The following is a 115,343-nucleotide window of genomic DNA, read 5'->3' on the forward strand; positions in this document are numbered from 1 at the left end:
GCCGGGTGACCGTGGTGCCGGCGGGCCGCGCCCACCGCGCCGGCAGGCCGCGTACCCGCGGCATCCCGGCCCGAGCCCACGCCGGCAGGGACTCCCGAGCCGCCAGGGCCAGCCCGGCGTACGCCGGGCGCGCGGGCCACGGGAGCGGTGGCTCGACCAGCAGGAACCGCGCGGCGTCGAGCGCAGCCGGCGTGAGCGAGAGCGCCGGCCGGTACTCCTCGACCGCCGCGTCGAGCTCTCGGCGCGTCAGGGGCACGTCCACGACCCCCAGCGCGCGCCCGACGACGGCGGCCTGGGCGACGTACTCGTCGCAGCCCTGCGCGTCGAGCGGGTACCGGCCGAAGGACTGGTGCGCGACGAGGAAGCTCTGGGTCTCGGCGACATGGACCCAGCGCAGCAGCTCGGGGTCGCTCGCGCGGTAGGGGCGCCCGTCGGCTGCGCGCCCACGGACGCGCTCGTGGACCGCGCGGACCGCCGCGACCGCCCGCTCGGCGTCGTCGGCCGTGCCGAAGGTCGTCACGGCGATGAAGGTCGACGTGCGCTGGAGCCGACCCCACGGGTCGCCCCGGTAGCCCGAGTGCGCGGCGACGCCCGCCATGGCCAGCGGGTGCAGGCTCTGGAGCAGCAACGCCCGCAGCCCTCCGACGAACATCGACGCGTCGCCGTGGACCCGCTGGACCGGAGACCCGCGCTCGAACCAGCGCGGCCCCGGCGTCTGGTGGATGCGCGCCCTCGTGGCGGTCGCGTCCGGGCCGGCGACCCGGTGGAAGATCGCGCGCTCCGCCGCACCACGTACCCGTTCCACGACGTGCGTCATGGCGTCGATGCTCGCACCCCGTCCCCCACCTCGCGCGGCCGCCGCGGACGACTCGAACCAGTCCAAAGACTCTGTTGCAAAGAACCTCTTGCAAAGATGTCTTTGGATCGATAGCCTCGTCGCATGAGCACCGACGGCGAGACCCCACCTCCGAGCACCGAGCGTCACCCCGCGCTCGGCCCCGCCCAGCTCAAGGCGCTCGCGCACCCGCTGCGGGTCCAGATCCTCGACCTGCTCTCCACGCACGGCGCGCTCACGGCGAGCCGCCTCGCCGACCTCGTCGGCGAGTCCAGCGGGTCGACGAGCTACCACCTGCGCCAGCTCGCCCGCCACGGCTTCGTCCGCGAGGTCGCCGGCCGCGGCACGGCCCGAGAGCGGTGGTGGGAGCGACCACCGGGCGGGTTCACCGTGAGCATGCCCGACGACGAGACCGAGGACACCGCGGCCACGCTCGCCGGCGCGATGGTGAGCCGAGAGTTCGAGAACGCCCGCGCCCGCAAGATCCAGGCGTTCCTGGAGCGCTCCTCCGAGCTCCCGACACGGTGGCTCGACGGGGCACGCCTCACGACCGCCAGCATGTGGCTCACCGCCGACCAGATGGACGAGGTCGCGGACGCCTGGGACGCGCTCGACGCGACGCTCCAGCGGTTCCAGGGCCAGGAGCAGACACCCGGCGCGCGGCCCGTGCAGATCCACTTCAACGTCTTCCCCACGATCGACGGCAAGGAGAACCCCTCATGAGCGCGTACTCCCCCACCCTGCCCCGCACCGCCGAGCCGCGCGGCGCCGACCGCCTGCTCGTCGTCGTCGGCTCCGCGCTGACCGACCTGGGCCGTCGTCGCGCCGCGGCACGCGCGCAGGCGCGACGCGACCGGACGCCCGCCGCCCCCGGGACGCCGTCGGCACCCCCGGCCGACCGGCTCCACGCGGCCACCGAGCTCACCCTCGACCGCGCCGCGGTGTCGCGAGCGTCCCTTCTGCCCTGAACACCCGGAGATTCCACCCGCGTGGGGACTCCTCCCCATATCGAGAGCCGGTTCCGCTCGGTTACCCTCGACGGGGCGTTCTGTGGGCACAGACGCGCGCTCCCCCTCTCTCGCCGTCCCGGCTCGACAGGATGACGCGGTCCCGTGTGCCCCGACCAGGAACTTAGGGAGCATTGGTGGGCCTTCTCTCGAGCATCCGCGAGCATCGTCGTACCGTCGCGTCGGTGAGCACCGTGTCGGTGTTCTCGACGGCGCTGGTAGGGATGGCGCTGTTCTACGAGGGCGAGGCCACGGCGGACGTGGACCTGAACGACTCGGGCGTGTGGGTGACGAAGACGTCGGCCGGGTTGCTGGGTCGGTTCAACTACGAGTCGCAGGCTCTGGACGGGACGTTGAACGCGGGCAGCGCGTCGTTCGACGTGCAGCAGGACGCGGGCCGGGTGCTGCTGGACGACGCCGGGACGAGCACCGCGTCCCCGGTGAGCGTCGCGCACCTCAAGCTGGACGGGCAGATCCGTCTCCCGGCGGGGGCGCAGGTGGTCTCGGGTGGCGCGACGACGGCGATCCTCGACGGCGAGGAGGGTCTGCTGTGGGTGCTGCCGTTCGACGGCGCGACGTCGTTCGACGCGGAGAAGCTGGACCCGGTGGTCGAGGTCGGTGGTGAGGGCGCGCTGACCGTGTCGCAGGACGGCACGGTGTTCGCGGCGATCCCGTCGACGGGGACGTTGTGGACGGTGTCGACCACGTCGAAGGGCACGGTGGACGGCGAGGCGTCGTCCACCGCGCTCCCGGTGAGCAAGGGTGCCGAGGTCGAGGTGACCGCCGTGGGCGACGATCCCGTGGTGCTCGACCGGTCCGCCTCGCACCTGATCCTGCCGGGCGGGAAGAGCGTGGCGATCGAGGGTGGCGGCGACGCCCGCCTCCAGCAGCCGTCGCAGTCCTCCGACGTGGTCGCGGTCGCCACGACGGACGCCCTCGTCGCGCAGCCGCTCAAGGGCGGCGACGCGCAGCGCCGTGCCGCCCAGGGCGTGCCGGCGGCGCCCGTGCAGCTCGGTGCGTGCACGTACGGGGCGTGGGCCTCGACCGGCCAGGTGATCCGCGACTGCGACGGGACGGGACGGGACGTCGACGAGCGGCTCGAGGGTCTGGACCCCCAGACCCGGCTCGAGTACCGGGTGAACCGGCACGTGATCGTGCTGAACGACCTGTCGGCGGGGACGTTGTGGATGGCGGCGGACGAGTACCAGAAGGTCGACGACTGGGACGTCCAGATGCCGGAGGAGGCCGAGGGCGAGGAGTCCGACGCGGAGCTGACGAACCCGGAGCAGGTGGACCAGTTCATCGCGGACCGGTCCCAGCCGAACAAGCCGCCGCAGCCCCAGGACGACTCGTTCGGGGTGCGTCCGGGGCGCACGACGATCCTGCCGGTGCTGGGCAACGACATCGACCCTGACGGGGACGTGATGACCGCGTCGTTGGCGGGGGACTCCCCGGCCAACGCGACGGTGCAGGCGATCATGGGCGGCGCCGCGTTGCAGGCGGTCGTGCCCGAGGACGCCGAGGGCACGGGCACGTTCCGGTACTCGGTCTCGGACGGGCGCGGGGGCGTGGCCGAGGCGGGCGTCACGGTGAAGGTGTCGCCGTGGGGGGAGAACGCGGCGCCGGAGCAGACCGGTGACCCGGTGCTGCGGGTCGGGCAGGGCGGTCGGGCCACGATCAAGGTGCTGCCGTACTTCAAGGACCCCGACGGCGACGACCTGTACCTCGCCTCGGCGGCCGCGACCGTGGCCGGGGACGACGTGCGCTCGCGCCCGGACGGGACGGTCGAGTTCCGCGACGGCGGCGGCTCCACCGGCCGCAAGATCGTGACCCTGCTGGTCTCCGACGGCGAGATGTCCTTCGAGGGCAAGCTGCTGGTCGACGTGGTTCCCGGGCCGCAGCCGCCGGTCGCGGTGAACGACCACGTGGTGGTGCCCGCGGGTCAGCCGATCACGGTCGAGCCCCTGCGCAACGACACCGACCCCAACGACGACGAGCTGCGCCTGGCGTCGGTCTCGGAGTCCGCACCCGCGGAGATCACGCCGAACTACGACGCGGGCACGTTCACGTTCCTGTCGATGGAGCCGCGGTCGTACGACCTGACCTACCAGGTCACCGACGGCCCGAACGCGACCACGGGCCTCGTGCGCGTCGACGTGCTGCCGCCGTCGGAGGCCGCGGGTGCACCGATCGTGGTGACCGACACCGCCCTGCTCCCGGCGGGCGGGTCGACGCTGGTCGACGTGCTGGCCAACGACACCGACCCCGCCGGCGGCGTCCTCGTCGTGCAATCCGTGCGCGTCCCGGCCGACGCCGGGGTGTCGGTCGCGATCCTGGCGCACCAGATGCTCCGGGTGACCGAGATCCGGCGCCTGGACGCACCGGTGACGGTGGAGTACACGGCTTCCAACGGGACCGAGACCGCGACGGGTCAGGTGCGCGTGATCCCCGTCCCCGCGCCGACGCGGTTGCAGCCGCCGCAGGCGGCGGCGGACGAGGTCACGGTGCATGCCGGGGACGTGGTGACGATCCCGGTGCTGAAGAACGACACCCACCCCGACGGGCTGGAGCTTTTCCTGCAGCCCGAGCTCGAGCAGGACGTGGACCCAGCGCTGGGTGAGGCGTTCGTCTCGGAGGACACGCTGCGGTTCAAGGCCGGTCCCGAGGCCGGGACGGCGTACGCGATCTACCGCGTGCGCGACGTCAACGGGCAGGAAGACTCCGCCCAGGTCACGATCCGCATCCGCGACGGCGAGGACAACGCGCCCCCGCAGCCCCGCGAGATCGAGGCCCGCGTCCTGTCGGGGTCCAGCGTGCGCATCGCGGTCCCGCTCGACGGGATCGACCCCGACGGCGACTCCGTCCAGGTCACCGGCATCGCGACCCCCGCCGGCAAGGGCACCGCCCGCGTCGTGGACGGACAGATCGAGTACGCGGCGTCCAAGAACGCGACCGGGCACGACACGTTCACCTACTCCGTGCTCGACGCCCGCGGGGCCACCGCCGTCGGCACGGTCCAGGTCGGCATCGCCCGGCCCGCCGAGACCAACCAGCCTCCTGTGGCGGTGGACGACGAGATCACGGTGCGCCCGGGGCGCACGGTCTCGGTCGCGGCCCTGGTCAACGACACCGACCCCGACGGCGACCAGGTCGGCCTGGTCCCCGGCGGGATCGAGGACACCCACGGCCTGGACGCCGAGGTCGTGGTCGACCGCATCGTGCTGACGTCCCCGGACGCCGACGGCGCCTACACGTTCTACTACCAGGTCCAGGACACCTACGGCGCCCGCGCCACCGGCGCCGTGACCGTCAACGTGGCCGCCGACGCACCCCTGCTGCCCCCGATCGCGCGCGACGACACCGTGCCCGTGGAGGACATCCTGGGCAAGACCGAGGTCACCGTCCCCGTCCTGGACAACGACGAGGACCCCGACGGTGCCGCGTCCGAGCTCACCGTCACCACCGACGCGACCACCACCACCGTCACCGACACCGGCGAGCTCGTCGTCACCCTCACCGAGAACCGCCAGGTCGTGACCTACACCGCCACCGACATCGACGGCCTCACCGCCAAGGCCTTCGTCAAGGTCCCCGGCCTCACCGACCAGGCTCCGACCCTGCGCCCGGGCATCACCCCGCTGGAGGTCGTCAGCGGTGAGCCGCTGCCGATCGACATCACCGACTACGTGCTCGTCGTCGAGGGCAAGACGCCCCGGCTCACGACCGAGGACAAGGTCACCGCGCTCGAGGGGACCCGCGAGGTGCCCTCGACCACCGAGATCGTCTACACGTCGAACGCCGACTACGTCGGTCCGGCCGCCGTCACCTTCGAGGTGACCGACGGCTCCGGCCCCGACGACCCTGACGGGCACACGGCGCTGCTCACGCTGCCGATCAGCGTGATCCCGCCGGAGAACCTTCCGCCGGAGCTCTCCACCCCGACGCTCGACGTCGCGGCGGGCGAGGAGGCGTCGATCGACCTCGCACGCTTCGCCACCGACCCCGACGGCGACCCCCTGACCTTCAAGGCCACCGGCCAGGCCCAGGGCCTGACCGTCACCGTCGAGGGCACCACCCTGCACGCCCAGGCCACCCCCGAGGTCCCCAAGGGCTCGGTCGTCCAGGTCCCCATCACCGTCACCGACGGCGAGCACCCCCCGGTCGAGGGCACCGCGACCCTCACCGTCGTCGCCTCCACCCGACCCCTCGCGCGCGCCAACCAGGACACCGTCGACGACGCCCACCAGGGCAAGCCGACCACGGTCCCCGTGCTCGCCAACGACTCCAACCCCTTCCCCGACACCCCGCTCGTCGTGACGGGCGCGGTGGTCGAGACCGGCTCGGGAGACGTCGCCTTCACCGGCGACAGCGTGACCGTGACCCCGGACGACAGCTTCGTCGGCGTGATGGTCGTGGTCTACCGCGTGCAGGACGCGACCAAGGACCCGGACCGCCTCGTGGAGGGCCGCGTCCAGCTCAAGGTGCTCGGCAAGCCCGAGGCACCGGCCACCCCGCAGGTCGACGAGGTCCGCTCCAAGACCGTCGTGCTGTCCTGGGACCCGCCGAACAACAACGGCGCCGAGATCACCGGCTACACCGTGCGCTCCCAGAACGGCTACGAGAAGGCCTGCGGCACCACCACCTGCACCCTCGACGGCCTCACCAACAACGTGAAGTACACCTTCACCGTGTTCGCGACCAACGCCGTCGGCGACGGACCCGCCTCCCCGGCCTCCGCCGAGGCGCGCCCCGACGAGAAGCCCGACCCGCCCGCCGCGCCCACGCTCGAGTTCGGCGACAAGTCGCTCACCGTCACGTGGGAGAACAAGGCCTACACCGACCGGTCGCCCATCGAGACCGTGAATCTCGAGATCTCTCCCGCGCCGGCGAGCGGGGCGATCCAGATGCAGGCGCTGTCCGGCAACCAGGTCGTGTGGACGGGACTCACGAACGGCGTCGCGTACCGCGTGCGTGTCCAGGCCGTGAACCTCGCGCCCGACCCGTCCGAGTGGGGCGACTACTCCGCCGAGGAGATCCCCGCCGGCCTGCCGGACGTCCCGAAGACGCCGAGCGCGAGCCGAGCCGCGGACTCACCGCTCAACGGCGGGTCGATCGACGTGTCGTGGGAGCAGCCGTTCGAGAACGGCGACGCCATCAAGGCGTACCACCTCCAGCGGTATCGCAACGGCTCCCCCGACGGCGCGGCGCTGACCCTCACGGGGCTCAGCCACAAGGCGACCGGGCTCGACAACGAGTCGTCCTACACGTTCACCGTGACGGCCGAGAACAAGGCCGGCGTGACCGCGCAGAGCTCGGCGTCGGCGGCCGTCGTGCCCTACGGCCGGCCGGAGGCCCCGCCGAAGCCGAGCGTGCAGAACGTCGGGTCGTCGTCCCAGGACAGCGGCATCCCGCGCGTGTCGTGGGGCGCCGCCGACGCCAACGGCAGCCCGATCACCGCCTACACCGTGACGGCCTCGCCGGGCGGCACGACCAGGCAGGTGTCCGGGACGTCGGTGGACTTCACGGGCCTCAACCCCGGCTCGTACACGTTCACCGTGACCGCGACCAACCTGGGCGGCACCTCGACGTCGAGCCCCGCGTCGGCGTCGATCAACGCCTACGACAAGCCGGGGACCCCGGGCGTCTCCGTGTCCCGGACCGGCGTGAACCGCGGCCAGTTCTCGATCTCGGCGCCCTCGTCGAACGGCGGCAACGGGATCTCGCGCTACGAGTGGCAGCTCTCGGGCAGCCAGAGCTCGTCGGGCAACGGTCAGACGGTGAACGTCGGGTCGGACTACGAGCAGACCTTCCGGCTGATCGCCCGGGCATGCAACGCGGCCGGCTGCGGCGCGTGGAGCGGGCAGGCGACGTTCACGACCGACACGCGCCCCGACCCGCCCCGGATCTGGGCGTCGCGCGGTGCCGCGGCGACCACAGGATCACTGGGCGACTGCAACGACCTCAGCGTCTGCACGCGGTACCGCCTCAACACGAACGCGACGTTCCCGAGCGGGACGTACACCGTGCAGTGCATGACGAACGCGGGCGGCTACGACCACGCCATCACGGGCGGCTACTCGCGTAGCTTCGGGCCGAACGCCTCGTTCGACCTGCCGTGCATCATGGGCAACTACTACCCCGCCCCGCAGAACTGGATCACCGTGAGTCCGGCGCCCGCCGGGGTGGACATCCAGAGGAACACCTGGCCCAACAAGTAGCGGAGAGCCGTAGCGGGTGATCTGCCGTCGGCGAATGTGCCGACGGCAGATCACCCGCCCGCCCGGGCCGCCCCGGGGCCACGGTGGTGCCATGACCACGCACACGTCACGCACCCCGCACGCGGAGGCCGTCGCCCCGGCGGCGTCGTCCTTCGACGACCAGCTCACGACGCGCCTGCTCCACCAGCGCATCGTCGTCCTCGGCACGGCCGTGGACGACGCCGTCGCGAACCGCCTGTCCGCGCAGCTCCTCCTGCTCTCGGCGGAGGACCCGCGCGCGGACGTCGCGCTGTACATCAACTCCCCCGGCGGCTCGGTGAGCGCCGGGCTGGCCATCTACGACACGATGCGGCTCATCCCCAACGACGTCTCGACCGTCGCGATGGGCTTTGCCGCGAGCATGGGGCAGTTCCTGCTGTGCGCGGGCACGCCGGGCAAGCGGTTCGCCCTCCCGCACGCGCGGATCATGATGCACCAGCCCTCAGCGGGGATCGGCGGCACCGCGGTCGACATCGCGATCCAGGCCGAGAACCTCGTCTACACCAAGGGCCTCATGCACCGGCTGACCGCCGAGAGCACCGGGCAGAGCGTCGAGACCATCGCGGGCGACTCCGACCGGGACCGCTGGTTCACGGCGCAGCAGGCGCTCGAGTACGGCATGGTCGACCGGATCGTCGAGTCCGTCGACGACGTCCGTCCCGCCCGTGCGGCCCGGAAGGTGGGCCTGTGATGGCGAGCTACACGATCCCGACCGTCGTCGAGAAGACCCCGCTCGGGGAGCGCGCGTTCGACGTCTTCTCCCGCCTGCTCTCGGAGCGCATCGTCTTCCTCGGCACGGAGATCGACGACGGCGTCGCGAACGTCGTCATGGCCCAGCTCCTCCACCTGGAGTCCGACGCCCCGGACCAGGAGATCGGCCTGTACATCAACTCCCCCGGCGGCTCCGCGACCGCGCTCATGGCGATCTACGACACGATGCAGTTCGTCCGCTGCGACGTGTCGACCATCTGCATGGGCCAGGCAGCGTCGGCCGCGGCGGTGCTGCTCGCGGCGGGGACGCCGGGCAAGCGGTTCGTGCTCGAGCACTCGCGCGTGCTGCTGCACCAGCCCTCGGGCGGGGGTGAGGGCACCATCTCCGACCTGTCGATCCAGGCCGAGGAGATCCTGCGGATCCGGTCCGAGACGGAGGAGGTGCTGTCCCGCCACACGGGACAGACCGTCGAGCGCCTGCGCGCGGACACCGACCGCGACCTCGTGCTCACGGCGCGCCAGGCCGTCGAGTACGGCGTCGCGGACGCCGTCGTCACCTCGCGCAAGCTCGCCGCGGCCGCCTGACCCGGGGCGCGCGCTGGCCCTACCCGCGTCGTCGGAACCACGACCGACGACGCGGCTCCGGCGCGGGCTCCGCCGGGCCCGGCTCCGTCGCAGACGTAGCCTCCGCCGGTCCCGGCACGTCGAGGGCCACCGGGTCGACGGCGGTGTCCGCGTCGGGCGCGCCGGCGTCTGTCGGGCTCGACGCGGGATCGTCGACCGGCTCGCTCGCGCGGCGCGCGGTCGCCTCGATGCCGCCGATCCGCCCGTGCTCGTCGAACCGGACGATCACGCTCCCGTCGGGCAGGGTGAGCGCCAGCGCGCCGTCGTCGTCCGTCGTCTCGAGGCCACGTGCGGCCGCGTAGGACGCGACCGCGCGGCGGTGGTCGACGACCGTGACGGACAGCAGACCCTCGCTCAGCACCCGCACGACGCGCAGCACGCTCGGCGCGGGCAGCGTGAGGCCGTCGCCGTCGAGGAGGAACCACGCGCGCGTCCCGCCGCCGACGGGCGCGCTGTAGTGGGTCCAGGAGCCGGTGACGGCCTTGGCCGCGAGCGCGAGGCGGTACGGGAGGTCGTCGGTGAGCGGCAGCTCCGCCTCGGTCGCCTCGCGCAGGCCGGTCTCGCGGGTCTTCTCGGCGGCGCGCAGCACGTCGTCGGGGAAGCCGTTGACGTTGTTCCACGCCCACATCCAGCTCCCGGGGCCGGGCGCGGCCGTGCCGAGGAACTGGAGCCGGCACGTCGTCGTCTCACCGCCCGCCGCGGTGAAGGTGAACGTGCCCTCCGCCATCTCGGCGCCCCACGCGTCGTCACCGTGGTGGTCGGCGAGGTGGAGCTGGTGCTCGTGCGAGAGGAACGCGGCGTCGTCGACGAGCTCCTGGAGGGCCGGGGCGGTATGCTCTGCCGTGCCGTGCGCGGTCTGCGGCTCCGTCATCCCTCGACGGTAGCCGCGCGCCTCCCGCCGCACCGGGGCACGACACGCGGTGCTGACCACGTACCCGTCGGGTGCGTCTCGACCCCGGGGTCACGCGGCTCAGGCCGCGAGGAGCAGGACGTCGGCGGCGCGCGCCGTCGGGTGCGCCGCGAGCGTCGTGGTCGCGATCGTGGTCCGCGCGACCGGGAGGTCGCGTACGGGCTCCCCGGCGGGGGCGGGGTGGCGCGGCGCGGAGAGCGCGCCGCGCTCCCGCACGGACGAGAGCACGCGCACCGGGGCGACGGGGCGCAGCTCCTCCCCCGTGCGGGCCACGAGGTCCACGAGGCGCAGGCCGAGGGCGCCGCAGACGGCGGCCAGCACCTCGGACGACGCCTCCTTGCGGCCGCGCTCCACCTCGGACAGGTAGGCGGTGGAGACGCGCGCGGAGGCCGCGACGTCGACGAGGGTGCGACCCTGCGCGAGCCGCGCCCGCCGGAGGATCCCGCCGATGACGTGGCGCAGGAGCGGCTCCGGCCGGCCGCCCTCCCGGGAACGGGGGCTCACCGTCGGTCTGCTCGGCACTGCGATCGGCGCCGGGCCCGGCGCCGCGCTCGTCGCGTCCATGCGGTCACGCTACCCGCGCTCCCGCCCGGGTGCCGAGGCACCCGGGCGGGGATCTGCTGCTGGCGTAAGGCCCGACGTCGGGCGCTCACCGGTCCGGGAGGGGCGTCACCACCGCTCGAGCGACCACGCCATCTGCCAGAACCGGATCTCGTGCCGGCAGCTCAGCTCGAACGCACGCTCCATGCGCGCGCGCTCCGCCTCGCCCGCGTCGGCGGCGAGCGCGTCGAGGCGTGCCCGGAGGTCGTCCAGGACGCCCTCGGTGCGCTCGGCGGCGTAGAACTCCCACCAGCCCGCGAGCGGGTGGTCGCCCCCGATCGCGCCGGGCGCCGTCGCCCGCTCGGCGAGCCAGAACCGCCGCGCCGACCAGATGTAGGTCCACGGGCACGGCAGGAGCGCGGCGAGCAGCACGCCGAGCGAGTCGCGGCCCGCGGCGAGCATGTGGTCGACGTAGGCCTGCGCGCTCGGGGCGAGGCGGCGCGTCTGCGCCTCCTCGTACGTCACGCCGAGGAAGTCGCACATCGCGTGGTGGGCGTGCGCCTCGTCGTCGATCAGGAACCCGGCCTTCTCGTGGAAGTAGGCGGCCCACGACCGGTCGGGCGCGAGCGCCATGCCGAGCCCGTAGCAGCGCAGGTAGGCCGTGAGGTACTGGTGGTCCTGGCCGACGTAGTGCCGCACCGCGGCCGGCTCGACCGACCCGTCGCGCAGCCCGGCGAGGAACGGGTGGTCGTAGAACTCGTCGAAGAGGTGCGCGTACCGGCGGGCGAGGTCGACCGTGAAGCCGGTCTCCCCCCTCCGGACGAGCGCGGTCGGGTCGTCCGTGCGGACGGGGTTCACAGTGATGGCAGCAGGCGTCGTCATGCCCACGTTCCTCCGCTCGTGCTAGCGAGATCAGGTTCGACGGGTCCGGGCGGCCGTACCGCTCGTCTCAGTCCCTCGGCCCGGCTGCCCGGGCGGGACGCCCCGCGTGGTTCGTCGCGACCCTAGCAAGGAAGGACCCACCGCGTCGGGAGCATCCGTCGCGGTGTGGGAATATAGTTGTAGCGACAACAAGTTGGAGCAGACATGACCACGAGCACCCCGGGCGCGCCGACCGACCGCCTCCTGTCCCCGTCCACGAGCATGGACGCCGTCACGCTGCGCGTCGGCGACCTCGAGCAGATGACGTCCTACTACACGGGCGCGTTCGCGCTCGCGCCCCTCGAGGAGCGCTCGCGCGGCACCGAGGTGCACCGCGTGCTCGGCCGCGGCACGACGCCCATGCTGCGCCTCGTGCACACGCCCGGGCTGCCCGCCGTCGACCGGCGCCAGGCCGGCCTGTTCCACACCGCGTTCCTGTTCGACGACGCCGCGAGCCTCGCCGCGACCGTCTACCGCGCCGCGCAGGACCGCCGGGGGTCGTTCGTCGGGTCGAGCGACCACCTCGTCAGCGAGGCGTTCTACTTCACCGACCCCGAGGGCAACGGCGTCGAGCTGTACACGGACCGCCCGCGCGAGACGTGGGTGCGCGAGCGCGGGCAGATCGTCATGGCGACCGAGTTCCTGGACCCGAACGCCTACCTGCGCGCGAACCTCTCCCAGGACGCCGTCGACGCGGGGCCCTCGCTCGCCGGGCGCGTCGGGCACGTCCACCTCCAGGTCGGCGACATCGCGACCGCGCGCGACTTCTACGTCGACGCCGTCGGGTTCGAGGCCACCGTCACCGAGTACAGCGGCGCCCTGTTCGCGTCCGCGGGCGGGTACCACCACCACGTCGCGATGAACGTCTGGAACAGCGCGGGCGCCGGCCCGCGCGCCGCGAGCCTCGGGCTCGGCGACGTCGCGATCACCGTGCCCGGCCGCGAGGACCTCGACGCGCTCGTCGCCCGCCTGCGCGCCCGCGGGCTGCAGCACGCCGACGACGGTCGCTCCGTCGTCGTGCACGACCCGTGGGGCACGCGCGTGACGCTGGCCGTCCCCGGCACGACGACCGACGAGCTGCTCGCGCGATGAGCGCACCGGCCACCCTCGTCGCGGTCCGGTCCGACACGGAGCCGACGAGCCCGCACGCGGGGGGCGCCGTCGTCGTCCTGCTGCACGGGTTCGGCTCGCACGAGCACGACCTCGCCGGCCTCGGCCCGCACCTCGGTGCGCCCTGGGTCTCGCTGCGCGCCCCGCTCGCCCTCCCCCACGGCGGGTTCGCCTGGTTCCCGATCGCCACGCCCGGCGACCCCGACCCGGAGCCCGTGGCGCGCGCCACCGAGGCGGTCTGGGACTGGGTCGACGCCGAGCTGGGCCCCGAGCGGCAGGTCGTCCCCGTCGGGTTCTCCCAGGGCGGGCTCATGGCCACGCAGCTCCTGCGGACCCGCCCCGAGCGTGTCGCGGCGACCGTGCTCCTCGGCGGGTTCGTCCAGGCCGCGGAGCAGCCCGCCGACGCCGCGCTCGCCGCCTCCCGACCGCCCGTCTTCTGGGGCCGCGGCGCCGACGACCGCGTCATCGCGCCGCACGCGATCGACCGCACGGCCGCGTGGCTGCCGGGCCGCTCGACGCTCGTCGAGCGCGTGTATCCGGGCCTCGCGCACGGCGTCGACGCGCGCGAGCTCGCCGACGTCCGGGCCTTCCTCGACGACTCCGTGGGCCACGCACCGGACTGAGACCGGTCCGCGCGGCCCGGACGGCGGCGCTGAGGCGGCGCTGAGCGCGCGCGCCCCGGGGCGCGCGCTCGGCGTCGGGCGCGCACGATGGGAGCACCCCTGCCCAGCGCACCGAGGAGCCAGGCCGATGTTTCGCAGCCTCTTCCCGATCCTCACCGTCGCCGACCTCGACCGGTCGCTCGGCTTCTACCGCGACCTGCTGCGCGGGACGGTCGAGTACGCGTTCCCCGCGGACGGCCCGCCGGTGTACGTCAGCGTGCGCGTGGGCGGGTCGCCGCTCGGCCTGGGCCAGGGCGACCCACCCCCCGCGGACACCCGGGTCGTCCTGTGGGTGTACGTCGACGACTGCGACCGGGCTGTCGAGCACCTCGCGGCGGCGGGCGTCCCGGTGCTCGAGCCGCCGACGGACCAGCCGTGGGGCGAGCGCGTCGCGCGCGTGCAGGACCCGGACGGCACGGTCGTGATCCTGGGCCAGGAGGCCGCGCCACCGCCCGAGCCCGAGGGCCCGACCGGGCTCTCGTGACCTGGGTGCCCCCACCGGGACTCGAACCCGGAACACGCCGGGTTTAAGCCGGCTGCCTCTGCCAGTTGGGCCATGGGGGCGCGGCCCGAATCTACCGCGCCCCGAGCGCCGATCCGGCCGGGACCCGGCCGCGGAGTCGCGGGACGCGACGAGGGGCGAGCCGCGCGCGGCTCGCCCCTCGTCGTCGGGCCCGGTCTGGGGTCGCCGACCCCGGACGCCGGTCAGGAGGCCTTGGCCGGAACCTTCTCGTCGGCGTCGGCAGAGACGCCCGCCTCGGCCGCGGCGGCGGAGCCCTGCGCGGTCTGCTTGACCGGCTCGCCGTCCTTCTTGGGCGGCACCGACGCGGCGCGGAACTCCGCGCGCGGGTCGTGCAGGGAGCCGAGCGACACGAGCTCGCGGCCCAGGAGGAACTGCCCGATCCAGCCGATGAAGATGCGGATCTTGCGGTTGCCCGTAGGCATCGCCATGACGTGGTAGCTGCGGTGCATGAGCCACGCGAGCACGCCGCGCAGCTTGAACACGCCGAACAGCTCCGCGACGCCCTTGTACAGACCGAGGGACGCGACCGTACCGACGCTCTTGTGGCGGTACTCGACCGGCTTCTCGCTGTGCAGCTCGAGCGCGAGGTTGTCCGCGAGGCGCGTGGCCTCGCGGATCGCGTGCTGCGCGTTCGGCGGGCAGAACTTGCCTGGGTTGAGCACGTCCGGGACGGCGGCGCAGTCGCCCGCGGCCCACGCGTTCGGGACGACGTTGCCGTCGGCGTCCGCGACCTGGAGCGTCGGGAGCACCGTGACGCGGCCCATCTTGTCCACGGGGAGGTCCGAGGCCTCCTTGATGACCGGGTTCGCCTTGACGCCCGCGGTCCACACGATCGTGTCGGAGTCGAACTCCACGCCCGTCGACGTGACGACGTGCCCGTCGACGCACGACGACAGGAACGTGTTGAGGTGGAACTCGATCCCGCGCTTCTTCAGCTCCTCGAGCGCGTAGCCCGCCATGGGCTCGCTGAGCTCCGGCAGGATGCGCCCAGCGCCCTCGATCATGACGAAGCGGAGGTCCTTCTCCTCGATCGTCGCGTAGTTGCGGGTCGCGTAGCGCGCCATGTCCTCGATCTCGGCGATCGCCTCGACGCCCGCGAACCCGCCGCCCACGAACGTGAACGTGAGCATGCGGCGGCGCAGGGCCTCGTCCCACGTGGACGACGCGACGTCCATGCGGTTGAGCACGTGGTTGCGGACCGCGATGGCCTCCTCCACGTTCTTGAAGCCGATCGCGTTCTCCGCGAGCCCCGGGATGGGCAGCGTGCGCGACACCGAGCCGAGGCCGACGATCAGGTGGTCGTACGTGACCGAGTAGTCGTCGCCCTCCTCCGGGTGGATCGTCACCTGGCGCTTGGCGTGGTCGATCGAGACGACCTTGCCCTGGAGCACGTCGACGCCCTTGAGGGCGCGGCGGTGCGGCGCGACGACGTCGCGACCGTCGATCGAGCCCGCGGCCGCTTCGGGGAGGAAGGGCGCGTACGTCATGTACGGGCGCGGGTCGACGACGACGATCGCCGCCTCGCGGCGACCGAGCTTCTTGCGCAGTCGGCGCGCGGCGTACAGACCCACGGAGCCGCCGCCGAGGACGACGACGCGGGGCACCTTGCGGGGCCGCGGCGAAGCGGTCTGGGCACGGCTGACCGAGGTCAGGTCATTCTGAGGCATGGTTCCAGAGTATTACCGGTTGCGGCACAGGCGAGCCGGAGCGTCCGCCAGACGGGCGTGACGCGCCCCACGCTCGGCGTCTCGACGGGGCAGACGCGACATTCCACGCGACGCCGCGGTCGCCGAACCCGGGATCGCTCCTCACGACGCCCCCCGCTGAGGAGCGATCCCGGGTTCGGCATCGGTCAGCCGATCGTCAGCCGATCGCACCCAGGACGGGGGTCGGGCCCGTCGGCTGCGTGCCGCCCGCGGGCGGGGTCGGTGCGGGCTCGGGGGCCGTGCCCTCGGCCGGGTCCGTCTCGTCGCCCGACGGCGCGGGGCCGCCCTGGTCGCCCGCGTCACCCGTGCCCGGCTCCTCCGTGCCCGACGCGGCCTCGCCCGGGCCCACGCTCGACGGCACGGCGGTGGGCGCCTTGAGGAACGGCCACGGCATCTCGTGCGTGCGCGTCCCCGTCGCCGGGACGGGACGCCCGTCTCCGTCGGCGTACTCGACGTCCTCCTCCGAGACCGCGCGCAGGGGGTAGACGTTCCAGCGCTCGCGACCGTCCGTCGAGAGCGTCGGCTGGAAGTACCACGACCCCTCGACGTCCGGGACGGCCCAGGCCCCGTACGCGCCCTCCTCCGTCACCGTACGCACCGGTCGACCGCGGTCGTCGAAGACCTGGACGTCGCGCACCGGGTCGCCCGCCGCGTCGTACACGAACAGGTTGGACACCTGCATCCCGTCGACCCACACGCCGTCGCCCCCGGGCCCCCCGCCGTCGTAGGCGACCTGGTTCACCCCGACGCGCCCGTCGGCCACGCCCTGCTGGTAGCCGCTCTCCCAGCCCGAGACGGAGGAGGACGCCCCGGCCGCCGCCGCGTGCAGGACGAGCGGTGCCGCGACGACCGCCGCCGCGACGGACAGCGGGCGCACGACCTTCGGCAGCCACGTCGTGGGCAGCCACCGCCCCCTCCCCCACTGCACGCTCACCACGACGGCCGCGAGCACGACGACCCGCGCCGAGAGGTCCGGCGGCAGCATGGTGATCTCGTACCCGCCGAACATCCAGAGGAGCAGGGTCGCCGCGACCCAGCCGCGCAGGATCCACCAGGCGGGCGTCAGGGTGCGCAGGAACTCCATGACGGAGGCCCACTGGGGCGTCGACGTCACGGGTCGCCACAGGGAGCGCCACCCGGACGAGAGGATCCCGCCGAGCACGAGCAGCCGCCCGCGCAGCCCGATGCGAGGGCGGCGCGCACCGCCCGGCGCGGCGGCGGGCGGGAGTCCCGCCGCGGCGCGCAGCTCGGCGGCGTACTCCGCGGGCGGGCCGAAGAGCGCGACGAGGTCGAGGCCGGTGTCGTCGGGGCTCACGGCGAGGGGCGCGCCCGGGCCGGCGTCCGCGACCGCGGACCCGGCGGGGTGGCCGTCGGGCACGGGAGCCGGGGCCGCGCGTCGCGGCAGCGCGCCCGGCGCGTCGACGACCGCCTCGGCGAGGTTGGCCTCGAGCCCGTCGGTGAGCTCCTCGACCTGCTCCGGGCGCAGGTCGGCGAGGTGCGCGCGCACCTGCTGCGCGTACGCGTGGACGTGCCCGTAGAAGGCCAGGCCCACGGGTGCCCCGGCGGGCTGCTGCGCGGACGTCGTCGTGCTCATCAGGCTGCCACCTCTCCGGTCCGCAGCAGCGCGGACACGGTGCCCGCGAACGTCTGCCACTCCTTGCGGTGCAGGTCGAGCATCGCCCGGCCCTGCGCGTTGATCCCGTAGTACTTGCGGTGCGGCCCGGCGTCGGACGGCACGACGTACGTCGTCAGCGCCCCGTTCGCGTACAGGCGCCGCAGCGTCCCGTACACCGACGCGTCCCCGACGTCGTCGAGCCCCGCGGCGCGCAGGCGTCGCACGACGTCGTACCCGTACCCGTCCTCGGCCTCGACCGCCGCGAGGACCGCGGCGTCGAGCACCCCCTTGAGCAGCTGCGTGGTGTCCATCCGACCCTCCGTCGGGCATTCCCGGCACTCGTCCCACCGTCCGTGGCGGGCTCACGCGATGCACACTACCGCGCGATGCGCGGTACTACGCACGGCGACACGCCGCCCGTGTGTCCCCGGAGACGCCGAACCCGGGGTCGCTCCCCACCCCAGGCTTCGGGTGGGGAGAGACCCCGGGTTCGGCGGTCGGGTCAGGCGATCGACCAGGCGATCCCGTCGAGGATGTCGTGCTCGCTCGTGACGACCTCGGTGAGCGACCCGCCCGCGGCGGCGACGTCGTCGCGCACGCGGCGCACGACCTCCGACCACACGAGCGCGCCCGCACCGATGACGTCCACGCGGCCCGGGTGCATGAAGCCCAGCGCGGTGCGCTCGGCGCGCGAGCGGTGGAGCAGGTCGTCGCACGCCGCGAGGACCGCGTCGACGGGCAGGACTGCACCGTTGATCCGCTCCCTGTCGTACCGCGCGAGGCCCAGCGCGTGGGCCGTCACCGTCGTGACGGACCCGGCGAGGCCCACGAGCGTCGCGGCCTCCCCCAGCGGGACGACGGCGGTGGCCTCGTCGAGCGCGGCGCGCACGTCCGCGCGGGCCGCGGCCTCCTCGTCGGCGGTCGGGGGGTCGGAGCGCAGGTGCCGCTCGGTGAGGCGCACGCAGCCGACGTCCATGGAGAACGCGGCGTCGGGGGTCGCCGTGCCGAGCACGAGCTCGGTCGAGCCGCCGCCGAGGTCCACGACCGCGTACGGGCCCGGACGCAGCGCGGCGACCGTCGACGTCGCCCCGCGGAACGACAGCGCCGCCTCCTCCTCGCCCGAGACGACCTCGGGCTCCACGCCCAGCGCCGCCAGGACGCCCTCGACGAACTCGGCGCGGTTCTCCGCGTCCCGCGTCGCCGAGGTCGCGACGAAGCGCGTGCGCGTCGCGCCGAGCTCCGCGATCACGTCGGCGTACCGGCGCGCGGCATCGAGCGTGCGCGCGAGCGCCTCCGGCGCGAGGCGGCCCGTGCGGTCGACGCCCTGGCCCAGCCGGACGACCTCCATGCGGCGGTCGAGGTCGACGAGCGTGCCCGAGACCGGGTCGACGTCGGCGACGAGCAGGCGGATCGAGTTGGTCCCGCAGTCGATCGCCGCGACGCGCGCGGCGCCGGGCGGGACGGGGACGGGCGAGAACCCCGGCGCGGCGAGCGCGCCCGGGTCACGGGTGAGCGGAGAGGTGGAGCCTGAGGTCATGCGACCAAGCGTGCCACGGCGTCAGCAGGTGCAGCGGTCCGGGCGCCAGACGTCGCGCACGCGCTCGAGCGCCTCGTCCCCCAGCGGGTTCACGCCGGGACCGGCGGCCAGGGCGTGCCCGACGAGGACGTGCAGGCACTTGACGCGCGTGGGCATGCCCCCGGCCGAGATCCCGTCGATCTCCTCGACGTGGCCGAGCGCCTCGCGCTGCGCGAGGTAGTGCTCGTGCGCGCGCCGGTAGGCGGCGGCGAGCTCCTCGTCCTCGGTGAGGCGCTGCGACATCTCCTTCATGACGCCGTTCGCCTCGAGCGTCGACGCGGCCGCGACCGCGCCGGGGTGCGTGAGGTAGAAGGTCGTCGGGAACGGCGTGCCGTTCTCGAGCCGCGGCGCCGTGCGGACCACGAGCGGGCGCCCGCACGCGCACCGTGCGGCGATGCCGACGACCCCGCGCGGGGTGCGACCGAGCTGCTCCGCGAGGGTCTCGAGGTCGCGCTCGGTGACGACGGCGTCCGGGTCGTCGGCGGGGATGGCCAGGCGGGCGTCGGGCACGGGTCTTCCTTCGGGTCGGTCGGGCGCGTCGGGACGACGCGTCACCCATTCTCCCCGCTCGACGGCGCGGAGCCGTCGCCGGTCGGTTCCCCGCCCGCGGGCGGGTCCTCCTCGCCGACCCCGTCGTCGGCCGTCCCGGCCCCCTCGCCCGTGCCCGACGACACCGGCTGCTCGCCCGCGACCTGCACCGACGCCCAGATCGCCTCGTACCAGGGCGTGCCGTCCTCGTAACCCTGGACGGGTCCGTCGGTGATCGTCCGGCCGGTCTGCGGGTCGATGTCGTCGACCACCGTCTCCGGGTCGAGCACGCGCCACGGCCGCTCGCCCGGCATGACGAAGTTGAGGCGGTCCCGCGCCTCGCGCTCGACGTACGCCTGGTCGTCCCAGCGGTCCAGCTCGGACTGGAGGTCGTCGCGCCGGGTCTCCGCCTGCGCGAGGTCGTTGCGCAGCTCGCGCAGCTCCCCCGTCTGGTTCACGTACGCCCGCAGGGTGGGCAGCAGCAGCACCACGGCGAGCAGCACGACGACGGACAGCACCAGGGTGCGGACCGTCACCACCTCGGGCAGCAGGAAGCCGTACCGGCTCCGACGCCGGTCCTCCGGCGCGGGGCCCGCGGCGCGACGCGACGGTGCCGGCCGCTGCGCGCGCGTCGCGGGGCGACGTGCGCCCGACGACGCGGCGGCCTTCGTGGAGCTCTTGCCGGCCGTCGGCCGCGCGCGCGACGCGCCCGGGGACGCAGCGGGCTTGGACGTCGACGAGCGGGACGACGCTCCGGACGCCGTCGAGCCCGACCGGGGCGCCGGCTTCGACCCGGACGACCCGCGCGCGGGCCCGGTCCCCGGTCGCGCGGGGGCACCGGGGCGCGGGGGGCGGCGCGAGGACGGCATGCCCCGATTGTGCTGCCGTGGCGGCCCCGGCCCGGGGAGCACGCGCGGTGCGTCCGCGAACGTGAGCCGATCGACACGACATCTTCACCCGCGGCAGTGACCTGCGACGGCGTCCCGCGTCCGCGGCGCGCCCCGGTCCCGGACGCGCCGGAGCCCGGCGGGCCGACGAGCGGCCCACCGGGCTCCGGGTGCCGGGGTCGCCCCGGCGAGGTGCTGCGTGACCGGACGGTCAGCCGCAGATCAGCCCTGCACCGTCCAGCGCGGGAACGCGCCGCGGCCGGCGTAGCGCGCGGCGTCGTCCAGCGCCTCCTCGATGCGCAGGAGCTGGTTGTACTTGTTGATGCGCTCGCCGCGGGCGGGGGCACCGGTCTTGATCTGGCCGGCGTTCGTCGCGACGGACAGGTCGGCGATCGTCGTGTCCTCGGTCTCGCCCGAGCGGTGCGACACCATCGCGGTGAAGCCGTTGCGCTGCGCGAGCTCGACGGCGTCGAGCGTCTCGGTGAGCGTGCCGATCTGGTTGAGCTTGACCAGGAGCGAGTTCGCCGCCTTGAGCTCGATGCCCTTGGCGAGGCGCTCCGGGTTGGTGACGAACAGGTCGTCGCCGACGATCTGCACCTTGTCGCCCACCTCGGCCACGAGCTGCGACCAGGCGCCCCACTCGTCCTCGGACAGCGGGTCCTCGATGGAGACCAGCGGGTAGTCGCGCACGAGCTGCTCGTAGTACGCGATGATGTCGTCCGAGCTCGTCGCCTTGCCCTCGAACTGGTAGGCGCCGTCCTTGAAGAACTCGGTCGCGGCGACGTCGAGCGCCAGGCCCACGTCCTTGCCGGGGACGAACCCGGCCTGCTCGATCGCGACGAGGATCAGGTCGAGCGCGTCGCGGTTGCTCGGCAGGTTCGGCGCGAAGCCGCCCTCGTCGCCGAGGCCCGTCGCGAGGCCCTTGCCCTTGAGCACGGACTTCAGGGAGTGGTAGACCTCGGCGCCGGTGCGCAGCGCCTCGCGGAACGAGGACGCGCCGATCGGGGCGACCATGAACTCCTGGATGTCGACGTTCGAGTCCGCGTGCGACCCGCCGTTGAGGATGTTCATCATCGGCACGGGCAGGACGTGCGCGTTCGGGCCGCCGACGTAGCGGTACAGGTCGAGGCCCGCGCTCTTCGCGGCGGCCTTCGCGACGGCGAGCGAGACGCCGAGGATCGCGTTCGCGCCGAGCTTGCCCTTGTTCGGGGTGCCGTCCAGGTCGATGAGGGCGGCGTCGATGAGGCGCTGGTCCTCGGCCTCGAAGCCGATGAGCTCCGGGGCGATGTCGTCGATCACGGAGTTGACCGCGCCCTCGACGCCCTTGCCCAGGTAGCGGGACTTGTCGCCGTCACGACGCTCGACGGCCTCGAACGCACCGGTCGACGCGCCCGACGGCACTCCGGCGCGGGCGAACGTCCCGTCGTCCAGGACGACCTCGACCTCGACGGTCGGGTTTCCGCGGGAGTCGAGGATCTCGCGCGCTCCAACGGCTTCGATGCTGGCCACAGGTGCTCCTTCGGGGCAGGGCTGCGGGCGCTTCGAATGGGGTGGCCGACCCGGGCAGGGAAACCCGGGACGCCGCGTGCGCGCCCGCGACGGTGGTGGGTTTACGACCACAGCCTAGTGCCCGGATGTGACCTGCGCCGCTGCGTCCGGTCCGTGGGCCACGGGCCGGGGACCTGCGCGCCGACGATCGGGACGAACGTCCCGGTCAGGCCGGTCCCTCCGCGCGCTGCGTCTCCGCCGCGACGATCCGGTCCTCGACGCGCCGCAGCTCGCCGCGCAGCGCCGCCTCGGCGTCCAGCCCGTCCACCTCGGCGCGCGCCACGAGGGCGAGGAGCTCGCGACCCAGCCGCTCGTCCGCCGTCGTGCTCGCACCACCCGCGGCGACCTCGCCGGGGGTGCCGGCCGACGGTGCCGCGAGCGCCGCACCGACCGTGTCGCCGAGGCCCCCGCGCCCGGCCCGGGAGAGCACCTTCTGCGCGCGGGCGAGCGCGCCCTGGGTGTGCGAGATGCCCTCGAGCACGGACGAGCGCTGCTTCTCGGCCTTCTTGATCGCGTCCCACTGCTGGTGCAGGTCGGTGACGTCGGCGTCGGCGAACACGTGGGGGTGGCGTCGCACGAGCTTCGCGGCGAGGTCGGCCGCGACGTCGTCGACCGTGAACGGGTCCGGCTCCTCGCTCGCGATGCGCGCGTGGAAGAGGACCTGGAGCAGCAGGTCGCCGAGCTCCTCGCGCATCCCCGCGCGGTCGCCGGTCTCGATGGCGTCGGCCAGCTCGTGCGCCTCCTCGAGCAGGTACCGCACGAGCGACTCGTGCGTCTGCTCGCGGTCCCAGGGGCACCCGCCCGGGGAGTAGAGCCGGTCCATGACGGCGACGACGTCGCGCAGCGCGTCGGTCGCCGGGTCGTGCACGGAACCCGGGGCGTGCGCGGGCTCCTGCTCGGGCTGCGGGGCGGCCGAGGCCTCGGGGGCGATCACCGGTTCATCGTAGGTTCGCCGAGCATGCGGTTCCCGCCGGTCGAGCATGCGGTCGTGGCCCGTCCGGGCGTCCGGACGGGCCACGACCGCATGCTCGGCGGGTCGGTGGGTCAGCAGGTCAGCAGGTCAGCAGGTGCGCGGCTCCACCGTGATGTCGCGGGTCGTCGAGCGGCCGTCGTCGAGCGCGGCCGTGACCGTGGCCGTGGTGGCCGGGACCGACGTCGCGCGGGCCGCGAACGACTGGTACGCGTTCGCGCCCGGCGCCACCGCCGTGAACGTCCGCGTCCCGTACGGGGTCGTGAGCGTGACGTCGACGGGCGCGTCCTCGCGGTTCGTGGCCCGGACCGCGACGTAGGCCTTGCCCGCGAGGCAGCGCGCCGACGCCTCGACGTCGAGCGCGACCTCGGGCGCGGCGCCCGCGCCGACGAGCCGCGCGACGCCCCAGCGGGCCGTCGACTGGTAGCCCGCCCCGGACGGGTCCGCCCAGTTGCGGATCGCCGTGCGGGTGCCGTCCGACGCGTCGTTGACCTGGAGGTCGAGCCCGTGGAACGTGCCCTCGCCGCCCTGGTCGGCGAGGTCGACCGCGAGCTCGACGACGTACCCGTCGGCCGTGCGCGTCGTCGCGCTCGTGACGCGCGCCCGCTGCGCCGCCTCGTCGCCCGTGCCGAACGACACGGCGTTCTCGGCGCTCACGCGGACCTGGGTGTCCAGGTCCCGGTAGGCGCCGTTCTTGGCGTTGCCCGCGTCGACGTAGACCTCGAGGGAGTCCTGCACCCACGGGTCGGAGCCGCTCACGTCCACCACCGGGTCGGCGACCTCGGCGAGCACGTAGAGCGTCCGGTCGCGCCACAGGGTGCGGACGGTCGCGACCGCGCCGCCGCTCCCCTGGACCTCCTTCGCGGTCGTCACGGGCGCGTTCGCCTCGGCCCACACGGCGTCGACGTCGCCGTCGACCGCGGGCGCGGCCGACGCGTGCGCGACCTCGAGGTACGACAGCTCCTCGAGCAGGCGCAGCGTGCCCGTCGCGCCGGGCGTGTTCCACGCGGACGTCGCACCGCCGTCGGTCCCCCCGTCCGTGACGCGCACGTCGAGCGCGAGCGTGCCGCCCGCGGCGGCGGCGTCGAGCGGGAGGTGCGCGACGACGTCGTACCCGCCCGCGCGCTCGGTCACCTCCGCGGAGGCCCCCGTGCTCGTCGTCCCGTCGCGGCCGACGACGTGCTCCGCGCCGTCGAGCGCGAACGTCACGGCATCGTCGGAGTCGTCGGTCGCGTCGTCGACGCTCGCGAACGCCGTGAGGTGGTCCGGGGCCCAGCGGAGCTGGAAGCCCACGTCTCCCGCCGAGGCGCCGCCGGGCGCCGCGAACGTGTGCAGCGGGAGCCGCTGCCAGTCCGGGGACGCCGCGGCGTCGCCGTCGAGCGCGACGTCCCCGGCGAACACGTCGGCCGTCCGCAGGCGGGCCGGCAGCTCGCCGTCGACCACGCCGTGGTACGCGGGCTTGGCCTTGAGCGCATCGTCGAAGACGAGCGGAGCGCCGTTGTCGACGCGCCAGCTCCGGCCGTCGGTGAGGCCCCACACGGTGACGGAGTACAGGTCGTCGGCGTGCGCGCGGAACACGCGGAACGCGTCGCGGTAGTAGTACCCCTGCTCGACGAGCGACGCCTGGGTGACCGGGGTCCCGGTCGTCACGTCGAGCTCGGTGACGGCCTGCGTCACGGGCAGGTCGGCGAACCGCTCGATCGCGCCCTCCAGCGCGGAGACCGGCATCGCGAGGCTCACGTGGAACTGGTGCCCCACGCCGTCGACGGGCACCCCGCGCGCGAGGAGCCGCTCGACGAGCGCGTGGTACCGGTCCTGCTTGCCGCCCTGCTCGGTGTTGTAGTCGTTGATGAACAGCGCGACCGGCCGCTCCCCGCGCTCCTTCGCCGCGGGGTCCGCGTAGACGTCGTTGAACGCCTCGTCGGCGTACGCGAACGCGAGGTCGAGGTACTCCTCGCCGAGGATCCGGAACCACTCCGAGCGGCGCAGGCCGTCGGGGTTCTCCGCGCCGTCCGACACGACCTCGTTCACCACGTCGAACGCCGTGAGCGGGTTGCCGCCGCCGAACGGGCCGTAGGCGTCCGCGAGCGCCTGCGCGACGGAGAAGACGTGCGTCCGCAGGCGGTCGCGCAGCACCTGCCGGTCCGCCTCCGACGTCGTCAGGGGCGCGCCGTCCGCGCCTTCGAAGAACCAGGCCGGCGTCTGCGAGTGCCACACGAGCACGTGGCCGTAGACGCGCAGGTCGTTCGCGGCCGCGTAGTCCATCAGCGCGGTGGCCTCGGGGTGCGTCCGGAACGTGCGGTTCTCGTCGTACCAGGCCTCGGGCTTCATGTGGTTCTCGGCCGTGACCTGGTCGAAGTGGCGCAGCAGCAGCTCGGACGCCGCGCCGGACGTCTCCCGGCTGTCGACGGCCACCCCGACCGGGACGTCGACGGTCTCCTTGATGCCCGTGAGGTCCTCGACGGCGGGCGGCGGCGGGACGCGCAGCACGACGTCGTCGACGAGCAGGTCGCTCGTGTTGTCGCCGTTGTACGAGGTCTCCAGGTACAGCAGCGCGTCGTCCGCGTTCGCGCCCTGGAAGGTCGCGGAGACCCGGGTCCAGCCGTCGTTCGTCACGCCCGAGAGCTGGGCCAGCGTCGAGTACGTCGTCGCCCCGTCGACCGTGCGCGCGACGCTCAGCCACACGTCGTCCACGGGCTGCCCGTCCGCGAACCGCACCCAGGCCGAGAGCTCGTAGGTGGTGCCGGCGGTGAGGAGTCCCGTCACGTCGTGCCCGATCCCGTCGCCCGAGGTGTCGCGGCCCGAGACCACCGCGGCCTGCGTGCCGCCGTGCGCCACGTCCGTGAGGTCGAGCGACGGCGTCGTCGCGTTCCCCGCACGCGGGACCCAGCCGCCCAGGCCGTCCTCGAAGCCGGCCTCCAGGAGGACCTCGCCGCCGCGCGGGGGCGTGCCGACGGGGAACGTGAACTGCCAGCCGGCCGCGAGCCGCTCGGCGACGACCGTCTCGACCGCCGCGAGCGTGCCCGCGCGGTCGCCGCCGCCGTCGTGCGCGAGCACGACCTCGCCGGGCTTCATCGCGGTGCGCAGGTTCGCGGTGAGGGTCTCGACGTCCTGGGTCTCCCAGTCGGAGATCGTGTTGACGACCGCGAGCGGCTGCATCCCGAGCGCGACGGCGACCTCAGGCGTCGCGCCCCACGAGCCGTTCGGCGCGCGGAAGAACGGGACCGGGTACTCCGGGTCGCCGAGCGCGTCGCGCAGGATGCCGAGGTTCTCGACGAGGTCGGCGCGCACCTGGTCCGCCGACCACGCGCCCATGTCGGCGTAGCCCGTCGAGTGGTTGCACAGCACGTGGCCCTCGTCGACGATCCGGCGCAGGAGCTCGGCGCCGCCCGGCGCCTCGACGTTCTGCCCGATGACGCAGAACACCGCGTGCAGGTCGTGCTCGGCGAGGAAGTCCAGGAGCGCGGGCGTCGTGCCGGGGTTCGGCCCGTCGTCGAACGTCAGGGCCGCGACGTCGCCGGCCCCCTCCGCGAGATGCACGGGCGTCGGGACGGGGTTCACCGCTCCCCCGGGCACGACGTCACCGGGGTCGGTCGCGACGGTCGTCACGCGGACGTCGTCGAGCAGGAACGACGGGTGCGCGCCCGCGACGGGCGCCGCCTCGACGTAGAGCGACGCCGATGTCAGGTCCGCGGGCAGGGTGTACGTCCCGCCGATCTCCACCCAGCCGTCGGCCGTCGTCGCGACGGCCCCGCCGACCCACGTGTACGCCGTCCCCGACGCGCCCGTCTCCTGCACCGTGAAGTGGACCCCGGACGACCCGGTCGTGCCCGCAGGGAGCTTGACCCACGCCTCGACGTCGTACGCGACGCCCGGCTCGAGCAGGGCGAGCGCGTCGGTCGCGACGCCGTGCCAGTCCGCCGTCCGACCCGTCACCGCGAGGCTCGACGCCCCACCGTGCGCCTCCGCGTCGGTCAGTGCGAGGGTGACCGGACCGCGCGCCGCCCACGGCGCCGTCCCCGTCGACTCGAAATCGTTCTCCAGAACGATATCGATATCGTTATCGACCTGGGCAGGCGTCTGCGCACCCCTCACATCCATCCCCGCTGCCGCGCTCGCTCCCCCTCCCGCCACGAGGGTGGCGAGCACCCCCGCCACGGCGGTCCTCCACGTGCGTCTCATCGTCGTCGCTCCCTTGCGATCGGCTGCGCGGGGCACCTCGCCCCCGGGCGCACCGGCGCGCCCGGCCACACCCTAGGGGCACCCACCGGGTTCAGACAACGGTTGAACTATTTCCCGTCGCCCTCCGCCCACGCCGGAGGAGTGACTCCGGCACGTCGCAGCTCCATCGCGGCCAACGACGGCTTCCCCCTCGGCCGACCACGGTTCTCCCTCGGCCGACCACGGTTCTCCCTCGGCGGTCGGCGAGCGGGCTGCGAGCGGTGGGGTCCGGCAGCCAGCCTTCACAGCGGGAGGCCCCGCCCCGGTCTGGTGAGACCGGGGCGGGGCCGGGAGTGCGAGGTCACGACCTCCAGGTGTCCGACAGCGTCACCGAGCCGTCCGGCCCGACCGTCGCGGTGCGGTTGCCGCCGCTCTCCCAGACGACGTTCCCCCCGCCGTCGCGCTTGACGTACTTGTACTGGAACGTCGTCCCGGCCGGCAGGTCGAGGGTCGCGGTCCAGACGGGGTAGCTCGCGGCCGAGAGCGCGACGCCGTTCGCGGGTGCCCAGGATCCCAGAGCCGGGATGCTGCCGACGACGTAGACGCCCTGCCCCCACGTCGTCGTCGCCGTCACGGCGAACGACGCGTCTCCCTGACCCTCGACGGGACCGGGACCCTCGCCCTCGTCCTCGCACGGGTCACCGGCCGCGACAGCCCCACCCGAGACGGCGACCGCGGCACCAGTCAGGGAGTAGTCCTTGCCGCCGTTGTTGTCCCAGGACCCCGAGCCGTTGGTGAACGCCGCCGTGACGGTCGCGGCGGCGCCGGTCGCTCCGGCCGGCAGGGCGACCTCCTTCGAGACCCAGCCCGTGCAGGCCGCGGTCATCGCCGCGCCGGGCACGGCGGTCCAGGCACCCGTGCCGACGCGGTAGTGGACGTTGTACGCGTTCCAGCCCTTGTCGGTCGCGTAGTAGACGGTCGTCGTGCCGCTCGGGTCGACGGGACCGGGGCCGCCGGTGCCGCCGTCGTCCACGGCGCCGACGTGCAGCGCGAGCGCCCCGTACGCCGGCACCGTCGCGGTGAAGGTGCCGGAGCCCGAGACGGTGACGGTCTTCGCGCAGTCCTTCGACGCCACGACGTCGCAGTACGTCCCGGCGGGGAGCGACGTCTGGTAGGTGCGCGTGACGGCGCTCGCGGCGTTGTTGATCGTCACGTAGCCCTTGCTGCCGCGGCCGTACGCGATGTGGTTGTTCCCGTCGTCCCACCAGCTCGTCACCGCGGTCCCGGCGACGGCGTTGTGGAAGCCGACCATGCCCGCGATCTCGGTCCAGCGCTGCGTGCAGACCCACGCGCTGCTCGAGCAGCTCGCGTCGGGGACCGACGTCGCGGAGGCGCCAGGGGCGCCCGCGTCCTTGTCGGTCCACGTGTAGCCCGAGTAGACGCTCGGCGCGCCGTAGGGCCACGAGAGCATGAACGCGTTGGCGAGCCGGTACTTGGCACCCCACTTGTAGTTCATGGTCTCGCCGTTGCGCTCGGTGTCGTGGTTGTCGACGAAGACGCCCGCGCGGTCCGAGGGGAGCTTGTTGTCGCCGATGGTCCGCAGGTCCTTGATCTGCCCGTCGAACCGGGACTTGAGCTCGCGCGCGTAGAAGAACTCGTGCGAGTCGCCGGAGCCGAGGTACTCCGAGGGCTGGATCGGCTCGCCGCTCGCGCCGATGACCTCGTGCACCCAGAAGACGTTCGGGTTCGTGAGCCGCGCCTTGATCGCCGCGAGGTCCGCGGCCGGGATGTGCTTGGCGGCGTCGATGCGGAACCCGGCGACGCCGAGGGAGAGCAGGTCGTTGAGGTAGCCGGCGATCTTGCCGCGCACGTAGTCGGAGCCCGTCCGCAGGTCCTGGAGGGAGACGAGGCGGCAGTTCTGGACGTTGTACCGGTCGCCGTAGTTGCTGATGTTCGACCGGCAGTCGTTGAAGTCGTTCGGGCCGTACGGGACTCCGGGGAAGCTGTCCACCGAGTAGCTCGTCCCGCCGGTGCCCGTGCCGGAGCCGGTGTCGGCGCCCGCGGTGTGGTTGACGACCGCGTCGACGACGACGCCGACGCCCGCCGTCTTGCACGTGCTCACCATGTGCTGGAACTCGGCGCGGGTGCCGAGCTTGGACTCGAGCTTGTAGCTGACGGGCTGGTAGGACGTCCACCACGCCGTGCCCTGGATGTGCTCCTGCGGCGGCGAGACCTGGACGTAGCCGAACCCGGCCGGGCCGATCGTGCTGGTGCACTCGGCGGCCACGGAGTCCCACGTCCACTGGAAGAGGTTGAGGATCACGTCGCCCCGACCGTTCGGGGAGTCGACGACGGGCGTCGGTACGGGCGGCGCGGCTGCGGCGGGCGCGGCGACCGGCACCGTGGCGGCGAGCGCCGCGCCGAGCGCCAGGGCGGCCGACGCCGCGGCCGCGACGAGACGCCGCAGGCGACCGTCCCCGCGGCTCGTGCGCCTGGACGTTCGCCGGGGACCGTGACCGGCGACGGGCGTCGGGGTGGGTGCCGGCGGACCGGCGGGGTCGGTGGTGCGCGTCATTGCTGCTCCTTCGAGGTGCTGCGGCCGACGGCGCGCTCGGCATCGAGCGCGGGAGGCCACGCGGTGCTGACCGGCGCCCCGGGGTGTCGGGCGCGCGTCCGGTACTCAGCGGCGTTGCAGAGAGTTTCCGGATGTTGCAGCAACCTTACAGAGCGCGGTGCGCGCTGTCACGACCCGTGACGCACTCGTTCGCCGCGAGCCCGCCGCTCGTGCACCACCGACCACTGCCGGCCCGCGGGCCGTGCACCGTGGGCCTGGACGGCATAGCGTCGAGCGGTACGCACCACGAGAGGAGACGACGACATGGGGACCAAGCGCCGCTGGAAGGACCTGACCAAGGGTCAGAAGATCGCCGTCGGGGTCGTGGGCGCGGCACAGGTCACGCTCACCGCCGCGGCGTACCGCGACCTGCTGCGCCGCCCGGCGGAGCAGGTCAACGGCACCAAGCTCGCGTGGGGGCTCGCGCTGCTCGTCAACTGGGTCGGGCCCATCGCCTACTTCCTCGACGGCCGCAAGAGCTGACCCCGGTCAGCGCGCGCCCGACGACGTCCCGACAGCCGCGGCGGCGCTCACCTCGCCGAGGATCACGGCGTCGATGAGCTGGCGCGCCCACGTGAGCACCTCGGCACCGCGCAGCGGCCGGCCGCCGATGCGCGCCGTCGTCGGGTACGGGACGAGGAACGCGCGGATCGCCGGCTTGAGCAGCGTGCCCGGGTACAGGCGCTTGAGCCGGAGCTGCGCCGACTCGGCGAGGTCCACCGGCGCGAACCGGATGAACTTGCCCTGCGCGGTGACGTCCGTGAGCCCCGCGCGGCGCGCGTGGTTGCGGAAGTCCGCGACGTCGAACAGCGCGGACGCGACGTCCGGCAGCGCGCCGTAGCGATCCACGAGCTCGGCCCGCACCTCGGCGAGCTCGGGCGCGTCGGTCGCGGCGGCGATCTTCTTGTACGCCTCGAGCCGCAGCCGCTCGGTCGCGATGTACGACTCGGGCAGGTGCGCGTCGACCGGCAGCTCGATGGAGATCTCGGGCTGCTCCTCCGGTCCGTCACCGCGGTAGTTCGCGACGGCCTCCCCCACCATCCGCACGTAGAGGTCGAACCCGACCCCCGCGATGTGCCCGGACTGCTCACCGCCGAGCAGGTTTCCGGCGCCGCGGATCTCGAGGTCCTTCATCGCGACCTGCATGCCCGCGCCGAGGTCGGTGTGGGCCGCGATGGTCGCGAGGCGGTCGTGCGCGGTCTCGGTGAGGGGCCGCTCGGGCGGGTAGAGGAAGTACGCGTACGCGCGCTCGCGCCCACGGCCCACGCGGCCCCGGAGCTGGTGGAGCTGGGACAGACCGAGCATGTCCGCGCGCTCGAGGATGAGCGTGTTCGCGTTGGAGATGTCCAGGCCGGTCTCGATGATCGTCGTGCAGACGAGGACGTCGAGCTCCTTCTCCCAGAACGCCCGGATCACCTGGTCGAGCTGGTGCTCGTTCATCTTGCCGTGGGCCACGCCCACGCGGGCCTCGGGCACCAGCTCGCGCAGCTTCGACGCCGTGCGCTCGATCGTCTCGACCTTGTTGTGCACGTAGAACACCTGGCCCTCGCGCAGCAGCTCGCGGCGCAGCGCGGCGGCGATCTGCTTCTCCTCGTACGCGCCCACGTACGTGAGGACGGGGTGGCGCTCCTCCGGCGGCGTCGCGAGCGTCGACATCTCGCGGATGCCCGTGACCGCCATCTCGAGCGTGCGCGGGATCGGGGTCGCGGACATCGCGAGCACGTCCACGTTGGTCCGCAGCTGCTTGAGCGTCTCCTTGTGCTCGACGCCGAACCGCTGCTCCTCGTCGATGATGACGAGCCCGAGGTCCTTGAACCGGATGCTGCCCGTGATGAGCCGGTGCGTGCCGATGACGACGTCGACCTTCCCCAGCCGCAGGCCCTCGATCGTCTCCTCGGACTCCTTGGCCGTCTGGAAGCGCGAGAGCGCCTTCACCGTGACGGGGAAGCCCGCGTACCGCTCGGAGAACGTCTCGAGGTGCTGCTGGACCAGGAGCGTCGTCGGCACGAGCACCGCGACCTGCTTGCCGTCCTGGACCGCCTTGAACGCCGCGCGGATCGCGATCTCCGTCTTGCCGTAGCCGACGTCGCCGCACACGAGCCGGTCCATGGGGACCGTCTTCTCCATGTCCGCCTTGACCTCGTCGATCGTCGCGAGCTGGTCCGGCGTCTCGACGTACGCGAACGCGTCCTCGAGCTCGCGCTGCCACGGGGTGTCGGCGCCGAACGCGTGCCCCTGCGTCGCCATGCGCGCCGAGTACAGGCGGATGAGCTCGCCCGCGATCTCCTTGACGTGCTTGCGCGCGCGAGTCTTCGTCTTCGCCCAGTCGGCCCCGCCCATCTTGTTGAGGCTCGGGGACTCGCCGCCCGTGTACTTGGTGACCTGGTCGAGCTGGTCCATCGGGACGAACAGCCGGTCTCCGGGCTGGCCCCGCTTCGACGACGCGTACTCGATGACCAGGTACTCGCGCGTCGCCGCGTTGCCGCCCGTGCCGAGCGTGCGCTGCACGAGCTCGACGAACCGCCCCACCCCGTGCTGCTCGTGCACGACGAAGTCGCCCGCCTTGAGCTGGAGCGGGTCGACGACGTTGCGGCGCCGGCTCGGCATCTTGCGCATGTCGCGCGTGCTCGTGCCCGCGCGGCCCGTGAGGTCGGCCTCGGAGAAGACGGCGAGGCGGAGCTCCGGCGCGACGAAGCCCTTGCCGACCATCGCCGGGGTGACGAGGACGATGCCGCCGTCGGGCTCGTCGTCGAGCCGCAGCACGAGGCGCGCGGGCGTGTCGACGGCGCCGAGCTGCTCGACCATGCGCTTGGCGGGCCCGTGGCCCTCGGTCGTGAGCACGAGGCGCCAGCCCGCGTGCTGGAGCCCGCGCACGTCGTCCAGCGCGCGCGAGACGTCGCCGCGGTACGACTCGACGTCGCGCGCGCCGAGCGTGAAGGTCGGGACGCCGTCCGCGCTCTCGCCCACGTGCGCGGCCGTCGTGCCCGACGACGCGCCCGCGCCGTCCACGGCCCGCGCACCTGCGTCGGAGACCGCGTCCGTCGGCAGGTCGAGGTCCGGGTTGTCGAGCGCGAACGACGAGAGCGTCCACCAGCCGAGGCCGCGACGCTGGGCGACCGCGCGCACCTCCGCGAACGTCTCGAACGACGCCGCGGACAGGTCGAGCGGCGACGTCCCGCCCGCGACCGCCCCCGTCCAGGCGGCTGCGAGGAACTCCTCCGTGGTCGCGACGAGGTCGTGCGCGCGGCGCCGGACGCGCTCGGCGTCGTCCAGCACGAGGAGCGCGTCGTCGGGGACGAGCTCGAGCACCGGGACCATGCGGTCCACGAGGACCGGCGCGAGCGACTCCATGCCCTCGACCGCGACGCCCGCGGCGAGCTTGTCGAGCATCTCGACCGCGCCCGGCAGCTGCTCGACGAGCGCCGCCGCCCGCGCCCGCACGGACTCGGTGAGCAGGATCTCGCGGCACGGCGGCGCCCACAGCCCGCGCTCCGCGATCTCGAGGCTGCGCTGGTCCGCGACCGCGAACCAACGGATCTCCGACACCTCGTCGCCCCAGAACTCGACGCGCAGCGGGTGGTCCTCGGTGGGCGGGAAGACGTCGAGGATGCCGCCGCGCACGGCGAACTCGCCACGCCGCTCGACCATGTCCACGCGCGTGTACGCGGCCGCGACGAGCCGCTCCGCGACGTCGGTCAGGTCCGCCGTCGACCCGGCGTGCAGCTCGACCGGCTCGAGCTCGCCCAGCCCGTCCACGACCGGCTGGAGGAGCGCGCGGACGGGCATGACGAGCACGCGCACGGGCCCCGGCGGCCCGATCTCCGGATCCGGGTGCGCGAGGCGGCGGAACACGGCGATGCGCTTGGCGACGGTGTCCGCGCGCGGGCTCAGCCGCTCGTGCGGCAGCGTCTCCCAGCTCGGCAGCACGGCGACCACGTCGGCCAGCTCGTCCGGCAGGTACGCCCGGACGCTCGCCGCGAGCTCGTCCGCGTCGCGCCCGGTCGCCGTCACGACCACGAGGGGACGTGAGCCCGGGGCCCACGCGCCCCCCGCCGTGCCGTCGGACGCCGTGCCCTCGACCGGGCCCGTGGCCCGTGCCCCGGCCATCGCGGCGAGCAGCGGCGGGCGCGCGCCGGCCGGACCGACCACGTCCGCCTCGCCACGGGCGCGCACGTGCTCGACCGCCGCCGTCGCTGCGGGGTCGGCGAGGAGCGCGGGCAGGATGCCGGTGAGGTTCATGCGGTGAGGTCCCTCCGAGGACGGTGATCGGGAGCGTCGGCGGCCGCGCGCGGGGCGGGCCCGGGTCGAGGACGGTACCGGGGCTGGCTGAGGACACGACGGGGCAGCACGAACGGCCCGGACCGAGGCTCACCGAGGGGCGAGCGGGTCCGGGCTGACGTCGTGCGAGACGACGGATCCCAGCGTACGCCCCGGCGCCCACACGTCGACCGGCGGCGGCGCGACGTTTTCACCCGGCGTCTCCCGCTCGCGACCGGTGACACGGTCCCCGCTGCTCCGTCATGCTCGGGGCGTGTCCACGTCTGCGGCGCCGGCCTCCGTGCCGGCCCGGCCCCGCTCCTCCGCGCTCCTGGTGGTGCTCGTGCTGCTCGTCGCGGCCTTCGTCGCGCTCTGGGCCGCCTCGCACCTCACCGTCGCGGGCCAGCGGGCCGACGCCGGGGCGTTCCGGACCCTCGCTCCCCTGCACGACGCCGGGCGAGACCTCGCGGGGGCGCTGCGCCGGGGTCTCCCGGTGGCGTGCGCGGCGGTCGTCGCCGTCCTGGGCGTGGTCGCGCTCGTGCGCCGCGCGTGGCGCGACCTCCTCGCCGCCGTCGTCGTCGTGCTCGGGACGGTCGGGATCGCGCTCGGGCTCCGCGAGGTCCTCGTGCGGCCGGACCTCGGGGGGTACGGCTACGCCTACCAGACCTTCCCGAGCGGTCACGTCGCGGTGGTCGGCGGCCTGTGCATCGCTATCTGGCTCCTGTGGCCGTGGCCGACGTCGCGCGCGGTCGCGGGCTGGGCAGGTCTCGGGGTGACCGCGGTCGCCGCCCTCGCCTCCGTCGTGACCTATGCGCACCGACCGAGCGACGTCGTCGGCTCGCTGCTCGTCGCGGCGGGCGTCACGGTCGCCGTCGTGTGGCTGCTCGACGTCCCGCAGGGGGCTCGCGCGGCAGGGGCGCCCCCGGCCGCGGCTCCCGCCGTCACCGACGGGACGCCCCAGCCTCCCCGGGTCGGCGACCCCTCGGCCTGACCTCGGCGAGCCCCGCGTAGAGGTCCTCGTACCGGTCGACGACGCGCTCCCACGTGAAGTCCTCGACCCGCCGGCGGCCGGCGGCCCCGATCCGCTGCGCGCGCTCCGGGTCGTCGAGCAGGCCGAGCACGGCGGTCGCCAGCGCCTGCGTGTCCTGGGGGTCCACGAGCACGCCGTCGACGCCGTCGGTGACGATCTCCGGGGGCCCGCCCCGCACGGTCGCGACGAGCGGCCGACCCGACCGCCACGCCTCGAGCACGACGAGCGGGGCGGCGTCCGCGCGGCTCGGCACGACGACCACGTCCGCAGCCGCGAGGCGGGCCGCCACCTCCAAGGGGTCCAGCCGCCCGGGCAGCTCGACGCGGTCCGTCAGCCCCGCCGACGCGACCCGGCGGCGCAGCGCGTCCGCCTCGCTCCCGTCGCCGACGACGACGAGCCGCGCCCGGTCACGCAAGGGCGACGACGCGAACGCGTCCACGAGCAGGTCGAACCCCTTGACGTGCTCGATCCGGCCCACCGCGACGACCACGGGCTCGCGCGCCGGGCCCGGCCGCGCGGGCTCCCCCGCCGCGGCGTCCTGCGGACGGTGATCGACCTGGTCGCCCCCGGCCGCGTCGTGCCCGGCCAGGTCGACGCCGTTCGGGACGACCACGGCGTCCGGCGCCCCGAAGCGGACCAGGTCGTCCGCGACGACGCGCGAGCACCCCGTCACCGCGCCCGCGACGCCGATCGAGCGCTCGAGCGCCGCGCGCAGCAGCCGCGAGTGCTCGAACACGGCGTGGTCGTCCGCGAAGGTCTCCCCGTGCGAGCTGACCACGAGCGGGGTGCCGGTGAGCGTGCGCAGGCCGAGGGCGTACGCGCCGTTGGGGCCGAAGCACTGCACGTGCAGCACGTCGGGCCGGAACGCCCGGAACGCCCGGCCCCAGGCGAGCGCGGCCCCCGGCGCGGCGAGGGCGAACCGGGCGACGTCGCCGGGCCGGCTCGACGGCTGCGGGGTCGGCAGGTAGCGCACGAGGACGCCGTCCACGCGGCGCGTGCCGAGCCGCTCGCCGCGGTCGACGGTCCAGACCTCCACCGCGGTCCCCCGCGCAGCCAGCACCCTGGCGACGTGGCGCACGTGCGACTCGACGCCTCCGGTGTGCGGGTCGAACGAGCTCGCGACCAGTGCCACACGACGCCCTGCCATGCGTCCCTCACCCTCTCGCGGGGCTGCCCGCGCCCGGTCCACGATCACCCGCTCATCACCCGCTCCCGCAGGTCCGGCGGGGCGTCCGCGCCACTAGAGTGGGCCACTCTACCGACCGCTCCGGTCGTCCCGACCGTGCCGCGCCCGCCGCGCACCACGCCCCGAGGGGGACCCTCCCGATGCCGCAGCTCGTCGTCGCGACCGTCGCGGTCGAGGTCCCGATGGGGGCCCAGGTGTACCAGGAGGAGGTCGCCTCGCGCGCGGCGGGAGCGCTCGCGGACGGTCCCGCCGGCGCGACCGGCAGCTGGTCCGTCGAGCGCGCGGTCTTCCGCTCGCTCCGCTCCCCGCTCGCCGGGACCCACCGGCTCCCGCTCGGACGCCTCGGCTCCGCGAGCCCCGCGGTGCGCCGGGCCGTCGGCCGCGCGGTCTACCCGCGCGGCGCGGTCGTGCACCGCGTGGGGCTCGACCTGCCGCCGCACCCGACGCGCGACGTCGTCGCCGTGCAGGACGTCGTGTCGTGGCGCTACGACGACGAGTCCGCGCCGGTGCGCGCCGCCGCCGAGGAGGTCCGCCGCGCGGCGGCGGTCGTGTGCGTGTCGGAGTTCAGCGCGGACGAGGCGGCCGACGTCCTCGGGCTCGCCGAGCGACCGTCCGTGGCCTACAACGGCGTCGACCCGGTCTACTTCTCCGCCGAGCCGCTCCCCCGCGAGCGTCTCGCGGCGCTCGGGGTCGACGGCCCGTACGTGCTGCACGCGGGCGGTGCGTCGCGGCGCAAGAACCTCGAGGAGCTCGCGGTCGCGTGGACCGCCGTCCGCTCCGCGCGCCCCGACCTCACGCTCGTCATGAGCGGGCCGCCGCACCCCCGGCGCACCGCGCTGTTCGCGGACCTGCCCGGCACGCGGCTCGTCGGTCGGCTGCCGGGCGAGCTCATGCCGGGGCTCGTCGCGGGCGCCGCGGCCGTCGTCGTTCCGTCGCGCTACGAGGGGTTCGGGCTGCCCGCCCTCGAGGCCATGGCGGCCGGGGTCCCCGTGGTCGCGGCGCGCACCAGCTCGCTGCCCGAGGTCGTGGGCGACGGCGGCGTGCTCGCCGAGCCGGACGGCGCGAGCCTCGCGGAGGCGCTGCTGTGGGTGACGACGCGCGACGCCGAGGTCGAGGCGCTCGTCGGGCGCGGGCGCGGGCGCGCGGCCACGTTCACGTGGGAGCGCAGCGCTGCGCAGCACGCGGCGATCTGGCGAGCGGTCGCCGCGCGCGGCTGACCGCGCCCGCACCCGGGCGACGGCGCTCACCCCACCGGCTCCCACGCCCGGACCGCGCTGATCGTCGCGATCCACTCGCTCTCCGTCGCGAGCGGGATGAAGTCGGGGTGCAGCCCGCCGACGATCCCCGTGTAGTTCGCCGCGAGCACGGGCACGTCGCGCTCGGTCGTCATCGGGAGCGTCACGCGCACCGCCGTGACCTCGACGGGCTCGAACGTGAAGAGCGCGACGCGGTCGAGGAACTGGTCGGTCTGCTGCGCGACGTCCTGCCACGCGCCGTCGGGCGTCCGCACGGAGACGGTGTAGTCGCGCAGTCCTGACGTGCAGCACCGGATGCCGGCCGTCGCGACCGCGACGCGGTCGATCGTGCGCGGGCCGTCGGTGGTGACCTCGACAACGGGGGCCTCGTCGACCGACCCGTCCGTCAGGCGCCCCGACCGCCAGGGCTCGCGCACGGCGAAGGTCCCCGACGTCACGACGTCGGGACCGCTCGCGTCCTCGTGGGTCGACGTCGCGGTCGCCGGCCGGCCCTCGAGCACGTCGTCGCCGAACGGCTCGACGGGGGCGACCTCGAGCACCGTGCCCGCGGGCGCCACGAGCAGGACGGGCGCGCCGTTCACCGGGACCTCGACGCCCCCGGAGGGGACCTCCAGGCCGCGCTCGGCGCCGTACGGGTCGCGCGCGGTCACGGTGACCGCGCCGCCCGGCGCGGTGAGCCGCACGGTGGTGGACAGGTCCTCGCTCCACAGGGCGAGCAGCTCGGCGCCCTCGACCTCGCCCGTACCGGGCGCGCGCACGGCGTGGACCCCGGGGGTCCCCGTCACGACCGCCTCGGGCGGCCCGAACCCGTCGAGGAACGCCGCGCTCGCCGCGAAGGCGGCGCCGGCGGGCTTCACGTACTGCCCGTACTGGAGCAGCGACCACGAGTTCCCCGCCTCGCCGAACCCGCCCTCGGAGAAGAAGTACGTCCACTCGTCGACGCCCTCGAGCCCGTACCAGAGGAGCTTGCGCACGACGTCGGACCCGCCCGCCCAGAAGTTCGCGACGCCGTCGGACCACCACCCGGACTCGGTGTCCCACACGGGAACGTCCCCGCACGGACCGATCGCCTCGCGCAGCCGGTCCAGCTCGGCGCCGTCCGCGGAGAACCCCTCCTCCTCCCACGACCGGTTGAACCCGGTGTAGGGGTGGATCCCGACGACGTCGAGCGAGTCGCAGCCGCCCGCCGCGACCAGGTCGGCCCACCACGCGGGCTCGATCCCGAGCGTGTTGCCCCCGACCACGGCGACGTCGGCCGACGCGTCGCGAGCGCCCGCCGCGAACGGCGCGCCGACCTCCTCCTCGTACGCGGCCGCGTCCTCGTAGCCCGTGTTGTTGGGCTCGTTCCACGGCTGCCAGTAGCGGATCTGCGGCGCGTGCTCGTGGACGGCGGCGACGATCTCGCGCGTCCACCCCTCCCAGGTGCCGGCCTCGACCGCGGCCTGCTCCGCCTCGCCGCCCGAGCCGAGCTGGAGCGTGAGGACCACGTCCGTCTCCTCGGCGAGCTCGGCGGCGGCCGCGAGCTCGGTGAACGGGTCGACGTCGGCGGGCTCCTCGCCCTCCTCCTCGTCGGGCTCGAAGGCCGCGTTCGGCAGGGAGTCCCAGACGAGCGCGGCGGCGTCCGGTTCGGCGGTCGGGTCGGGCACGATCGCCCCGAAGTCGAGCTGCGTGCGGTGGCTGCCCACGCCGAGCTGGTCGGCGAGCTGCACGCCGCGCAGCGGGCCGGCACCGCCCCAGTCCGCGCCGTCGGCGAGCGCCGCCGGGTCGAGCCCGCTGCCCGCGGCGGCCACGGTGTAGCGCAGGCACGTCCCCGAGACCGCCTCGCCCGTCGCGGCGTCGACCAGCGCGGCGTCGACCTCGTACACGCCCGGTCGGGTCGGCGGCAGGTCGAGCGGGACGTCGCCCCCTTCCGCGGGGAGGTCGACGACGGTCTCCTCGCCGATCACCGGGTCCCACACGCGCGGGTCGCCACGCACCTGGTAGCGCAGGCGGTACGTCCCGGAGGAGGCGCCCCAGGCGTCGTCGAACGCGGCGACCACGCGCGGCGCGGTCCCGTCGGGGAAGACGCCGTAGGGCGCGTCCACGAGCAGCCCGGCACCGAGCCCGAGGCCGCCGAACAGCTCCTCGTTCGCCGCGTTGTACTTCACCGGCGCGCCGAGCTGGTACGCCATGCGGTCGGCCGTGATCTCCGTGATCGCGAACCCGCCGTCCTCGCCGTGCGTGAGCACGTAGTACGGCGCGTCCCCGGCGGTGCCGTCGCGCAGCACCGGCGTGCTCTCCCACAGCGCGAACGGCTGCTCGAGGTCCTTGTGCGTGTCGGGCCACACGCCCCGGAACACGCCGTCGCTCCCCCACCACCGGAACCCGAGGTTCTCGTCGGCGACGACGAGGCCGTCGCCCTCCGACCCCGACGACGGTCCGGTGGTCGCGCCCGTCGTGTCGTCCAGCCAGGGCACGCGCGGGACGCCGAACGGTCGCCCGCGCTCCCACGAGGCGCCGAGGTGGAAGGACCCGTCGTCGCCCTCCGGCCCCACGGCGCGCAGGTCGAGCGTGCGGCGCTCGTCGTCGCGCATGTCGGTCTGGACCAGGGCCGTGCCGTCCGGGAGCTGCGCCAGGACCGCGCCCTCGAACGGGGTGTCGGCGAGGAGCCCCCCGTCGCCCGACACCTCGTGCAGGACCTCGCCCGCTTCCTGGACGCCGACGACGGTCCCGCCGTCGTCCGTCCAGCGCACCGTCCCGTACAGGTCGAGCAGGTCGCCCGCCGTGTGCTCCCCCGCGGGGATCGTCGTCGACCACGTCGTCGAGCCGTCGGGCGCGACCTTGAGCAGGTCGCGGCGGTGCATGAGCGTGTCGAGGAGGTAGACGCTCCCGTCCGGGTCGACCTCGAAGGAGTCCGTGCGGAACGTCTCGCTCGCGCCGTCCCAGTCGAGCTCGACCGGCGTCGTCGCCTCCGCGTCCCCGGTCGCGAGGTCGTAGCGCGTCACGGTGTACGTCGCCTCGCGGTCCCACTCGAGCACGTACGCCGCGCCGTCGAGCACGCGGAACGTGACGAGCTCGCCGTCGTCGAACGTCACGACGTCGTCGACGACCGTGCGGATCCCGTCCAGCGCCTCGGTGTCGACGCCGTCGTCGGTCACCTGCTCGAGGCGGGGGAACCCGCACAGGGGCAGCGCGCCCGCCTGGGTGACGGGCGCGGCCGCGGGGACCGGGGACGCGGTGAACGGCGGCGCGTCCGACGCGCTCCCGGTCCCGGTTCCGGTGCCGCCGATCGCGACGGCCGCGACCAGCCCGAGGACCGCGGCGACGACGCCGCCCACGACCGTGGGGTCCGCATCGCCCCCAGGCCTCTCGCCGTCCTCGTCCGAAGCCATCTCGCCGCCCTGTCGTCGTCGGGCCCTGCTCGGGTGCCGCTCCCGCGAGCGTAGGTCCGCGGACGGTCGGCGCCGAGGGTCGGCGGGCACTTTCACCCGCGTTCGTCCGGTTCCGAGCCCGATTCACCCGTTCGACCCGGCCGCGGGCGCGAGCAGGACGACTATCTTTCATCTGTGCAGGCGACCACGGAACCCGCGATCCGCGTCGCCGGGCTGGGCAAGACCTACCGGCTCGGCGCCTTCGGCGAGCGACCGTCCACGGCCGCGGCCGCCGCGATCCAGTGGGTGCGGTCGACCGGCAAGCAGAAGTACACGCTGTTCGACGCCCTCGACGACGTCTCCTTCGAGGTCCCGCAGGGCGAGGCGCTCGGGATCGTCGGACGCAACGGCGCCGGCAAGTCGACGCTGCTCAAGATCCTCACGCGCGTCACCGCGCCCACGCGCGGGCGCATCGAGCTCACCGGACGCGTCGGGTCGCTCCTCGAGGTCGGCACGGGGTTCCACCCCGAGCTCACCGGCAAGGAGAACATCTTCCTCAACGGCGCGATCCTCGGCATGACGCGCAAGGAGATCACCAAGCGCTACGACGAGATCGTCGCGTTCTCCGGCATCGAGAAGTTCCTCGCGACGCCGGTCAAGCGCTACTCGTCCGGCATGTACGTGCGTCTCGCGTTCTCGGTCGCCGCCCACCTCGACACCGAGATCCTCGCGATCGACGAGGTCCTCGCGGTCGGCGACGCCGAGTTCCAGCGCCGCTCGATCCAGAAGATGCGCGAGGCCGCCCAGGGCGGGCGCACCGTGCTCTACGTGAGCCACCAGCTCCAGACCGTCCAGGCCCTGTGCACCTCGGCGGTGCTCCTCGACCGCGGGACCCTCAAGTACTCCGGGACGGTCGAGGGCACGCTCCAGGCGTACCGCGACAGCTTCGAGAGCTTCGCGGCCGCGCAGTCCGACCCCAAGAAGCGCCCCGGGAACGGCAAGGTCCGGCTCTCCTCGGTCCGCATGGAGGACGAGTTCGTCAAGTCGTCCCAGGACATCGTCGTCGACTTCGAGGTGCCTGCGAGCAAGAAGCTCGTCGGGACCTACTTCGTCTCGATGCACATCAACAACGACCAGGGGACCGTCATCGCGCAGTGCGACTCGCGGCTCGTCGGGAAGTGGTTCGACCCGGAGCAGCCCCAGAAGGGCCGTCTCGTGGTCCGCGACCTGTGGCTCAAGCCGGGCCAGTACACGGTCGACGTCTACGCGTGCCAGGCCGGCGTGCTCGACGCCTGGGAGGGCGCGTGGCGCTTCGAGGTGCTGCCCGACCTTCCGTACCCGGAGTTCACGGAGGCGTCCAGCACCGAGAAGGGCATGGTCTTCGTGAACTTCGAGTACGAGGGGGCCTGACATGGAGCAGACCGTGCAGCGCACCGTCATCACGCCGCCGGGGCGCCTCAACCTGCCGTCCTGGCGCGAGCTGTGGAGCGCGCGCGAGGTCGCCGTCCGGCTCGCGCTGCGCGACGTCATCGTGCGCTACCGCCAGACGATCTTCGGCATCACGTGGGTCATCGCGCAGCCGCTCGTCAGCGCCGGCATCTTCACGATCGTCTTCGGCGAGATCGCGGGCCTGTCGACGGGGAAGATCCCCACCTTCCTCTTCACGCTCGCGGGCATGCTGGCCTGGAACCTGTTCAACGGCTCCCTCGGCCGGGCCTCCGGCTCGATGGTCGGGAACCAGTCGCTCGTCCAGAAGGTGTTCTTCCCGCGCCTCCTGGTCCCGATCTCGAGCCTCGCCTCCGTCGTGCTCGACTTCCTCGTCGCGCTCGCGCTCGCGGTCGTGCTGCTCTTCGTCTACGGGATCAACCCCGGGTGGGCGGTCCTGCTGCTGCCCGTGTGGGTGCTGCTCATCCTCCTGATCGGTACGGGCATCGGCCTCGCCGCGGCCGCCTACATGGTCAAGTACCGCGACGTCGGCTACGTGCTCCCCTGGCTCATCCAGATCCTGCTGTACGCGAGCCCCGTCGCCTACGCGCTGTCCTCCGTCCCGGAGAACCTGCGCTGGCTCTTCGACATCAACCCGGTGACCTGGTTCCTCGAGGGCTTCCGCTGGTCCCTGCTCGGCACCGACTTCCCGCCCACGTGGCAGGTCGTCGCGCTCGTGGTCGCCGCCCCCCTGATCTTCCTCGCCGGGACGCTCGTGTTCCAGAAGAACGAGCGCGAGTTCGCGGACTTCATCTGATGCGCGTCTCCGCGTACGTCCTCCTCGCCGACCCCAGCTTCCTTCGCGCGAGCCTGCTCGCGTACTACCACCTCGTCGACCGGGTCGTGCTGTCCTACGACGAGACGAGCACGTCGTGGACGGGCACGCCGCTGCCGGTCGACGAGTGCCTCGCGATCGTCGAGGAGATCGACACGGACGGGAAGTGCGTGCACGCCCCCGGGAGCTTCGCCCGGCTCGACGAGCACCCGCTCGACAACGACACGTACCAGCGCCAGTCGGCCCTCGACGCGGCGTCGGAGGGTGCCGACTGGGTGCTCCAGCTCGACACGGACGAGGTCATGCTGGACCCGGCCGCGTTCCGCGCGTCCCTGGACGCCGCCGAGCGGGCGGGGGCGGGCGGTCTCCACTACCCCGCACGCTGGCTCTACTCGCGCGTCGCGCCGGGGCGCTACCTGGAGTCGAGCACGCGCCTCGGCAGGCCCGCGGCGTCGTACCCCGGGCCGCTGGCGGTGCGCGCGGGCACGTCCCTCGCGCACGCCCGCCAGGCCGACGTACCGCTCTACCGCGTCGACCTGCGGCCCTGGAACACGGACCCGAGCCACCCGCACGACACCGTCGTCCACGAGGTCGTGCGACCCGACCAGGCCGTGCTCCACTTCTCCTGGGTCCGCCGCCCGGAGGCCATGCGGCAGAAGTTCGGGTGGTCGGGGCACACCGCCCACTACTCGCGCCCGGGCGTCTACGAGTCGTGGGTCGGGCGGTCGCGACACCCGCGCCGCACCGTGCTGACGTCGCCCCTCCGCCGCGAGGACTGGTTCCGCCTCGTGACCGTCCCCGAGCCGCCGGGAGGCGCGCCGTGAGCCCGACCGTCAGCGTCGTCGTCGTGACGTACGGCCGCCCCGAGAGCGTGCGCGAGTGCCTCGAGCACCTCCAGCGGCTCGACACCCCGCCGCTCGAGGTGGTGGTCGTCGACTCGACCCCTGCCGACACGACGCGGCGGCTCGTGCGCGAGGAGTTCCCCGACGTGCGCCTCCTGCACAGCACGCTCGGGCGCGGCACGACGCCCGAGTCGCGGCAGATGGGCTTCGCCGTCACCCGGGGCGACGTGGTGGCGTTCGTCGACGACGACGCCTACGCCGCGCCGGACTGGCTCGACGAGCTCGTCGCGCCCTACGCCGACCCGGACGTCGTCGCCGTCGGTGGGCGCGCGGACAACGGCATCCCCGGCGAGGAGCACGAGGGGCTGGACCGCATCGGCCGGCTGCTCCCCGACGGGCGCCTCACCGGCAGCTTCGCCGCCGACCCGGGCCGCGTCGTCGAGGTCGACCACCTGCTCGGGGCGAACATGTCGTTCCGCCGCAGCGCCCTGGTGGCCATCGGCGGGATCCGCGGCAACTACCCCGGCACGTGTCTGTGCGAGGAGTCCGACATCTCGCTGCGCCTGCGCGCGACCGGCGGGCGCCTGCTCTACACGCCGCGCGCGGTCGTGCGGCACATGGCCGCGCCGTACGGGATCGGCGGCAAGCGCTTCGACCGTCGCTACCTGTACTACGCCCGCCGCAACCACCTCGTCATGCTCGTGCGGAACTTCGGGTGGCGGGACCCGATCGTGCGCCGGTATGCCCGCACGACCGTCCGCGACCAGCGCGACTACCTGCGCACGACGGCGCGGCGACTCGGGCCGACCAAGTCGGACGGGACGCGCCGGTCCCTGCGCAAGCGGGTCACGGCCCCGGTCGTCCTCACGCGGGCGGTGGCCGAGCTGGTCGGCCTGGCCGCGGGTGTCCCCGCGGCGGTGCGCGCGACGCGGCAGGACCGCGCGGACGGGCTCGCGACGCCATGACCCCGAGGGCGGGCAGGCCGCTCGTCCACGCGATCACGCCGGGCGACCACTTCTCCCCGCGGACGGGCAGCGCCGTCCCTACCGTGGTCGACGGGCTCTCCCGGCACCGACCCGAGGGCAGCCCGCGGCCGACGGTCCTCGTCGCGCGCGGGACGTACCCGGACCGTTACCCGAGCGCCGACGTCGTCGAGTACCAGCAGCGGCGCTCCCGTCGGAGCGACCGCTACCTCGACTCGGCGCTCGCCCGCGTCGGTGCTCCCCGGATCGCCGCGCGCCGCGCGTTCGCCGCCGTCGTCGGTGGCCAGGACGAGTGGGCGCCGTCGTTCGTGCTCGCCCACAACGCCCCGGCCCTGGTGCCGCTGGTCGGCGCGCGGCACGTGCCGGTGCTCTACGCGCACAACCAGGTGATGCGGACGTACACGACCCGCGACGCGGGCCGGACGCTCGCGAACGCCCCGGTCGTGGTGTGCGTGAGCGACTTCCTCGCGGAGCAGGTCCGGGCGCGGCTCCCCCGGGAGCTCGCAGACCGGGTCCGTACCGTCCACAACGGCGTGGACCCGGCGCTCCTTGACGTCGAGCGCGCGGAGCTCGCCGACGACGGCCTGCACGTCGTGTACGTCGGCCGGGTCATCCCCGACAAGGGCGTGCACGTGCTCCTGGCGGCGGTGGGTGCGCTGGACCGCGGCGACGTCCGCGTGACCGTCGTCGGGCGTCCGGGCTTCGACGCCCGGGACCCGTTGACCCCCTACGAGCAGGAGCTCCGCCGGACCGCGGCCGGCCTGCGGTCCCCGGTCCGGTTCGCGTCGTTCCTCGCCCGCGACGCGCTGCCCGCCGTCCTCGCGACCGCCTCGGTCGTCGTGGTCCCCTCGACCTGGCCCGAGCCGTTCGGGCTCACGGCGCTGGAGGGCATGGCGGCCGGCGCTGCCCTCGTCGCGTCCGACGTCGGGGGTCTGCCGGAGGCCGTCGGGGACGGTGGGCTCCTGGTCCCTCCGGGCGACGTCGACCGGCTCGCCGAGGCGCTGGACGGACTGCGCGACGCGCAGACCCTCGGGGAGGCTCAGGCGAGGGCGCGGGCGACCGCGCGGACACGGACCTGGGCGGCGACCGCGGCCCGTCTCGACGAGGTGCTGGAGGCGTACCGATGACGGTCACCGTGCGGGTCGTCGCGCTCGACGACCTCTCTCCCGCCGACGTCGACGGCTGGTCCGACCTCGCCGGACGCGCGGCCGAGCCCAACGCGTTCATCGACCCGGGCTGGCTCCTGCCCGCGACGCGCTGGTTCCCCGCGGCGCGCGACCTGCGCGTCCTCCTCGCCGAGGACGCCGACCGGGTCCGCATGGTCCTGCCTCTCGGCGTGGAGCGCGGCTTCCATCGGCTCCCGGTGTCGTACGCGACGACGGCGACGCCGTACCTGGCCCGGAACGCCTCCGTCTGCGCCCCGCTCGTGGACCGCGACGACGCCCGCGGGACGTTCGAGGCCGTGCTCGACGCCGTCGGCCTCCGCCGCAGCGGCCTGCCCGGGCTGCTCGAGCTGACGCTGTTCCCGGACGGCCCCCTCCTGACCGCGCTCCTCGACGCCTGCGCGGACCGTCGGCTCCCGGTCCTCGAGCGCTACCGGTTGGAGCGCGCGTGCCTCCGGGTCCCCGGCGAGGACCCTGTCGCGCACCTGAGCAGGCGGCGGCGCCGGCACGTCCGGCAGGACGCGGCCGCGCTCGCCGAACGGCTCGGCGGCGAGCTCACGGTCGTCGACAACGGTGCCGACCCGGCCGCGACCGAACGGCTGCTGGACCTCGAGGCGTCCGGGTGGAAGGGCGACCGGTCGCGCAAGGGCGCCGCGCAGCGCAACAAGCCGGACCAGCTCGGCTGGTTCCAGGAGGCGACCGACGAGATGCGACGGCGCGGGCGGCTGCACGTCTTCGAGCTCGTGGGTGGCGGGACCACGGTCTACGCGAGCGCGGTGATCCGTTCCGGCGCCGGGCTCTTCGGCTACCTCGACACCTACGACGAGGCCCACGCGGACCTGGGTCCGGGCGTGATCGGCCGGGTCATGACGCAGGAGCACGTCGCCGCGCGCGGCGACGTCTCCCTCTTCGACCCGTGCATCCACCCCAAGTTCACCGTCCCGTCGACCCTGTACCCCGGCCGCCGGGACCTCGTCGGGCTCATGGTCGCCGTCCGCGGACCCGTCGCGCGCACCTGCGTCGGGACGGCGCCCAAGGTCTCGTCCGCGCTGCGGCGCCTGCGGCGTCCTCGTCACGCGGCGCACACCTCCGAGGGCTCGCCGCCGGGGGGTGGGTGATGGTCGGGTCGGGTGTGCCGGAGCTGAGCGTGGTGATCGCGGCGTTCGACGCGCAGGACACGCTCGACGAGCAGCTGGACGCGCTCGCCGGGCAGGACGTGGGGTTCGCGTTCGAGGTGCTGGTGTGCGACAACGGCTCGCGCGACGCCACGCCCGACCTGGTGCGCCGCCGTCAGGAGCACGAGCCGTGGCTGCGGCTCGTGGACGCCTCGGCGCGGCGCGGTCCGTCCGCGGCGCGCAACATCGGTGCCGGTCAGGCGCGGGGCCGGTTCCTCGCGTTCTGCGACGCGGACGACGTGGTGGGCCAGGGCTGGCTGGTCGGGATGCACGACGCCCTCCAGGACGACGAGTTCGTCACCGGCAGCTGGGAGGGAGACCGCCTCAACAGCGGCAACCGCGCCTCCGTCTCCTGGACGACCGATCCGATCGTCACGAAGCCCTTCTTCCCGTGGCTCCCGGGCACCGGCGCGGGGACCATGGGCATCCGCCGTGCCGTCTTCGAGGCGGCCGGCGGGTTCGACGAGTCGCTCGTGACCGGTGAGGACGTCGACCTGTCGTGGCGGGTCCAGCTCGCCGGGCACCGTCTGGTCCACCACCCCGAGATCGTGCTCCACGTGCGCAAGCGCGACGGGCTGCGCGCGATCTTCCGCCAGGCCTACGCCTACGGCGCAGGCGACCGGCTCCTGCGCCACCGCTACACCGACGTGGCCGCCGCCTTCATCGCCGGTGCCGCGCCGCCGGGGTCGGTCGCCACCGCCCCGGATGCGCCCGCTGGTACCGCCGGCGCCGGAGCCGGTGGGCTCGCGGTCCTCCGTCGCGTGGTGCGCACGGTCCGGAACAAGCTGTCGCGCGGCCGGGCGGGTCTCGCCGAGACGGTCTGGCGCGTGGGCGAGCGAGCGGGGTACCGGTGGGGTCGCGTCGACCCCGCCGCACCGCGGGTCGCCGCGCCCGAGGTCCTCCCACCACCGGTCTGAGGGGCGCCACCGCACCGTCGTGAGCGGTACCCGCCGTACCGGCCCGAGCGCGCCTCGGCCCGGGCTACGACGGGTCGGGCAGGACCGGGGGCACGGGGACGCGCGCGACGGTGGTGTCGGTCCGCGCGAACCGGAAGCCCAGGTCGTGCCCGACGCGCTGCACCCGGTCGGCGAGGTCCCTCCGGCTCCGGACCTGCGCGACCTTGCCGAGCACGCGCCGCGCCGTGCCGATCGCCCGCGCGGCACGCCCGGCCGTGTCCTCCGCACCGGCGGCGGGCCGCTGCTCCGGCACCGGCACCGGTGCCGGAGCAGCAGAGGGCTGGTCCTCCCGGCGCTGGTACGCGTCGACGACGTCGGCGTAGCGGTGGCGCAGCAGCCGGTCGCCCGCGCCGTAGGCGTAGGCCTGGCGGAAGATCGCGCGCAGCCCGTCTCGCTTGCGCACGTGCAGCACGATCTCGGGGTGATGGACCAGACGGTGCCCGGCGAGCTGGACCCGCCACGACAGGTCCGTGTCCTCGTTCGTGGCCAGCCGCTCGTCGAAGCCGCCCGCCTCCTCGAAGACGGTGCGACGGATCCCCATGGTTCCCGCACCCGTGGCGGGCAGCCACGGCAGGAAGTCCAGGCGGTAGACGCTCTCCACCATCCACGACACCGCCGTGCCGTCGCCGCTGTTGAGGCGGTCGCCCTCCCAGCTGCCGGTGACGAACTCGTCGTCCTGGAGGGCGTCGTGCATCCCGACCAGCCAGCCCTGGCCCACCACGTCGTCCGCGTCGCAGAACGCGAGGAACCGGCCCCGCGCCTGACCGGCACCGATGTTGCGCGCCGCGGACGGACCGCGCCGCGCCGAGGCGTCCACGAGCCGCAGCCACGGCTCGTGCTCCTGACGGCGGCGCACCAGGTCGGGCGTGGCGTCGCGCGAGCCGTTGTCGCACACCAGCACCTCGAACGCGAACCCCACGTCCTGCCCGGCGAGCGCGTCCAGCTGCTCGTCGAGCGTGTCCTGCGCGTCGAACGCCGCGATCACCACGCTCAGCTCCGGCACACCCGACCCGACCATCACCCACCCCCCGTCAGGACCGTCACGGCGCCGGCCGTTCGGAGCGGGACCTGCTGCGCACCGGACGGTGCTCGCGGAGGAGGCCGCCGACCGTCGACGTGCGGTAGCCCTGCGCCGCCAGCCCGTCGAGCAGCGTGACGAGCACCCGCGCACGATCGAAGTGCGGCAGCTCCTGGCCCTCCTCCAGCGTCTCGGGGTCGGCCCGGTCGTCGTGGAGCAGCACGATCCCGCCGGGGAACACGTCGTGGAGGGCGCGTCCCGCGATGCGGTCCTCGGCGTCGTGCAGCCAGTCGTGCGCGTCGCCCGACCAGATGACCAGCTCCAGCCCCAGCCGGCGGATCCCCCGCGCCTGCGCCACGGTGTGCCGTCCGTACGGTGGGCGGTAGAGCCGCAGCGGCACGCCGGTCACGTCCTCGACGCGCCGCTTGGCGTCGCCGATCAGCCGGACCGCCTCCGCGTCGCCGAGCGTGAGGAGCGACCGGTGGTCCTCGCCGTGCAGCGCGACCTCGTGCCCCTCCGCGACGACCCGCCGTGTCACCTCCGGGTACCGGACGACGTGCTGCCCGAGCACGAAGAAGGTGGCTGTCGCGCCCGTCCGCGCCAGGACGTCGAGAAGGCGAGGGGTGTGCTCGGGGTGCGGGCCGTCGTCGTACGTCAGGGCGACGACCCGCTCGGTGGTGTCGACGCAGAACACGCCGAACTCGCGCGCGAGCGCGGGCGGCACGGGGAAGGGCGGGACGGCCTGGGACCGGAACGTCCCCCCGGCGGGCCGCGGGTCACGGTCGAGCGCTCCCCGCCGGACGAGGACGGGCCACCGGGCGCGGCTCACGGCGCACCCCCGGCGTCGCGGCGACCGCTCACGCCACCACCCCTCTCAGCCGGACGTCGAGGCGAGCATATCGACGCCGACGGTGCCGGAGCCGTGGTGGCGGGACCGCGTGGTCGCCCGGCCCGGGTGAATTCGCCACGAAGCCGCGGTGACGGCCCGTCGCTGACCTAGGGTTTGGCTGTGGAGCCGACGCCTGCGCTGCCCCCGGGGACGCGCGTCCTCGATCTCGGCGCGCGCGACGGCGCCGTCGCCGCCGACCTTCGCGCCGTCGGCCTCGACCGCTACCTCGGACTCGTCGACCCCGGGCACCTCGCGGCGGCCCGTCGTGCGGCGGGCGACCTGGCCGACCGGCTCCACCCCGTGCCGACGCCCGACGTGGCGGCCCGGTGCTCGACGGACCTGCTGATCCTGCGCGCCGACCGCGCGCGCGTCCTGTGGACGGTGCGCGACCTCGGCCACCTGAGCTACCTCGCGGTCGAGCACGGCGCCGGGATCTCGGGGCTGGAGGCGCGCCTGGCCGTCCTCGTCGGCCGGGCGGGTGGGCGCCTCTCCCCGCTCGGCCGGTTCGTCTGGGGCGGGCGTGCCTTCGACCTGTACCGCCTGCCCGCGCCGCACGGTCCGGCCCCGCGCACCTACTTCTCCCCCGTCTGGGGTGCCTCCGGCCTCGCGACCCGGCTCAAGGAGGCGGGACTGCGGTACGCGGTCCTGCGGTGGTTCGAGTCGCTCCCGGTGATCGAGCCGGGCGAGGACCTCGACGTGCTCGTGGCGGACGACGACGTCGACGCGCTGCGTGGGATCCTCGAGTCCGAGCCCGGGACGATGCCCGTCGACCTCTACAGCGTGTCCGGGCTCGAGGCGTCGGACTACCAGGGCGCGGCCTACTACCCCCCGGCCCTCGCCGAGCAGGTCCTCGACCGGGCCGTGGTGCACGAGAGCGGGTTCCTCGTGCCCTCGCCTGCGGACCACCTGCACTCGCTCGCGTACCACGCGGTGTACCACAAGGGCCGCCGCTCGGGGCTGCCCTCGCACGGGCTGGGACCCACCGAGCCCGCGCCCGAACACGACTACCCCGCGGAGCTCCGGCGGCTCGCGCGGGGGCAGGGGGTGGTGCTCGACCCCTGGTACGAGGACGTGGACGCCTACCTCGGGTCCGTCGGATGGCGGCCGCCGACCGACGCGCTGCGACGGCTCTCGGCCGGGAACGCGTGGGCGCGGGGTCTGCTCGCGTCCGACCACGACGCCCGGCTCGGCGACGCGGAGATCGCCGTGTTCCTCGTGCGCGAGGCGACGCTCGCCGTGGTCCCGGCGGAGCAGGTCGAGACGGTGCTCGACCGCTTCGGGTTCGACGTGCTCCTGGCGATCGACCTCGACCGCGCGGCCCGGGAGCGAGCGGCCACGGCGCTCCGCGGAGGGAACTGGGGCCGCGGCCCGTTCCCTCGCAGCGGGGGCGAGCCGGTGCGCATGGTCGTCGCGGTCCACTACGCGCCGGAGGAGCCCTACGACTGGCTGCGCGAGAGGTACCCGCACCTGACCAACGCCGAGACGTTCGAGGCGAAGTCGGAGGTCCGCCGTCTCGTCGAGAAGCACGTGCCGGAGCCCGACCGGTTCAACCCCTTGCACTCCTCGGACAGCACCGCCGAGGCGTGGGAGTACCTCGACGTCGTCGCGCCCGACGCCGTGGGGACCGTCCGTGCCGAGGCCGAGCGGCGCGCCGCGCAGCACGTCGCGCCGCCCGGCACGGTCCGCACGCTCAGCGTGGGCCGGCGTGCGCGCGTCGACGTGGTCGCCGGCGCGGACGGCCTCGTCGTCCGGAAGACGTTCGCCCCGCCGTTCACCCGGTTCCTCGATCGCGAGCTCACCGCGCTCCGCGAGCTCGGGGGCCGCGTCGCAGCGGTCCCCCCGCTCGTCGCCGCCGGCCCCGACTGGTTCGCGTGCCCCTGCTACGAGGACACCCTCGGCACGGCCCGGTCGAGGACGGGCCTGCTCCCTCTCGCGGTCGTGCGCAGCATGGTCGACGTCCTGCGGGAGCTCCACGACCTCGGTTACGACCTGGTGGACGCGAAGCCCGGCAACTTCGTCCTCGACCGCGCGCACGGGCTCAAGGTCGTCGACTTCGAGTTCCTCCACCGGTACGACGACGCGCCGCCACCCTTCGCGCACTCCGTGGGGCTCGTCGGCCCCAGCCCCGGGTTCACCGGGGACGTCCCCGTGGGTGACATGGGCTATGACGCGCGCTGGTTCACCGCGACGGGCCTGCCGCTCGACGTGCTCGTCGACGGGTCCGTCGTCGCGCAGCACCTGGCGCGGACGCGGTACCGCCTGCGGCTGCTGACCGTCCTGCCCGGGTCGCCGCCACGGCGCGTCGCCCGCCGGGCGCGCGCGACCGCGCGCCACGCCCGGTGGCTCGCCACCTCCCGCTACACCGAGTGGGCCCGACGTCGTGCCACGTCCGGGCGTGAGACAGGAGCACGATGACCCTCCCCGACCCCGCGGCCCCGTCGTCCGGCGCCCTGCACCCCACCGTCACCGTGGTGGTGCCGGTGTACAACGACGTCGCCCGCCTGCGGACGTGCCTCGCGGCCCTCGCCGCCCAGGACTACCCTGCGGACCGGTTCGACGTCGTCGTGGCGGACAACGCCTCGACCGAGGACCTGCGGCCCGCGCTCCCTGCCGGGGACGGGCGCTTCATCGTCGTCCTCGAGCCCCGGCGCGGGTCGTACGTCGCGCGCAACACGGCCGCGCGACGCGCGACGGGCGACGTGCTCGCGTTCACCGACGGGGACTGCATCCCGCGCCCGGACTGGCTCTCGCGCGCCGTCGCGGCGCTCACCGCCGAGGACCCGCCCGACGCCGTCGGCGGAGACATCAACATCCTCTTCCGCAACGGGTCACGCCCGACGACCGGCCCCGAGCTCTACGAGACCGTCGAGGGCTTCGACCAGGAGCGCTTCGTGACGGTGACGCACTTCGCCGCGACAGCCAACCTCGTCGTGCCCCGGGCGACGTTCGAGCGCGTCGGCGACTTCAACGCGGCCCTGAAGTCCGGCGGCGACCTCGAGTGGGGGCGTCGGCTCCAGGAGATCGGGGGCCGGCTCGACTTCGCGGCCGACGCGGTCGTCGACCATCCGTCGCGACCCTCGTGGCGTGACCTCACCCACAAGACCGTCCGGATCACGCACGGCCTCGTCGACCTCACCGAGAACCCGGAGACCGCGGGCTTCGCGCGCGACAGCTGGCACAACACGAAGCAGACCTTCACGGTGTGGATCCGCATCTGGCAGGCGCCCTGGCCCGAGGAGCGCGGCGCGAAGCTGCGTTTCGCCGCGGCGCGCAGCTATGCGGGCCTGCTGGAGCTGGGCGTCCGGGCACGGCGGCGCCTCACCGACCGGGGGCGGGCCCGGCGCGCCGGGGTGAGCGGGTGACGGACGACGTCGGCGTCACCCGACGCGCGGCGGCGGACCGCCCCTGGCACGAGGTGCCGGAGCACGTGCGACGCACGGTGCGCTCCGCGACGAGTGTCGACCTCGTGATCGACGCGATGACCGACGCGGAGTCTCCCTGGCCGGTCGAGCTCCAGCGCCGGCTCCTCCACCCGGCGTCGGGCGGCCCGGCGGTCCTCGTGCCGCGCCCGGGCGGGCAGGGCCTCGTCCTAGGGGGCGAGCGGCACGCCCTGGCGCCCGCGCTGCGCTTCCTGGGTCTCGACGTCACGCGGGCCGACTGGGTGGGCGACCGGCTGCGCTTCCAGCAGCTCGCCCACCCGGTGACCGGCGCCGCCGCCGTACACCTGGACCTCCCCGCCCGGCTCCCGTTCCCCGACGCGTCCTTCGACCTCGTCTGGGTCGACCTGGACGAGGTGCTCGCGCTCGTCGGGGTGGGCGCCTCCGCGGGCTTCCTGGGCGAGGTCGAGCGGGTCCTGGCACCCGGCGGGACGGTCGTCGCCGACGTGCAGCACCGCGGACGGCGCGCCGTCGACGCAGCCCGACGGCGCACGGCCCCGTCCGCGGGCATGGCCGCGGACGTCGTGCCCGTGCGGTTCCTCCTCGCACGGGCCGGCCTCGTCCCGGTCGGACGGCACGCCCAGCTGCCCCGCCGCGACGACTGGGCCCGCCTCGTCCCGGCTCCGCGGCTGCGGGAGGAGCTCGCCGCGACCGACGTCAGGACCGGGGCGCGGCGGGTGGCGGCCCGCACGCTCCGGGCCCTGGGCGCGTCGGGCGTCCTGGCGCCGGACGCCGTCGTGCTCTCCCGGCGCCGTCGCGACGCCTCACGGGACGTGACGACGCTGGCCGAGCGGGTGGCGCGGTCGCGCCGACCGGTCGTCGCCGCCCTGTCGGACGCCCGGGTCGCCGTGCGCGGCGAGCGGTTCGTCAAGGTCCCGCTGTCGGCCGACCAGCAGGAGGCCCTGGGCCGGGAGGTCGCGGCGACGCACGAGGCCGCCGCGTCGGGGTTCGGCGCCTTCGTGCTCGACGAGGTCACGACGTCGTCGTACGACGGCGTCCGCGTCGCCGACGCGCCGCTGCTCCGCGCCCGGCCCGTCTCCCTCGACGAGGCCGAGGACGTCCTGGCACGGGCGCTGCCGGGACCGACGCCGCCGGACGCGCACCGCCCGCTCCGGACGACGGCCGCCTGGCGGCGTCTCGAGTCCGCGCGGGGCGAGCGGGACTGCGCCGAGATCGGCGCCGCCAGCCTGCGGGACCGCGTCCTGCGGACGTACGGCGCCCTGCTCGTCCCCGTCGGCCCGACCCACGGCGACCTCCACCCGGACAACGTCCTCGTGACCGCCGAGGGCTCGGCGCACCTCGTCGACTGGAACCGGTTCGAGCCCGACAACCCGCTCGTGCTCGACGCGGCGTACGCGGCGTGCCAGGTCGACCTCGCACGGACGGGATCCGGGCTGGCCGAGGCGGTCCGCCGCCTCGCGGCCACCGAGCTCGCCGGCCCGCTCGCGACGATCGCGGCCTCCCGGCGCGGCGCGCTCACCCTCGCCCAGGTCGCCACGCTCGTCGTCCTCGACCGGGTCGTCTCCTACAGCCTGCCCCGGCGGCGGTACAAGCCGTGGACGCTGCCCGGCGTGCGCGCGGCCGTCGCCGTGGTCGAGCTCTTCCCTGGCTGACCCGGGCGATCTCAGACCCGGGGTGCGCGCCGCACACCGGCCCGGGCGCGACGGGCGGGGGCACCGGGCGCGAACCGGACCGCCCAGGCCACCTCGCCGAACGCCGCCACGGGCCGGTGATCGCGCAGCGCCTCGCGCGCGGCGCGGCCGGCGCTCCACCACGCGAACCTCTCGTTGGCGGCGAGCCGGTCGTCGTAGGCGAGCACGAGGTCGCGGCGGCCCGCCGCGCGCGCGTCGTCCCGGTGCCGGCGCAGGATGACGCGCAGGCTCGTCGCGAGGTCGCGGTGGGAGCGCGTGGTGTTCGACGTGTGGTGGCGGTAGTCCACGAGGACGTCGTCCACGAAGGCGAACGGCCCCCGCGCGGCGGCCTTCAGGACGAGGTCCATGTCCTCGCCCTGCCGGTACTCCGGGTCGAAGCCGCCGACGGCGTCGAACGTCTCCCGACGGATCACGAGGTTCGGGAGCATGACGCCCGGTCCGCGGATCACCGCGCGCTGGTCTGCGGCGGCCCGCTGGTCCGCGACGACGAGCTCGGCGCCGTCGGCGTCGATCGTGCGCATCCCGCAGTAGCTCACCACCGCGCCCGGCCGCGCGGCCATGGCCTGCGCGTGCCGCCGCAGCCGGTCCGGGTGCCAGCGGTCGTCGTCGTCGAGGAACGCGACCAGCTCGCCCGACGTCTCCGCGACCCCGGCGTTGCGCGCCGCGGACACGCCCGAGGGCGCCCGCCGCACCACGCGCGGCCGAGGGGTCGCGGCGCCCCGCGCCGCGTCCTCGACGATCCGGAGCAGGTCCGCCGGTTCGGGCGAGCCGTCGTCGACGACGACGAGCTCGGCGGCGGGGTACGACTGCGCGAGGACGGACGCGAGCGCCTCCGCGAGGAACGGCCCGCCGCGGTTCGTCGCGACGACGACGCTCACGCTCGGGAGGACGGTGCCGTCCCCGTCCGTCTGCCGGACCTCGCCCACGTCGTTCCTCCGCTTCGTCGCCGTCTCGCCGCAGCGTTCCCCGCCGTGTCCCCGTCCTGCGCGGCCACGCCTCGGCCGGACCGCGGACGGATGGGGTGAAATCGGCGGATTCCCGCGGGATCCGTGGCCTGCTGGGGGACAATCTCCCACATGAGGGTCCTCCGCGTCTCGCACAGCGCCGTGGTCGACGCCTGGCGCGAGCGCGAGCGAGAGCTGCGCGCGCGGGGGGTCGACGTCCGGCTGCTCTCGGCGCGCGCCTGGGACGAGGGCGGCGCGACCGTCCGCCTCGTGCCACGCCGCGGCGAGCCGGTGCGGGGCGTGCGGACGCTCGGGTCGCACCCGGCGCTCTTCGTCTACGTCCCGCTCCCCCTGTGGCGCGCGCTCGGGCAGGAGTGGGACGTCCTGGACGTGCACGAGGAGCCGTTCGCGCTCGCGACGGCGGAGGTCCTCCTGCTGCGCCGGCTGCGCGCGCTCGTGTCGCGTCGCCCCGCGCCGCCGTACCTCCTCTACTCGGCGCAGAACCTCGACAAGCGCTACCCCTGGCCGTTCCGGTGGTTCGAGGCGCGCGCGCTGCGCGGCGCCGCGGCAGTGTCGGTCTGCAACGACGAGGCGGGCAGGATCGTGCGCGCCAAGGGCGCCCTGGGGCGCGTCGAGACGGTCCCGCTGGGCGTCGACCCCGCGGTCTTCGCGCCCGCGCCCGACGCCGTGCCGGACGTCGCACGCACGGGGCAGGGCGCAGCTCGACTCCTCGTGGGGTACGCGGGGCGGCTCGCGCACCACAAGGGCGTCGACGTGCTCCTCGCAGCGGTCGCGGGCGACGACCGGCTCGACCTCGTCGTCGCGGGCGACGGCCCGGACCGCGCGGCGCTCGAGGAGGCGGCGCGCCCGCTCGGCGGCCGGGTCCGGTTCGTCGGCGCGCTCGCGGGCGACGACCTCGTCGCGTTCTATCGCTCCCTCGACGCCCTCGCCGTCCCGTCGCGCGAGACGCCCGGCTGGGTCGAGCAGTTCGGGCGGGTCGCGGTCGAGGCCATGGCGTGCGGCGTCCCGGTCGTGGCGAGCCGCACGGGCGCCCTGCCCGACGTCGTCGGCGGCGCGGGCCTGCTCGTGGCCCCCGAGGACCCCGCTGCCCTGCGCGCCGCGCTCGCGCGCGTCCGCGACGAGGACGGCCTGGCAGACCGCCTGCGCGCCGCGGGCACCGAGCGCGCGGCGTCGTGCTCGTGGGCCGAGGTCGCCCGCCGCTACGAGGAGCTCTACCTCACGGCGGTCGGCGAGGGTCCAGGCCCGGCGCGTGCGCGCGGGAAGGACGGCGCGTCCGCGGCCGTGCCGCCCGAGGTCGTCGTCGTCGCCTACGGGTCCCCCGCGATGGTGCGCGACGCGCTCGCCCCGCTCGCCGGGAAGTACCCGATCACGGTCGTCGACAACTCGTCCCTGCCCGAGATCCGGGAGATCACCGAGCTCGCGGGCGGGCGCTACCTCGACCCGGGCTGCAACGGCGGGTTCGCCGCGGGGGTCAACCACGCGCTCGCCCGTCGCCAGGCGCCCGGCGCCGACGTGCTGCTGCTCAACCCCGACGCCGTCGTGACGCCCGAGGACGTCCAGACCCTCCACCGCGCGCTGCACGCCGCCCCGGGGATCGCGAGCGTGGGGCCGGAGCAGGTCGACGACGACGGCGTCCGGGCGCGCGTGGTCTGGCCGTTCCCGTCCCCGGCGGCCACGTGGGTCGAGGCCGTCGGGCTCGCGCGGCTGCGCCGGGCCCCGGCGGACCGCTCGTTCGTCATCGGCTCGGTGCTGCTGCTCAACGCTGCCGCGGTCGACGACGTGGGGGGCTTCGACGAGCGCTTCTTCCTCTACGCGGAGGAGACCGACTGGGCGTACCGCGCGGTGCGGTCCGGGTGGCGGCACGCCGTCGTGCCCGAGGCGCACGCCCTGCACCTCGGCGGCGCGACCAGCAGCGACCCGACCCGTCGGGAGACGCACTTCCACGCCTCGCAGGAGCGCTACCTGCGCAAGCACCACGGCCGGGCGGGCTGGGCGCTCGCGCGCGTCGGCGCCGTGCTCGGGGCGGCGGCCCGCTCCGTCGCGCTGCGGGGGGACGCACGCGAGTCGGCGCGCCGACGGCTCCGGCTCTACCTCGCGGGTCCTGTCCGCGCGGAGTCGGCGCTGTGACCCAGCGCGCGCCGCTCCTGCGCCGCCGGCCCGTGCTCTACCGCGCGCCGCGCGTCCCCGGCGCGGCCTTCGCGCGCAGCCGGACCGTCGCCGCCTGGCTCATGGGCGGGGCCGTCGTCGTCGCTCTCCTCGCGCTCCTCGGCTTCGTCGTCCCCGAGCTCCAGATGGCCGCCGTCGGCGGCGCGCTCGTGGTGCTCGTCGTCGGGCTCACGGCGTATGAGCCGGTGGCCCTGCCGATCCTCGCCATGCCCGCGCTCGTGATCGTCCAGCGCGTCGGCGGGGGTGGGGTCGACCTCTCCCTGAGCGACTTCGCGCTGTTCGGCGCGTTCTGGTTCGCGCTCTTCTTCTCGCCGCGACCGTTCTCGCGGCCGATGCGCGCGATGCTCTGGCTCTCGTTCGTCTACCAGGTCGCGACGCTCTTCACGGTGCTCGTCAACCCCTTCAGCGCGAACGTCGTGGAATGGTTCCACGCCTGGCTCTCCGTCGCGGGCGCCCTCGTCCTGGGCTGGGCCGTCGGCCGCTCGGGTCGCGCCCGGCTCGGCCTCACCCTCTTCCTGCTGCCGTGCCTCGCCATCGCTGCGCAGACCTGCCTCGTCGCGCTCCAGCAGCTCGCGGCAGGCAACACGGGACCGGTGTACATCGAGTCGCCGCTCGCGATGCACAAGAACTTCATCGGGTGCGTGCTCGCGTTCGCCGCCCTGACCGCGTACGCGCGCCCGTGGTGGGTCGGCTGGCCGCGCTGGTTCTCGCTCGGTGCCTTCTGGCTGTGCTCGCTCGGCGTGCTCGCCGCGCAGGCGCGCCAGGCCCTCATCGGCCTCGCGATCGGCATCATGCTCATCACGCTGCGCGGCGACCCCGACCGCAAGCGCTCGAAGCTCATCCTGCTCGCCGCGATCCCCGCGATCTACTTCGTCGTGCTCGCGGTGCAGGAGCAGCTCGAGTCGGGGAACCAGTTCAACTCCGCGAACCAGCGGCTCACCTGGTACGCCGACTCGATCGAGGTGTGGCAGCGCAGCCCGTGGGTCGGCATGGGCCTGCGGTGGTGGACCGCGGGCGTCACGGAGTTCGTCTTCCAGCCGCCCAACGTCGAGCTCGAGGTGCTGACGTCCGCCGGGATCGTCGGGCTCGTCGGGTTCCTCGTGCTGTTCCTCGGCGGGATGGTCGTGCTGTGGCGGATCAACCCGCGCTTCGGGACCCTCGCGTTCTCGATGCTCATGATGCGCTTCGTCCAGGGGCAGTTCGACCTCTTCTGGGTGTCCGTCCAGGTGACCGTCCCCTTCGTCATCGTCGGCGTGTGCCTGGGCGCCGAGTCCTACGCCGAGTCGCGGCAGCACGCCCGCGACGTGACCGGTCGGGAGCTCCCTCTCGACGAGCTGCGATCCGTGCGGGAGATGGCCGAACGATGACCGACCTGCGGATCCTGCAGATCGCCCCGGAGATCGCCCCGGGCAGCGGAGTGGGGGGCGTCGCGCACCACCTGGAGGAGGCCTTCGAGCGCGCCGGGGTACCGACCGCGCGCTTCACGCTCGCCGACGCGCGCGGCACGTGGCTCCCCGAGCCCGGACCGGGCGTCCGGGGCCGGCTCGTGCTCCTCGCGCGCGTCGTCTGGTTCTCCACGGTCGGCACGGTCCTCGCCCGTCGCCGGGTCGCCCGCGAGCGCTGCGCGGGCCGGAGAGCCGGGGACGCGGTGGTCTCGATCTGCCACAACGACGTCCTCGCCGGCGACGTGTACGTCAACCACGGCATCCTCCGGGTCGCCATGCGCGCGCGCGGCGGGTACGCGTGGCGCATGGCCCGCAACCCGCTGCACCTCTTCACGGCGGCCCGCGACGCGCTCCGGTACCGGGGTCGCTCCCACCGCGTGGTCGTCAACCTCACGCGGTCCGAGCGCGACGCGCTGCGCAGCACGTACCCGCGGCTGCGCGCGCGCGCCGTCGTGATCGGCAACGGCGTGGACGTCGCGCGCTTCGCGCCGCCCTCGGCCGCCGAGCGCACCGCGGCGCGGGCCGCGGCGGGCGTGCCCGAGGGCGCCGTCCACGTGGTGTTCGTCGGGCACGAGTTCGACCGCAAGGGCCTCGACCTCGTGCTCGCCGCGGCCGCGGACCTGCCCGACGTCCACGTGAGCGTCGTCGGCGGGACGCCCGACATGCTCGCCGACGTCCGGGCGCGGGTCGCCCGCCTCGGGACGGCCGACCGCGTGCACCTCGCCGGCCGCGTGCCCGACCCACGGCCGTGGCTCCACGCGGCCGACGCCCTCGCCCTGCCGAGCGCCTACGAGGCGAACGCGCTCGTCGTCCTCGAGGCGCTCGCGTGCGGGGTCCCCGTCGTCGCGACCCCCGTGGGCTACGCACCCGACGTGGTCGAGGACGGCGTCACCGGGTGGCTGGTGGACCGGACGGTCGAGGGCGTCCGCACCGGTCTCGCGGCCGTCGCCGCCCTGGACGACGACGCGCGCGGCGAGGTCTCGGCGCGGGCACGTGCCACCGCCGAGCGGCACGACTGGGACGCCGTCGCACGTCGCTACCTCGAGCTCGCGGCAGCGCTCGCCACCGCACGATCGGAGCACCGCCCGTGAGGATCCTCCACGCCGTCCGGTCCGACGGCTTCGCCGGCGTCGAGCGGCACGTGGCGCGGCTCGCGCGCGCGCAGTCGGCCGCAGGCCACGACGTCGCGGTCGTCGGCGGGGCGCCCGACGGCATGCGCTCGACGGTGGACGACCCCACGGTGCCCCTCCTCCCGGCGACCTCGACCGGCGACGTCGTGCGGGCGCTGCGCCGGCACGCGGCGGCGGCGGACGTCGTCCACGTGCACATGACCGCGGCCGAGGTCGCCGCCGCCGTGGCGGCCCGCACGACGCGCGGGTTCCCGCCGGTCGTGTCGACGCGCCACTTCGCCCGACGGCGCGGCACCGGGGCGCGGGGACGGCTCGTCGCGGTCGTCGCCGCGTCGTCGGTCCGGGCCCAGATCGCCATCAGCCGGTACGTCGCGGACCACGTGGAGGGCGACAGCGTCGTGGTGCACCCCGGCGTGGCGGACCGTCCCGACGGGCGCGCCGCCGCCGCGCGCGACGACGTCGTGCTGGTCGTCCAGCGGCTCGAGGCCGAGAAGCGCACCGACCTCGCGCTCGAGGCGTTCGCGGCGTCGGGGCTCGCGGGCCGCGGCTGGCGGCTCGAGGTCGCGGGCGACGGCGCGCAGCGGGCGGCGCTCGCGGACCTCACCCGGTCGCTCGGCATCGACACCGCCACGGCGTTCCTCGGGGCGCGCGACGACGTCGACGCCCTCCTGGGACGCGCAGGCCTGCTCGTCGCGCCGTGCCCCGTGGAAGGGCTGGGGCTGAGCGTCCTCGAGGCGATGGCGAGCGGCCTGCCGGTCGTCGCCTCCGCGGCGGGCGGGCACCGCGAGACGCTCGACGGGATCGACCCGCTCACGCTCTACCCCCCGCTCGACCCGGTCGCCGCCGGCCGATCCCTGGCCGCCCTCGCAGCCGACCCGGGACGCCGCGACGCGTGCGCCGCCGCCGGCCGCGCCGCGCAGCGCGAGCGCTTCACGCCCGCGGCGCAGGTCTCCGGGACGGACGCCGTCTACCGTTCGGTGCTCGCGTGACGGCCGCCGCGGGCGCTGCGGGCGCGGGCGACGTCGTCGTCCTGTCGCTCGAGCGCTGGGACGACGTGTGGCGCCGCAACCAGTACCTCGTCGCGGAGCTGTGCCGTGCCGACCCGACGGCGCGGGTGCTGTTCGTGGAGCCGGCGGCCGACCCGCTGCACCGGCTCAGCCGGCGCGGCGTCCCCCGCCCCGGGCGCGGCCTGCGCGCCGCGCCCGACGTGGACGGGATCGCCGCCGGGCGGGTGCTCCTCCACGAGCCGACCAAGTGGCTCCCCCGCAGGGTCGACCCGCGCGTGGACGTCCGGCTCGCTCGGTCGGTCGAGCGCGCCGTGGCCCGCGCCGGACTGCGCCGCCCCGTGCTGTGGGTCAACGACCCGTCCGGCGCCGCCGTCGTGCGGCGCACGGGCTGGCCCGCGCTCTACGACGTCACCGACGACTGGCTCGCCGCCGACCGCTCCCCCGCCGAGCACGCGCGCCTGGTCGAGGACGAGGCGACGCTGCTGGAGCGGTGCGCGGAGGTCACGGTGTGCTCCTCGGGCCTGGTCGCGCGCAAAGGGGCGCTCCGCGACGTGACGCTCCTGACGAACGGCGTCGACCTCGAGCGCTACCGGCGCGGTTTCGCTCGGCCGGACGACCTCCCCGCCGGCCGGGTCGCGCTCTACGTCGGGACCGTGCACCCCGACCGGTTCGACGTCCCGCTGCTCCTCGCGACGGCCCGCGCGCTGGACGGGAGCGCCCGCGTGGTGCTCGTCGGCCCGGTGGTGGACCTCTCCGCCGCCGAGCACGCCGACCTCGCGCGCGCCGGGGTCGTGCTCCTCGGACCGCGTCCCTGGACCGCGGTGCCGGCCTACCTGCGCCACGCCGACGTCCTGCTCGTCCCGCACGTCGTCGACGCGTTCACCGACAGCCTGGACCCCATCAAGCTCTACGAGTACCGGGCCGTCGAGCGACCCGTGGTGTCCACGCCCGTGGCCGGGTTCCGGGACGAGCCCGGGGTGCGGGTCGCCGCCGGCGAGGACTTCCCGACGGCGGTGCTCGCCGCGCTCGGCGACGCGGCGCCCCCACGGTCCGAGCGGCTCGCGACCGACCCGCCCGACGTCCCGACCTGGCGCGGGCAGGCCGCGCTCATGCGCGCGGCGCTGGCCCGGACACGGACGTCCAGACGTCCGTGAGCACCCGCGCCGTGCGCTCCACGGGGAACCTGCGGAGCGCCGACTTGCGCGCCCGGAGCGCGCGCTCGCGGGCCGCGGCCGGGTCGCGCAGCACGTCGAGCAGGGCCGTCGCGAGCGCGTCGACGTCCCCGGGCGGCACGAGGAGCCCGAGCGGCGCGGGCCCGTCCTCGGGGTCGTCGAGGATCTCCTCGACGCCGCCCGCCCGCGTCGCGACGACCGGGACGCCACGGACCATCGCCTCGACGACGACCTGCCCGAACGGCTCCGGCACGGGCGACGCGTGCACGCACACGGCCGCGCCGTCGAGCTCCGCGCGCGGGTCGGCGACGAAGCCGACGAGGTCGACGTGGTCGTCGAGCGCGAGCCCGGTCACCTCGGCCCGGACCAGCGCCGCGTAGTCCTCGGCGCCGAAAGCCGGCTCTCCGACGACCCGCAGCCGCGCCGCCGGAACTGCGTCCACGACCGTGCGCAGCGCGCGCACGACCTCGAGCTGGCCCTTGGTCGGGCTGATCCGCCCGACCATCACGACCAAGGGCTGGGGCACGGCCGCGCGCCGGGCGAGCGCCGCCTCGGCGCCCTCCACCTGCTCGGGGGCGAAGCCGGGGTACGCGACCGCGGCCGTCACGGGCAGCGTCTCCGCCGTCGCGTGCGAGTTCGCGACCACCGCCGCCGGGACCTGGCGCGCCAGCCCGTGCACGACCCGGACGAGCGGCCCGGGTAGGTAGTCGGGGGCGACGCGGTCGTGGACGTGCCACACGAGGGGCCGACGGGCGAGCGCCGCGGGAACGATCCCCAGGAGGTCCGCCTTGAGCGACGTCGTGTGCACGACGTCGGGCCGCAGCGCCCGCACGCGCCGAGCGAGCCGCCAGAGGAAGGGGAGCGTGCGCAGGGCGCCCGTGAGCGTCGACGCCGACAGCCGCCCGGCACGCTCGCGGTCGGTGGTCGCCACGGACGGCGCGAGGGCGACGACGTCGACCTGGACGCCGAGCCCCTCGAGGCGCGCGCGCAGGGGACCGTCGGTGAAGAGCAGCGCCCGCACGTCGACCTCGGGTCCGAGCGCCGCGCACGTGCGCACGAGCGCGAGCTCGGCGCCGCCGAGCTCCGCGGTGTGGTCGAGGACGAGGACCCGGAGCGGCTGACCGCCCGGGACGGTCACCACCGGAACGGGCGCTTGCGCTCGTCGGTCTCGGGTTCGTCACCGCTCTCGTCCGGCGCGGCCGGCTCGACCTTGCTCCACGCCGGGGCGAGCACGGGGTGCCGCTTGCCCGGACCCCGGGGAGCACCGGACGCCGCGGCGCCGTCGGGCGTGGCCGCGCCGCCGGCGGGCACCGAGGGCGGCACGGGGCGCGCCGCCGCGTCGGTCGCCGAGACGGCCGCCGCGGCGACCGACGCACGTCGAGTGCCGACCGCGCGCGCGTCGTCGTCCGGGGCGGGCTCGTCCTCGGACGGACCCGACCGCGCCGGCCCGGACGGCTCGGCAGGGGCGTTCGGCCGCCCGGTCGCCCCGGGCGCGACGGAGGGGGCGGGTGCCGCCGCACGGACGCCGTCCTGACCGGCACCCTGCTCCGTGTCGTCGCCGTACGTGGAGGCGTAGAGCATGCGCCGGTCGCCCGTGACGCCGGTCAGCGCGATGCCGAGCAGCGGGACGTTGCTGACACGCAGCCGCTCGGTCGCCTCCGCGAGCACCGCACGGTCGGTGCGACCGGCGGACGCGATGAGCACGACGCCGTTCGCGTAGCCGCCGAGGATCGTCGCGTCGGCCGCCGCCAGGACGGGGGGCGCGTCGACCACGACGACCTCCGCGTGGTCGCGCAGGCTCCGGACGAGTCCTCGTGCGCGCTCCGTGGCGAGGAAGTCCGCCGGGTCCATCTCCTCCTCCGGCACCGGCATGACCCGGAGGTTCGGCACCGCGGTCGGGCGCAGCTCCTGGTCCCGCCCGTCCCAGTCGTCGGGGGCCGGGAGCATGCGGTCGAGCTGCGGGCGCCGCAGGTCGCCGGACAGCGCCACCGTGCGTCGGCCGCTGAGCGCGAACGAGGCCGCGAGGTTCGCCGTGATGAACGAGCGCGGCGCCGACGGGTCGGCCGCCGTCACGACGACGACCGCGTGCTTCATGCCGGCGGTGGACACCTGCACGGCGGTCCGGAGCTCGCGGATCGACTCCGTGAAGGGCGTCGCGACCTTGCTCGCCACGGGCAGCGCGTGCGTGTGCGTGAACTCCTTCTCCGCAGGCCGCGTGCCGTAGAGCTCCGCGAGGACCGGCGTCTCGGTGAGCCGCGTGGACTCGGCCGCGCTCCGGACGCGCACGTCGAGCCCCCGACGCGCGAACGCGAGCCCGATCCCCGCCACGAGGCCCACGACGAGGGCCAGCGCCAGCACCGTCAGCCGCGAGAGCCCGAGGGGCTCGGCCCCCGTCGCGGGCGCGACGACCTCGCCCGGGACGGCGATGCCGCGCAGGGAGTTGATCTGGACGGTGAGGGCGGAGTAGTCGCCGACGATGATGTCCTGCTCGGCCAGCGCCAGCGGGTCCTCCGGGTCGGCGGCCAGCCGCTGGCGCACGCCCGCGAGCTGCTCGGCGAGCGCCTGGCGGCGGCTCTCGAGCTCCGCGACCTGGTCGGCCTGGATGACGACGAGCTGAGCCACGTACGCGTCGGCGAACGCGTTCGCGACCTCGACCGACCGCGCCTCCTCGGTGGTCGTGGCCTCGACCGCCACCGTCTTGTTCTCGCCGTCGACGTCGCCGGACACCAGGTCGGCCAGCTCGTCCGCCGCCTCCGGCTCGCCGAGCGCGGTGGCGGCGGCCGCCGCGACCTCGGGCGACGTGACGTCGTCGGCGTCGGTCGCCACCGTGACCTCGACGAGCGACTCCCCGCCCTGCGCGCTCTGCACGCCGTAGAGCTGGACCGTCGCGGTCGCGCGGTACATCGTCTCCTGACGGTCGACGTAGAACAGCGCAGCGGCGACGACGACGAGGACCGCGGCGAGCACGTAGTACTTGCCCGCCCAGATCGTGCGGAGGAACTCCCTGATGGTCATCGCTGTGCTCTCCCCCCACCGGGTCGGCCCGCGCCGACGGTGCGGTCCTGCTGCTGGGCCACGACGCCTCGCAGTCGCTCGACGAACCGTTCCCGGCCGAACGTCGCGACGTGGGCCGTGACGGCGCCATCATCCCACGCGTACCCCGCCGCCACCTCGACGGCCTCGGCCACGAGGTCGGGCCGCGGCGCGTCGAAGAACACGCCGTTGACGCCGTCCACGACCGTGTCGAGGTAGCCGCCGTCGCGCAGCACCACGCTCGGCCGCCCGAACGCCCCGGCCTCGAGCGGCGACAGCCCGTAGTCCTCGTACGACGCCGCGACGAGCGCCGACGCGTTCCGGTAGACCCAGCGCAGCGTCGCGTCGTCGACGCGGCCGAGCAGGTGCACCCGGCCGCCCCCGCGGGCCGCCTGCGCCTCCAGCCGGGCGCGGTCGGGGCCGTCCCCGACGACGACGAGCTCACGCCCCGTCGAGAGCGCCGCCTCGACGACGACGTCGACGTTCTTGTACGGCAGCAGGCGTGCCACGCACAGGAGGAAGCCGGGCTCCACGCCGGGGAGGGCACGCTCCTCGCCGTCGGGGAGCATCGCGGGCGGCGGTGCGAGCACCTCCGCCTCGATCCCGTACGCGTCGCGGATCGCGCGCTGCGTCACGGTCGAGTTGGCGAGGTAGACGTCCGCGCGCCGCGCGGCGGCGCCGTCCCACCGGCGCAGCCCCGGGGACAGGAGGCCGAGCGCGGTGGCCGCGGCGCGCCGTCGGGCGCGGTGCGCGGCGGAGCCGTCCGCCGGCCCCAGGTACCGGTCGCGCTGGTACAGCCACCGGGCCGGGGCGTGGCAGTAGACGACCGTGCGTCCCGCCCCGCGGTACCCGTGCGCCCAGCCGGTGGAGGATGCGAGCAGGACGTCCGCCTCGACGCGCTGCCGGTCGACGGCGGGCGCGAGGAAGGGGAGCGCGACCCGGTGGTGCCGGCGCAGCAGGGCGGCCCGGTCGAGGGCGGACGTGCGCAGGTCGAGCGAGCCGAACTCCGGGAACGTACCGGCCGGGTCGTACAGCGTCGTGTACATCGGCGAGCCGGGGAACGCGTCGGCGAGCAGCAGCGCGACCCGCTCCGCACCGCCACGCTGGGTCGCGTAGTCGTGCGCGAGCGCGACACCGTGGGTCATCGGTCCTCCCTCGCGAACGCAGAGAACCAGCCTAGGTCGGAGGGACCCCCCGCGAGGGGGGACGAAGGGACCTCACCCGGGTGAAAACGGGCGTCCTGACGCGCTCGGGGCGGTGCTACGCCTTCGTGTGGTACTTCCCCTGGGCGGCGAGCAGGCCGTCCGTGAGCAGCAGCTCGACGGCGTCCGCGGCGTCGTCGAGCAGGAACGGGAGCTCCTTGGCCTCGGGGCCCTTGAAGTCCTTGAGCACGAAGTCCGCGGTGTCCTGGCGGCCGGGCGGGCGCCCGACGCCCCCGCGCACGCGCACGTAGTCCTTGGTGCCGAGGGCCTTCGTGATGTCGCGCAGGCCGTTGTGGCCGCCCTCGCCACCGCCGATCTTCAGCTTCACGGCACCGAACGGGATGTCGACCTCGTCGTGGACCACGACGACGTGGTCCGGGTCGATCCCGTAGTACTTCGCGAGCCCGGACACCGGGCCCCCGGAGACGTTCATGTACGTCGTCGGCTTGGCCAGGACGACGCGCGGCCCGGGGCGCCCGCCGGGCAGCATCCCGATGCGGGCCTCGGCGACGGCGGCCTGCGCCCGCGGGTGGCGCGCGAACCGGGCGGCGGCCCGCCCCGCGAGGACGTCGAGGACCATGTGGCCCAGGTTGTGGCGGTTGCCCGCGTACGTCGGCCCGGGGTTGCCGAGCCCGACGACGAGCCACGGCTGGTCGGTCATGTCGTCCCTCGTCCTTCGTCCGGGTCCCGCCCCGGGCGGCACGCCGGCGGGAGGTGGTGCAGGTGGTGGTGCAGTCGTGGTGCGGGCGCACGGACGCCCGGCACCGTCACGGTACCGGGCGTCCGACGCGGGTCGTCGTGGCGTCAGCCGACGACGGGGAGGATCACTCCGCGGCAGCCTCGGCGGGGGCGGCCTCCGCGGCGGCCTCGTCCTCGGTGGCCTCGACCTTGGGCTCGCTGACGATGAGGACGTCGGCCGAGGCGTCCGTCACGAGGGTGACGCCCTCCGGCAGCGTGACGTCGCCCGCGTACACGACCGAGCCGGCCTCGAGACCGTCGACGGAGACCTCGATCGCGTCGGGCAGGCGCGTGGCGTCCGCCTCGACCACGAGGCTGAGCTGCTCGAGCAGGTGGATCGTGCCGGGGACCGACTCGCCCACGACGTGCACCGGCACCTCGACCTCGACCTTCTCGCCCTTCTTCACGATGAGCAGGTCGACGTGCTCGATGACGTTGCGGACCGGCTCGCGCTGGACGTCCTTGGCGATCGCGAGCTGGGCCTTGCCGTCGAGCTCGATCGAGAACAGCGCGTTCGAGTGCTTGAGCGCCATCATCGTCTCGTGACCCGGCAGGGTCACGTGCAGCGGGTCGGTGCCGTGGCCGTAGAGGACCGCGGGGATCTTGCCGGCGCGGCGGACGCGGCGGGCGGCACCCTTGCCGAATTCGGTACGGGCCTCGGCGGCGAGCTTGATCTCAGACACGTGGATCACTCCTGGAAGAACGTTGCGGGCCGGCCACCAGTGGGGAGCGGTCGGCTGTCCGGACGGTTGAGAGGGCCACCCGGACGGGCGGCTGCGTCGGCGCGGGACGTGTGACGGGCGCGCAGGAGGACGACCGCCCAGTCGATAACGGAGATCCAACAGGTCTGGCTGACACTCGCGGTCCCGCGCCGCCGGTGTGCTCACCGGTCCAGCGCTGCCGGCCGTCAGACGTCCCTCGCCGAGGCAACCTGACTACTGTACCCGGGCTCGGCTCCCCCGCGAAACCCGCGACGGAGCCGAGGCGGGCCGAGACTCGGGGCTTCCGCTACTTCCCGGGCGCGGCGTAGAGCTGCGCCACCTCCGCGGCGCTCAGGGCACGGTCGTAGAGCCGCACGCCGTCGATGCGGCCCTTCATCGGACGGGTCCCGTCCGACTCGGCGCCGATGCCCAGACGGAGCGCGTTGGTGCCGACGGCGGCCGGCCCGGCCTTCGACGCCTGCTCGACGCCGTTCACGTAGATCCGCATCCGTGTGCCGTCGAAGGTGCCCACGAGGTGCACCCAGGTGCCGTCCGTCGGGTAGGGCGTCGTGGTGTCGACGCGGTAGGTGTCGCCGGACGACGCGTGGTTGAACCGGAGGAACGCCGTCCCGCCGTTCGCCAGGCCCAGCTCGTACCCGTCCGTCACTCCCTGGGCGGCCTTCTTGAGCACGTACTGGGTCGCCTTCTGCTCGGGGCGCACCCACGCGGAGACCGACATCGGGCCGGCGAGATCGAGGGAGGGCCGGTCGTCGACGCGCGCGAAGTCGTCGACGCCGTCCAGCCCGAGCGCGGTGCCGCTGAGGCCCGTCGCCCACGTCGCCCCCGAGCGCAACGACGCCGTCGCGCCGTTGGTCGAGCCGTCCGCCGCCGTGGTCCCCTGCCCCTCGTCGAACCCCCACACCCCGACGGCCCCCGCCGGGACCGTCGGTCCGGGGTCGGGCGTCGGGTCAGGGGTCGGCGTCGGGTCGGGCGTCGGCGTCGGGTCCGGAACCGGTGCGGGATCCGGCGTCGGGTCGGGCGTCGGCGTCGGGTCCGGAGTCGGCGTCGGGTCAGGCGTCGGCGTCGGGTCCGGAGTCGGGTCGGGCGTCGGCGTCGGGTCCGGAGTCGGCGTGGGGTCCGGCGTCGGTTCCGGGGCGGGCACGGAGCTGCTCGCACCGGAGTAGAGCGCCGCGACCTCGGCCCCGGTGAGGGCGCGGTCGTACAGGCGCACGGAGTCCACGGCGCCCTTGGTGGCCCGGGTGCCGTTGGACTCGGCCCCGATGCCCAGCGGGAGCGTGCTCGTCCCGATGCTCGCCGGACCGGCCTTCGAGGCCTGCTCGACGCCGTTCACGTAGATCCGCATGCGCGTCCCGTCGTACGTCCCGACGAGGTGCACCCAGGTGCCGTCCGTCGGGTACGTGGAGGTGGCGTCGACCCGGTACGTGTCCCCCGACGATGCGTGGTTGAGCCGCAGGAAGGGCTTGCCCCCGCTCGCGAGACCGAGCTCGTAGCCGTCGGTCGTCCCCTGCGCGGCCTTCTTCACCACGTACTGCGTCGCGAGCTGTTCTGGCCGTACCCACGCGGCCACCGTCATCCGCGTCGTGAGGTCGAGCGTCGAGGCGTCAGGCACGCGGACGTAGCCGGTCACGCCGTCGGACCGCACCGCGGACCCGCTCCGACCGGGGACCCACGTGGCCGCACCGACGAGGGAGCCGCCGTTCGCCCAGCCCGACACGTCCGCGGTCGCGAGCCCCTGACCCTCGTCGAGCTCCCACGCTCCCACGAGCCCGTCCGGGGAGGCCACCGCCACGCGGACCGTCGCCGGTGCCGACCACTGCCCACCGGCACCGACCCGGAACGTGAAGGAGTCCGCGCCAGCGGAGGCTCCCGGCGTGTAGGTGAACGTGCCGGCCGACGTGCTCGTCAGCGCGACCGTCCCGCGCGTCGGCGGGGTGACGACCTGGAACTGCGGCGTCGCGCCCTGGGGCACCGTGGCCGTCAGCGAGCCGGAGACCGGCTGGCCGAGCGTCGTCGAGACGGCGACGTCCTGCGCGACGGGAGCCGGCGTGGGCTGCGTGGTCCCGCCCTGGAACAGCGTCGTCACCTCGGCGGCCGAGAGCGCACGGTCGTAGAGACGGACGCCGTCGACCGCACCCTTGACGGGCCGGTAGCCGTTGCCCTCTGCGCCGATGCCCAACGGTGACGCGTTCGTGCCGATGCTCGCCGGGCCGGCCTTCGAGGCCTGCTCCACGCCGTTGACGTAGATCCGCATGCGCGTCCCGTCGTACGACCCGACGAGGTGCACCCAGGTGCCGTTCGTGGGGTACGAGGACGTCGCGTTGACCCGGTACGTGTCGCCCGAGCTGTCCTCGTTGAGACGCAGGAAGGGCTTGCCGTTGCTCGCGAGCGCCAGCTCGAACCCGTCCGCGGCGTCGTTGGTGGCCTTCTTCACCACGTACTGGGTCGCGGCCTGCTCCGGTCGCACCCACGCAGCGACCGTGAGCCCGGTGCTCACGTCGAGAGCGGCGGAGTCCGGGACACGGACCAGACCCGTCGCGCCGTCCGAGCGCACGGCGGACCCGGAGACCCCCGGGACCCACGACGACCCGCCGACGAGCGTCCCGCCGTTGCCCCACCCGGAGGAGTCGGCGGTCACGAGCCCCTGACCCTCGTCGAGGTTCCACGCGCCGACCAGGCCGTCCGCGGAGGACACGCGCACGCCCACGGTGGCAGGAGCCGACCACAGCCCGCCGCTGCCCACGCGGAACGTGAACGAGTCGAGCCCGCTCGCCGCCCCGGCGCGGTAGGTGAACGCACCCGTGGCGGGGTCCATCGCCGTCAGGGTTCCCGCGGTCGGCGGCGTGACGACCTGGAACGTGAGGGGGTCGTCGGTCGTCGCCTGCGCGCCGAGCTTCCCGGTGACCGTGCCGCCCACCGTCGTCGCGACGGTCGAGTCCTGCGCCGTCGGGGCACCGGCCGGCGTCCAGGCGAGGCGCGCCGCACGGGCCGTCGTGGCGGAGGCGGCCATCACCAGCACCTCGCCGGGGACGTTCGACTTCGTCGCGGTCGCGTTGTTCCAGGAGCCGTCGAGCACCGTCTCGGCCGCTCCGGAGAAGTCGGGAGAGAGCCGGGAGGTCTCCTTCACGAGGATGTCGTCGAGGTTCGTGCTGCGCGTGTACACGACCCGGAGACGGTCCGTGACGTCGTCGACGACGACGATGCCGCGCGTGCCGACCCGGTCGACCTCGTGCAGCGGGTCCCAGGCGCCGTCCGGGTGGCGGACCAGGAGCCCGATGACGGTGCGGTCCGCGGTGTTGTAGGAGGTCTTGACGGCCGCGTAGAAGGTGCCGTCGTCGGCGACGGCGACGTTGAGGTGATCGTCCGCCATGCCACCGCCGACCGGGAGCGCGGACCCCGCCGCGGGGACCTCGTCAGCCGTCCACGTCGAGGGTGACGCGCCGTCGACGTGCGTCCGGAACCCGAACCTCTGGGTGTTCTGGTTGGACCACAGCACCCCGACCTTCTTGCCCGGCATCGCGGTGACGACGGCGATGTCGTCGTCCGTGATCCCCGACGCGACCGTGACCGGGGCCGAGAACGAGGAGTAGGGGGCGTCGCTCCAGCGCACCTGCACCTGGCTCGCCGTGTCCCAGGCGACCCACATGCGGCCGGTCGAGTCGATGTCGATGGTCGCGGTCTCGCTGCCGGGCAGCGAGACCGCCGTCGCGCCGGCGCGCGATGTCCACGGGACGTACGTGTTCGACTGCGGGTCCCGCTGGATCGAGACGAGGGTCGTGGTCGGCCCGTGGAGCAGCACGTGCGCGACGTCGCCGACGGCCTTGACGTCCGCGCGCACGTCCGTGCGTTCGGAGATGCGCGTGACGTTCGTCCACGTCTTGGCGACCGCGTCGTACCGCCAGACCCACGTGCCTGCGGGCGACGTGCTGGCCGAGGCGAGCACCGCCCACCAGGTGCCGCCCGCGGACCAGAGCTTCGACTGGGGCTTCTCGCCCGTGTTCCCCGTGAGGGGGATGCCGGTGGACGTGACCGCCGCCGCGGCGGGCTCATCCGGGAGCGCCGCGGCCGCCGGTGCGGGCGGCTGCCACGACAGGGTCAGCAGCCCGGGGTCGGGCGACTTGGCGGAGACCTCGACGAGGTACTCCTCGCCCGCGGTCGCGTCGAAGGTCACCGACGAGGTCCGGACGTCGCCCTCGTCGTCGTTCGTCGCGACGGGGGCGCTCGTCGCCGTGCCCGGGTAGACCGTGAGCACGGTGTCGAGCTCGCTGCCGTGCGTCGAGAACGTGATGGGACCGCTCGTCGGGGCCGTCCACCGCCACCACATCGACGAAGCGGACGCGTCCGGTCCCTCGGGGCCCGACTGCTCGGGGTCGAAGTTCGCCGCGACCTCCTGGCCGACGGCGCCGCCGATCGCGACGCTCTCGGCCTCGGTGTCGCCGACGACGTCGGTGAGCTGCGAGGTCCCGGCACCGCCGGGGATCCCGGGGAGCGCCGCCCCGATGCCCACGAGCGCGAGCGCACCCGCCACCGCGCCGGCCGTCGCGACGACCCATCGCCGACGCGTGACCCCGGACGGTCGAGGCTCCTGTGTGTGCGGCATGTGGTGCGTCCTGCTTCTCGCGTGTGCTCGTCGAGACTGCGGCGACACCGCGTGACCGCCGCCCCCTGCACGCACCCTCAGGCGAATCGAACCACTCCCGGGGCTACGAGGGCGACCTCCCGCCCGGAAGTTCACCCGCCGCGGGCGTCCGGCACGACCGCTTGGTGCCCCGTGTCCGTCATTTCACCCCCACCAGCCGGCCGTCCGGCGCGGCCGGCGGAGTAGCGTGGGCCGACACCCAGACCGTCTCCTACGGAGGACCTCGATGCGCATCTCGGTGGTCGGTTGCGGGTACCTCGGTGCCGTGCACGCGGCGAGCATGGCGTCCCTCGGGCACGACGTCGTCGGCGTGGACGTCGATGCCGACAAGGTCACCGCGCTCACCGCGGGCGAGGCCCCGTTCTTCGAGCCCGGACTGCCCCGCCTCCTCGAGCAGGAGGTCGGCAGCGGCCGGTTGTCCTTCACGACGGACGTGTCGCGCGCGGCCGGGGCGCGGGTCCACTTCGTGTGCGTCGGCACGCCGCAGCGGCAGGGCGAGTACGCGGCGGACCTGCGCTACGTCGACGCCGCGGTCGAGTCGCTCCTTCCGCACCTGTCTCCCGGCAACGTCGTGGTCGGCAAGTCCACCGTCCCCGTGGGGACCGCCGCGCGCCTCGCCGCACGCGTCCGCGAGGCCGAGCCCGATGCGCACCTCGTGTGGAACCCGGAGTTCCTCCGCGAGGGGCACGCCGTCCAGGACACCCTGCACCCGGACCGGCTCGTCTACGGGGTCGACCCCGCCGGGGACGGCACCTCGGAGGGCGTCCTCGACACGGTCTACGCGAGCGTCCTCGCCGACGGCACGCCGAAGGTCGTCACCGACTTCGCGACGGCCGAGCTCGTCAAGGTCGCGGCGAACTCGTTCCTCGCGACCAAGATCTCGTTCATCAATGCCATGGCCGAGCTGTGCGAGGCCACCGGGGGCGACGTCACGGTCCTCGCCGACGCGATCGGGCACGACGCCCGCATCGGGCGCAGCTTCCTCAACGCCGGTCTCGGGTTCGGGGGTGGGTGCCTGCCCAAGGACATCCGCGCGTTCATGGCCCGCGCGGGAGAGCTGGGCGTCGACCAGGCGCTGTCGTTCCTGCGGGAGGTCGACTCCATCAACATGCGCCGACGCGTACGGATGGTCGACCTCGCGCGCGAGGTGTGCGGCGGGTCGATCGTCGGTCGCAACGTCGCTGTCCTCGGCGCCGCGTTCAAGCCCGACAGCGACGACACACGGGACTCCCCCGCGCTCAACGTCGCGATGCAGATGCACCTCCAGGGTGCGCACGTCGTCGTCACGGACCCCCGCGCGGTGGAGAACGCGCGGCGCACCGCACCGGAGCTGAAGTTCGCGGCGACCGTCGAGGAGGCGGCGCAGGAGGCCGACGTCGTCGTGCTGCTCACAGAGTGGCGCGAGTACCGCGACCTCGACCCCCGCGCGCTGGGCGAGCACGTCGCGCACCGACGCGTCCTGGACGGCCGCAACGCGCTCGACCCCGCCGTCTGGCGCGACGCGGGCTGGACGTACCGCGCGCTCGGGCGCCCCTGACCGGGCGGCCGCGCCGCCGACCGCGCCTCAGCTCGTCGCCGCCGCAGTCGCCGCGACCGTGGCGCCGACGAGGATGACCGCGGTGACCTCCTCCACGTAGGCGCGCACAGCCTCGCTCGCCCAGCTCTGCTGCGCGATCTCCTTCGCACGCGCGTCGACGGCGCGGCGGCGTGACCCGGGCAGGTCGGCTCCGCCGTCGACGACGGACGGAGCCCCAGGACCGCCGCCCGCGGCGAGCACGCGGCCCGCCTGCCCGGTCGCGGCGAGGATGGCGACCAGGGCGGCCGTGCGCTGGTCCGGCGCACCGCCGTCGACCAGGACGCGCCACAGGTCGGCGCGCACGCCGTCCTCGTGCCGGGTGTCGGCGGCCGGCCAGCGCGTGGTGGGGAAGATCCCCAGCACGCGCCCCTCCTCGCGGCGCAGGACGCCGCGCTCGGCGAGCGACCCGATCGCGCGGGACGCCGGCCTGAGCTTCGCGAGGGGCGCCACGAGCGCCTTGGGCTTCGACCCCTCGCGCGACCGCACGACGGTCAGCGCCTCGTCGAGCAGCGCGTTGCCCGTCGGGGCCGGGTCCCGCACCACGATCCGGCCGACGCGCCCGCCGTCGCCGTCGCCCGCGAGGTCGGCGCGGCCCAGGAGCGCCAGCTCGACGAGGAGCGCCCCCGCGGCGACCTGCTCCCGGTACGAGGCGTCGACGACGGCCTTCCCGGTCACGTCGTCGAGCGTGAGCAGCAGGTAGTCCTCGAGGATGAGCATGGTCCTCACGCTACGGCGCGCCGGGGCCCGGAACACCTGCCTTTTGTCACGGCCCGGGCGTGCGCCGCGCACGGTCGCGCGTCGAGGGTGTCAGTCCGCGAGCTCCCAGCGCACGGTCACGCTCGCGCGGACCTCCTGCGTGCCGGGCTCGACGACGAGCGCGTCGCTCGCGGCCTTGGCCGCCATGAGGCGCGGCACCGGGCCGGGCCCGCCCGCGTCCTCGCGGACCTCGACGACCGGGCCGAGCGAGCGGCCGGCGAGCCGGGCGTACTGCTCGGCGCGCGAGCGCGCGTCGGCGAACGCGGCGTCGCGCGCCGCGACGGCGAGCGGTCCCGGGTCGCCGACGGCGAGACTCGTCGAGTCCAGCCGCGCGACGGGCCCGGCGGCGTCGAGAGCGGCACGGACGACCTCACCGCACGCCGCGACGTCGCGCACGGTCGCCCGCAGCGTGAGCCGCGCCGTCGTGCGCGGGCCGTCGTCGCGCTGCTCGGTCCACGTCGACGTCTGCGACGTCCGCACGTCCGCGGGGTCGACGCCCGCCGCGACGAGCGCGTCGCGCGCCGCGGCGAGCCCCGCGTTCGCCCGGTCGAGGGCCTCCTGGACGCCGGGTGCGCTCGACTCCGCGCCCAGCTCGACGACGGCGACGTCCGGCGCCGCGGTCACCGCCCCCTGTCCGGTGGTCGTCACTCCCGAGCCGCCCACGGCCCCTCCTGTCAGCTGTTGCCGTCGAAGAGCGAGGTGACCGACCCGTCGTCGAACACCTCACGGATGGCGCGCGCGACGAGCGGCGCGATGGAGAGCACGGTGAGCTGCGGGAACTGCTTCTCCGCGGCGATCGGCAGCGTGTCGGTGATGACGACCTCGCTCGCCCCGCACTCGGACAGGCGCTGCGCCGCCGGGTCGGACAGCACGCCGTGCGTCGCGGCCACGATGACCGACCGCGCACCCGCGGCGAGGATGACGCGCACCGCCTCGGCGATCGTGCCGCCGGTGTCGATGAGGTCGTCCACGAGCACGCAGTCGCGGCCCTCGACGTCGCCGACGACGCGGTTGGCGACGGCCTGGTTCGGGCGCGTGACGTCGCGCGTCTTGTGCACGAACGCGAGCGGGCCGCCGCCGAGCTTGGCCGCCCACTGCTCGGCGACGCGGATGCGGCCCGCGTCGGGCGAGACGACCGTGACGTTCGACGTGTCGACGCGCGAGCGCACGTAGTCCGTGAGGATCGGCATCGCCCACAGGTGGTCGACGGGGCCGTCGAAGAAGCCCTGCGTCTGCGCGGCGTGCAGGTCGACGCTCATGAGGCGGTCGGCGCCCGCCGCGGTGAACAGGTCGGACATGAGGCGGGCCGAGATCGGCTCGCGGCCACGGTGCTTCTTGTCCTGGCGCGCGTAGCCGTAGAACGGCTGGACGACCGTGATGGTGCGGGCCGAGGCACGCTTCGCGGCGTCGACCATGAGCAGCTGCTCCATGATCCACTGGTTGATCGGCGCGGTGTGGCTCTGGAGGATGAAGACGTCGGCGCCGCGCACCGACTCGCCGAACCGGACGTAGATCTCGCCGTTCGCGAAGTCGTACGCGGTCGTGGGCAGCAGGTCGATGCCCAGCTCCCGCGCGACGTCGTTGGCGAGCTCGGGGTGCGCGCGCCCCGAGGCGAGGACGAGGGACTTCTCCCCGTTGCCGGCGATCGTGCTGCTCATACCAGTGGGTTCCTTCGGTGGTGTTTCCGGGGGCGGGGTGGGTCTGAGGAGGTCTCTGCCGGACGCGGTCAGTCTGCCGTGGTCGCGGGGCGACCGCCACGCAGCGCCTCGAGCGTGTGCTCGAGCTCCGGTCCGGGCGGCGGCGGGGTCGGGCGCTCGGCGGTCGCCGCGGCGCTCTGGTCCGCGAGCTGCGCCTGCGCCTGCGCGCCGAGCGGCGGCACGTCCGGGTCGCCCGCGCGTGCGGCGCCCGCGGCGTCGGCCGCGGCCGTGCCCGGACGACGACGCTCGACCCAGCCCTCGATGTTGCGCTGCTGCCCGCCGCTCACACCGAGCGCGCCCGCCGGCACGTCGCGGCGGATGACGGAGCCGGCCGCGGTGTAGGCACCGTCGCCGACGCTCACGGGGGCGACGAACATGTTGTCCGCGCCCGTGCGGGCGTGCGAGCCGATCACCGTGCGGTGCTTGTGGACGCCGTCGTAGTTGACCGTGACCGACGCGGCGCCGATGTTCGTGTGCTCGCCGATCGTCGCGTCGCCCACGTAGGACAGGTGCGGGATCTTGGAACCCTCGCCGATCTCCGCGTTCTTCGTCTCGACGAACGTGCCGATCTTGCCCTTCGGGCCCAGCACCGTGCCCGGGCGCAGATAGGCGAACGGCCCGACGGACGTCCCCGCGCCCAGCACCGCGAGGCTGCCGTGCGTGCGGGTCACCGTCGCACCGGCGCCGACCTCGGTGTCCGTGAGCGTCGTGTCTGGGCCGATCGTCGCGCCCTCGGCGACGACGGTCGCGCCGTGGAGCTGCGTGCCCGGGAGCAGGGTGACGTCGCGCGCGAGCTCCACGTCGACGTCCACCCACGTCGTCGCCGGGTCGACGACCGTCACGCCCTCGCGCATCCAGTCCTCGAGGATCCGGCGGTTGAGCTCCGCGCGCAGCGTCGCGAGCTGCACGCGGTCGTTGACGCCCTCGACGATCGTCGGGTCCGCCGAGACGAGCGCCCGGACCGTGCCGCCCTCGGCGCGCGCCGCCGCGACGACGTCCGTGAGGTAGACCTCGCCCTGCGCGTTGTCGCGGCCGAGCGTACCCAGCCCGCGGCGCAGGACCGCGGCGTCGAACACGTAGATCGACGCGTTGATCTCGCGGATCGCCCGCTCGTCGGCCGACGCGTCCTTGTGCTCGACGATGCGCAGCACGTCCCCCGAGCCGTCGCGCACGACGCGCCCGTAGCCCGTCGCGTCCTCGAGCTCCGTCGTCAGCATCGTCACCGCGTTGCCGTCCACGACGTGCGCGGCGAGGAGCTGGGCCAGCGTGCCGCCGTCGAGCAAGGGGGTGTCGCCCGCGGTCACGACCACGGGTCCCTCGAGCCCGTCGCCGGCGCCGCGTCCCTCCTCGCCGTCGGGCACGCCGTGCAGGAGCGCCTGCGCGTGGGCCTTGGCGTCGAGCGCGGCGAGCGCGCACTGCACGGCCCGTCCCGTCCCGGGGATCTCGTCCTGGTCCACGACGACGGCGTCCGGGTCCACCGACACCGCGTGCTCGGCGACGCGGTCGCGCTCGTGCCGCACGACGACGGCGAGCAGCGCCGGGTCGAGCGAGCGCGCGGCGACGAGCACGTGCCCGAGCAGGCTGCGGCCCGCGAGCGTGTGCAGCATCTTGGGGGTGGACGACTTCATCCGCGTGCCCTCGCCGGCGGCGAGGACGATCACGGCAGCGGGGGCGACGGTGGTGTCGGTGCCCTGCTGAGCTTCCATGGGTGTTCCCCTCGGGATCGGTGGCACGAGCTCCGCCCCCAGGACTCGAACCTGGACCAAGGGCACCAAAAACCCTTGTGCTGCCGATTACACCAAGGCGGATCGGACCCGGCGACGCTCGCGCCCGGTGCGTTCCCGGGCCACGGCGGGCGGGGTGGGTCCGGGAACAGTCTGCCAGGTCGGTCCCCGTGCCCGACGCCGGTCGTGCCCGTCTCGTCCGGTCCGCGCCGCGCCCGGGACGTGGTCCGCACCACACCCCGCACGCGTGCCCGCCCGCAGGGCGCCCGCGCCGTCGGGCCGGACCCTCCGGCTGCCGGGAGCGGCTGCACGGCATGATGGACCCGTGGCCGAATCCAGACGCACCCCCCGATCCCGCATGACCGCGAGCCAGCGGCGCGAGCAGCTGCTCGCGGTCAGCCGTGGCCTGTTCGCCGAGAAGGGGTTCGAGGGGACGAGCGTCGAGGAGATCGCCGCGCGCGCCGAGGTGTCCAAGCCTGTCGTGTACGAGCACTTCGGCGGCAAGGAGGGCATCTACGCCGTCGTCGTGGACCGCGAGGTCCAGGCGCTCACGGCCGCGCTCTCCGGCGCGCTCGACGAGGGCGGCCACCCCAAGGTCCTCCTCGAGCGCACCGCGCTCGCGCTCCTGTCCTACATCGAGGCGTCCGAGGACGGTTTCCGCATCCTCGTGCGCGACTCCCCCGTCGCCCAGGCCACCGGCACGTTCTCCAGCCTCATCGGCGACGTCGCGACCCAGGTCGAGCACCTCCTGGCGAACCAGTTCCGCACGCGCGGCCTCGACCCGAAGGTCGCGCCCATCTACGCGCAGATGCTTGTCGGCATGGTCGCGCTCACCGGGCAGTACTGGCTCGACGCGCGCTCGCCCAAGAAGACGGAGGTCGCAGCGCACCTCGTCAACCTCGCGTGGAACGGCCTCGCGGACATGGAGAAGCGCCCGCACCTCATCACGACGCCCAGGTCGTGACGGCGTCCTGACGCGTCCGTCCACCGGTCGCCCCGGGAAACTTTGCAGAATCTGCGTCATGAGGCCCGGGCGTACCCGTCTCTCCTTGCGGAAGCACGAGATCGACGAAGCGGGGCACTTCATGCACGGGCACGACCGGTCCACCGACCGCACGCACGAGGACCACCGGGACGAGATCCGTCCCACGGTCTGGGGGTACTCGACCTGGACGACGGCGCGCTGCCTCCAGGGCGCCGTCGCCGGAGCGCAGGGCCGCATCGTCCAGCGCACGGACGTGCTGGTCCCCGGCCTGACCCCGCGCGAGCTGGACCGGGTGCGGCGGCACGCCGAGTGGCACGCGGCGGTCGACGGCGTGCGCCTGGGGATCGTCGCGGGCGCGGCGACCGCGATCGCCGCGGTCCTCGTCGGCCACGACCTGGCCCCCGTCGCCCTCGTCCTCGTCGCCGCGCTCCTGGGCCTCGCGGCCGCGCTCCTCACCCCGACCCTCCTGCGGGTGGCCGGCCCCCGGCTCTCGCGCGTCGAGCGCCGCGCCCTGCGCGACGCCGTCGAGATCCGGCGCGTGCGCCTCGCGCCCCCGACGTCCGCGGGCATGCGCGTGCTCGTCGCGATGAGCGCGGTCGAGTCGATCTCCGGCCGCCTCGACGAGCAGGAGGCGGCGATCGCACGCGAGCTCCTGTGGGTCGCGCTCGACGCGGTCCGGCGCGAGGACGTCGCGGGCGTCGACCACGCGACCGCCGCGATGCTGCGCCTCACCGTGCGCGCCGCCCGCACGCCGTTGCCGCCCGTGCGCGACGAGCACCGGGGCTGACCACCTCGGACGTCCGACGTCGGTCGGGATCGACCCCCGCCCTCCGCAGGGGGCAGGACGTGACATCTGTCCCGTGCCCTGCGCACCGGCGCGTGGTTCTCTGGGTCGCATGGCGACACTCGAGATCGACTCGCTGACCAAGACCTACGGCGACGTGCGCGCCCTGCGCGGGACGTCGTTCGACGTGCGCGCCGGGGAGATCTTCGGCTTCGTCGGCTCCAACGGGGCCGGGAAGACCACGACCATGCGCATCGTCCTCGGCGTGCTCGCCGCCGACGGCGGCGAGGTGCGCTGGGACGGCAGGCCGATCGACCTCGCCGCGCGGCGGCGCATCGGGTACATGCCCGAGGAGCGCGGGCTCTACCCGCGCATGAAGGTGGGCGAGCAGCTCGACTACCTCGCCCGGCTGCACGGGCTGTCCGCCGCCGCCGCGAAGGACGCGATGGAGCGCTGGACCACGACGCTCGGCGTCGACGCCCGCCGCGGCGACGAGGTGCAGAAGCTCTCGCTCGGCAACCAGCAGCGCGTCCAGCTCGCGGCGGCGCTCACGCACGACCCCGAGCTGCTCGTCCTCGACGAGCCCTTCAGCGGGCTCGACCCCGTGGCCGTCGACGTCATGAGCAACGTGCTCCGCGACCGCGCCGAGGCGGGCGTCCCCGTCGTCTTCTCCTCGCACCAGCTCGACCTCGTGGAGCGCCTGTGCGACCGGGTCGGGATCATCAAGGACGGCGCGATGGTCGAGATCGGCACGATCGACGAGCTCCGCCGGACCGAGACGGAGAGATGGGTCGTGGACGGGCCACCCGGAGCAGGCTGGATCGGCGCCGTGCCCGACGCGCGAGCCGTCAGCCTCGAGGGGTCGCGCACGGTCGTGGAGCTCACGCCGGGCGCCGGGGCCGTCGGCGACGGATCCGTCGACGGGGCCAGCGGTCGCGAGCAGGCCGTGCTGCGCGCGGCGCTCGCCGCCGGGCCGGTGCACGAGTTCTCGCTCGTGCGGCCGTCGCTCACCGAGCTGTACCGCGACGTCGTGAGCGCCGAGGAGAAGCCGGCCGCCGCGGCCGCCGAGACCGTGGGGGTGGGGGCATGAGCACGGGGACCTCGTTGACGTCCTGGGGCGCGATCCGCCTCGTCGCAGGCCGCGAGATCATGACGCGGCTCCGCTCGAAGTCGTTCGTCTGGCTGACCGTCATCCTCGTGGGCGCGGTCGTGCTCGGCGGGGTCGTGCTCAACGCCGCGAGCTCGTCCGGGCCGACCGCCGAGCGCGTCGGTGTCACGCCGCAGACCGCGCCGCTCGCCGAGGCGATCGAGGCGACGGGCAGCACGCTCGGGACCGAGGTCGAGACCGTCGACGTCGCGGACGACGCCGCCGGCGAGGCCCAGGTCCGCGACGGCGACCTCGACGCCGTCGTCACCGGTACGCCCGACTCCCCCACCGTCGTCGTGGACACCGAGCTCTCCCCCGGCCTCGCCGCCGTCTTCACGACGCTCGCCCAGCAGACCGCGCTGTCCGACGCCGTCGCGGACCTCGGCGGCGACCCCGCGCAGGTCGCGGGCGACATCGCGACGGCCGAGCCGACCGTCCGCACGATCGGCGAGCCCAGCGAGTTCGACCCGACGCGCTACGTCACCGGCCTCGTCACCGGCATCCTGCTCTTCATGGCCATCATGATCAGCGGCCAGCTCATCGCGCAGGGCGTCGTCGAGGAGAAGACGAGCCGCGTCGTCGAGCTCCTGCTCTCGACCGTCCGCCCGTGGCAGCTCATGGCGGGCAAGGTGCTCGGCATCGGGCTCGTCGGGCTGGGTCAGGTCGCGCTCGTCGTGCTCGCGGGCGTCGGGACCGCGCTCGGCCTGGGCCTGGTCGACACGTCGACGATCGACCTCGGCACCGCGGCCGTCTGGGCTCTCGTCTGGTTCGTCGTGGGGTTCGTCAGCTACGCCCTGCTCATGGCCGGTCTCGGCGCGCTCGTCTCGCGCCAGGAGGACGTCGGCGCCGTCACGACCCCCGTCACGTTCCTCATGATCGTGCCGTACATCGTGGGCGTCTCCGTCGCGCCGTGGGCCCCGGACAACCCGCTCGTCGTGTGGCTGTCGTACGTCCCGCTGTGCTCGCCGCTCCTCATGCCCGTGCGCATCGCGCTCGGCAGCGCAGAGACCTGGGAGGCGCTCCTCGCGCTCGGCCTCTCGATCGCCGTCATCCCGGTGCTCGTCTGGCTCGCGGCGAAGATCTACTCCAACGCGGTCCTGCGCACCGGCGCCCGCGTCAAGCTCAAGGACGCCCTGCGCACCGCCTGACCGGGGGCCCCGCGCGGCAGGAACCCTGGTTGCGCGAGGCAAACCCTGGTTGTCTCTCGCCGGATGCGCGGCCGGCGTCAAGAGTCTTGATGTCGAGACACGTCGAGTACCCTCGCGTCATGGACCAGCAGCACGAGGACGAGGTCGACCGCATCGTCGCGGCGTGGCAGCGCGAGCGGCCCGACCTCGACGTCGAGCCGCTCACCGTCTTCTCGCGCGTCGACCGCCTCGCGCGGCACCTCGACCGCGCGCGCCGCACGGCGTTCGCGCGGGGGCACCTGGAGACGTGGGAGTTCGACGTCCTGTCGGCGCTGCGGCGGGCCGGCGAGCCGTACCGCCTGTCGCCCGGGGCCCTCGTGACGCAGACGCTCGTGACGAGCGGGACCATGACGAACCGCATCGACCGGCTGGAGGAGCGCGGGCTCGTCGTGCGCCGCCGGTCTCCCGACGACCGCCGCGGCGTGCTCGTCGAGCTCACGGCCGAGGGCCTGGAGCGCGTCGACACGGCGATGACCGACCTGCTCGCGGTGGAGGCCCGCATCCTCGACGCGCTGGAGCCGGGCGGCCGCCCTGCGCTCGCGGCGCTCCTGCGTACAGTCGTAGGACAGTTCGACGACTGACCGACGGCCCGGCTGACCGGGCGGCGGCGTCGCACGCGCCCGCACCCGGAGGTCACCGCCCGATGCCGCCGTCCCGGCCGCCCCGCCCGAGCACGTTTCGGGGCGGGATCGACGGCGTGCTGCTCGTCGCGGTGCTGCTCGTCGCGGTCAACCTGCGCGCGCCGCTCACGGCGCTGCCGCCGGTCGTCGCGGACGTCGCGGCGGACCTGCACCTCACCGCGGCTGCCGCGGGCCTGCTCACGGGCATCCCGGTGCTCTGCTTCGCCGTGGCGACGCCCGCGGTCGCGGGGCTGCTGGGGCGGTCGTCGCTGCGCACGGCGATCGCCGTCGCCCTCGCGCTGATCCTCGCCGGCACCCTGCTGCGCTCGGCCGACGTCGCCGCCGCGGGCACGTTCGCCGGGACGGTGCTGCTCGGGCTCGGCATCACGACGGCCAACCTTGCCGTCCCGATGATCGCGCAGCGCGACTTCCCCGGGCACGTCGCGACGGTGACGGGCCTGTACACGGCCGCGATCAACGTGGGGACGGTCGCGACCACCGCGCTCACCGCGCCCCTCGCCGACGCCGTCGGGTGGCGCTGGGCGCTGGCCTCGTGGTCCGTCCTCGCGGCGGTCGCGCTCGTGTGGTGGCTGCGCGCGGTCCCGCGCGAGGCGAGCGGGTCGGGCGACGAGGCCGCCTCTGACCCGGGCGACCTCGCCGCCGCGGCGGCGGAGGGCGTCACGGGCACCGACCCCGCCGCCGCCCGCGAGCGCCACGTCCTGGCGACGCCGTTCACGTGGTGGCTGTGCGCGATGTTCGCGCTCCAGTCGTCGAGCTTCTACGCGCTCACGGCGTGGCTGCCGCTCATCCTGGAGGATCTCGCGGGGATCCCCCGCTCGGCGTCGGGCGGGGCGGCGTCGCTGTTCCAGGGGTTCGCGATCGTCGGCGGGCTCGCCGTGCCGCTGGCGGCGCGGCGCTGGTCGCTGCGGACGAGCTTCGCCGCGATCGCGGTGCTGTGGCTCGCGCTGCCCGTGGGCCTGCTCGTCGCGCCCGACCTGTGGGCGGTGTGGGCGTCGATGGCCGGCATCGCCCAGGCGGCGAACTTCGTCGTCATCTTCACGCTCGTCGCGCAGCGCTTCCCGACGGTCCGGCGCGGCCGCCAGGCATCCGCGACCGTGCAGTCCGTGGGGTACTCCCTGGCGGCGGTCGCCCCGACGCTCGCCGGCGCCCTGCAGACGGCCACGGGGACGTGGACGACGCCGGTCGCCGTCGTGCTCGGCGCGCTCGTCGTCATGACGGCGATCGGCCTCGCACTCACGGGCTCTCCCCGCTCCCGCGCCCGATAGCACCCGGCGCGATCAGGCCCTACCGCGCAGCCCACCGCTCCCCCTCGGACGACCAGGGCTCCCTCTCTCGCGACCAGGGCTCTCCCTCGGCGCACCGAAACCCTTGACCGACCTCTCGGGACGTGTTTATGGTGTACACACCGTTTACTTCATACACACGCGTGTGCGCCGCACACGACCAGCACGTCCGACCGAGAAGGAGAAGGCGATGACCGAACCGATGATCGCCGTGCAGGGGCTCGAGAAGTCCTACGGCGACCACGCCGTGCTGCGCGGCGTCGACCTGACCGTGCGCCGCGGCGAGATCTTCGCGCTGCTCGGGCCCAACGGCGCCGGCAAGACCACGACCGTCAACATCCTCACGACCCTCGTGCGGCCCGACGGCGGCACGGCCCGCGTCGCGGGGGCCGACGTCGTGCACGACGCGGCGCGGGTGCGCGAGACGATCGCTCTCACGGGCCAGTACGCGTCGGTGGACGAGTTCCAGACGGGCCGCGAGAACCTCGTCATGATGGGCGAGCTCGCCCACCTCCCCCGGCGCACGGTGCGCCGGCGCGCGGACGAGCTCCTCGCCCGCTTCGACCTCACCGACGCCGCCGAGCGCCGCGTCGGGACGTACTCGGGCGGCATGCGCCGCCGCCTCGACCTCGCGATCAGCCTCGTCGCCGACCCCGCGGTCCTCGTCCTCGACGAGCCGACGACGGGGCTCGACCCGGCGTCGCGCGCCCAGCTCTGGGACGTCGTGCGCGGCCTGGCCGCCGACGGGACGACGGTCCTGCTGACGACCCAGTACCTGGAGGAGGCCGACCGCCTCGCCGACACGATCGCCGTCCTGCACGACGGGCGCGTCGCCGCACGCGGCACGGCGGCCGAGCTCAAGGCGCTCGTCGCGGGCGACCACGTGCGCGTCGCGTTCGACGACCCCGCGAGCCTCGCGGCCGCCGTCGGGCTCGCGCCGACGCTGGGGCTCGCCCGCACGACCACGGACGAGAAGGACCTGTCGCTCACCGCGCCGAGCGACGACCCCGTCCGCACGATCCGCGACGTGCTCGCGGCGGCCGACTCCCACGACCTCGCGGTCGTCGGCGTCAGCGTCGTCAAGCCCACGCTCGACGACGTCTTCCTCGCACTGACCCGGAAGGAGGGCGCCCGATGAGCGCCACCACGCCCACGCTCACGACCTCCCCGGTGCGGCCGCCGCGCACCGCCGCGCGCGCCCGCCAGACCCCCGCGACGGCCGCGCGCGACGTGCGCACGATGGTCGCGCGCGAGACGCGCCGCCAGCTCCGCAGCGTCGACGGGCTCATCACCGCGTTCGTGCTGCCCGTGATGATCATGCTCGTGTTCGTCGTCATCTTCGGCGGCGCGATCGGCGGGGACGACTACATCGACTACGTCGTGCCGGGCGTGCTCGTCATGTGCCTCGGGTTCGGCTCGGCCACGGCCGCGGTGGGGGTCGCGCAGGACATGACGTCGGGGACGATCGACCGGTTCAAGACGCTGCCGATCTTCGGACCGTCCGCGCTGTGGGGCCACGTCGTGGCGAGCGTGGTGCGCAACCTCGCGTCCGCGGTCGTCGTCGTGGCCGTCGCGCTCGCGCTGGGCTTCCGTCCCGACGCGGGTCTCGCCGACTGGCTGGGCCTCGTCGCGTTCGCCGTGCTCGCGGTGCTCACGTTCACGTGGCTCAGCGTCGCGCTCGGGCTGGTGCTGAGCGTCGAGGCGTCGCAGTCGGTGAACTTCCTCTTCCTGTTCGTGCCCTACCTCAGCTCGGGGTTCGTCGAGATCGACACCATGCCGTCGTGGCTGCACGGGTTCGCCGAGAACCAGCCGTTCACGCCGATCATCGAGACGTTCCGCGGCCTCCTCGCAGGGTCGCCCGACACGACGACGGTCCTCACGGCCGTCGCGTGGCTCGTGGGCTTCCTGGTCGTGAGCTGCGCCGCCGGCTCGGTCCTCTACCGCCGGCGGACGGCCCGCTGACCCGGACCCCGCCCCACCTCGGCCGAGCAGGTGGTCCTGGTGCGTCCTGCCGACCGGACGCACCAGGACCACCTGCTCGCGCCACCGGGAGGGCCTGGTCGGCGACGGTCCGCACGGGACCGGCGTCGGTCGGGGAGGATGACCTCATGACGGACGCACCCGACCTCCCGCCCCGCCTCGCGCTCGCGTGGGGCGTCGCCGAACGTCCCGAGCGCACGCCGAAGCGCGAGCTGAGCATCGAGCGGATCGTCGAGGCCGCCATCGAGATCGCCGACGCCGACGGGCTGACCGCGGTCTCCATGGCGAAGGTCGCGCAGAGCCTCGGCTTCACGACGATGTCGCTCTACCGGTACGTGACGAGCAAGGACGACCTGCTGCTCCTCATGCAGGAGGCCGCGCTCGACGTCGAGTACCCGCCCGCGCACGACCCCGCAGACTGGCGCGCGGAGCTGCGCGAGTGGGCGCAGTTCACCATGGCGGTCTTCGCGTCCCACCCGTGGTTCCTCGACATCCCGGTGACCGGTGCGCCCCTCACGCCGAACAACCTGCGCGGGGCGGACAGCGGGCTGCGCGCCCTGCGCTCCACGCCGCTCGACGACGAGGAGAAGATGTCCGTCATCCTGCTCGTGAGCGGGTACGCGCGGAACGCCGCCCGCCTCCAGACGGACCTGGCGCGCGCGGTCACCGCGGCGGGCGGCGACGAGACCGTCCTGGGCGGCGGCTGGGGCGGCGCGTTGCGCGACCTCGTCGACGCGGTGCGCTTCCCCTACCTGCGCCCGCTCGTGGAGGCAGGGACGTACGCGCAGGAGGGCGAGATCGACGACACCGCCTGGGGTCTCGAGCGCGTCCTCGACGGGATCGCGGTGTACGTCGACGCGCGGGCCGCGGGTGCCCCGGGCGCGGGCCGAGACTCCTCCACCCCGGGCGGCACGTCCGACGACGCGGGCGGCCCGGCCCCCGGCACCGGCGCGGAGGCCGACCCGCGTGACGCCGTCGCCCCGGTCGAGGTGGCCGTGCACGTCAAGGACCCGAAGGTGAAGAAGGCGACGCTCAAGCGGCGCGACGCCGAACGTCGGGTCCGCGAGGCGCAGAAGAAGGTGCGCGAGCTCGAGAAGGCGCTGCGCGAGGCGGAGAAGGCCGAGCGCGAGACGGCGCGGGCGGCCGTGGAGAAGGCACGCGGCTGAGTCCCCGGACGCACGACGGCGGCCGGTCACCCCGAGGGTGACCGGCCGCCGTCGCACGCAGGAAGTGCGCGTCACTCGGCGAGCGCGAAGCCCGTCGTCCAGGACGTCTTCTCCCCCGCGGCGAGGGTGAGCTGGAGGAAGCCGAGGGCCTCGAGCTCGTGCGCGCGCTTCAGCGATCCGGCGTCGACCACGCGGACACCGGACACCGCGCCGGCGAGCGCGGCCTTGGCGTCCGCGTCGTCGCCCGCGACGAGGACCGCCGTCGGGAGCGGGCCGACCTGGCCGGACGCGAGCGTCGCGGCGAAGGTGGTGTTGAACGCCTTGAGCACGCGTGCGCCCGGCACGCGCTCCTGGATCTGCGCAGCGGCTGACGAGCCCTCGGGCACGACGAGGGAGTCGAAGGTCGCGAAGTCGAGCGGGTTGGTGATGTCGACGACGACCTTGCCGTCGAGGCGGTCGGCGTAGAGGTCGACGACCTCCGCGACGGCCCCGTACGGGAGGGCGAGGACGACGACGTCGCCCTTGAGCTCGTCGCCGACGGTCCCGGCCGCGACCCGGGGGTCGAGGTCGGTCGCCTCGCGCGTGAGGACCTGCACCTCGCTGCCCGCGGCGAGCGCGAGACCGGCGATCGCGGAGCCCATGGTGCCCGCGCCGATGATGGTGATGCTGCTCATGGTGGCTTCCCTTCGTGCGCCGGCCGCCTGGTCGGCATTGGTTGTCGCTACAACCATCACGATACGACGCTAAACTTGTAGCGTCAACTATTACGATGGTCACACGGAGGAGGCCCGATGACGACAGAACCCCGCTGGCTCGACGACCAGCAGCTCGACGCGTGGAAGCGGCTCGTGGCGGTCGTGGAGCTGCTGCCGGGCGTCCTGGACACCCAGCTCCGGCGCGACGCCGACCTCAGCCACTTCGAGTACTACGTGCTCGCCATGCTCTCCGAGGCCCGCGACCGCACGCTGCGCATGACGGACCTCGCAGGCGCCACCAACGCGACGCTCCCCCGTCTCTCCCACGTCGTGGCGCGCCTGGAGAAGCGCGGGCTCGTCGAACGCGTGCCCTGCCCCGAGGACCGCCGCGCCACGAACGCGCACCTCACCGACGCCGGGTGGGACAAGGTCGTCGCCACCGCGCCGGGCCACGTCGCCACCGTCCGGGACCACGTGATCGACGCGCTCACGCCCGAGCAGGTCGGCCAGCTCGACGAGATCGCCGGCGCGATCCTCGAGCGCGTCGACCCCGACGACCGCATGGGCTTCCTGCGCCGCTGACGCGACCGCGCGCGGCCCCGGCGCCGCGCGCAGAATTCCGTTGCCCGCCGGTCGCTCCCGGTCGTAGCGTCGCGGAGGCTCACCCGGAGCCCGCCCCGCACGGTCGACGCAGGGCGATCACAGAAGGTCTCGATGCTCGATGACGGTCCTGGTGCCGGCGAGCGGATCCGTCCGCTCCCGCTCGCGTTCCCTGCTGGCACCCGTACAAGGAGCATCCTCGTGTTCGACCTTCGTCTCTTCTCCCTCCGTGAGTCCCGTCACCGCATCCACAACCCGCTGACCGAGCGGCAGCTCGCCGACCTCGGCCGCGCGCTCGACCTGCGGCCCGGGACCCGCATCCTCGACCTGGCCTGCGGGTCCGGCGAGCTGCTGTCCACGTGGGCGCGGGACCACCGCATCACCGGGCTCGGCGTGGACCTCAACCCGGACTTCGTCGCCCACGCCCGGGCCCGCGCCGACGAGCTCGGCGTGGCCGGCTCGGTGCGGTTCGTCGAGTCCGACGCGTCCGGGTACGTGGCCGACGAGCCCGTGGACGTCGCGGCGTGCGTGGGCGCGACGTGGATCGGCGACGGCGTCCCCGGGACGCTCGACCTGCTGCGCCGGAGCCTGCGGCCCGGCGGGCTGCTGCTCGTCGGGGAGCCGTACTGGCGCACGGTCCCGACGACCGCGGAGGCCCTGGCCGGCTGCGGGGTGCCGTCGTCCGACGACTACCTGACGCTCCCGGACCTGCTGGCCTCGTTCGGCGCCCAGGGCTACGACGTCGTCGAGATGATGTGCGCGACCGAGGATTCCTGGGACCGCTACGCGGCACCGCAGTGGCTGACCATGCGGCGCTGGGCGGACAGCCACCCCGGTCACGAGCTGCACGACCAGGTGCGCCACCTCCTGGCGACCGAGCCCCAGCAGTACGCGGCCTGGACCCGGGCCCACTTCGGGTGGGGCGTGTTCGCGCTGATGGCGCGCTAGCCGCGAGCGCGGGCGACGGGCGGGCGACCACCCGCCCGTCGCCCGCGGCCCCGCCTGCGGCACCCGCACGCCGGGGCGGCCGTCGGCACGGCCGGCGCAGCCGGCGTCAGCCCGCGACCTCGGCCGCGTCGAGCCAGGCCGCCTCCAGCTCGTCCTTCTCGGCCGCGAGCGTGCGCAGCTCGGCGTCGAGCTCCGCGACCGCGGTGAAGTCCGTCGCGTTCGCCGCGATCTTCTCGTGCAGGCGGCCCTCCACCTCGGCGATCTTCGACAGCCGGCGCTCGATGCGGTTGATCTCCTTCTTCGCGGCGCGCACCTCGGCGGCGCTCGGCCCCGCCGGGCCGGCTGCGTCCGGCGCGCCCTCCGCACCACCCTCCACCCCGGCGCTCGCCGCGGGCGCGAAGCCGCTCGACGACGCCCCCGCGCCCGCGAGCGCCGCGCGGCGGAGGTCGAGGTACTGCTCGACGCCGCCCGGCAGGTCGCGCACCTTGCCGTCCCCGAGCAGGGCGACCTGGCGGTCCGCGACGCGCTCGAGCAGGTAGCGGTCGTGCGAGACGACGATCAGCGTGCCCGGCCAGCCGTCGAGCAGGTCCTCGAGCGCGGCGAGCGTGTCGGTGTCGAGGTCGTTCGTCGGCTCGTCGAGCAGGAGCACGTTGGGCTCGGCGACGAGCAGGCGCAGGAGCTGGAGGCGGCGGCGCTCGCCACCTGAGAGGTCGCGCACGAGGGTCTGCGACCGCTCGCGCGTGAACCCGAGCCGCTCGACGAGCTGGGACGCGGTGAGCTCCTTGCCGTCCACGACGACGGACCGCTTCTCGTCCTCGATCACCTGGATGACGCGCGACCCGGCGATGTCGTCGAGCTCGCCGACGTCCTGGGACAGCTCGGCGACGTGCACGGTCTTGCCGCGCTTGACGCGCCCCGCGTCGGGCTCGCGGCGCCCGGCGAGCAGGGCGAGCAGCGTCGTCTTGCCCGCGCCGTTGACCCCGACGACGCCGTACCGGTCGCCCGGTCCCAGACGCCACGTGACGTCGTCGAGCAGCACGCGCTCGGCCCCGTCCTCTCCGGCCGGGCCGCGCACCGGCACCGCGACCGTCACGTCCTCGAGGTCGAGCACGTCCTTGCCGAGCCGCTTGGTCGCGGTGCGCGTGAGCTCGAGCGTGTCGCGCGGGGGCGGCACGTCGGCGATGAGCGCCGCGGCGGCGTCGAGCCGGAACTTGGGCTTGGACGTGCGCGCGGGCGCGCCGCGACGCAGCCACGCGAGCTCCTTGCGCAGCAGGTTGTCGCGCTTCTCCGCCGCGACGGCGGCGGTCCGCTGACGCTCGGCGCGCGCGAGCACGTAGGCGGCGTACCCGCCCTCGTACCCCTCGACCGCGCCGGAGCCGTCGCCGCGGACCTCCCACATGCGCGAGCAGACGGCGTCGAGGAACCAGCGGTCGTGGGTCACCACGACGAGCGCGCCCTTCGCGCCCGGGCGCGCGAACCGGTCGCCCAGGTGCGCGGCGAGCCACGCGACGCCCTCGACGTCGAGGTGGTTCGTCGGCTCGTCGAGGAACAGCACGTCGTGGTCGGCGACGAGCAGCGCCGCGAGCGCGACGCGACGCCGCTGCCCGCCGGACAGCGTGTCCGCGGGGGCGTCGAGGTCGAGGTCGGCCAGCAGACCCGCGTGCACGGTGCGGATGCTCGCGTCCGACGCCCAGGCGTGGGTCGCGGCGTCGCCGTGCACGAGGTCGCGGATCGTCGCGCCGGTGCCGACGTCGTCGCGCTGGTCGAGCAGGCCGACCCGCAGCCCGCCCACCCGGGTGACGCGACCGCCGTCGGGCTGCTGCGTGCCCGCGAGCAGGCGCAGGAGCGTCGACTTGCCGGCCCCGTTGGGGCCGACGATGCCGACGCGGTCGCCGTCGTCGAGGCCGAGCGAGACGTCGTCGAGCAGGGTGCGGGTGCCGACGGTCAGCGAGATGCCGTCGGCGCCGAGAAGATGAGCCACACGCACGAGCCTAGGCCGCCCCCCGTGAGTGCAGGAAATAGTCGCCGATCCTCGAGGAGATCGCGACTATTTCATGCACTCACGAGAAGGGCGGTCAGCCCTTGAGGCCCGAGTGGGCGAGGCCCTGGACGAACTGCTTCTGGGCGACGAGGAACACCGCGAGGACCGGCAGCACCGTCAGCGTCGTCGCGGCGAGCTGGACGTTCCACATCGGGCCGCCGTAGGCGTCGACGTACTGCGTGAGCGCCTGCGGGAGCGTGAACCGGTCCTTGCTGGACAGGTACACGATCGGCTCCAGGTACAGGTTCCACGACTTGAGGAACGTGAAGATCGCGACGGCCGAGATCGCGGAGCGGGACAGCGGGAACGCGATCCGCCAGAAGATCCCCCAGCGCCCGAGGCCGTCCATGCGCCCCGCCTCCTCGAGCTCGCCCGGGAGGCCGAGGAAGAACTGCCGCATGATGAACGTCGCGAGCACGCTCGGTGCCCCGAGGATCGGGATGACCACGAGCGGCCAGTGCGTGTCGATGAGGCCGAGCGAGTTGACCATGCGGAACAGCGGGACGATCGTCACCTCGGACGGCACGAGCAGCCCCACGAGGACGAGCAGGAACAGCGCGTTCGCCCCGGGGAACCGGATGCGCGCGAACGCGTACCCGGCCATCGACGACACGAGGATCGTCCCGACCGTCACCAGCGCGGCGATGTAGAGGCTGTTCCAGTACTGCTGCGCGAACGGCTGCAGCCGGAACACCTCCCCGTACGCCGCGAACGACGGGTCCTGCGGCCACAGCGTCGGCACGGCGCGCAGGATCTCGCTCATCGGCTTGAGGCTCGACGTCGCCATCCACCACGTGGGGAACACGAACGGCACGCTGAGCACGACGAGCAGCGCCACGAGCGCCCAGCGTCCCCACCGGCGCCGCGAGCGCGCGGCGCGGTCCCGACGGGCGGGCGCGTGCCGTGCGCGGTCCGCGCCGGCGCCGCCCGTGCCCGACGTCGCGGGTCGGGCCGGGCCGTCGTCCGCGCCCGGGAGCGTGGCCGGGCCGGGCATCACGTCAGACTTCATGGAAGACCCACCTCTTGCGCGTCTGCCACTGCACGAGTGTCAGGACGAGGACGATGACGAAGAGCAGGACGGAGATCGCGCTCGCGTAGCCGAAGTCGTTGAAGCGGAACGCCTGCTGGTACAGGTAGTAGACGAGCACCGTGGTCGAGTTCCCCGGGCCGCCACCCGTGAGCACGGCGATCTGCGCGAAGACCTCGAGCGAGCCGACGATCGTGAGGATCGAGACGAGCAGGAGCGTCGGGCTGATGAGCGGGAGCGTGATCGAGCGGAAGCGTCGCCACGCCCCGGCGCCGTCGATGCGCGCCGCCTCCTGGATCTCCTCCGGCACCCCCTGCAGCGCCGCGAGGAACAGGATCATGTTGAGGCCGACGTTCTTGAACACCTGGACGACGATCACCGAGATCATGGCCGTCGTCTCGCCGCGCAGCCAGTTCGGTCCCTCGATGCCGAGCAGCGAGAGGAACCCGTTGATCCCGCCGTCCGCCTGGAGCAGGAAGCTCCACACGATCGTCCAGGCGACGAGCGACACGACCACCGGCGAGAAGAAGAACGTGCGGAACGTCGTCGTGCCCGGGAGCTTCTGGTTGAGCAGCACCGCGAGGAGCAGCGCGAGCGAGATGTTGAGGACCACGAGGCCGATCGAGAACCACAGGCTCGCGAGCAGCGAGTCGCGCAGGCCGGGGTCGGAGAGCATGCGCTCGTAGTTGTCGGCGCCCGCGAACGTGAACGTGTTCGCGAGGACGTTCCACTCGTGCAGCGAGTACCAGACGACGGCCACCAGCGGCGCGACGACGAACGCGAGCGCGCCGAGCACGGCGGGCGCGACCATGGTGTACCCCACGGCCGCGTCCCGTCGTGCGAGGGCGGAGGACGCCACGCTCAGTCCCCGAGCAGGGGCTGGATCGCCGCGCACGTGTCGGCGAGCACGCCCTCGACGTCGGCGTCCGCGGTCCACAGCGCGTCGAGCTGGGCCCGCACCGTGTCCTGCAGCTTGGCGAAGTTCTGGTGCGAGGGCTTGGTCACCGCACCCTGGATGCCGTCGACGACGACCGCCTGGAGCTGGGCCTCGCTGAGCTTCGGGTTCGCGGCCCCGAGCGTCTCGGCGTTCAGGAGCGACTCGCGCGGCGGCGGGAAGTACGCCGCGAGCGTCTCGGCGTTCTCCGGGTTGGTGAACCACGCGAGGAAGTCGGCCGCGACGTCGGGGTGCTCGCCCGCCGCGAAGACGCCGATCCCGGCCTGGCCGATGACGTTCTGCTGTCCCGCGGGACCGGCCGGCAGCGGCAGGACGTCCCACGCGAACGAGTCGTCGAGCGCGGACGCGCGGCTGATCTGCGTGATCGTCATCGCGGAGTCGCCCGCGAAGAAGTCGGCCGTCGTGCCCGGACCGGGCATCGCCTTGTCGACGAACGTCGCGTCGTGGACCCACGTGAGCGCGTCGACCATCTCGGGGTCGGTGAACGTGCACTGCGTGCCGTCCTCGCTCCACGGCGCCGCGTCCCAGCCGTCCCAGATGGTCGACAGGTTCTCCCACACCTTGAAGTCGAAGTCGCGCACGACGAGCCCCTGCTTGCCCGACGTCGCGGCGGCGGCCGCGGAGATGTCGCGGGCCTGGTCGTAGGTCCAGTCCCCGGAAGCGACGAGGTCGGCCGGGTTCGGCTGGCCCGCGGCGGCGACCTGGTCGGTGTTGACGAACATCGCGAACGGCGAGTTGGAGAACGGGTAGGCGTAGAGCCCGCCGTCCTGCTCCCACAGCGCGAGCGACGAGTCGAGGAGGTCGTCGTACTCGTACCCCTCGGTCTCCTGGAGCTTCGGGGCGACGTCCACGAGCGCACCGCTCGCGACGAACTCCGGCGCGTAGCTCTCGAGGATCCACGCGAGGTCGGGGGCGTTGCCGCCCGCGAGCTGCGTGGTGAGGGACGTCGTGTAGTCCTCGAACGGGATCGTCTCGAACGTCACGCCCGAGACGAGGTCGGGGTTCGCGGCGACGTACGCGTCGGCGATCTCCTGGAACTGCGCGAGCTGCGTCTCGTCCGCGGTCCAGACGGTCATGCGCAGGTCGACGGGCTCGCTCGGCGTGCTGGGCTCGCCGGCGACGTCGTCGCCGCCGCCGGAGCACGCGGTGAGGACGAGGGCGAGCGCGGCGCCTCCCGCGGCGAGGGGCACGCCGACGAGACGGCGTCGGGTGCGGGCCGGGCGGGGTGCGCGGCGCGAGGTCAGGGGGGTCATCAGTTCTCCTTCGGACTGAGGGTGGGCGTGTCGGTGCGGGCGGGGGCCCGCGTCAGTAGGGGTGCGCCTCGGCGGGCCAGCGCAGCTCGACGCCGGCCCGGACGAGCTCGTCCTGGTAGTCGGCGAGCAGGTCGGCCTTCGACTGGACGGCGTGCGGCGTGCGGCCGGTCGCGAGGCAGTGGGCCGCGAGGTGGCCGGCGGCCTCGCCGATGTTCCACTCCACGGGGTGCAGGCGGTAGCACCCGTTGGTGATGTGCGTCGTGCCGATGTTCTTGTTGGCGGCGAGCAGGTTGGTCACGCGCTGCGGGAGCAGCGCGCCGAGCGGGATCTCGAACGGGGTCGACGCGACGTCGATGTACGTGTCGCCGCCCGTCGAGGGGTGCAGGTCGATGCGGTACATGCCGACGCCGACGGAGTCGTCGTACCGCGTCGCGCCCCGGTCCCCCCGCACGGCGTAGGAGACGTCGTTCTCTGTCACGGTCGTCACCGCGCGCAGGCGGCGGGACTCGCGGTGGTAGGCCGCCTGGGCGAGGCCGTCGGCCGAGCCCATGACGTCCGGCCGCAGGCGCAGTCCCGGGAAGCCGGTCCCGCCGTCGGGGCGGGGCGCCTCGGTCTGCATCCAGTAGAGCATCGAGAGGCTGAGCTGGCGGGCGTCCGCGAGCCGCGCCTCCTCCACGTCGCGCGGCACGTCGAGCACGGGCGCGAGGAAGTAGTCGATGCTCGGCCAGTTCACGAGGCACAGGTCGCTCGCGTAGTGGCCGGGTGCGAACAGGTCGCGGGCCGCGATGCGCCGGAACGTCCACAGGTTGCCGTCGCCCGGGTTCTTCGACTGGTCGGCGTCGACGGCGCGCGCGTCGTCGCCCGGGTTCGGCGTGAAGGACCGCACGTCCATCGCGAGCGTGCGCGGGTTGGGCGCCTCCCACGACAGCATGCGCCGGCCGTTCCACGGCCCCGGGGTGTACGTGCTCCAGAAGTCGTACCGCTCGGGACGGTCGATCGTGCGGTCGCCGTCGACGTGCTCGACGGCGAAGCACACGCTCAGCGCCTGCACGTTGTCCGGCTGCGCCTCGTCGGGTGCGCTCGGCTCGCCGGTCTCGCGGTTCGACTCGAACCCGGTCACGTACTCGGTGCCGGTCAGGGGCAGCAGCTCGCCGGTCTCCGTCGCGTCCACGACGAACGCGGCGTGGACGGTGAGGCTCCCGCCCGCCGCCCCTGCGGCGCCGTCGGCCACCGACGCGAGCGTCACCGAGGTGACGCGGTCGCCGTCGGTGGTGGCCGCCGTCGGGCGCACGCGCTCGAGGAGGCGGATCCGGCCCGCGGACCGCCACGGGGCGAGCATCTCCTCGAGCACCCCGACCGCGACGCGCGGCTCGTGGCACAGCTTGGAGACCCAGCCCGCGCCGGGGTTGAGGGCGTCCCACGTGCGCGCGGCGTCGGTGAGCGGGTACGAGCGCCGGTACACGTCGCGGATGCTGTCGCGCAGCGCGCGGTAGCGCGCGGTCACGCCGAACCGCTCGACCCACGCGCTCTCGTCCGGCGGTACCGCCTGGGACGTGAGCTGCCCGCCGATCCACGGGTGCTCCTCGGTGAGGACGACGCGGGCGCCCCGCTCCGCGGCCGCGAGCGCGGCGGCCACGCCGCCGAGCCCGGCGCCGACGACGAGGACGTCTGCCTGGAGGTCTGGATGGGTCACGCTGGTTCCGTTTCTCTGGTGCTCTGGTGCTCTGAGGTCGGCAAGGACGATCGGGCCCCGGGGGGCGGTGCGGGCGGTGGCGCGGCGACGGTCTCGCCGTCGACGTCGACGCACTCGAGGAGCTGGTGCAGCTCGTCCTCGGCGACCCGGGCGGCGCGCGCGGCCTTGCGGTCGGAGCGGCCCGAGCCGGACTCGGCGACGAGACGCGAGAGCAGGACGAGGGCGCGCGCCCCCATCTCCTCGCGCGGGATCGAGAACCCGGACCACCGGCGACCGCCCGGGCGCCCGTGGTGGGGCTGGCCCAGGAGGAGGAAGGAGACGTCGTCGGGCACGCGGACCCCGCGCCCCTCGAGCTCGTCGACGAGCTCCTCGGGGTAGTTCTCGGGGGCGACGACGACGGCCGTGAGGCGCTGGTCGACGATCTCCGCAGCCGTGGCCGGCACGTCGTCGAGCTCGACGAAGCGCACCGTGAGCCCGTGCGCCTTCATCGTGGCGCGGTAGGCGTCGACGCGGTCGAGCGTCGGCTGGTCGGTGCCGCGCGGCCCGACGTAGCCGATGCGCTCGTGGCCGAGCTCGACGAGACGCTCGACCTGGCGCGCCGTCGCCGCGACGTAGTCGGCCCCCACGTAGGGCAGGCGGCCGCCGTCGCTGCCGCGCTTGCCGATGAAGACGAACGGGTAGTTCGTGTCGAGCAGGTGCTGGAGCTCGCCGCGGTCCTCGTGCTGGCCGAGCAGCAGGCAGCCGTCGGCGATCCCGAGGCGCTGCCACCCGTCGCGCGTGAGGCGGCGGCGGCCGTCGACGACGCGCGCGCTCGTGAAGAGCAGGATGTCGATGCCCAGCTTCTCGGCCGCGTGCTCGATCCCCACGAGGAACGGGCCGTAGAAGTCGCGACCTGCGCGCGGGAACGTCGCCTCGTAGGTGAAGACGCCGAGGATCTGGTTGTGCCCGCCCGCGAGGCGCTGCGCCACGGGGTTCGCCGAGTAGCCGGTGATCCGGATCGCGTCGAGCACGCGCTGACGGGTCTCCTCGCTGATCCTCACCCCGGCCGGCGTGCTGTCGTTCAGCACGAACGAGACCGTCGCCTGGCTGACGCCGGCCATGGCGGCGACGTCGGCCTGGGTGATGCGGTGCCTCGGCATGGATCCTCCTCGATCACGTCGTCGATGACGTGCGAGGAGTCTCGCCAGAGCGGAGCGCCCGGGTCAACGTAGTAATACGCATTATTACGTCGCGAACGCTGGCACTCCGGGCCTCGGTACGTCAGCGGTGATCCGCATAATCAGCGGCGAGACGGCCGTGGCCGCCCCGGTGGGCAGCTGCCGGAGGATGCACGACGGGCCCAGGGACGCACCTCGGAGGTGCATCCCTGGGCCCGCTGTGCGGCGCTCGTCGGCCGGGCTACCCGCAGGTCAGCGCGTCGTAGGTCGACGACGTCGAGCCGCGCCCGACGCCGTCCGCGCCGGCGACGTCGACCCTCGCCTCCCCGGCGGCGACCGACGTCGCCCGCGTCGCGAACGACTGGTAGGCGCTGCGGCCGGGCTCGACGTCCGCCACGGTGCGCTCGCCGAACGGGGTCACGAGCCGGACCGTCGCCGCGGCGTCCCCCTCGTTGCGCGCGGTCACCGCGACGTACGCGCGGCCCGCGAGGCAGCGCGTCACGGTCTGCACCTCGACGGCGGGCGCGTCGTCGTCGCACGCGGCCGCCTCCTCGACGGTCGGGGTCCACCGGAACCAGTCGAACGACGCGACGATCTCGGGCGGCGTCGCCGAGCCGCGCATCGCGAACGGTCCGACGCCCGTCGCGCCGAGCGCCGCGACGTCCACCGTGCGGCCCCACGGCGCGAACTCGACGCCGTCGACCGACACCGAGGCCTGCACGGCCGTCCCGTCGCTCGCGAGGCGCAACCAGAAGGTGTCCCCGAGGCCCGACGGCGGGACGACCGAGTCGAAGCCCGTGTTGCGGTCGGTGCCGTTCTGGCGCCAGATGAACTCGAGGCGCGGGCCGAGCGAGCCGTGCACGAGGTCGAGCTTCGCGTAGTTCGCGTCGTCGCGGTACAGGAGCAGACCGCCCTGCTGGAAGCGCTCCGTCGGGGAGACGGAGACGGCCGTCGTGACCTCCCACGGCCCGGCGGGCACGGCCTGGAGCGGCAGCGCGGCGCCCGCGACGCCGGTCGGGTACGCCGGGATGCGCAGCGCGCCGTCGGCGAGCTCGTGCCGGGCCGTGTCCCCACGGACGACGGACCACAGCGCCGGGTCGAGCGTCGCGCCGTCGAACTCGTCGGACGCGGCGCCGCGGCACTGCTCGCGCAGCGGGTCGGGGTCCTGGCCGGGCTCGGGCGGCCGGACGGCGTCGGGGTCCCGCTGCGCCCACGCGATCGTCGCGCCCAGCCGGTCGCCGGACTCGTAGAAGAGGTAGGTCTCGTCGCCGTCGGTGACGATCTCGGGCGCGGCGACCCGGCCCGTGTCGTCGCCCACGCCGCTGGCCTTGTGCAGCTCCCACCGAGGGCCGACCTGGGTCATCGTCGGGTCGAGCGTGCGGGCGAACGTGATGCCCGTGGAGCCGTGGTAGACCACGTAGAGCTGGCCGTCCCACTCCCAGAGGTTGCCGCCGGACACGTTCGTGCCGGTCGCCGCGTCGGGCACGACGAGCGGGTCGGGTCGGACGTCCCAGGCCTTGCCGTCGACCGACTCGGCCACCTTGATGCGCCGGATGTTGTCGGTCCGGTTCTGCATGTACGTCATCGCGAAGCGGTAGCCGGACGACGGGTCGGGGTGCTCGACGACACGCGCGTACGACGTCTCGGTGGTCCCCGCGCCGCCGTCGGCGTTGGTGACCGCGACCCCGGAGTCGTCGAACGTGACGCCGTCGGGCGACGTCGCCCAGCGGGTCGTGGAGTTCTCGCCGTGGAAGTAGAGGAGCACCTGGCCCGCCTCGTCGTCCCACAGCACGTCCGGCGACGACACGTGCGAGACGCGCTCGTAGAAGGGCAGCCACTCGTTCGCGACGATCGGGTTGTGCGCGTACTCCGTCCAGGGGCCCTCGAGCGAGTCGGCGTACATGAGCGAGATGCCGCCCGGGGAGTCGTGCGGGGCGTAGTAGAGGTACCACTCCCCCAGCGGCTCGTCGAGGTACGCGCCTGCGTGGAAGACGCTCGGGAAGATGAACTCGTCCGTCGGGTTGTAGGTCATCGACTCCTTGTCGGTGATCACGCCGCGGTACTCGAACACCGGGAGGTCGGACGCGGACGGGGCGTCGGCCGCTGCCGCGCCCACCGTCGCGGGGACGACGGCTGCCGGCGTCGTGGCCACGGCCGGGGCGACCGCGCCGGCTACCACCACCGCCGCCAGGGCGGCGACCGCCGCCATCGCGACGCCGCGTCTGCGGCGGGGTGCTGCTGCTCGGGTTCTCACAGGGGACCTCCATCGGTTCCTCACCGGCGGCCTCGTCGCCGACCGGGCGCCGCGCGCGCGGCGGCGGCTGGTGGCAGTCTCGCCGCACCGGCCCCGCGCGGGTCAAAGGGATGATGCGCATTATTAGCGTGGCCCGGGGGTCCTCGGGGCGACGCTAGAGTCGTCCCGACCCGACATCGATGTCCGACATCAGACTTATGCGCACCCCGGAGGATCGCCACCGTGCCGCTCTTCGACCTGCCCCTCGCCGAGCTCGAGGCCTATGCACCCGCGCTCGACGAGCCCGCCGACCTCGACGCGTTCTGGGCTCGCACCCTCGACGGGTCCCGCGCGGCCGGCGGCGACCTCGCCGAGACCGTCCGGCTCGAGCGCGTGGACGCCGGCCTGGAGACGGTCGTGGTCGACGACGTGACGTTCCCGGGCTTCGACGGCCAGCCGGTCAAGGGCTGGCTCGTGCGGCCGGTCGCGGCTGCGCGCGCGGCGGCCGCCGGGGACGGCGCACCGCTCCCCGCCGTCGTCGAGTACCTGGGGTACGGGGGCGGTCGGGGCCTGCCGCACGAGCACCTGGTGTGGGCGAGCGCGGGCTACGCGCACCTCGTGGTCGACACGCGCGGCCAGGGCAGCGGCTGGGGCGCCGGGGGCGACACGCCCGACCCGGTCGGGTCCGGCCCGGCCGCCCCCGGCTTCCTGACCCGCGGCATCCTCGACCCGCACGAGCACTACTACCGCCGCGTCATCACCGACGCCGTGCGGGCGGTCGACGCCGTGCGGACGGTCGACGGCATCGACCCCGCGCGCGTCGCCGTGACCGGGGTGAGCCAGGGCGGCGGCCTGACCATCGCCGTCGCCGGCCTCACCGAGGGCCTCGTCGCCGCGATGCCCGACGTCCCCTTCCTCACCCACTACCGGCGCGCCGTCGAGATCACGGACCGCCCGCCGTACTCGGAGATCACGCGCTACCTCGCCGTCCACCGCGAGCACGAGGACGCCGTCTTCCGCACGCTCTCCTACCTCGACGGCGCGAGCCTCGCCCGCCGCGCGACCGCCCCCGGACTGTTCTCGGTCGCCCTCATGGACCCGGTCTGCCCGCCGTCCACGGTGTACGCGGCCTACAACGGCTGGGCCGCCGGCGCGGGTGCCGGGGACGTCGCGCGCGCGATCGACGTCTACCGCTTCAACGAGCACGAGGGCGGCCAGGCCTACCGCTTCGCCCGCCAGCTCGCCTGGCTCCGCGAGCACACCCGCTAGCCCCGGCCGGGAGTGCGAACGCCCCGGGCCGCCGCCGGCAGACCCACGGGAGCGCGAGGAAGAACCGTGGTCGCGCGACCACGGTTCTCCCTCGGCGGGCGGGCTCGTCAGTGCGCGACGACGCGGGCCCCCGACGCGGGGGCGGTGGTGCACCAGACGGTGTCGCACGCGTCGTTCGCGGTCCACGACGCGGCGATCGCGAGCGCGTGCTGGCGGCTGCGCGCGAGGGCGGCGACCGTCGGGCCGGAGCCGGAGACGATCGCGCCGAGCGCGCCGGCCTCGGTCGCGACGTCGATCGTCCGCTGGAGCTCGGGGCGCAGGGCGAGCGCGGGACCCTGGAGGTCGTTGCGGAGCACCTGCCCGAGCCCGACGGCGTCGCCCGCGCGCAGCGCCTGCATGAGCGCGGTGTCCTCCGCGAGGTCGAGCTCGGCCGGGCCGCCGACGGTCTCGTCGAACGTGCGGTACACCTCGGGCGTGGAGAGCCCCTCCGCCTGGACGGCGAAGACCCAGTGGAACTCGCCGCGCGTCATCGCGGGCGTGAGCACGTCGCCCCGCCCCGTCCCGACGGCGGTGTGGCCCACGAGCCCGAACGCGACGTCGGCCCCGAGCCCCGCGGCGAGGCGCACCAGGTCGGCTCGGGGGACCCCGGCCTCCCACAGCGCGTCGCACGCGACGAGCGCGGCCGCGGCGTCGGCGGAGCCGCCCGCCATGCCGCCCGCGACGGGGACCTCCTTGTGGATCTCGAGCCGCACGTCGGGGTCGACGCCCACGTGCTCGGCGAGCGCGACGGCGGCCCGCCACGCGAGGTTCGTCTCGTCGGTCGGCACCACGTCGGCCTGGAGGCCGGTCACGCTGAGCGAGACGCCCGAGCCCGGCGGCACCTGGTGGGCGACGACGTCCTCGCTGAGCCCGACCGCCTGGAAGATCGTCACGAGCGGGTGGTAGCCGTCGTCCTGGAGCGCCCCCACCCGCAACGAGAGGTTGACCTTGCCGGGTGCGCGCACGCGGACGGACGGGGGTGGCGCGAGGGCGATGCTCGGCGGTCGCGGGGGTGTCACGCGTCCACTGTGCCAGGTCGTCCGGTGCGACGCTCCGCGGGTGCCGCGCCGCGGGCGGGGCGCTCGTCGAGACCGCCCCGCAGGGCGAGCTGCTCGGCGACGCGTGCGAAGGCGGCGACGTCCAGCACCTCGCCGCGCGCCTGCGGGTCGACGTCGGCCGCCTCGAGCACCTCGGCGGCCACGCTCGCGGAGCCGGCGAGACCGGACAGCGCGGAGCGCAGCATCTTGCGCCGCTGCGCGAAGGCCGCGTCGACGACGGCGAACACCTGCTCGCGCGTCGCGGTCGTGGCCGGCGGCTCGCGCCGGTCGAGCGCGACGAGCGCGGAGTCCACGTTCGGCACCGGCCAGAACACGCTGCGGCCGATCGTCCCCGCGCGGCGGGCGTCGGCGTACCAGGCGGCCTTGACCGACGGGACCCCGTACGTGCGCGACCCGGGCGGGGCGGCGAGCCGGTCCGCGACCTCGGCCTGCACCATGACGAGCACGCGCTCGAGCGAGTCGAACCGCTCGAGGAACGTGAGCAGCACGGGCACCGCGACGTTGTACGGGAGGTTGGCGACGAGCGCCGTCGGAGGCTCGCCGGGCAGGGTCGTCACCTCCAGCGCGTCCGCGCCGACGACCTCGAGCCGGTCGCCGAGGTCGGGGACGTGCGCGGCGACCGTCGTGGGGATCTGCTTCGCGAGGACCGGGTCGATCTCGACCGCGACGACGCTCGCCCCCGCCTCCAGGAGACCCAGGGTGAGCGAGCCGAGCCCCGGTCCGACCTCGACCACGCGCTCCCCCGTCCGCACGTCTGCGGCGCGGACGATCTTGCGGACGGTGCCGCCGTCGTGCACGAAGTTCTGGCCGAGGGTCTTGGTGGGGCGGACGCCGAGGCGGCCCGCCAGGTCACGGATCTCGGCCGGACCCAGCAGGGCACCGCGGGTGTCGCTCATGACAGCCAAGCCTACCGACCGGGACACGCGAGGGTCGGACGCCGCGGGGACGACGGAGGGCGGGGCGCCGTGCGCCCCGCCCTCCGCGGTGCGGCCGTCGGGCGGCCGCGGGTCCTGCTAGCGGGTCAGAGGAGACCCAGCTTGGCCGCGCACGCGGGCCACTGGCCCCAGCCCGAGCGGGCCTGGAGCGCCTGGGCGCGCTGCGTCTGCTCGGCGGCCGAGGCCTCCGACGGGAGGCCGGAGCCGCCCATGGCACGCCACGTGGACGCGGAGAACTGGTAGAGGCCGTAGTAGCCGTTGCCCGTGTTCGTCGCGGGGTTGCCACCGGACTCGCACTGCGCGAGCGCACCCCAGACGCCGCCGGGGGCGGAGCCGAGGTTCGCGGCCGGCGCGGACGAGCCGCCCGACGACGACGAGGAGGACGACGACGAGCGCTGCTGCGTCTCGACCTTCGGCTGCGGCTTGGGGCGCTCCTTGGTGCCCTGCACGAGGATCTTGTTCACCGGGGGCGTGGTGACGCCCTCGGAGACGAGCTCGCGCGACTCCTCGGCGCCGTCGACCGTCGTGACGCGGTGCACGGTCGTGTGGACGCCCTCGACGCCCTCCTGCTTCACGACCGGGTCGAGGTCCTTGAACCGGTTGGCGTCCTCCTCGGTGACCGTCTCGAACGGGACGGCCTTCTCGGTGGGCACCTCCTCGACCTTCACGCGCTGCACGACGAGCGAGACCGGCGCGGCGTCTGCCGCGGCCTCGGCGTCCTCGGTCGCGGCGGCGGTGGCGTCGGCGTCCGCGGCGGGCGCCGCCTCGGCAGCGGCGTCGGCCTGGGCCGCGGCGATCTGGTCCGACTTCTCCACGTGGACGCGGTCGAGCTCGCCGAGCTGGACGCCCTGCTGGTCGAGGATCGCGTCGATGCCGATGCTGCCGTCGGGCGCGACCTTCGTCTCGCCGTCCGCGACGACGTTCACGGGGCCGTCCGCGTCGAGGCGGATCGGGAGGGACGCGCGCTCGCCGGAGCGCGACGCCACGAGGCGCACGTCGCTGCCGCGCGAGGCGAGGGTCGTCAGGGCCTCGTCCGCGTCGAGCGCGGTGAGCCAGACGGAGGACTGGGAGCCGTCGACCTGGACGGGCACCTCGCGCCCGTAGCGCACGACGACGTCGCCGCCGCCGCGCAGGGCCGAGTCGACGTCGGGGACGACGAGGTCGCGGTCACCGACGGCGACGTCCTGCTCGGCGAGCAGGCCCTCCACGGACCCGGCGAAGGTCGTGACGGTGGTGATCTTGCCGTCCACGTCGAGCTCGACGGTCTTGCGCGCGTTGCCGTAGGCGACGGCGCCGGTCGCGAGGAGGACGACGGCGGTGGCGCCGGCCACGAGGGGCCAGCGGCGGCGGCGGGCGGCCGTGGTCGCGGGGCTCTGGGGGCTCTCCGCGGGGTCGTCGGTCGGGGTCAGGGGGTTCTGAAGGTTGGTGTCGGCGCTCTCGTGGGCGCCGGCCGCGTCAGCGGTCCGGTGGAAGGGGTTCTTCACTCGGGTCCAGTCGTCGGGGGTCCCGGGCACGGGTGCTCGACGGCGCGTGGGCACCACCCGCGGCCCGCGGTGGACGTGCGTCCTCCGCGGCGGGCGCACACGTGCGTCCGCGGGTCTCGAGCGGCCGATCCGGCTGCCGGCGCCAACCCCGGCGCCCCTTCCCCAGGGCCCGACGACGGCGCACCGCCCGCGTGGTCCGGGCACCTCTCCCGCGGTCCGGGCGGACCGTGGCAGCGTGCCGTTCACGCGCGAGCGACGTTCGACCGTAACCGATCCGTTATCGAAGTCCAACCCCCAGGCCGCTAGACTGGGAGGTTCTGTCCGGATTTCGGCTCCTATGTCGCGCGCGCCTCCACGCGGTTCTCACCCGGCGTGACCGTCGGCGTCACTCCCTGGGGCGCCCTCCGCCGAGCCAGAACCCGGGTACCCCGCACCCGCGGATCGCGCCGCTCTGACCCCGACCCGCGCCAGCGTCTCCGCGAGCTCGGGCGGGTCCAGGACCGTGAGATCGACGTCGAGGCTCAGCAGGAACCCCGCGAGGTGGGCGAGCGACGTCCCTCCGGTCTCGAGCACGCACGCGTCCGGGCCGTCGTCGACGAGCACCCCCGCCTCCGGCGCGAGCCGCTCCGCCACGACGCTCGCCGGCGCGTGCAGGCGGACGCGGGCGGGGTGCGCCCACGCGATCGACCCCACTCCGCGGACCACGTAGGCGACCGCGTCGCCGCCCGGCACGGGGCGAGGCGTGAAGCCGGGTCCGCCGGGTGTGCGGAGGCGCAGCCGGTCGAGGAGGAAGGTCCGCCAGTCGTCGCGGCCCAGGTCGAACGCCAGCAGGTACCACCGCCGCCCCACGTGCACGAGCCGGTACGGCTCGACCGCCCGGGACGTCGTCGTCCCGTCGTGCGCCCGGTACTCGAGGCGCAGACCGGTCCGCGCCGCGACCGCGCCCGCGATGTCGGAGAGCACCCGCGCGTCGACCGCCGGACCACCCACCGGTGCGCTCGCGACCGCGGTGCGCATCGCGTCCGCCCGGGCGCGCAGCCGGGCGGGCAGCACGGTGTCGAGCTTGACGAGCGCGCGGCGGGCGGCCTCCTCGACCCCCGTGATCGACCCCGTGGCGGCGGCCCGCAGCGACACCGCGACGACGGCCGCCTCCTCGTCGTCCAGCAGGAGCGGCGGGAGCGCGGCCCCCGACCCGAGCCGGTAGCCGCCCGCGGTCCCCGGCGCCGAGCGCACCTCGTACCCCAGGAGACGCAGCCGCTCGACGTCGTTGCGGATCGTGCGGGTCGTGACGCCGAGCCGTTCCGCGAGGTCGGGGCCCGACCACGTCGCCCGCGACGGGAGGAGCGCGAGCAGGCGCAGGAGGCGCACGGAGGTGTCGAGCACGGATCCCATCCTGCCCCACCTTGCGGAACCGCACGTTCCGCAAAGGGTCCTACTGTCGTGGTGTCGGCCCCGCCGGGGTCGACGACCGCGCTCCCTGGGCAGGATCCCGGGGACGACGACGAGGGAGACGAGCATGCTGCGTGGGATGGCGACGCTGAACCTGTGGGCCGACGACCTGGAGGCCGCGTCTGCGTGGTACGCGGAGGTGCTCGGGATCGAGCCCTACTACGTGGTCCCGGGCGGGTACGTGGAGTTCCGCGTCGGCGACCGCCAGGACGAGCTCGGCATCATCGCCCGGTCCTGGTCCCCGCGACCGCAGCCGGAGACCCCGGGGGGCGCGATCGTGAACTGGCACGTCGACGACGTGCGCGACGCGTTCGCCCGGCTGCTCGCGCTCGGGGCGACCGAGTACGAGGGCGTGGTCGAGCGTGGCGAGGGCACCGGCTTCGTCACGGCGTCCGTGGTCGACCCGTTCGGCAACGTGCTCGGGATCATGCAGAACCCGCACTACCTGGAGATGCTCGAGGCCTAGCGTGCCGCGGCGCTCGCGGACCGCGGGCGCCGCACCGGTACCGATCTCAGTGCCAGCTCCTAGTACCAGCCCTTGGCCACCGAGTGGGACCACGCCGAGCACGGCGTGCCGTACCTGCCCTCGATGTACCCGAGGCCCCACGTGATCTGGGTCGCCGGGTTGGTGCGCCAGTCGGCCCCCGCGCTCGACATCTTCGACCCGGGCAGCGCCTGCGGGATCCCGTAGGCGCTCGAGCTGGGGTTGTCGGCGTCGACGCGCCAGTTGCTCTCCTTGGTCCAGAGCTTGTCGAGGCAGACGAACTGGTCGTCGCCCCAGCCGCGCTGGGCCGCGAGCGAACGGCCGATCGCCCGGGCCGAGCCCGGGTCCACCGAGACGGAGACGTCCATCGTCCCGATCTTGATGATCTCGTCGCGCGGCTCCGTCGTGACCGTGCGCGTGAGGACCGTGCGCGAGACCTCGGCGCCGCCGAGCGTCTGGACGGCGTACGTCGTGGTCGCCTCGCCCACGCGGCCGGACTGGACGACGACCCGGTGGCCCTTCGGCAGGTTCGGGTCCTCGAGCTCCTCCGTGGCGAAGGGCAGCACCTCGGTGACGGTCGTCGCCGACGCCGCGGCCCGGCTCACGAGGACGAGCATGCCGTCGACCGCGGCCGCGTCGAGCGGCGCGGACGTGCTGTCGCCCTCGGCGAGCACGATGCCCGCCGTCGCGAGGACGCCGCGCACCGTGGGCTCCGCCGTCGTGATGGGCATGACCGCGCCGTCGACGGCGACGTGCACGGTCTTGAGCGTGGAGACCCGGATCGGGTCGCGGCCGAGCGCCTGCGTGCGCGAGACCTCGGTCACGGCGCCCTCGGCGCGCGGCCCGAGATACGTGAGGAGCTCCCCGACGGTGCGCGCGGTCGTCGAGATCGTCTGGACCTGGCCGTCGATCTCGATCGTCACGTCGTGGCTCGACCGGACGACGATCGTGCTGCCGTCGCGCGCGGGGTCCGCCAGGCCCGGCTCGACGAGGTCCTCCGCGCCGACCGCGACGTCCTGGTAGTCGAGCACCTCGGCGACCGTGCGCCCGTACGCGGAGACGTCGTGCAGCTCGCCGTCCACGTCGAGCGTGACGCTCTTCTGGAGCGAGGCGAACGCACCCGTGACGACCACCAGGCTCGCGACGACGACGCCCTGGGCCGCCAGCCGTTGGAGGCGCCGGCGACCGGTTCCGTCAGGTGCGAGCACGCGCGCGGTCCCTTCTGCGGGGAAGCGGCCCTCGGCGACCGCCGGGGGCGAGGTGGGGCACGTCGTCGGCGCACGGCGCGCGACGCACGGACCCGACCGTAGCCGAAACGTGACCCAGGACGAAACCTCCGGTTCGCCCGGAACGGGCGGTGACGGGTGGTGCCCCGCCGGCCCGCGTCACCAGGGCCCGTAGACCGCGACGGACGTCGCGGCGATCCGCACGCACACGTCCGCGAGCGGCAGGTCCACGACCTCGGCGACCGTACGCACGGTCGTCGGTAGCACGTACGGGGCGTTGGGACGGCCCCGGTACGGGTGCGGCGTGAGGTAGGGCGCGTCCGTCTCGACCAGCACCTGCCCGAGCGGCACCTCCCGCAGGGCGGCACGCAGCTCGTCGTTCGCGCGGAACGTCACCGGGCCGGCGAAGGACAGGAACCAGCCCTGCTCCGCGCAGAACCGGGCCATCGCGGCGTCGCCCGAGTAGCAGTGGAAGACCGTCCGCTCCGGGGCACCGTCGCGGGCGAGCACGTCGAGCACCTCGGCGTGGGCGTCGCGGTCGTGGATCTGCAGCGCCAGGCCCAGCTCCTTCGCGAGGGCGACGTGCGCACGGAACGCCTCGCGCTGTACGGCCTCGCCCTGCGGACCTGTACGGAACAGGTCCATCCCCGTCTCGCCGATCGCCCGCACACGGTCGTTGCCGCGCGCGATCGCGGCGATCTCGGCGACGGCGTCGTCGAGCGGGACGTCGTGCTGCGGCCGCGGGTCGGGCTCGAGCCCGTCCGGCCCCACCTCCCGCACCCCGCCGTGCAGCACCGCCTCGTTGGGATGGATCGCGACGGCCCCGAGCAGCCGCCCCACGCCGTGCGGCCCCGCGCCGAGCATGGGGTTGTCTCCCGTCACGCCCCCCGGACGGGCAGAAACCCCATGCTCGGCCGGGGTCACGCCATGCTCGGCGGTCGACGTCGTCCCCCACGCCTCCGGGACCCCGCGCAGCAGCGCGTCGGTCCAGCGGGCCGCGGGCAGGTCGCAGCCGACCTGCACGACCCGGTCCACCCCCACGGCCGCCGCCCGCGCGAGGTGGTCCATGACGCTCGGGGCGGGGACGTCGTCGGGCAGGACGTGCGCGATCGACTCGAGGTGCGTGTGGTTGTCCACCACCGGGACGGGCAGCGCCTCCGGATCCGGCGGCCACCCGCGCTCGCGTCGCTTGGCCACCGTCAGGCGGTCTCGCGCAGGCGGTCGAGCTCCTCCTCGACGATCGAGTCGTCGAGCTTGGTGAACACCGGCGTCGGCTTGCCCACCGGGGTGCCCGGGACGACGGCCTTCGGCTCCCACGTCGCCAGGCCCTCGGCGCGGTAGTCGCCCGTGATGATCGGGTAGTGGCGCGAGTCGTCGTCGAGGTCGGTCACCTCGTCGATGCGCGGCTGCGGCGCGATCGTGCCCGTGCCGCCGAACGCCTCGTGCACCTGCTGCGCGGAGTGCGGCAGGAACGGCGACAGGATCGTGTTGAGGTCGCTCACCGCCTGGGTCACGGTGTGCAGCACCGTCGCGAGGCGGTCCGGGTCGGTCTTGAGCTTCCAGGGCTCGGTGTCCGACACGTACTTGTTCACCTCGCCGACCGTCTTCATCGCCTCCGCGACGGCCGCACGCTGGCGGTGCGTCGCGATGAGCTCGCCCACGCGGCCGAACGCGGTCGTCGTCGTGGCGAGGACGCCCTCGTCGATCGGCTGGCGCTGTCCCGGCTCCGGGATGGCCCCGAAGTTCTTGTGCACCAGGTTCGCCGTGCGGTTCACGAGGTTGCCCCAGCCGGCCACGAGCTCGTCGTTGGTGCGGCGCTGGAAGTCGGCCCACGTGAAGTCGACGTCCTGGGTCTCCGGCCCGGCCGACGCGACGTAGTACCGGAACGCGTCCGGCTGGTAGCGGGCCAGCATGTCGCGCACGTAGATCACGACGCCGCGCGAGGAGGAGAACTTCTGGCCCTCGACGTTGAGGAACTCGCTCGACACGACCTCCGTCGGGAGCTGGAGGTTCCCGTAGGCCCCCGGCGCCCCGCCCTTGCTCCCCCGGCCGTCGTAGCCGAGCAGCTCGGCCGGCCAGATCTGGGAGTGGAACGTGATGTTGTCCTTGCCCATGAAGTAGTACGACCGGGCCTCGGGGTCGTTCCAGAACGCGCGCCACGCGTCCGGGTCGCCGCTGCGCCGCGCCCACTCGATCGAGGCCGACAGGTAGCCGATGACCGCGTCGAACCACACGTAGAGGCGCTTGCTCGGGTTCGACTCCCAGCCCTCCAGCGGGACGGGGATGCCCCAGTCGATGTCGCGCGTCATGGCCCGGGGGCGCACGTCGTCGAGCAGGTTGAGCGAGAACTTCAGGACGTTCGGGCGCCACGCGGTGCGCGTGCGCAGCCAGTCCCCGAGCGCGTCGACGAACGCGGGCAGGTCGAGGAAGAAGTGGTTCGACTCGACGAACTTGGGCGTCTCGCCGTTGATGCGGCTGTGCGGGTTGATGAGGTCGATCGCGTCGAGCTGGTTGCCGCAGTTGTCGCACTGGTCGCCGCGCGCGCCGTCGTACCCGCAGATGGGGCACGTGCCCTCGATGTAGCGGTCCGGCAGCGTGCGGCCCGTGGAGGGCGAGATCGCGCCCATGGTCGTCTGCTCGACCATGTACCCGTTCTTGTGGACCGTGCGGAACATCTCCTGCACGACGGCGTAGTGGTTGCGCGTCGTGGTCCGCGTGAACAGGTCGTACGACAGCCCGAGCTGGTGCAGGTCCTCGACGATGACGCGGTTGTACCGGTCCGCGAGCTCCTGCGGGCTCACGCCCTCCTTGTCCGCCTGCACGAGGATGGGCGTCCCGTGCTCGTCGGTGCCCGAGACCATGAGGACGTCGTGACCCGCCATGCGCATGTGCCGGCTGAAGACGTCCGACGGGACACCGAAACCTGCGACGTGGCCGATGTGGCGCGGCCCGTTGGCATACGGCCACGCCACGGCCGAGAGGATGTGGGTCATGCGGGCGATCTTAGTCGGCCCGCGCAGCGCGCCGCGGGGTCGTCTCGGGGCGCCGGACGACGACGGGCCCGCGACCTCGGAGGTCGCGGGCCCGTCCGGAGCCGGGTCGGCTCGGGAGGTCCGTGCTCAGTACCAGTTGGTCGCCTGCGAGTGGGACCACGCGCCGCACGGCGAGCCGTACGAGCCGGCGATGTAGTCCAGGCCCCACGCGATCTGCGTCGCGGGGTTGGTCGCCCAGTCGGCGCCCTTGCTCGCCATCTTCGAGCCGGGCAGCGACTGGGGGATGCCGTAGGCGCTCGACGTCGGGTTGTCCGCCCTCGGGTTCCAGTTGGACTCCTTGGTCCACAGCTTCTCGAGGCACGTCCACTGCGACCCGGTCCAGCCGCGCTCGGCGGCCATGAGCTGCCCGAGCGCACGGGGGTCCTTGGGCCGCTCCTTCGTCCCCTTGACGACGACCTGGTCGACCGGGGCGGTCGTGACCTCCTGGGTCAGCTGCTCGCGAGACTCCTCGACGCCGTCCACGAGGGTCACCTCGAAGGTCGTCGTGGTGACGCCGTCGGCGCCCTTCTGCGAGACGACCGCCGGGTCGTCGCTGTACCGCGCGGCGTCCGCCTTCTCGACGGTCTCGTGGGGCACGGGGGTCGTGGTCTGCTGCTGCTCGACGACCACGCGCTGCACGACGAGCGATACGGTCGGCGCGCCCGGCTCGGGCGCCTCGACGCGCTGGACGCTCACCCGGTCGAGCTCGCCGAGCTCGATGCCCCGCTGCTCGAGGATCGCGGGGATCCCGATGCTGCCGTCGGGCGCGACCGTGGTCTCGCCGTCGGCCACGACGTTCACCGGGCCGTCGGTGTCGAGGCGCAGGTCGAGCGACGCGCGCTCTCCCGACCGCGACGCGACGAGGCGCACGTCGCCCCCGCGCTCGGCGAGGGTCTCGAGCGCCTCGTCCGCGTCGAGCGCGGTGAGCCAGACGTCGGACTGCTCGCCGTCGGACTGGACGGTGACCTGCTTGCCGAGGCGCACCACGACCTCGTCGCCGTCGTCCAGGGCCGAGCCGGGGCCCGGCGCGACCTGGTCGCGCGCACCGACCTCGATCCCGGCGGCGTCGAGCGCGCCGGACACCGAGCCGGCGAGCGTGCTGACGGTGGTCAGCTCGCCGTCGACGTCGATCGTCACGGTCTTGTTGGCCTCGCCGTACGCGACGGCGCCGGAGCCGACGAGCGCGACGGCGGTGGCTGCCGTGACGATCGACCAGCGACGGCGGCGCGTCGTGCGCAGCGTCCGCGCGGAGCGGGCGGCGCGACGGCTCGGCGTCTCGGGCGTGGTGTCGTCGGGGGTGACGTCCGAGGCTGTCGTCTCGACGTCACGGTTCTGGGGCGCGCGGAAGCGGAAGGGGTTGTGCACTCTGGTCCAGTCGTCGGGGGTCCCGGGCACGGGGGTCGACGGCGCACGCGCGCCCCGGGGCCGTCCCGCACCACGGCGCGGGCGTCACCCGGTTCGACCAGCCGATCCGGCCGTCCTGCGGACCCCCGGCACCCTGGGTGCTCTACGGAGACCGCGCCCCACGGCCGGCCAATACACCTGTCCCCGGTGAGCGGCAACGCGAGACACTCGACCGTAACCGATTCGTTATCACGCTCCAAACCGACTGGTCAGCCCGCAGATCCGTCGAGATCGACCTCACCGCCTCGAGATCGACCTCCCGAGGGTCGATCTCGGACGCTCAGGCCGATCTCGCGACGGCGATCACTGGCCGAGCCCCACGGGTCGCGACGGTCTCACCCCGCCGGCGTCACCGCGACCCGGAGCAGCCGGTCGTCGCCGTCGCGCGGGTCCCCGCGCCCGTCCGTGTTGTTCGTCAGCACGTAGAGCACCGCGCTCCCGTCGTCCCCGAGCGGCGTCGCCGGGCCGACGAGGACGGCGCGCAGCCTGCCCCGGTCGGCGAGCACCGCCTGGGGGGCGCCGAAGGCGTCGGCCGACTCCCCGCCGTCGGGCGTCGCGAACGGCACCCGCCACAGGGTCTGGCCCCGCAGCCCCGCCAGGTACGCGCCCTCGCGGGTCACGGCCAGCCCGCTCGGGGACGCGTCCGACGTCGACCACGTCGCCACCGGGTCCACGAACCCCGAGCCGGCGCCGCCCACCCCCTCGACCTCCGGCCAGCCGTAGTTCCCGCCCGGCACGACGACGTTGAGCTCGTCGAACGTGTCCTGCCCGAACTCCGACGCGAGCATGCGGCCCGTCACGTCCCATGCCACGCCCTGGACGTTGCGGTGCCCGAGGCTCCACACCGGCGAGGCCGGGTCCGGGTTCCCCGGTGCGGGATCGCCGTCCACCGTCAGACGCAGGGTCTTGCCGTTGAGCGCGCCCGCGTCCTGCGCCGCACCGCGCTGCTGCGCGTCCCCCGTCGTCACGTACAGGTAGCCGTCCGGCCCGAACGCGAGCCGACCGCCGTCGTGCGTGGAGGCCGCGGGGATGCCCTGGAGGACCGGGGTGAGGGCCGACAGCTCGCGACCGGCGAGCGTCCCCCGCAGGACCTCGTTGCCGCCGTCCGCGGTCCGGTAGACGAACACCTCCCCCGGCGCCGCGCCGCCCTCGGGCCCGACCGCGACCCCGAGCAGGCCCGACTCGCCCCGCGCGACCGTTCCGTCGCGCAGGTCGTCCGCGCCCGGCCCCGTGACCGGCTCGACGGCGCCCGTCGCCGGGTCCACGACGACGAGCCGGCGCTCGTCGCGCAGCGAGACGAGCAGCGTCCCGTCCGCGAGCGCCGCGAGTCCCCACGGCGCGGGCAGCCCGGTCGCGACCTCGGTCACGTCCACCCGCACCTCGGGCACGACGACGAGCCCGGGCTCCGGCGCGGGCGTCGTCGGGCTCGTCTCCGCGGGTTCGCTCGGCTCGGCGGTGGCCGTCGTGACCGACGGGCCCGGGGCGGGTTCCGGACCGTCGTCGGGGGTGCATGCAGCGAGCAGCACGACGACGGCCCCCACCACGGGCGCGGGCCACGCCCGACGCGCGGCCGTCCGGTTCGTGGGCATGCGCCCATCGTCGCGCGCCGTGGGCGCCGTCGCACGTGCCGCGCTCGCCGCGCACGGCGGCCGATCCGCGCCACACTGGAGAGAAGGAGGCGGGTCCTCCCGCCTCACCGGCCCTCAGGGAGGGGCGCCATGAACCCGAAGGTGCTGAGCTTCGTCGTCGCCGCGGTCGCGTACGGGGTGACGCTCGTCATCGCCAACCTGGTGCTCGAGGGAATGACCATGAGCTGGCTGTGGGGGCTCGTCGCGGTCGCGCTCTTCACCGTGACGATCACCCTCCTGCGACCGCTCGTGGTGCGGCTCCTCGGCAACCACGTCCACGGCTGGACGTGGACCCTGGGGGTCGTCACCGTGCTCGGCTCGCTGATCGTCACCACGCTGCTGTCCCCGTCGAGCGGGTTCGACATCGACGGCTTCTGGACCTGGGTCTGGGCGACGCTCATCGTCTGGGTCGGGACGGTCGTCTACGACCTG

At 74.5% G+C, this 115,343-nt stretch carries 88 protein-coding genes, 2 tRNA genes and 1 riboswitch (2 of these 91 running past the window's edge); of the genes, 41 read left to right on the plus strand and 49 right to left on the minus strand.

Annotation, left to right across the window (positions count from 1 at the left end):
* On the minus strand, window positions 1-817 hold the 5' portion of the coding sequence (locus ACN9MS_RS15580; protein WP_426309380.1) for an oxygenase MpaB family protein. It extends 29 nt beyond the left edge of the window; the window shows 817 of its 846 coding nt (coding positions 1-817); it begins with the start codon at window positions 815-817; its stop codon lies beyond the left edge, outside the window.
* Window positions 818-940: 123 nt separating this feature from the next.
* On the opposite strand from ACN9MS_RS15580, the gene ACN9MS_RS15585 reads away from it, so the two are divergent.
* The 5 genes from ACN9MS_RS15585 to ACN9MS_RS15605 all read left to right on the plus strand — a co-directional run bounded on the left by ACN9MS_RS15585 (window position 941) and on the right by ACN9MS_RS15605 (window position 9,395).
* Entirely contained in the window at window positions 941-1,558 is a 618-nt protein-coding gene (locus tag ACN9MS_RS15585) for an ArsR/SmtB family transcription factor (protein ID WP_426309381.1), read from the plus strand.
* Window positions 1,555-1,803 carry a hypothetical protein gene (locus tag ACN9MS_RS15590; protein ID WP_426309382.1) on the plus strand — a complete coding sequence of 83 codons (249 nt, stop codon included), beginning with the start codon at window positions 1,555-1,557 and terminating at the stop codon, window positions 1,801-1,803. Before ACN9MS_RS15585 ends, ACN9MS_RS15590 begins: the two co-directional genes overlap by 4 nt.
* A 224-nt stretch (window positions 1,804-2,027) precedes the next feature.
* Window positions 2,028-8,060, plus strand: coding sequence for an Ig-like domain-containing protein (locus tag ACN9MS_RS15595; protein ID WP_426309383.1), 6,033 nt, complete (start codon window positions 2,028-2,030; stop codon window positions 8,058-8,060).
* A 91-nt stretch (window positions 8,061-8,151) separates the two neighbouring features.
* Entirely contained in the window at window positions 8,152-8,790 is a 639-nt protein-coding gene (locus tag ACN9MS_RS15600; protein ID WP_426309384.1) for a ClpP family protease, read from the plus strand.
* On the plus strand, window positions 8,790-9,395 hold the full coding sequence (locus ACN9MS_RS15605; RefSeq protein WP_087469679.1) for a ClpP family protease: 606 nt from the start codon (window positions 8,790-8,792) through the stop codon (window positions 9,393-9,395). Before ACN9MS_RS15600 ends, ACN9MS_RS15605 begins: the two co-directional genes overlap by 1 nt.
* Before the next feature lie 19 nt (window positions 9,396-9,414).
* On the opposite strand, the gene ACN9MS_RS15610 is transcribed toward ACN9MS_RS15605, so the two are convergent.
* The 3 genes from ACN9MS_RS15610 to tenA all read right to left on the minus strand — a co-directional run bounded on the left by ACN9MS_RS15610 (window position 9,415) and on the right by tenA (window position 11,766).
* Window positions 9,415-10,305 carry a DUF6882 domain-containing protein gene (locus ACN9MS_RS15610; protein ID WP_426309385.1) on the minus strand — a complete coding sequence of 297 codons (891 nt, stop codon included), beginning with the start codon at window positions 10,303-10,305 and terminating at the stop codon, window positions 9,415-9,417.
* A 99-nt stretch (window positions 10,306-10,404) separates the two neighbouring features.
* On the minus strand, window positions 10,405-10,848 hold the full coding sequence (locus tag ACN9MS_RS15615) for a helix-turn-helix domain-containing protein (RefSeq protein ID WP_426309386.1): 444 nt from the start codon (window positions 10,846-10,848) through the stop codon (window positions 10,405-10,407).
* A 165-nt stretch (window positions 10,849-11,013) separates the two neighbouring features.
* Entirely contained in the window at window positions 11,014-11,766 is a 753-nt protein-coding gene (gene tenA / locus ACN9MS_RS15620) for a thiaminase II (protein WP_426309387.1), read from the minus strand.
* A riboswitch (TPP riboswitch) is annotated at window positions 11,757-11,881 on the minus strand. (Overlaps the previous gene by 10 nt.)
* Window positions 11,882-11,970: 89 nt before the next feature.
* On the opposite strand from tenA, the gene ACN9MS_RS15625 reads away from it, so the two are divergent.
* The 3 genes from ACN9MS_RS15625 (at window position 11,971) to ACN9MS_RS15635 (ending at window position 14,061) form a co-directional block, all read left to right on the plus strand.
* Window positions 11,971-12,897 carry a VOC family protein gene (locus tag ACN9MS_RS15625; protein ID WP_426309388.1) on the plus strand — a complete coding sequence of 309 codons (927 nt, stop codon included), beginning with the start codon at window positions 11,971-11,973 and terminating at the stop codon, window positions 12,895-12,897.
* A complete protein-coding gene (locus ACN9MS_RS15630; RefSeq protein ID WP_426309389.1) occupies window positions 12,894-13,538 on the plus strand; it encodes an alpha/beta hydrolase in 645 nt (214 codons plus the stop codon). The genes ACN9MS_RS15625 and ACN9MS_RS15630 overlap by 4 nt, the downstream gene beginning before the upstream one ends.
* A gap of 127 nt (window positions 13,539-13,665) precedes the next feature.
* Window positions 13,666-14,061 (plus strand): VOC family protein, encoded by a 396-nt coding sequence (locus ACN9MS_RS15635; RefSeq protein ID WP_378234837.1) that lies wholly within the window; start codon window positions 13,666-13,668, stop codon window positions 14,059-14,061.
* A gap of 6 nt (window positions 14,062-14,067) precedes the next feature.
* Here the strand turns inward: ACN9MS_RS15635 and ACN9MS_RS15640 are convergent.
* From ACN9MS_RS15640 to ACN9MS_RS15690, 11 genes are all read right to left on the minus strand, one after another.
* A tRNA-Leu gene (locus ACN9MS_RS15640) sits at window positions 14,068-14,141 on the minus strand.
* A gap of 141 nt (window positions 14,142-14,282) precedes the next feature.
* Window positions 14,283-15,767 (minus strand): NAD(P)/FAD-dependent oxidoreductase, encoded by a 1,485-nt coding sequence (locus ACN9MS_RS15645; protein ID WP_426309390.1) that lies wholly within the window; start codon window positions 15,765-15,767, stop codon window positions 14,283-14,285.
* A gap of 196 nt (window positions 15,768-15,963) precedes the next feature.
* A complete protein-coding gene (locus tag ACN9MS_RS15650; protein ID WP_426309391.1) occupies window positions 15,964-17,400 on the minus strand; it encodes a hypothetical protein in 1,437 nt (478 codons plus the stop codon).
* Window positions 17,400-17,732 (minus strand): PadR family transcriptional regulator, encoded by a 333-nt coding sequence (locus ACN9MS_RS15655; RefSeq protein WP_389279392.1) that lies wholly within the window; start codon window positions 17,730-17,732, stop codon window positions 17,400-17,402. Before ACN9MS_RS15655 ends, ACN9MS_RS15650 begins: the two co-directional genes overlap by 1 nt.
* 191 nt (window positions 17,733-17,923) lie before the next feature.
* Window positions 17,924-18,958, minus strand: a complete 1,035-nt coding sequence (locus ACN9MS_RS15660) for an exopolyphosphatase (RefSeq protein ID WP_426309392.1) — start codon at window positions 18,956-18,958, stop codon at window positions 17,924-17,926.
* A gap of 21 nt (window positions 18,959-18,979) precedes the next feature.
* A complete protein-coding gene (locus tag ACN9MS_RS15665) occupies window positions 18,980-19,507 on the minus strand; it encodes a DUF501 domain-containing protein (RefSeq protein ID WP_353708610.1) in 528 nt (175 codons plus the stop codon).
* A gap of 41 nt (window positions 19,508-19,548) precedes the next feature.
* Window positions 19,549-20,394 (minus strand): FtsB family cell division protein, encoded by an 846-nt coding sequence (locus ACN9MS_RS15670; RefSeq protein WP_426309393.1) that lies wholly within the window; start codon window positions 20,392-20,394, stop codon window positions 19,549-19,551.
* A 240-nt stretch (window positions 20,395-20,634) separates the two neighbouring features.
* Complete coding sequence (gene eno / locus ACN9MS_RS15675) at window positions 20,635-21,921, minus strand: phosphopyruvate hydratase (RefSeq protein WP_426309394.1); 1,287 nt, start codon at window positions 21,919-21,921, stop codon at window positions 20,635-20,637.
* Between the two features lie 205 nt (window positions 21,922-22,126).
* Window positions 22,127-22,894, minus strand: coding sequence for a MazG family protein (locus tag ACN9MS_RS15680; RefSeq protein ID WP_426309395.1), 768 nt, complete (start codon window positions 22,892-22,894; stop codon window positions 22,127-22,129).
* A gap of 126 nt (window positions 22,895-23,020) precedes the next feature.
* On the minus strand, window positions 23,021-27,112 hold the full coding sequence (locus ACN9MS_RS15685; RefSeq protein ID WP_426309396.1) for an endo-1,4-beta-xylanase: 4,092 nt from the start codon (window positions 27,110-27,112) through the stop codon (window positions 23,021-23,023).
* Between the two features lie 340 nt (window positions 27,113-27,452).
* Window positions 27,453-29,666 carry a carbohydrate-binding module family 20 domain-containing protein gene (locus tag ACN9MS_RS15690; RefSeq protein WP_426309397.1) on the minus strand — a complete coding sequence of 738 codons (2,214 nt, stop codon included), beginning with the start codon at window positions 29,664-29,666 and terminating at the stop codon, window positions 27,453-27,455.
* Window positions 29,667-29,969: 303 nt separating this feature from the next.
* Here ACN9MS_RS15690 and ACN9MS_RS15695 point away from each other — a divergent pair, with 303 nt between their 5' ends.
* Complete coding sequence (locus ACN9MS_RS15695) at window positions 29,970-30,188, plus strand: PLD nuclease N-terminal domain-containing protein (RefSeq protein WP_047234128.1); 219 nt, start codon at window positions 29,970-29,972, stop codon at window positions 30,186-30,188.
* A 6-nt stretch (window positions 30,189-30,194) separates the two neighbouring features.
* Here the strand turns inward: ACN9MS_RS15695 and mfd are convergent, their stop codons facing one another.
* Window positions 30,195-33,944 carry a transcription-repair coupling factor gene (gene mfd, locus ACN9MS_RS15700; RefSeq protein WP_426309398.1) on the minus strand — a complete coding sequence of 1,250 codons (3,750 nt, stop codon included), beginning with the start codon at window positions 33,942-33,944 and terminating at the stop codon, window positions 30,195-30,197.
* Window positions 33,945-34,236: 292 nt separating this feature from the next.
* Here mfd and ACN9MS_RS15705 point away from each other — a divergent pair, with 292 nt between their 5' ends.
* The gene (locus ACN9MS_RS15705) at window positions 34,237-34,953 is read left to right on the plus strand and encodes a phosphatase PAP2 family protein (protein WP_426309399.1); all 717 of its coding nucleotides are present in this window, start codon (window positions 34,237-34,239) and stop codon (window positions 34,951-34,953) included.
* Here ACN9MS_RS15705 and ACN9MS_RS15710 read toward each other — a convergent pair.
* Window positions 34,904-36,139, minus strand: coding sequence for a glycosyltransferase family 4 protein (locus ACN9MS_RS15710; protein WP_426309400.1), 1,236 nt, complete (start codon window positions 36,137-36,139; stop codon window positions 34,904-34,906). The two genes, ACN9MS_RS15705 and ACN9MS_RS15710, sit on opposite strands and share 50 nt — an antisense overlap.
* A 179-nt stretch (window positions 36,140-36,318) precedes the next feature.
* Here ACN9MS_RS15710 and ACN9MS_RS15715 point away from each other — a divergent pair, with 179 nt between their 5' ends.
* Window positions 36,319-37,395: a glycosyltransferase family 4 protein gene (locus tag ACN9MS_RS15715; RefSeq protein WP_426309401.1), complete on the plus strand. Its 1,077-nt coding sequence runs from the start codon at window positions 36,319-36,321 to the stop codon at window positions 37,393-37,395.
* Between the two features lie 26 nt (window positions 37,396-37,421).
* Here the strand turns inward: ACN9MS_RS15715 and ACN9MS_RS15720 are convergent, their stop codons facing one another.
* Window positions 37,422-40,805, minus strand: coding sequence for a hypothetical protein (locus ACN9MS_RS15720; RefSeq protein ID WP_426309402.1), 3,384 nt, complete (start codon window positions 40,803-40,805; stop codon window positions 37,422-37,424).
* Window positions 40,806-40,979: 174 nt separating this feature from the next.
* Here ACN9MS_RS15720 and ACN9MS_RS15725 point away from each other — a divergent pair, with 174 nt between their 5' ends.
* Genes ACN9MS_RS15725 through ACN9MS_RS15755 form a run of 7 tightly spaced genes read left to right on the plus strand, consistent with a single transcriptional unit; the run spans window position 40,980 to window position 48,124 of the window.
* Window positions 40,980-42,194, plus strand: coding sequence for an ABC transporter ATP-binding protein (locus ACN9MS_RS15725; RefSeq protein WP_426309403.1), 1,215 nt, complete (start codon window positions 40,980-40,982; stop codon window positions 42,192-42,194).
* Window position 42,195: 1 nt separating this feature from the next.
* A complete protein-coding gene (locus ACN9MS_RS15730; protein ID WP_426309404.1) occupies window positions 42,196-43,026 on the plus strand; it encodes an ABC transporter permease in 831 nt (276 codons plus the stop codon).
* The gene (locus ACN9MS_RS15735) at window positions 43,026-43,868 is read left to right on the plus strand and encodes a hypothetical protein (protein ID WP_426309405.1); all 843 of its coding nucleotides are present in this window, start codon (window positions 43,026-43,028) and stop codon (window positions 43,866-43,868) included. The genes ACN9MS_RS15730 and ACN9MS_RS15735 overlap by 1 nt, the downstream gene beginning before the upstream one ends.
* On the plus strand, window positions 43,865-44,851 hold the full coding sequence (locus ACN9MS_RS15740) for a glycosyltransferase family 2 protein (protein WP_426309406.1): 987 nt from the start codon (window positions 43,865-43,867) through the stop codon (window positions 44,849-44,851). Before ACN9MS_RS15735 ends, ACN9MS_RS15740 begins: the two co-directional genes overlap by 4 nt.
* On the plus strand, window positions 44,848-45,996 hold the full coding sequence (locus tag ACN9MS_RS15745) for a glycosyltransferase family 4 protein (RefSeq protein ID WP_426309407.1): 1,149 nt from the start codon (window positions 44,848-44,850) through the stop codon (window positions 45,994-45,996). Before ACN9MS_RS15740 ends, ACN9MS_RS15745 begins: the two co-directional genes overlap by 4 nt.
* Window positions 45,993-47,150: a GNAT family N-acetyltransferase gene (locus ACN9MS_RS15750; protein ID WP_426309408.1), complete on the plus strand. Its 1,158-nt coding sequence runs from the start codon at window positions 45,993-45,995 to the stop codon at window positions 47,148-47,150. The genes ACN9MS_RS15745 and ACN9MS_RS15750 overlap by 4 nt, the downstream gene beginning before the upstream one ends.
* A 14-nt stretch (window positions 47,151-47,164) precedes the next feature.
* Window positions 47,165-48,124, plus strand: coding sequence for a glycosyltransferase (locus tag ACN9MS_RS15755; RefSeq protein WP_426309409.1), 960 nt, complete (start codon window positions 47,165-47,167; stop codon window positions 48,122-48,124).
* 64 nt (window positions 48,125-48,188) lie between these two features.
* Here ACN9MS_RS15755 and ACN9MS_RS15760 read toward each other — a convergent pair whose 3' ends face one another.
* Together ACN9MS_RS15760 and ACN9MS_RS15765 are read right to left on the minus strand one after the other, a co-directional pair.
* Window positions 48,189-49,166 carry a glycosyltransferase gene (locus ACN9MS_RS15760; protein ID WP_426309410.1) on the minus strand — a complete coding sequence of 326 codons (978 nt, stop codon included), beginning with the start codon at window positions 49,164-49,166 and terminating at the stop codon, window positions 48,189-48,191.
* Window positions 49,167-49,203: 37 nt separating this feature from the next.
* Entirely contained in the window at window positions 49,204-50,010 is an 807-nt protein-coding gene (locus tag ACN9MS_RS15765) for a polysaccharide deacetylase family protein (protein WP_426309411.1), read from the minus strand.
* Between the two features lie 180 nt (window positions 50,011-50,190).
* On the opposite strand from ACN9MS_RS15765, the gene ACN9MS_RS15770 reads away from it, so the two are divergent.
* From ACN9MS_RS15770 to ACN9MS_RS15780, 3 genes are read left to right on the plus strand one after another with little or no spacing between them, the layout of a single operon-like run.
* Window positions 50,191-52,485, plus strand: a complete 2,295-nt coding sequence (locus tag ACN9MS_RS15770; protein WP_426309412.1) for a hypothetical protein — start codon at window positions 50,191-50,193, stop codon at window positions 52,483-52,485.
* Window positions 52,482-53,432 (plus strand): glycosyltransferase, encoded by a 951-nt coding sequence (locus ACN9MS_RS15775; RefSeq protein WP_426309413.1) that lies wholly within the window; start codon window positions 52,482-52,484, stop codon window positions 53,430-53,432. Before ACN9MS_RS15770 ends, ACN9MS_RS15775 begins: the two co-directional genes overlap by 4 nt.
* A complete protein-coding gene (locus ACN9MS_RS15780; protein WP_426309414.1) occupies window positions 53,429-55,120 on the plus strand; it encodes a methyltransferase domain-containing protein in 1,692 nt (563 codons plus the stop codon). The genes ACN9MS_RS15775 and ACN9MS_RS15780 overlap by 4 nt, the downstream gene beginning before the upstream one ends.
* Before the next feature lie 11 nt (window positions 55,121-55,131).
* On the opposite strand, the gene ACN9MS_RS15785 is transcribed toward ACN9MS_RS15780, so the two are convergent.
* Window positions 55,132-56,085: a glycosyltransferase family 2 protein gene (locus ACN9MS_RS15785; RefSeq protein ID WP_426309415.1), complete on the minus strand. Its 954-nt coding sequence runs from the start codon at window positions 56,083-56,085 to the stop codon at window positions 55,132-55,134.
* Window positions 56,086-56,235: 150 nt separating this feature from the next.
* Here ACN9MS_RS15785 and ACN9MS_RS15790 point away from each other — a divergent pair, with 150 nt between their 5' ends.
* From ACN9MS_RS15790 to ACN9MS_RS15810, 5 genes are read left to right on the plus strand one after another with little or no spacing between them, the layout of a single operon-like run.
* Window positions 56,236-58,251 (plus strand): glycosyltransferase, encoded by a 2,016-nt coding sequence (locus ACN9MS_RS15790; RefSeq protein ID WP_426309416.1) that lies wholly within the window; start codon window positions 56,236-56,238, stop codon window positions 58,249-58,251.
* Window positions 58,248-59,657, plus strand: a complete 1,410-nt coding sequence (locus ACN9MS_RS15795) for an O-antigen ligase family protein (protein WP_426309417.1) — start codon at window positions 58,248-58,250, stop codon at window positions 59,655-59,657. The genes ACN9MS_RS15790 and ACN9MS_RS15795 overlap by 4 nt, the downstream gene beginning before the upstream one ends.
* Window positions 59,654-60,826: a glycosyltransferase family 4 protein gene (locus ACN9MS_RS15800; RefSeq protein WP_426309418.1), complete on the plus strand. Its 1,173-nt coding sequence runs from the start codon at window positions 59,654-59,656 to the stop codon at window positions 60,824-60,826. The genes ACN9MS_RS15795 and ACN9MS_RS15800 overlap by 4 nt, the downstream gene beginning before the upstream one ends.
* Entirely contained in the window at window positions 60,823-61,854 is a 1,032-nt protein-coding gene (locus ACN9MS_RS15805) for a glycosyltransferase family 4 protein (RefSeq protein WP_426309419.1), read from the plus strand. Before ACN9MS_RS15800 ends, ACN9MS_RS15805 begins: the two co-directional genes overlap by 4 nt.
* On the plus strand, window positions 61,851-63,026 hold the full coding sequence (locus tag ACN9MS_RS15810) for a glycosyltransferase (protein ID WP_426309420.1): 1,176 nt from the start codon (window positions 61,851-61,853) through the stop codon (window positions 63,024-63,026). The genes ACN9MS_RS15805 and ACN9MS_RS15810 overlap by 4 nt, the downstream gene beginning before the upstream one ends.
* Here ACN9MS_RS15810 and ACN9MS_RS15815 read toward each other — a convergent pair.
* The 6 genes from ACN9MS_RS15815 to ACN9MS_RS15840 form a co-directional block, all read right to left on the minus strand.
* On the minus strand, window positions 62,980-64,185 hold the full coding sequence (locus ACN9MS_RS15815) for a glycosyltransferase family 4 protein (RefSeq protein ID WP_426309421.1): 1,206 nt from the start codon (window positions 64,183-64,185) through the stop codon (window positions 62,980-62,982). The two genes, ACN9MS_RS15810 and ACN9MS_RS15815, sit on opposite strands and share 47 nt — an antisense overlap.
* Complete coding sequence (locus tag ACN9MS_RS15820) at window positions 64,179-66,059, minus strand: hypothetical protein (protein ID WP_426309422.1); 1,881 nt, start codon at window positions 66,057-66,059, stop codon at window positions 64,179-64,181. The genes ACN9MS_RS15815 and ACN9MS_RS15820 overlap by 7 nt, the downstream gene beginning before the upstream one ends.
* Complete coding sequence (locus ACN9MS_RS15825) at window positions 66,056-67,222, minus strand: glycosyltransferase (RefSeq protein ID WP_426309423.1); 1,167 nt, start codon at window positions 67,220-67,222, stop codon at window positions 66,056-66,058. The genes ACN9MS_RS15820 and ACN9MS_RS15825 overlap by 4 nt, the downstream gene beginning before the upstream one ends.
* Window positions 67,223-67,337: 115 nt before the next feature.
* On the minus strand, window positions 67,338-67,940 hold the full coding sequence (gene pth / locus ACN9MS_RS15830) for an aminoacyl-tRNA hydrolase (protein ID WP_426309424.1): 603 nt from the start codon (window positions 67,938-67,940) through the stop codon (window positions 67,338-67,340).
* 163 nt (window positions 67,941-68,103) lie between these two features.
* On the minus strand, window positions 68,104-68,700 hold the full coding sequence (locus tag ACN9MS_RS15835) for a 50S ribosomal protein L25/general stress protein Ctc (protein ID WP_426309425.1): 597 nt from the start codon (window positions 68,698-68,700) through the stop codon (window positions 68,104-68,106).
* Window positions 68,701-69,025: 325 nt separating this feature from the next.
* Window positions 69,026-73,336 carry a LamG-like jellyroll fold domain-containing protein gene (locus tag ACN9MS_RS15840; protein ID WP_426309426.1) on the minus strand — a complete coding sequence of 1,437 codons (4,311 nt, stop codon included), beginning with the start codon at window positions 73,334-73,336 and terminating at the stop codon, window positions 69,026-69,028.
* 265 nt (window positions 73,337-73,601) lie between these two features.
* Here ACN9MS_RS15840 and ACN9MS_RS15845 point away from each other — a divergent pair, with 265 nt between their 5' ends.
* Window positions 73,602-74,912 (plus strand): UDP-glucose dehydrogenase family protein, encoded by a 1,311-nt coding sequence (locus ACN9MS_RS15845; RefSeq protein WP_426309427.1) that lies wholly within the window; start codon window positions 73,602-73,604, stop codon window positions 74,910-74,912.
* A gap of 27 nt (window positions 74,913-74,939) precedes the next feature.
* On the opposite strand, the gene ACN9MS_RS15850 is transcribed toward ACN9MS_RS15845, so the two are convergent.
* The 5 genes from ACN9MS_RS15850 to ACN9MS_RS15870 form a co-directional block, all read right to left on the minus strand.
* The gene (locus tag ACN9MS_RS15850) at window positions 74,940-75,668 is read right to left on the minus strand and encodes a GOLPH3/VPS74 family protein (protein WP_426309428.1); all 729 of its coding nucleotides are present in this window, start codon (window positions 75,666-75,668) and stop codon (window positions 74,940-74,942) included.
* 90 nt (window positions 75,669-75,758) lie between these two features.
* On the minus strand, window positions 75,759-76,355 hold the full coding sequence (locus ACN9MS_RS15855) for an SIMPL domain-containing protein (protein ID WP_426309429.1): 597 nt from the start codon (window positions 76,353-76,355) through the stop codon (window positions 75,759-75,761).
* Window positions 76,356-76,381: 26 nt separating this feature from the next.
* On the minus strand, window positions 76,382-77,365 hold the full coding sequence (locus ACN9MS_RS15860) for a ribose-phosphate diphosphokinase (RefSeq protein ID WP_053370151.1): 984 nt from the start codon (window positions 77,363-77,365) through the stop codon (window positions 76,382-76,384).
* A gap of 68 nt (window positions 77,366-77,433) precedes the next feature.
* Window positions 77,434-79,110, minus strand: a complete 1,677-nt coding sequence (gene glmU / locus ACN9MS_RS15865) for a bifunctional UDP-N-acetylglucosamine diphosphorylase/glucosamine-1-phosphate N-acetyltransferase GlmU (protein ID WP_426309430.1) — start codon at window positions 79,108-79,110, stop codon at window positions 77,434-77,436.
* Between the two features lie 30 nt (window positions 79,111-79,140).
* Window positions 79,141-79,212: transfer RNA gene (locus tag ACN9MS_RS15870), tRNA-Gln, on the minus strand.
* Window positions 79,213-79,486: 274 nt separating this feature from the next.
* Between ACN9MS_RS15870 and ACN9MS_RS15875 the strand changes: the two genes are divergently transcribed.
* From ACN9MS_RS15875 to ACN9MS_RS15915, 9 genes are all read left to right on the plus strand, one after another.
* Window positions 79,487-80,092 carry a TetR/AcrR family transcriptional regulator gene (locus ACN9MS_RS15875; protein ID WP_378233681.1) on the plus strand — a complete coding sequence of 202 codons (606 nt, stop codon included), beginning with the start codon at window positions 79,487-79,489 and terminating at the stop codon, window positions 80,090-80,092.
* A gap of 85 nt (window positions 80,093-80,177) precedes the next feature.
* Window positions 80,178-80,900 (plus strand): hypothetical protein, encoded by a 723-nt coding sequence (locus tag ACN9MS_RS15880; RefSeq protein WP_426309431.1) that lies wholly within the window; start codon window positions 80,178-80,180, stop codon window positions 80,898-80,900.
* Between the two features lie 109 nt (window positions 80,901-81,009).
* Window positions 81,010-81,987, plus strand: coding sequence for an ABC transporter ATP-binding protein (locus tag ACN9MS_RS15885; RefSeq protein WP_426309432.1), 978 nt, complete (start codon window positions 81,010-81,012; stop codon window positions 81,985-81,987).
* Window positions 81,984-83,192: an ABC transporter permease gene (locus ACN9MS_RS15890; protein WP_426309433.1), complete on the plus strand. Its 1,209-nt coding sequence runs from the start codon at window positions 81,984-81,986 to the stop codon at window positions 83,190-83,192. Before ACN9MS_RS15885 ends, ACN9MS_RS15890 begins: the two co-directional genes overlap by 4 nt.
* A 119-nt stretch (window positions 83,193-83,311) precedes the next feature.
* A complete protein-coding gene (locus ACN9MS_RS15895) occupies window positions 83,312-83,812 on the plus strand; it encodes a MarR family winged helix-turn-helix transcriptional regulator (protein WP_170227314.1) in 501 nt (166 codons plus the stop codon).
* Between the two features lie 116 nt (window positions 83,813-83,928).
* Window positions 83,929-85,137 carry a CynX/NimT family MFS transporter gene (locus ACN9MS_RS15900; RefSeq protein ID WP_426309434.1) on the plus strand — a complete coding sequence of 403 codons (1,209 nt, stop codon included), beginning with the start codon at window positions 83,929-83,931 and terminating at the stop codon, window positions 85,135-85,137.
* Between the two features lie 208 nt (window positions 85,138-85,345).
* Window positions 85,346-86,293, plus strand: coding sequence for an ATP-binding cassette domain-containing protein (locus ACN9MS_RS15905; RefSeq protein WP_378233687.1), 948 nt, complete (start codon window positions 85,346-85,348; stop codon window positions 86,291-86,293).
* The gene (locus ACN9MS_RS15910; protein ID WP_426309435.1) at window positions 86,290-87,117 is read left to right on the plus strand and encodes an ABC transporter permease; all 828 of its coding nucleotides are present in this window, start codon (window positions 86,290-86,292) and stop codon (window positions 87,115-87,117) included. Before ACN9MS_RS15905 ends, ACN9MS_RS15910 begins: the two co-directional genes overlap by 4 nt.
* Before the next feature lie 146 nt (window positions 87,118-87,263).
* On the plus strand, window positions 87,264-88,301 hold the full coding sequence (locus ACN9MS_RS15915; RefSeq protein ID WP_426309436.1) for a TetR/AcrR family transcriptional regulator: 1,038 nt from the start codon (window positions 87,264-87,266) through the stop codon (window positions 88,299-88,301).
* Window positions 88,302-88,372: 71 nt separating this feature from the next.
* On the opposite strand, the gene ACN9MS_RS15920 is transcribed toward ACN9MS_RS15915, so the two are convergent.
* Window positions 88,373-88,975, minus strand: coding sequence for an NADPH-dependent F420 reductase (locus tag ACN9MS_RS15920; RefSeq protein ID WP_426309437.1), 603 nt, complete (start codon window positions 88,973-88,975; stop codon window positions 88,373-88,375).
* Window positions 88,976-89,092: 117 nt separating this feature from the next.
* On the opposite strand from ACN9MS_RS15920, the gene ACN9MS_RS15925 reads away from it, so the two are divergent.
* The gene (locus ACN9MS_RS15925) at window positions 89,093-89,578 is read left to right on the plus strand and encodes a MarR family winged helix-turn-helix transcriptional regulator (RefSeq protein WP_426309438.1); all 486 of its coding nucleotides are present in this window, start codon (window positions 89,093-89,095) and stop codon (window positions 89,576-89,578) included.
* A 219-nt stretch (window positions 89,579-89,797) separates the two neighbouring features.
* Entirely contained in the window at window positions 89,798-90,544 is a 747-nt protein-coding gene (locus tag ACN9MS_RS15930; RefSeq protein ID WP_426309439.1) for an SAM-dependent methyltransferase, read from the plus strand.
* 106 nt (window positions 90,545-90,650) lie between these two features.
* Here the strand turns inward: ACN9MS_RS15930 and ACN9MS_RS15935 are convergent, their stop codons facing one another.
* The 7 genes from ACN9MS_RS15935 to ACN9MS_RS15965 all read right to left on the minus strand — a co-directional run bounded on the left by ACN9MS_RS15935 (window position 90,651) and on the right by ACN9MS_RS15965 (window position 100,924).
* The gene (locus ACN9MS_RS15935) at window positions 90,651-92,525 is read right to left on the minus strand and encodes an ABC-F family ATP-binding cassette domain-containing protein (RefSeq protein ID WP_426309440.1); all 1,875 of its coding nucleotides are present in this window, start codon (window positions 92,523-92,525) and stop codon (window positions 90,651-90,653) included.
* Between the two features lie 94 nt (window positions 92,526-92,619).
* Window positions 92,620-93,594 (minus strand): carbohydrate ABC transporter permease, encoded by a 975-nt coding sequence (locus ACN9MS_RS15940; protein ID WP_426309441.1) that lies wholly within the window; start codon window positions 93,592-93,594, stop codon window positions 92,620-92,622.
* Complete coding sequence (locus ACN9MS_RS15945; RefSeq protein WP_378233695.1) at window positions 93,584-94,471, minus strand: carbohydrate ABC transporter permease; 888 nt, start codon at window positions 94,469-94,471, stop codon at window positions 93,584-93,586. Before ACN9MS_RS15945 ends, ACN9MS_RS15940 begins: the two co-directional genes overlap by 11 nt.
* A 2-nt stretch (window positions 94,472-94,473) precedes the next feature.
* On the minus strand, window positions 94,474-95,820 hold the full coding sequence (locus tag ACN9MS_RS15950) for an ABC transporter substrate-binding protein (protein WP_426309442.1): 1,347 nt from the start codon (window positions 95,818-95,820) through the stop codon (window positions 94,474-94,476).
* Between the two features lie 52 nt (window positions 95,821-95,872).
* Complete coding sequence (locus ACN9MS_RS15955; RefSeq protein ID WP_426309443.1) at window positions 95,873-97,513, minus strand: FAD-dependent oxidoreductase; 1,641 nt, start codon at window positions 97,511-97,513, stop codon at window positions 95,873-95,875.
* Window positions 97,510-98,652: a LacI family DNA-binding transcriptional regulator gene (locus ACN9MS_RS15960; protein ID WP_426309444.1), complete on the minus strand. Its 1,143-nt coding sequence runs from the start codon at window positions 98,650-98,652 to the stop codon at window positions 97,510-97,512. Before ACN9MS_RS15960 ends, ACN9MS_RS15955 begins: the two co-directional genes overlap by 4 nt.
* Before the next feature lie 259 nt (window positions 98,653-98,911).
* Window positions 98,912-100,924, minus strand: coding sequence for a DUF1349 domain-containing protein (locus tag ACN9MS_RS15965; RefSeq protein WP_426309445.1), 2,013 nt, complete (start codon window positions 100,922-100,924; stop codon window positions 98,912-98,914).
* A gap of 222 nt (window positions 100,925-101,146) precedes the next feature.
* On the opposite strand from ACN9MS_RS15965, the gene ACN9MS_RS15970 reads away from it, so the two are divergent.
* Window positions 101,147-102,172, plus strand: a complete 1,026-nt coding sequence (locus ACN9MS_RS15970) for an acetylxylan esterase (RefSeq protein ID WP_426309446.1) — start codon at window positions 101,147-101,149, stop codon at window positions 102,170-102,172.
* A 107-nt stretch (window positions 102,173-102,279) separates the two neighbouring features.
* Here the strand turns inward: ACN9MS_RS15970 and ACN9MS_RS15975 are convergent, their stop codons facing one another.
* The 4 genes from ACN9MS_RS15975 to ACN9MS_RS15990 all read right to left on the minus strand — a co-directional run bounded on the left by ACN9MS_RS15975 (window position 102,280) and on the right by ACN9MS_RS15990 (window position 107,071).
* Window positions 102,280-103,230 (minus strand): 4-(cytidine 5'-diphospho)-2-C-methyl-D-erythritol kinase, encoded by a 951-nt coding sequence (locus tag ACN9MS_RS15975; protein WP_426309447.1) that lies wholly within the window; start codon window positions 103,228-103,230, stop codon window positions 102,280-102,282.
* Complete coding sequence (gene rsmA / locus ACN9MS_RS15980) at window positions 103,227-104,165, minus strand: 16S rRNA (adenine(1518)-N(6)/adenine(1519)-N(6))-dimethyltransferase RsmA (RefSeq protein ID WP_426309448.1); 939 nt, start codon at window positions 104,163-104,165, stop codon at window positions 103,227-103,229. The genes ACN9MS_RS15975 and rsmA overlap by 4 nt, the downstream gene beginning before the upstream one ends.
* 125 nt (window positions 104,166-104,290) lie before the next feature.
* Window positions 104,291-105,718, minus strand: coding sequence for a transglycosylase family protein (locus tag ACN9MS_RS15985; RefSeq protein WP_426309449.1), 1,428 nt, complete (start codon window positions 105,716-105,718; stop codon window positions 104,291-104,293).
* Between the two features lie 333 nt (window positions 105,719-106,051).
* The gene (locus ACN9MS_RS15990) at window positions 106,052-107,071 is read right to left on the minus strand and encodes a helix-turn-helix transcriptional regulator (RefSeq protein WP_426309450.1); all 1,020 of its coding nucleotides are present in this window, start codon (window positions 107,069-107,071) and stop codon (window positions 106,052-106,054) included.
* Window positions 107,072-107,216: 145 nt separating this feature from the next.
* Between ACN9MS_RS15990 and ACN9MS_RS15995 the strand changes: the two genes are divergently transcribed.
* Complete coding sequence (locus ACN9MS_RS15995) at window positions 107,217-107,603, plus strand: VOC family protein (protein WP_426309451.1); 387 nt, start codon at window positions 107,217-107,219, stop codon at window positions 107,601-107,603.
* Between the two features lie 59 nt (window positions 107,604-107,662).
* On the opposite strand, the gene ACN9MS_RS16000 is transcribed toward ACN9MS_RS15995, so the two are convergent.
* The 5 genes from ACN9MS_RS16000 to ACN9MS_RS16020 form a co-directional block, all read right to left on the minus strand.
* Entirely contained in the window at window positions 107,663-108,829 is a 1,167-nt protein-coding gene (locus tag ACN9MS_RS16000; protein ID WP_426309452.1) for a ubiquitin-like domain-containing protein, read from the minus strand.
* Between the two features lie 177 nt (window positions 108,830-109,006).
* The gene (locus ACN9MS_RS16005; protein WP_426309453.1) at window positions 109,007-110,044 is read right to left on the minus strand and encodes a TatD family hydrolase; all 1,038 of its coding nucleotides are present in this window, start codon (window positions 110,042-110,044) and stop codon (window positions 109,007-109,009) included.
* A gap of 2 nt (window positions 110,045-110,046) precedes the next feature.
* Window positions 110,047-111,840: a methionine--tRNA ligase gene (gene metG / locus ACN9MS_RS16010; protein WP_378233711.1), complete on the minus strand. Its 1,794-nt coding sequence runs from the start codon at window positions 111,838-111,840 to the stop codon at window positions 110,047-110,049.
* Window positions 111,841-111,966: 126 nt separating this feature from the next.
* Window positions 111,967-113,244: a ubiquitin-like domain-containing protein gene (locus ACN9MS_RS16015; RefSeq protein ID WP_426309454.1), complete on the minus strand. Its 1,278-nt coding sequence runs from the start codon at window positions 113,242-113,244 to the stop codon at window positions 111,967-111,969.
* Between the two features lie 374 nt (window positions 113,245-113,618).
* On the minus strand, window positions 113,619-114,872 hold the full coding sequence (locus ACN9MS_RS16020; protein ID WP_426309455.1) for a PQQ-dependent sugar dehydrogenase: 1,254 nt from the start codon (window positions 114,870-114,872) through the stop codon (window positions 113,619-113,621).
* Window positions 114,873-115,001: 129 nt separating this feature from the next.
* Between ACN9MS_RS16020 and ACN9MS_RS16025 the strand changes: the two genes are divergently transcribed.
* Window positions 115,002-115,343, plus strand: partial view of a hypothetical protein gene (locus ACN9MS_RS16025; RefSeq protein WP_426309456.1) — the 5' portion only. The gene runs 93 nt beyond the window's last position; only the first 342 of its 435 coding nucleotides appear in the window; the start codon lies at window positions 115,002-115,004; the stop codon falls past the right edge of the window.

It is taken from the genome of Cellulosimicrobium sp. E-16 (genome assembly GCF_049913115.1).
In the GTDB taxonomy this organism is placed as follows: Bacteria; Actinomycetota; Actinomycetes; order Actinomycetales; family Cellulomonadaceae; genus Cellulosimicrobium.

Bases quoted from the DNA above. Each gene is read 5' to 3' on its own strand.
- ACN9MS_RS15660 (WP_426309392.1), bottom strand. From the start codon at position 18,958: ATGACCTCAGGCTCCACCTCTCCGCTCACCCGTGACCCGGGCGCGCTC.
- ACN9MS_RS15745 (WP_426309407.1), top strand. From the start codon at position 44,848: ATGACCCCGAGGGCGGGCAGGCCGCTCGTCCACGCGATCACGCCGGGC.
- ACN9MS_RS15910 (WP_426309435.1), top strand. From the start codon at position 86,290: ATGAGCGCCACCACGCCCACGCTCACGACCTCCCCGGTGCGGCCGCCG.
- ACN9MS_RS15590 (WP_426309382.1), top strand. From the start codon at position 1,555: ATGAGCGCGTACTCCCCCACCCTGCCCCGCACCGCCGAGCCGCGCGGC.
- ACN9MS_RS15625 (WP_426309388.1), top strand. From the start codon at position 11,971: ATGACCACGAGCACCCCGGGCGCGCCGACCGACCGCCTCCTGTCCCCG.
- ACN9MS_RS15600 (WP_426309384.1), top strand. From the start codon at position 8,152: ATGACCACGCACACGTCACGCACCCCGCACGCGGAGGCCGTCGCCCCG.
- ACN9MS_RS15585 (WP_426309381.1), top strand. From the start codon at position 941: ATGAGCACCGACGGCGAGACCCCACCTCCGAGCACCGAGCGTCACCCC.
- ACN9MS_RS15650 (WP_426309391.1), bottom strand. From the start codon at position 17,400: ATGAGCACGACGACGTCCGCGCAGCAGCCCGCCGGGGCACCCGTGGGC.
- ACN9MS_RS15925 (WP_426309438.1), top strand. From the start codon at position 89,093: ATGACGACAGAACCCCGCTGGCTCGACGACCAGCAGCTCGACGCGTGG.
- ACN9MS_RS15920 (WP_426309437.1), bottom strand. From the start codon at position 88,975: ATGAGCAGCATCACCATCATCGGCGCGGGCACCATGGGCTCCGCGATC.
- ACN9MS_RS15875 (WP_378233681.1), top strand. From the start codon at position 79,487: ATGACCGCGAGCCAGCGGCGCGAGCAGCTGCTCGCGGTCAGCCGTGGC.
- ACN9MS_RS15655 (WP_389279392.1), bottom strand. From the start codon at position 17,732: ATGGACACCACGCAGCTGCTCAAGGGGGTGCTCGACGCCGCGGTCCTC.
- ACN9MS_RS15735 (WP_426309405.1), top strand. From the start codon at position 43,026: ATGCGCGTCTCCGCGTACGTCCTCCTCGCCGACCCCAGCTTCCTTCGC.
- ACN9MS_RS15895 (WP_170227314.1), top strand. From the start codon at position 83,312: ATGGACCAGCAGCACGAGGACGAGGTCGACCGCATCGTCGCGGCGTGG.
- ACN9MS_RS15750 (WP_426309408.1), top strand. From the start codon at position 45,993: ATGACGGTCACCGTGCGGGTCGTCGCGCTCGACGACCTCTCTCCCGCC.
- ACN9MS_RS15720 (WP_426309402.1), bottom strand. From the start codon at position 40,805: ATGGCTTCGGACGAGGACGGCGAGAGGCCTGGGGGCGATGCGGACCCC.
- ACN9MS_RS15840 (WP_426309426.1), bottom strand. From the start codon at position 73,336: ATGCCGCACACACAGGAGCCTCGACCGTCCGGGGTCACGCGTCGGCGA.
- ACN9MS_RS15790 (WP_426309416.1), top strand. From the start codon at position 56,236: ATGAGGGTCCTCCGCGTCTCGCACAGCGCCGTGGTCGACGCCTGGCGC.
- metG (WP_378233711.1), bottom strand. From the start codon at position 111,840: ATGACCCACATCCTCTCGGCCGTGGCGTGGCCGTATGCCAACGGGCCG.
- ACN9MS_RS15730 (WP_426309404.1), top strand. From the start codon at position 42,196: ATGGAGCAGACCGTGCAGCGCACCGTCATCACGCCGCCGGGGCGCCTC.
- ACN9MS_RS15825 (WP_426309423.1), bottom strand. From the start codon at position 67,222: ATGACCCACGGTGTCGCGCTCGCGCACGACTACGCGACCCAGCGTGGC.
- glmU (WP_426309430.1), bottom strand. From the start codon at position 79,110: ATGGAAGCTCAGCAGGGCACCGACACCACCGTCGCCCCCGCTGCCGTG.
- ACN9MS_RS15695 (WP_047234128.1), top strand. From the start codon at position 29,970: ATGGGGACCAAGCGCCGCTGGAAGGACCTGACCAAGGGTCAGAAGATC.
- ACN9MS_RS15630 (WP_426309389.1), top strand. From the start codon at position 12,894: ATGAGCGCACCGGCCACCCTCGTCGCGGTCCGGTCCGACACGGAGCCG.
- mfd (WP_426309398.1), bottom strand. From the start codon at position 33,944: ATGAACCTCACCGGCATCCTGCCCGCGCTCCTCGCCGACCCCGCAGCG.
- ACN9MS_RS15800 (WP_426309418.1), top strand. From the start codon at position 59,654: ATGACCGACCTGCGGATCCTGCAGATCGCCCCGGAGATCGCCCCGGGC.
- ACN9MS_RS15685 (WP_426309396.1), bottom strand. From the start codon at position 27,112: ATGAGACGCACGTGGAGGACCGCCGTGGCGGGGGTGCTCGCCACCCTC.
- ACN9MS_RS15915 (WP_426309436.1), top strand. From the start codon at position 87,264: ATGACGGACGCACCCGACCTCCCGCCCCGCCTCGCGCTCGCGTGGGGC.
- tenA (WP_426309387.1), bottom strand. From the start codon at position 11,766: ATGACGACGCCTGCTGCCATCACTGTGAACCCCGTCCGCACGGACGAC.
- ACN9MS_RS15940 (WP_426309441.1), bottom strand. From the start codon at position 93,594: ATGAAGTCTGACGTGATGCCCGGCCCGGCCACGCTCCCGGGCGCGGAC.
- ACN9MS_RS15775 (WP_426309413.1), top strand. From the start codon at position 52,482: ATGACCCTCCCCGACCCCGCGGCCCCGTCGTCCGGCGCCCTGCACCCC.
- pth (WP_426309424.1), bottom strand. From the start codon at position 67,940: ATGACCGACCAGCCGTGGCTCGTCGTCGGGCTCGGCAACCCCGGGCCG.
- ACN9MS_RS15690 (WP_426309397.1), bottom strand. From the start codon at position 29,666: ATGACGCGCACCACCGACCCCGCCGGTCCGCCGGCACCCACCCCGACG.
- ACN9MS_RS15610 (WP_426309385.1), bottom strand. From the start codon at position 10,305: ATGACGGAGCCGCAGACCGCGCACGGCACGGCAGAGCATACCGCCCCG.
- ACN9MS_RS15635 (WP_378234837.1), top strand. From the start codon at position 13,666: ATGTTTCGCAGCCTCTTCCCGATCCTCACCGTCGCCGACCTCGACCGG.
- ACN9MS_RS15905 (WP_378233687.1), top strand. From the start codon at position 85,346: ATGACCGAACCGATGATCGCCGTGCAGGGGCTCGAGAAGTCCTACGGC.
- ACN9MS_RS15960 (WP_426309444.1), bottom strand. From the start codon at position 98,652: ATGCCGAGGCACCGCATCACCCAGGCCGACGTCGCCGCCATGGCCGGC.
- ACN9MS_RS15995 (WP_426309451.1), top strand. From the start codon at position 107,217: ATGGCGACGCTGAACCTGTGGGCCGACGACCTGGAGGCCGCGTCTGCG.
- ACN9MS_RS15645 (WP_426309390.1), bottom strand. From the start codon at position 15,767: ATGCCTCAGAATGACCTGACCTCGGTCAGCCGTGCCCAGACCGCTTCG.
- ACN9MS_RS15715 (WP_426309401.1), top strand. From the start codon at position 36,319: ATGCCGCAGCTCGTCGTCGCGACCGTCGCGGTCGAGGTCCCGATGGGG.
- ACN9MS_RS16020 (WP_426309455.1), bottom strand. From the start codon at position 114,872: ATGCCCACGAACCGGACGGCCGCGCGTCGGGCGTGGCCCGCGCCCGTG.
- ACN9MS_RS15850 (WP_426309428.1), bottom strand. From the start codon at position 75,668: ATGCTCATCCTCGAGGACTACCTGCTGCTCACGCTCGACGACGTGACC.
- ACN9MS_RS15710 (WP_426309400.1), bottom strand. From the start codon at position 36,139: ATGGCAGGGCGTCGTGTGGCACTGGTCGCGAGCTCGTTCGACCCGCAC.
- ACN9MS_RS15670 (WP_426309393.1), bottom strand. From the start codon at position 20,394: ATGCCGTCCTCGCGCCGCCCCCCGCGCCCCGGTGCCCCCGCGCGACCG.
- ACN9MS_RS15605 (WP_087469679.1), top strand. From the start codon at position 8,790: ATGGCGAGCTACACGATCCCGACCGTCGTCGAGAAGACCCCGCTCGGG.
- ACN9MS_RS15820 (WP_426309422.1), bottom strand. From the start codon at position 66,059: ATGACCATCAGGGAGTTCCTCCGCACGATCTGGGCGGGCAAGTACTAC.
- ACN9MS_RS15845 (WP_426309427.1), top strand. From the start codon at position 73,602: ATGCGCATCTCGGTGGTCGGTTGCGGGTACCTCGGTGCCGTGCACGCG.
- ACN9MS_RS15860 (WP_053370151.1), bottom strand. From the start codon at position 77,365: ATGAGCAGCACGATCGCCGGCAACGGGGAGAAGTCCCTCGTCCTCGCC.
- ACN9MS_RS15890 (WP_426309433.1), top strand. From the start codon at position 81,984: ATGAGCACGGGGACCTCGTTGACGTCCTGGGGCGCGATCCGCCTCGTC.
- ACN9MS_RS15950 (WP_426309442.1), bottom strand. From the start codon at position 95,820: ATGACCCCCCTGACCTCGCGCCGCGCACCCCGCCCGGCCCGCACCCGA.
- ACN9MS_RS15885 (WP_426309432.1), top strand. From the start codon at position 81,010: ATGGCGACACTCGAGATCGACTCGCTGACCAAGACCTACGGCGACGTG.
- rsmA (WP_426309448.1), bottom strand. From the start codon at position 104,165: ATGAGCGACACCCGCGGTGCCCTGCTGGGTCCGGCCGAGATCCGTGAC.